We start from the raw sequence: 115,343 nt of genomic DNA on the forward strand, positions 1-115,343 counted from the left end.
CGGGTTAGTTTTTTGACAGAAACGTCTTCCAGCTTGTTATTCGCCAGTCGTAGCTGGTTTTCGCTGGTAGTTAGGGCTGCCTTGACCGCCTCCATTCGCTTGATGGCCTTGTCGATTTCATCAATAGCCTTTTGGAAATTGGTACTGGCTGACTGGTAGTTCTTGGCAAAGGCTGTTTTGAAGGTCGCCAAATCTTCTTCAAAGTGGGTAATGTCGATATGCTGTTCTCTGACCAAGGCCAACTCCTGCTTGTACTTCAAACTGTTGAGCGCAGCATTTCGCAAAAGCCCTATCAACTGAATAAAGAACTGGGGACGGACCACGTACATCTTCTCGTACTTGTGGCTGACATCCACGATACCAGTGTTGTAGTAGTCGTTGTCCGCCTCCAACATGGTCACCAAAACCGCATACTCGCAGTCCTTCTCCCGACGGTCCTTGTCCAACTCCTTGAAAAAGTCCTCGTTCTTGTGCTTCTTGACCGTATCATCCGCCTCGTTCTTCATCTCAAACATAATGGAGATGATTTCCACCCCATTCTCGTCCAGCTCCCGATAAATGTAATCGCCCTTAGAGCCACGCGCCGACACCTGATTATCCTTCTCAAAGTAGGCATTTGGAAAGGCCAACTGCCGCACTTTATTGAATTCCGCCTCGGCATAGAGCTCCAAACTCTCGCCGATCGCCTTGGTGGACTGCTGGGCCTTGAAATTCTTGTAAAATTCCACCTGCTCATCCGCTGCCTTGAGCCGCACCTCGTACTCCTGACGGGTGGTCGCCAGCGCCAATTCCTGCTTCTGCTCCTGCACCGCCAAGGCATTTTGAGCCGCGTCACGCTCCTTCTCAACCTGAGCCACCGCCTGCTGCAACTCCAACTCCTTGGCTAGCTCGATTTGCCCCAATTGAGCCTTGAGCTCTTGGATTTCTTGGTCTTTTTGGGACATGGCAGAGCGAATTTCCAACTCTGTCTGACTAGACAGTTTATCCAGTCTTGCTGTCAGTTCAAGGATTTCCTTGTCCTTATCACCCAGTTTAGTCTGCAACTCATTTTCTGCTCTCTGAGTCAATAATTCCCGTTCCCGCTCCAAGCGGTCATGGATTTCCTTTTCAAACTCCGCACCACGTACTTGGGCTAAAAGCTGACTATATTCTGTTTCATTGACCGTAAAAACGGTATCGCAATGAGGGCAAGTAATTTGATGCATAGCAATCTCTTCCTTTTCTAAACTTGTTTCAACTCTTCTTCCAAAAATGCAGCCCATTTTTCCTGCAAGGGCTTGTGGTCAGGCAATTCTTGATGATGTAAAAGTGCTTGGATACATTCATTTTGGACTAACCAGCCAGTCATATCTTTTTTAGCATCCGCAAACTTATTGCCAAAATCAACAGGGATTTCTTCTTCAAAGAGAATGTGAGTTTCTTGCTCCTGCTGACTCAAGCTAAAAGTAACCTTAGCCCTATCCCAACTATAAGCAATCTCTTCATGCGGCCGGTAAGCCAATAGGTCCATGGTTTCACGGAAGTTTTCCATCTCAAAAACTAGTTTGCCCTCTTCAATCTTCAACTGAGGAAACCAGAGGGAAAATCCAGCATCTGTCGCTAGCAAGTCCCACGCTTCCTTCAAACTAGCTGGAGCAGTGTAGGCGATGGTTAGCTGATACTTCTCTAAATCTTTCTGTAGGTTAATTTTCATACGACACTCCTATTCTGTTCTTCCATTATACCAAAAAACATCGGTCCGTGACTGTCGTTCTCTACCTGTCTACAGTTTCTTAATCATCAGCAAGCAATGATTCTATCTCTTAATGCTTTCATCTTATACTCGATAAAAATCAAAAGTAGCCTAGGAAATGAAACAGACGATATAACTCTATTAAGGTAACAGATTTATAAGTTCCACTGGAGCTTATAAATCATCAAGGAAAGCTGACAACGGTTAATTTTGATTTTCGAAGGGTATTAATTACAAAATTTACATTCTATATTAGATTATTACAACAATAAAAAGACAACCTCTTGCGAGGCTATCTTTTTATTAAATAGCTTGAGTTGTAAAACTACGACTTTCCAGCACTTTTACCATTGCTTCTGCTGTATCAAGAGCTGTAAAGAGCGGAACTCCACCTTCAATAGCAGAACTTCGAATCACTTGACCATCCCCTTCGGCAACTCGTTTTTTACCAACGGTATTGATGATAGCTTGTACTTTACCTGTTCGGATGAGACTTGGAATATCATAATTATCAATATCACCCAATTTTCCTACTGGTGTCACCGATAAGCCATGTTCAACAAGAAACTCCGCTGTTCCAGCTGTTGCAAATATACCATAACCTAGTTCGTGGAATCGACGTGCTAAACTAAGGGCTTCTTCCTTATCTTCATCAGCAATTGTAAAGACAACATTACCAAATTCTTCTAAATGTTGGTAACTTGCTTCAAAAGCTTTGTAAAGAGCTTTTTCAAGCGTTGCATCAGACCCCATAATCTCACCAGTTGATTTCATTTCTGGTCCTAACAGACTGTCAACTTTTGCAAGTTTAGTAAAGGAGAATACTGGAGCTTTGACATGAACTTGCTGGCTTTCAGGATACAGTCCATCCTCATAGCCAAGTTCAGCAAGGTTTTGCCCCAAAATTAACTTGGTAGCAACTTGCGCCATTGGAATATCAGTCACTTTTGACAAGAATGGCACTGTACGACTAGCACGAGGATTGACTTCGATAACATAGACCGTTTCATCTTTGATGACAAACTGGATATTCATCATGCCGATACAGTTGAGACCAAATGCTAATCGTTTAGTATAGTCCGCAATGGTTGCTTGTACTGCTTTAGACAAGGTTTGTGGTGGATAAACAGCCATCGAGTCACCTGAGTGAACCCCAGCACGCTCGATGTGTTCCATAATACCTGGAATCAAGACATCCTTACCATCTGAAATCGCATCGACTTCACATTCTCGACCAACGATATACGAATCAACCAAAACTGGGTGTTCTGGCGAAGCCTTGACCGCGGTTCTCATATAGGAACGCAAATCCTCTTCATTTTCGACGATCTCCATAGCACGTCCGCCCAAGACATAAGAGGGACGAACAAGTACCGGGAAACCAATTTTGCGGGCCGCTTCTAGAGCTTCCTCTTCGTTGGTTGCGGTTTGACCTGGTGGCTGAGGAATGCCTAAATCTTTTAGGGCTTTTTCAAACAAATCCCTGTCTTCCGCACGGTCCAAGTCCTCTACTTGAGTACCAAGGATTGGAATACCAGCTTTTGCCAAGGGCTCTGCCAAATTGATTGCAGTTTGCCCACCAAATTGGACGATAACCCCTTTCGGTTGCTCCAAGTCAATGACATTCAAAACATCTTCCAAAGTTAGTGGCTCGAAATAGAGCTTGTCTGAAACTGAGAAGTCAGTTGACACGGTTTCAGGGTTTGAGTTCATGATGATAGCCTCGTAACCCGCAGCCTGAATGGCTTTGACAGAATGAACCGTAGCGTAGTCAAATTCTACACCTTGACCAATACGAATCGGACCAGATCCTAGAACCAAGACAGATTCTTTCTCCGTTCGGATAGACTCATTTTCCCATTCATAAGTCGAATAGAAATATGGCGTGGAACTTTCAAACTCCGCCGCACAGGTATCCACCATCTTGTAGACTGGTACAATCTTATGTTCCGTACGTAATTGACGAATATAGGATTCTGTCCGTCCCCAAAGCTCTGCAATCTTTCGGTCAGCAAAACCGTACTTCTTCGCTTTTTTCAGCAATTCGATATTGTCATGATTGATTGCCAATTCCTGCTCAAGTTCTAAGATATGGAGCAATTTATCAAGGAAGAAAATATCAATCTTTGTTAATTGAGCTAATTCTTCAACCGTGAAGCCACGTCTTAACGCTTCAGATAGATAGAAAAGTCGGTCATCCTGTGCCTTAACAATTTTCTCAACTAACTCATCATCTGTAACCGTGCTGAGTTCAGGCATTTCATTGTGATAAACACCGATTTCCAAAGAGCGACAAGCCTTGAGCAAACTTTCTTCAATGTTACGACCAATCGCCATGACCTCACCGGTTGCCTTCATCTGGGTACCAAGGCGGCGTTCCCCTTTTTCAAACTTATCAAATGGGAAACGAGGGATTTTTGCCACAACGTAGTCAAGAGCTGGTTCAAACATGGCATAGGTTGTTCCAGTAACAGGGTTGACCATTTCATCCAAGGTCAAGCCAACCGCAATTTTCGCTGCCAATTTGGCAATAGGATAACCTGTCGCTTTTGATGCCAAGGCTGATGAACGTGATACTCGAGGGTTAACCTCGATGACATAGTATTTGAAACTATGTGGATCCAAAGCCAACTGCACATTACAACCACCCTCAATTTTGAGGGCACGGATAATGCTGAGACTGGCATCACGTAGCATTTGGTTTTCAATATCTGAAAGTGTCTGTGTTGGCGCAAATACGATGGAGTCGCCTGTGTGTATACCAACTGGATCAAAGTTTTCCATGTTACATACAACCAAGGCGTTATCTGCAGCATCGCGCATGACTTCGTATTCAATTTCCTTGAAACCAGCTATCGAGCGCTCAATCAAACACTGGGTAACAGGTGATAATTTCAGACCGTTTTCTGCGATTTCACGCAATTCTTCTTCATTGGCACACATACCACCACCAGTTCCACCGAGCGTGAAGGCTGGACGAACAATGACTGGGTAACCAATTTCTTGAGCAAATTCCAAAGCCTCATCGACTGTCGTCACAATCGTTGATTCAGGAATTGGTTGATTGAGATCTTCCATGAGTTGTTTGAAGAGGTCACGGTCTTCTGCTTGGTCAATAGCAGATAGTTTCGTACCCAATAACTCCACGCCAAGTTCATCTAAAATACCAGCTTTTGATAATTCCATAGCCATATTTAGACCAGTCTGACCACCAAGTGTTGGCAAAAGCGCGTCTGGACGCTCTTTGCGTAAAATCCGTGTGACAAATTCAAGCGTGATCGGTTCAATATAAACCTTGTCCGCAATTTCCTTGTCTGTCATAATGGTAGCAGGGTTTGAATTGACCAAGACGACACTGTAGCCCTCTTCTTTCAAGGCCAAACAAGCCTGAGTCCCAGCATAATCAAACTCCGCAGCCTGACCGATAATAATCGGACCAGAACCAATCACCATAATTTTTTTAATATCCGTACGTTTAGGCATAATGTATGATACAAAGCCCGTTAAGAGGATAAAGCGAAAATAGGAAACGCAACGCTGATGCTTCAAGCATCAAGAAGACGTTTATCTTTTTCGCACAGTCCTTAGGGCGTGTTCGAATATGAAAATCAAATCTTATTCGAACCTGTATCTTCTCCTTTCTATTTGTCGCCTCTCTGAGCGACATTAAATAAGATAAGTCCGACGCTTTCATAATGAAATCGACAATATTCATTATGAAAGCTAGTGCAGGGGATAGCCAGGCCTCTATAGAGGCTGGCGTAGGGAAATGAATTGCTTGCAACCATTGACCTGTCCCTTGCCTTTCTATTCGTCGCCTCTCTGGGCGACATTAAATAATTTTCAATTGATTAGTCAAAGAAAATAAACTCTTACTTCCTAATATAATGGATTTGTGAGCTAAATGACTGTAATAACTAGAGCTATTTACTGATTAGCTATAAACACTAAGTTATCGTTATATATTTTATGCTCATTGGATCCAGCACTACTTTTGAAATGAGTCGATCAACTCCATAAATTCATCAAAGAGGTAGCTTGCATCATGTGGACCAGGAGCAGCATCCGGATGGAATTGCACAGAAAATCCTGGATAATACTTATGACGTACCCCTTCGACTGATAAGTCATTGATTTCTTCATGCGTAATCATAAGGCTATCTGGTAAATCTTCTCTAGACACAGCATAGCCATGGTTTTGACTAGTAAAATCAACACGCCCTGTCGCAATCTCTCGTACAGCATGGTTAAAGCCACGGTGTCCAAATTTCATTTTATAGGTCTGGGCACCATTTGCTTTAGCAAATAATTGGTGTCCCATACAGATACCAAAAATCGGAATCTTCCCTAGAATTCCACGAATCATATCCAAAGCTTCTGGAACATCATCCGGATTGCCAGGTCCATTAGATAACATCACCCCATCAGGATCCAAAGCAAGAATTTCTTCGGCCGTTGTGTCATAAGGAACAACTGTCACATTGCAATCGCGTTTTGCCAGTTCTCTAAGAATGGAATGTTTCAATCCAAAATCTACCAGTACTACACTGCGACCAATTCCTGGAGCTGGATAAGCTGTTTTGGTCGATACTTGTTGAATGTTATTAGTAGGTAAAACAGTTGCTCTCAACTGATCAGTCAAATGTTCTACAGAATCACCTACATTGGCAAGAGTTGCTTTCATGGTACCATGTTGACGAATTATTTTTGTCAATGCGCGTGTGTCAATTCCAGCAATTCCTGGAATATTCTTTGCTTTCAAAAATTCATCCAATGTCATTTGATTTCGCCAATTACTTGCACGACGTGCCCATTCACTGACCACTACACCCTTACAGGTTGGCCGAATAGATTCATAATCATCACGGTTCACTCCATAATTACCTACAAGTGGATAAGTAAAGGTTAGAATTTGACCATTGTATGATTGGTCTGTAATGGATTCCTGATAGCCGGTCATACCTGTCGAAAAGACTAGTTCACCTGTGACATCAATGTCAGCTCCAAAAGCTTCTCCCTCGAAAATCGTTCCATCCTCTAAAATTAATAGTCGTTTCTTCATATCTCTACTTTCTATCTCATATCAAAGAATCTCTATAGCTAGGCTTTACCATTTAATACGGCCTCTAAAATAGCCATTCGCACAAAAACTCCATTTTGCATCTGACGAACAATACGCGATTTAGGTGCTTCCACCAAATGATCATCAATTTCTACATCACGATTGACAGGAGCTGGATGCATAACAATTGCAGTGTCTTTCAAACGTTTGTAACGCTCATCTGTCAAGCCATGTAGACGATTATAGGTTTCTTTAGAGAATCCTCCATCTCCATCATGACGCTCGTGCTGTACACGGAGTAACATTAAGACATCTACTGTTTCGACAATATCATCAATATTCAAATGCTGACCGTAAACATCAAATTCTTCAGAATACCACTCTTCTGGACCAGCAAAGAAAATCTCAGCCCCCAAACGCTTTAGAATTTGCATATTTGATTTTGCAACACGAGAATGTGTAATATCCCCTGCAATAGCAATCTTCAACCCTTCAAAGGTACCAAATTCCTCATAAATGGTCATCAAATCTAGTAAAGATTGACTCGGATGCTGTCCTGAACCATCTCCACCGTTAACGATAGCTGTCTGAATAGTTGGGCTATCGATCAACTGCTTGTAATAATCAACCTCAGAATGTCGGATAACACAGATATCCACTCCCAAAGCTGACATGGTTAAAATCGTGTCATAGAGGGTCTCCCCCTTATTAACAGAGCTAGTTCGAGCATCAAAGTCAATCATTTTCATATCCAATTTTAACTCAGCCATTTCAAAAGACTTATGGGTTCGTGTCGAATCTTCAAAGAAGAGGTTGGAAACAAAATACTGACGTCCCAGCTGGATTTCTCCCTCCCCTTTTTTGAAGGCAATCCCGCGATGAATCAGGCCTAGAACTTCTTCATTCGAAAGGGTCTCCATTGTAACCAGGTGCTTAAGCGATACGTGTCCATTTGCATCTATCATGTGATTTACCTGCCTTTTTGAAAATAAAATCCATCCATTAATCAGCTTCTACAAGAAGAACTACATCTTCTCCATCTGTCTCCGTCATGTGGACAATAATCTCCTCCGAACGACTGGTCGGAATATTTTTTCCAACATAATCAGCCCGAATTGGTAACTCTCTATGACCTCTGTCAACTAAAACTGCTAAACTAACACGCGAAGGACGTCCTAGAGAGACTACATTATCAATCGCCGCACGAATAGTTCGACCAGTATAAAGTACATCATCTATTAAAATAACGTCTCGATTATTGACATCAGCCGTCATGCTAGTAGCATCTTCTGTTACTTTGATGTCATCTCGAAAAGGCTTAGTATCTAGCTCCCCAAGTGGTACTTCAATTCCTTCTAATTGTTTCAGCCGCTCTTGAATTCTCTTAGCAATGAAAACACCACGGGTTTTTATTCCAGCAAGAACGATATTTTCCAAATTTTTATTGCGTTCAATAATCTCATAAGTAATACGAGTAATTGCACGCTTCATGGTCATATCATCAACGATTTCTTTTGTCTTCATAAAGACCTCCAAAAAATTGAAAAAAGTCTCCTTTAATACAAGGAGACCATGAAAATATAGGCTAGTCTAGACCAACCTGCTTAACACTCGACTCCTTACCTGCCTCACGGGACAGTATTTAAAGGATTTATTGGTCCAAGTATAGCACAAATTAGACAGTCTGACAAATGTTTTTCTAAAAAAGTATAAAACTTTCGGATTTTACCTAGGATTAGGTTTGTTTCATCACAAATCGCTTAAGCCTAACCGATTTAATTCCTGCCAAAAGAAAGCCAGCTAAGTGATAGGCTATAAAAATAACACCAGCATAGGTTAAGACATAACCCCAACCATACTTAGGTACGTTGAGAAAGAAATAAGCAAAAGGGCTATCCTTGGCATCTGGGATTGGAATTTTTATGAATAGACCATTGACTAGACCAAAAATCATGTAGAGAACAGGCAAAAGCGTCCACCAAATCGGATCGAACCATTTGTACTGCTGTTGGCGGTCCACAAGCAAGGTATCTAGCAAGAAATAGAGGGGAACAATATAATGGCAGAGTAGATTTTCCACGCGCCAGAAATCGTCTGCTAAAGGTGCCAACATGAAGTGATAAACAACACAGGTAATCATGATAGACATGGTTACCGCCGCCTTTATGCGAAGGAAACGTGACGTCTGTAAATCCACCCCTTTGGTCATAGCATAAACCATATAGACCGCAAACAGAGATACCAATAAGTTAGATTGTACCGTATAATACATGAGCATGCCGACACCGTATTTAATGATTTCTAAGGCGGTACCCATGATGGCTAAAATGGCTAACAAGCATCTACTGTAAAATAAAATACTTTGATGTTTCATAATATCCTTTCAAAAACGTGAAAAGACTGGATAACCAGTCCTTTCAGTTTGACATAAATTAGATTTTCTTAACAAATTCAGATTTTAGTTTCATAGCACCAAAACCGTCGATTTTACAATCAATGTTATGATCACCCTCAACGATACGAATACCTTTTACACGTGTACCTTGTTTCAAATCTTTAGGCGCACCCTTAACTTTCAAATCTTTGATAAGTGTTACAGTATCGCCATCTGCCAAACGATTACCGTTCGCATCGATTGCAACAGGACCACTTTCTTCCTCAGCTACATCTGCTGGGTTCCACTCATAGGCACACTCAGGGCAGACCAAGAGAGCGCCATCTTCATAGACATACTCAGAATTACATTTAGGGCAATTTGGTAAAGTTTCCATGTTTTTTCAAACTCCTTACATTTTTTCGTTTTCTAGTATAGCATGTATTGGGAAAATGGGCAAGATGAACAGGTTTTCATCAACCATTAGACCTGCGTAGCTTCTCAAGTGTTTCTTGGAAAATAGCTGGCGCTTCTGCCGTAAACTCAACTACCTCTCCAGTTCTCGGATGGGTAAATCCAAGAGTTCTAGCATGAAGAAATTGACCATGCCCTTTGAGCGTTTTTCTTGGACCATATGCTTCATCACCAGCAACTGGATGACCAATATAAGCCATGTGGACACGGATTTGATGGGTTCGACCTGTTTCCAATGTCAATTCCACCAAAGTATATTCACCAAAACGTTCCAAAACCTGAAAGCGCGTGACTGCTTCTTTTCCTTTAGCGGTCACAGCCTGTTTCTTCCGGTCTTTCTCAGAACGACCAATTGGTGCCTCAATCAAACCACGATCGTTTGGGAGGTTACCATGAACAATAGCCCAATACTTACGAAGGGATTTCTTATCTTTCAACTCCGCTGCTAGCTTGGTATGAGCATCGTCATTCTTAGCAATCATGAGCAGACCGGAGGTATCCTTGTCAATCCGATGGACAATACCAGGACGAAGGACACCATTAATACCAGATAAATCTTTCACATGATACAGAAGGGCATTAACCAATGTTCCTGATGTGTGGCCTGCTGATGGATGGACCACTATTCCCTGAGGTTTATTGACCACAGCCACATCCTCATCCTGAAAGACAATATCTAAAGGAATGTCCTCAGCAACGTAGTCGATTTCTTCGACTTCTGGAACTTGATAGGAAATCACATCGCCAACCTGTACACTGTACTTTGCCTTTTTAGGCTGACCATTGACCAAAACCTGACCAGCCTTAATTTGCTCATTGGCAACCGAACGGGATAAGTCAGTCAAATCCGACAATGCCTTATCCAAACGCACTCCATCAATCTCAACTCTTACTTCCATTACTCTCTTCTTTCATAATACAAATAAATAATATAGCCACACCAATTGTCAAGCAGATGTCTGCCACATTAAATACTGGGAAGCTAAACAAATCCAGATGAAACATATCTACTACATAGCCCAATCTCACTCGATCAATAAAATTTCCTAAAGCACCTGCTAAAACTAATGATAGGCTAGCAAGTGTGAGCAAGTTTCCCTCGATATTTTTAATATAATACCAAACCAAACCCGCTACAACAACTAAAGTAACAAGTGTAAAAAACCATTGTTGGTTTTGCAAGATTGACCAAGCTGCGCCATAGTTTCTCAAATAAGATAAACTCATAAAACCAGGAATAAAATCTCGTACTGTCCCCAATTCAACATTGTTTACAGTCCAATATTTAACCAGCTGATCAAGACTAATTAAAACTACTACTAATAACGGAAATCCAACTTTACGCATCTTCATCCTTCTTTTTATTAAAATATTCTTTCATAGCTATTATAAAATCGTTGGCACATGGCGTTAAATCGTCATTTACTCGCTTAACATAAACCATACGATTTTCCCCCTGATCTTTAAATGGAATCACTGTAATGCCATTAACACTTTCCTTATCCAAAAAACCTGAACCAGTTGCGTAAGCATCTGTTCTCTCCAAAATACCATTCAAGGTAGCACGGTCTGTCACATCAAATACCACTGAGGAGTCCGAAGTATCAATCAAATTCTCTGAATAATAAAGATAAGCTTCTTTCTCTTGAGTAAAGCGCACAGTTGGTAACCCAACCAAATCTTCAGGAGTGATTTCTAACTTTCTTGTCAAAGGGTGATTTTCCCGAAGATAAATATGAGTTTGAAAATATGCTAAATCCTCAACTTCCAATCGAAGTTTATCCAATTTCTGCATGATACCTTTTGTATTTTTCTCGTTCAAGTAAATAATGCCAATCTCACTGTATCCTTGAGCAACCTCATCTAAGATTTGTACTGTAGTGGATTCAAAAATGCGAAAATGAGGGTATTGAGGGTGGTTACGTGAGAACTCCGTAATCAGCGGAGGAAGAAAGTCATAATGTTGACTTGAAATTGAAAAGGTCTTTTCTCCCTCTTCAGGTTGCAAATAGAGATGCTCAAACTGATCAAATCCCTTGACCAAATCCTGTGCTTTCTCATAGAATTCCATTCCTTTTTGTGTCAAATAAGTCCCTGAATTAGTTCGACTAAAAATTTGAAAACCTAACTCTTTCTCCAAATCACGAATAGAAATGGACAAACTAGGCTGAGATACATACATCTTCTCCGCCGCCTCACGAAAAGTCCCGCTGTTGGCGATAGCTACCACATAGCGAAGCTGTTGAATATTCATCGATCCATCCTTTCTTCATTCCATTTTTCCTATCTTTCTATTATACCACATAATAAAACCACCAGCAAAATTGCTGGCGGTAAGTGACTATAACTTTTTAATCATGATAAGACAGGGATTCCATTCGTCCCACAAGTTTGGAAAAACTTCCAACTTAGCAAAGCCACAAGAGTGATAAAATCCAATCGTCTGATCATATTCTTTATAATGCCCTTGGTCAACCGTTTTGACTTGTAGATAGGCATAAGATTTTCTCGCCTCTCCTTCTAATGCTTGCATCAACGCTCGTCCCAGTCCTTTTCGATGATGAGATTTTTTAACACCCATACAGTGAACTTCCCCACAATCGTCAGAGGTGCTCGTTAAGGTTACGAATCCTACTGGCTCATCTTCGTCAAATGCGGCCCACAACGGCAGCAAACTCCCATCCTGAATATATTCTTTAGTGCTTTCAGGTAAGCCAAACCACTCAGGTAAATCTGTCAATACCGTTTTAATAATCTCAGCTTTTACAACTGAATCCCTTATTGCTACAATCTTCATTATTTTCTCCTTTCGGAGGTTAATTTGCCCTAACCTCCTTACACTTGATTCCTTGTTTTCTAAAATATCTTACTATTCCTTTCATTTGAATCGCCTCCCTTCATTCTATTGTATGGTTATACTACCATATATTGCTCTTGTCAGTCAACCTACATTAACATGTTCATTTTCAACTGATAACTTTTTATATAACTACCAACACCTGGGCAAGTTACATTCAATCATATGTAAAAAATGATAGCTAGAAAAACAAAAAAACAGGTCCTCCGAAATCTCGGAAAGCCTATTGTTTGCTATTTCTAGCTCAACTCTCTCTTTTATTTCAAGGAGAGTTGCTAAAAAGGTTCCCCGAACCTTGCCTTTCATTTAATTCAAAAAGGCAAGAAAAAATGGTCCACTGGACCATTTGCGCTTCTTCTGTTTCTAGAGCCCAAGAAAAAATGGTCCACTGGACCATTTTTTTACTTAGCGATTGGGTAAACAGATACTTGTTTCTTATCGCGACCTTTACGTTCGAAACGTACAACGCCTTCTACTTTAGCGTAAAGAGTGTCATCTCCACCACGACCTACGTTAGCTCCTGGGTAGATTTTTGTACCACGTTGGCGGTAAAGGATTGAACCACCTGATACAGTTTGGCCGTCAGCAGCTTTCGCACCAAGGCGTTTCGCTTGTGAGTCACGACCGTTTGACGTTGAACCTCCACCTTTTTTGTGGGCCATAAATTGCAAGTTAGCAAGATTCAAGTTTAACATATGTTATTCCTCCGAATTTCTGTAATGATTGCTTCAAGCTACGCCTTAAGCGTTGATAGCGTTGATAACAACTTTTGTGTAAGGTTGACGGTGACCTTGTTTACGGTGGCTACCTTTTTTAGGTTTGTACTTGAAGGTAACAACTTTTTTCTGTTTACCTTGTTTTTCAACAGTACCAACAACAGTAGCGCCTGCTACGAGTGGAGTACCCACAACAGTTTTCTCACCACCAACAAGAACTACTTCTTCGAAAGTAACTTCTTGACCTGCTTCAACGTTCAATTTTTCAACGTAGATAGCTTGACCGACTTCAACTTTAACTTGTTTGCCGCCAGTTTTAATGATTGCGTATGTGCTCATTATGCACCTCCTATGATTTTTGGGCTCTGCCCGAATTTTATGTGAAGACTCGCCTAGTACCGTGGGACGAACCACTTAAACGGCATTCGTGCGGTTGCACAGGGTGTGCATAGTCAACACTCCTATTATAACAAAAACACCTGCAAATGCAAGTGTTTTGTATCATTTTTTTACATTTCGAAAACTTCGCTCTCCTGCTTGTTTGGCAAGAAAAGTGAAAGAACGATTCCGACAAGAGCAGGCAATAACCATGCTAGTGATTGTCCGGCCAATGGCAGAGCTGAAATGATTGTTGAAATAGCTGCCCAACCAAATTGACCTGCCAAGACTTCTACCAATGATAAAACAGTCACTAGTCCCACAGTTAATTGCATACCATAAGTGGAAAGCGGTACAAATTTATTGACAATGGTAATCAAGACGATACAGATGGTAATTGGATACAGAATCAAAAGAACTGGAATAGAGAAGGCAATAATCTTACTCAAACCAAGATTGGCAATACCAAAACCAATCAAGGTAAAGACAGTCGCATATACTTTGTAGCTAAAACGTGGAAAACGCTCAGCGAAAAATTCACCAGAAGACACAATCAAACCAGCTGTTGTAGTGAAGCAGGTTACGATAACCATAGCAGCCAAGAAAATCTGCGCACTTGGTCCAAAAATAGCTTGAGTTGCTTGAGATAAGACGTAGACACCCTTGTTGGTATCGGACGCCAAAACATCTGCTGGAACAGGGAAATGATTGCCCAAGAAAGCCAATCCTACATACAATGCACTAAAAGCCAAGGCAACAACAATGCCCACACCCCAAATGGTTGAAACATATTCTTTTTTAGAAGCAAAACCTAGCTGTTTCAGAGTTGCCACAGCAACCACACTGAAAGCAACTGAAGCTAAAGCATCAAGAGTATTATACCCTTCGATAAAGCCAGTACCAAAAGCCTGACCTGCTGAGTAAGCTTCAGAAGCAGGGAGAGAACTTATTGAACCATACTTCACAATACCAAGTACAACCAGAATGACAATCAGAATCGCAAAAACAGGAGTTAAAATACGACCAATACTATTCAAAATTTGAGATGGATTCAGTGAAATCAAATAAGCAGCTACAAAATATAAGGCCGTAAAACCAAACAACCATACTTGTAGATTCTGCCCTTCCAACAAGGGAGCAATCCCCATATCAAAAGCCGTTGTCGCAGTCCGTGGAATAGCAAAGAAGGGTCCGATAGCCAAGTATAAGGCTACCAGATAAACAGTTGCAAAAAGCGGTGAAATCTTCCGTGAGATCTCATGAATATAGCCTTTGGGATTGAGAGTTCCCACAATCAAAGCTATAACCGCGATCCCAACACCTGAAACCACAAAGCCTAAAATAGCCGGCCAGAAATTCTCACCCGAAAGTACACCAAGTGCAGGAGGAAAAATCAAATTCCCCGCACCAAAAAACATGCCGAACAGAAGTAATCCTGTTAGCGCTCCTTTTTTCATAACTTCTCCTTATATAGAAAAATATTTTGCAATGTATAATTTTACCATACAAATTTCACTATAGGAAGAAAAAAAATCTCCGCAAATCGGAGATTCAATTTATAACTCAATTTATAATAAATCAGCAATCAAATTATCCACTTCATCTGTCACTTCTTCTTTGGGTGTGATTTCGGTCACGATAATTCCTGCTACAGCACGTTCCACCAAGGCTTCAACATCCATGCGAGCTTCGTACTGTTCAACATTTTTAATTTTTGGATTGGTTTTTGGACGGTCAGGGGCAAAGATGGTACAACAATCTTCGAATGGCTGAATAGAAATAGCAAAAGTATCAATCTCTTGTGCAATATCAATGATTTCCAGCTTATCCATGGTTACGACTGGACGGATAACAGGGGTATTGGTCACCGCATTGATGGCCTGCATGGATTCCAAAGTCTGGCTGGCAACTTGTCCCAAGCTTTCCCCATTGATAATCACCATTGCACCACGCTCTTCACGAACTCGATCTGTAATCCGCATCATGAAACGACGCGTCAAGGTCATCAAGTAGGCTTCTGGTGCTTTTTCTTTGATTTCCTCTTGAATTTCTGTAAATGGTACTTCGATAAAGGTGATATTACCGCCAAAAGCAGTCAATTTACGGGTTAAATCATGTGCTTTTTTAAGAGCACCAGGACTAGTATAAGGTGGGCTGGCAAAGTGAAGGGCTTCGATTTCTACCCCACGCTTAAGTGCTAAGTAACCCGCAACAGGAGAATCAATACCACCTGAAAGCATAAGGGTTCCTTTTCCAGATGTACCAACCGGCAGACCACCAGCCCCTTTGACTTCTTCATGGGAAATATAGGCCGCATCTGGACGAATTTCCACTCGCAAGGTAATATCTGGCGATTTCATCTGAACCTGTACATTTGGAATGGCTGTAAAGACTGCATCACCTAAGACTTGGTTAAGATCACGGCTATCCAATTCAAAACTGTGGTCGCTTCGACGAGCCGCAATCTTAAACGTCATACCATCTTTATAGATAGACTGCATTATATCTACAACCGCTTCTTTCAAAGCTGGAACAGACTTTTCAATCTTATAAGATGGGGCGAAATTCTGAATACCAAAAATCTTCTTCAATGAAGCTGAAACTTCCTGATAATCAGCACCATTCAAATAAACATGACCACGGTCACGGTCAAAATAAACCGTCACTTCAGGATAGACAGATAGGACGTGCTTAATATTATTGCGCAGTTTGTTGACAAATCGCATCTTGTTCTTCCCTTTGGTTGACAACTCGCCATAGCGAATCATAATTTCTGAATAGTTCATACTACCTTACTTTCTGTGTATTTTGATAAATTTGCTTGAAAATAGTTAAAAATTGTTCGATTTGCCCCATGTCGTTATCATCATCTAAACTAATACGAACGGCAGTTTGAGCCAATTTCTGAGGCACTCCCATGGCAATCAAAGTTCCAGCTGGTTTTCCTGCCTTAGATGAACAAGCTGAAGTGGTCGAGATGTAAATCTGATGGTCTTCAAAAGCATGGACGATCACTTCACCACGGATGTTCTTAATTCCAAAGGTTAGGATACTTGGTACAAAGCCGTCCATTCCTGAAAAGACTGTCACGTCTTGATACTTGCTCAATTCATCAGCCAAAATCTGTTTCATGGCTGACAATCGTTTTTGACTTTCTGTAGCCTTGTCCATAGTCAAGCGGAGCGCCTTAGCCGTTGCAGCAATGCCAGCTACATTTTCCGTAGTCGAGCGTTTGTCACTCTCTTGCCCTCCTCCTGTCAATAGCGGAGCGATTTTCTTTCCTGCTTTGACATAGACGAAACCAACTCCTCTGACAGAGTGGAATTTGTGACCAGAAAAACTAGCAAAATCAACTCGATCTGTGAGATATGCTTCCGTTGGCACCTTGCCAATAGCCTGTACCGCATCCACATGGAAGGAAATAGTCGGTTTATCAGCTAGAAGTTGAGAGATTTCTAAAATTGGCTGAATTGCTCCGATTTCATTATTGACGGCCATGACAGAAATGAGCGTCGTATCTGGACGAATCAAGCTTTCTAAGGCTGAAACATCAACAAAACCTTGGGCATTGACCGGAGCCAAATCTACCTCAAAACCTTGCGTTTTGAGCCAAAGTGCTGATTCTTTTACTGCTGGATGCTCGATAGCAGAAACGATGATGTGCTTACCCAGATGTGCCTTTTCAAAAGCCACTCCCTTGATAACCCAGTTGTCACCTTCCGTACCACCCGAGGTGAAAAAGATTTCCTTGTCTTCCTTGCCAAGAAGGTCTGCAATTTGTTTCCGTGACGCTTCTAAAATACGTGTCGCCTGACTGCCTAAATTGTGTAAACTTGAGGGATTACCCCAAATTTTAGTAGCAACTTCTGTGTAGGTTTTAAGTACATCAGGATAAACCTGTGTCGTTGCTGCATTGTCAAAATAAATCATGTTTTCATTCCTTTGTTTGCAATAGTCCTATTTTATCATGTTTTAACGGCTTTCGCCAATCTTTAAGATATTTTTAAGTCCAACTTATTATACTCCACAAAAAGGAAACAGCATGGAAGAAAAACAGAACAACAATGAACACATATCTAAAACCGATTATACAAGAATGGCGAAAAGAAATAGCCGTAAAACTTCTAGTACAAATAAGACTAGTAAAGTCCAACGCCACCTGACAACCTTTCAAAAAACTATTGCTACAATAGCCTCTATATTAGGGATTATTACAGCGACAATTACTATTTATACCTTTAGTACAGCAGAGTCAGTTGCAATCCAAGACGATACAACCTCTACAACTGTTATTGTCTACCAATATTCAACAAATAATTCAACACAAGCAAGTAAATCTGAAACAACAACAACAACAACAACTACTACTACTACTACTACTAATAATAATAATAATAACGATACAAACATGAATACCACTACATCAAATACAACCAATACAGAAACAAGTAGCCAAGTATCAAATTCTAGTTCAAGTAGCTCTACTTCTAACACTACCAACAGCTCGGTTTCAACATCTAGCACAGATGACACTACTTACACAAGTAGCTCTTTAGAAAGCGCAGAATAAAAAAATACAGACTGGAAAGTCTATGATAAAATATAATGGATTTCTTATAAATAAAAGCATTATTCCAATGTTTATAAGAATTTTTCATATTTTAGTGATAAAAAAAGATTGAAGAAAATTGTCCAATTGGACTTTTTCTTCAATCTGACTAGAATAGAGAGCTATCTTTTTCTTTACTCTCTATTTTTTTATTTCCTCAGTTGCAACATCTTCACCAAACCATTTATCAGAAATTTTTTGGAATTTCCCTTCTGCATAAAGTTCAGCAAAAGCCGTATTTATTTTTTCAACCAAGGTTGTATCTGTTTTTCTTGCCCCTACTGCAAATGATCCGTCATCGTAACCAACATCAATAATGTTATACTCATCAATAAGACCTTCTTGCTGTAAATAATAATTAGCATAGACACGGTCAATCAAAAGACCGTTGATGCGATCATTTTTCAAATCAATTAACGCTTCGTTAAAAGTTGAATATTGAGTCGCATCATTATTAGCTACAATATCTTTTAGAACTTCTGGGCGTTCTTCGAAAATAGAATATCCTGAAGAACCTGCTTGCGCTCCCAAAGTCTTGTCTTTCATATCAGAAGCAGATACAATACCTGAGGATTTCTTAGTAACTAGGACCTGTGTATTTTCCATATACGATTCTGTAAATAGAACCTTCTCTTTTCGCTCATCCGTTACTGAGTAACCATTCCAAATCAAGTCAATATTCCCATTATTGAGTTCAGTCTCTTTCAAGTCCCAATCGATTGGTTGCCACTCGACTTCTATACCGTATTTTTCAAAAACAGCAGTCGCTAAGTCAATATCAAATCCGACATAAGTTCCATCAGTATCTTCAAATCCCATGGGTACAAATGTTTTGTCAAATCCAATGGTAATCTTCTTTTCTTCTTCAAAACTAGACCATTTATCCTGACTAGTCTCTTGCGATGAACTACAAGCTGCTAAGCTAAGAGTAGAGAGAAAAGCAACTGCTCCAATAATCATTTTCTTTATTTTCATAATCAATATCCTATTCTAATGTTTGGGTTCAATCTTGATAATCTCATCCGCAATATTCTCCGCAAACTGCATATCGTGGGTCACCACAATCTGTGTAATTCCAGTGTCACGGTTCTGCAAAATAAGATTCTCCACCTCTCTTCTCAATTCAGGATCCAAAGCTGAAGTCGGCTCGTCATAGCCGATAATCTCTGGATCAATCATCATGGCACGTGCAAGGGCAACCCGTTGCTTCTGACCACCTGAAAGGGAGAATGGATAGGCGTCTGCATGGTTAGCCAAACCAAGCTTATCAAGTAATTTCCGGGCCTTGTCTTCTGCCTCTTGACGTGGCATTTCCTGAGTTTTTACAGGAGACAGGACCAAGTTTTCCAAAACAGACAAGTGAGGGAAAAGCTGGAAGTCCTGAAAGACAAAGCCCAGCAGATGTCGTTTCCCTAACTCTTCAACAGGCAGTTCTTGCCCATTGTAGATAAGAGTTCCCTCATCAATAGATTCCAAACCAGCAAGCATACGTAGCAAGGTTGTTTTCCCACCACCAGATTGACCAACGATAGCCACAATCTTGCCCTCTGGAATCACCAAATCATAGTTGGAGAAAATCTGTTTGTTATCAAAGCGTTTGGATAGGTTGCGTAATTCTAACATAGCAGTTCCTCCTATTTATAATAATCAAATTTTTTCTCAATTTGTTTAGATACTAAAGTCACAACTCCAATCATGAGCAGGTAAATAGCCCCAGCGATAAACATAGGAGCCAAGCTAGCATCACGATTAGCAGCTGTTCGACTAGCCAACAAAAGATCGCTTACCCCTAAAGCATATACCAATGAAGTATCTTTTACTAGGGTAATTACTTCATTGAAGACACTTGGCAACACGACCTTGACCACCTGAGGTAAGACAATGTAGCGAATCGTCTGGAAAGGGGTAAATTTCAAGACCTTAGCTGCCTCATATTGTCCAGCTGGAATAGCTTCTATTCCTCCACGGAAAATTTCTGAAAAATAAGCAGCATAGTTAAGCGTAAAGGCCACTAAAATCGCTGGCATTCGTTCAAGATTAACACCTAGACTAGGCAACACGTAATACACAAAAATTAGCTGCAAAAGTAAAGGTGTCCCACGCATCACTAAGACATAAATATGCAATAACCATCGTAGCGGAGCAAAACGAATCTGCATTAAAAAGGATAAAATTGCCCCCAAAGGAAGGGATAGAACTAATACCCAGACAAATACTTCTAGCGACACAGCCGCGCCTTTCAATAAACTAGGCAAAACTTGTAAAATATAGTCCATAGTCCCCTCCTGAATAATGATTAGGTATCATTATAACAGATTCTATTTGATTTTCCTAGTTATTTTTCAGAATTTTTATAAAATTCAACAAAATTTCCGTATATTTTTCTGAAAAAACGGACTTGGTTGCCCAAATCCGTTCATATTTATTCAACTGTAACTGCTTTTGCCAAGTTACGAGGTTTATCGACATCTAATCCACGTTGGAAGGATGCATAGTAAGCGATTAACTGAGTTGGAATCACCATAGAGATACTTGACAAGAACGGATGTACCTTATTGACAACAATATCGTCCCCTTCGCGATCCAAACCTTCTTCTACCACAATCAAAGTGCTAGCACCACGCGATACGACTTCTGCCACATTACCACGTGTATGAGCGGCTACTTTTTCATTTGAAGAAAGCAGAGCGATAACAGGTGTCCCGTCTTCAATTAGAGAAATAGTACCGTGTTTCAATTCTCCAGCTGCAAAACCTTCACACTGAATATAAGAAATCTCTTTCAATTTCAAAGCTGCTTCAATGGTTACATAATAATCATTACCACGACCGATATAGAAAGCATTTCGAGTTGTCGCCAAAAGTTTCTCAACTTTTCCAGCAATCAAATCTTTTTCAGAAAGTGTCGCTTCGATAGACTGAGCAACGATTGACAATTCATGCACCAAGTCAAAATCAATGGCTTCTTGCTTGCCATTGGCTTCACCAACTGCCTTGGACAAGAAAGCAAGAGCCGCCACCTGAGCAGTGTAAGCTTTTGTTGACGCTACTGCAATCTCAGGACCTGCATGGAGCAACATAGTGTAAGTCGCTTCACGTGAAAGTGTTGAGCCAGGTACATTTGTAATGGTCAAGCTTGGGATTCCCAATTCATTAGCACGCACCAACACTTGACGGCTATCTGCAGTCTCTCCCGACTGGGTCAAGAGGATAAAGAGTGGCTTTTTGCTAAGAATTGGCAAATGATAAGCCCACTCAGAAGCAACACCCAATTCAACAGGTGTATCTGTCAAGGCCTCAATCATGTTCTTAGAAGCGTAACCTGCATTGTAAGAAGTTCCTGCTGCTAAGATGTAGATTCGATCTGCTTCTTGAACAGCCTTGACAATAGCTGAATCAACTGTCATCTTACCATCCGCATCTGCATAAGTTGAAATCAACTTACGCATAACAGTCGGCTGCTCGTCAATTTCCTTGAGCATATAGAATGGGTAAGTGCCTTTACCGATGTCTGACAAGTCAAGCTCAGCTGTATAGCTATCACGTTCGATGGCATTACCTTCATAGTCTGTCACTTGGACGCTATCTTTTGTCACGATAACCAATTCTTTGTCATGAATTTCCATGTATTCGCTCGTTTCGCGAATCATGGCCATGGCATCTGAGCAGACCATATTGTAGCCGTCGCCCAAACCAATCAAGAGCGGAGACTTATTTTTAGCAACGTAAATCGTATCTGGATTTTCAGAGTCAATCAAGGCAAAAGCGTAAGAACCCTGGATAATATGCAAAGCTTTTTTGAAAGCTTCCAAAACAGATAAACCATCTTCTTCAACGAATTTGCCAATCAAGTGAACAGCAATTTCCGTATCTGTCTGCCCTTTAAAATCATGATCAGTCAAGTAGTCATTCTTCATTTCAAGGTAGTTTTCAATGACACCATTGTGCACAAGAACAAAACGACCTGTTTGTGACGTGTGTGGGTGCGCATTATCTTCAGTTGGTTTACCATGAGTTGCCCAGCGGGTATGACCGATTCCTGTTGTTCCTTCGGTCTTATCACCCACTTTTGCAGACAGCTCTGCAATGCGACCAACAGCCTTAACCAAATGAGACTGCTCTCCACCTGTTACGAAAATACCTGCTGAATCATAACCGCGGTATTCTAATTTTTCAAGACCTTGAATCAAAATGTCCGTTGCGTTTGAACTTCCTACAACACCAACAATTCCACACATATCTATCACCTTCAACTCTGACGAATTGAACTTTCTTAAACTTTTATTAAATTGGTATAGTCTGATTTTGAAATAACAAAAACCAATAATATCAGTATATAATAACACTTTTGTAATGTCAATAAAAAAATTGGTCTAGTCATATCTGTGCAATAAACATGTTTGAGAGTAAAAGTTTTTTACAATGAAAAATCTTCACCAATTAGTAAAAGGACTAGCCATTCGTTGCTAGTCCAGTATCAATAAAACCAAATTCTCTTAGTGGGCTAATTCGAAAAGTTAAGCGACCAACAATCTGACTCGCTTGAATAAGTCCGAAGCTACGACTATCTTCTAAGTTTGTCCGAGTATCATTTAGAATCAAATATGAATCTTTTGATACTTTATCTGTCTGTCCGTTTGTTAAGCTTGAGATTGTAAAATCTTCTGTATAGTATTCCAAATGTCCCGCAACCTCAATATAGGTCTCCTCAACAATTTCATTATTTCGATAGAAAACGTCGTCCATATATGTTACGGTATCACCGGATTTTGCAATGACACGCCCAACATATTCTTTATTATCAATTTGATAGAGAACAAAGTCACCATAATTGATTTCTGCTCCCTTAATTGCCAAAATAACATCATTTTGTTTCAGATAATTATTTGACATTCCCGTTGTAATTTGAACAGGTTCAAATACGTAATAACGCAACGCAACCAAACCTAGAATGAGGGATACTGTCAGAATAATATTTTTAATGAAATCACGCTTTACCATCTCTTCTCCAATCTTTCTCTACAGTAAGTAGTATACCATACTTTTTTGAAAAACTCTGCTGGAACTTACTGAAAAAGCTGACGATAGATTTCTTCAGCAATGACACGATTCCCCTTTGGCGCTAGATGAAGACCGTCGCTATAATAGTCCGTATGACCTTCTGTCAAAGGATAAAGATTAATTGATTTTATCCCTAAATCAGTTGCAATATTTGGAATAATGTACTGCAGTTCCTCCTTTATGACACTATTATCAAGTCCAAAACGACTGGTTGGTACATAGGGAGGCACCACTACGTATACATCTGGCTGACTCGGAAGAAGCTGATAAAGTCTAACAAACTGTCTAAATTCCTCTGTAAATCGCTCTCTATTCCAGTAAGGTGATCTACTATCATTACTTCCAATCATAATAATTACAATGTCCGGCTCACTTTCCAACGAGAGTCGAGCATTTACTTCCTCTAAGTAAGGGAAGTCCGTCGTAGACTGAAGAGAGCGACCACTGAGACCAAAATTAGATACTTGATAATGACTCCCTAGCATTTCCGCTAAAATACATGGATATGCATCTTGAATACGATTTTCTAAGCCATATCCATATGTCAAACTATCTCCAATGGCTGCAACTTTGATAGCTCCTGCTCCAACTGTCAATACTTCTGGGTACATAATATCTGACATCGTTTTCTCCTTTCTCATATTTTAACACAAAATGGAGAAGTCTTCCGTTGTGAAGATACTGTCTTCTAACTCCTACTACATTGGACGTAGAAAGCAATAATTTTATCAGATTTAATTGTCCTACTTTTTACATTGTGATATAATGAGCATATGAAAAAAGAAATAGTCATTATTGGAGGAGGAATTGTTGGCTCCACTGCTGCATTCTATCTCTCACAATCAGAAAAATATCATATTACACTCATAGATTCTGGCGTTGGAAATGCGACCAGAGCTGCGGCAGGAATCATCTGCCCTTGGCTAGCTCAGAAAAAAAATAAAGACTGGTATCGATTAACATCAAACGGTGCTGTTTTTTACCGACAACTTATGGCAGACTTAATTGCATCTGGAGTAGACACGCTCCCGTTTAAACAGACAGGAACTCTCGGACTAAAAAGTAAGCCTGAATTGCTAGAAAAAATTCAAAAAATAGCCGAGGACCGCAAGATTGAAACTGCAACCATCGGTGAAATTAAAATCTTGAAAGGGCAAGAAATAACTGACTACATCCCTCATCTGTTGCCGGATTTTTACGGAATCTTCTTAGAGGGAGGGGGACGTATTGATGGTGGTAAGTTAGTCGATACGCTCCAAGAAAAATTTTTAGAACAAGGTGGGCAGCGTATTTTCGGAAAAGCAGAGCTTTTAGATCAAAATACAGTTCAGGTAAATCATGAGAAGATTCACGCTGATATTCTGCTCTTAACCACTGGAGCCTGGCTTCCAGAGGCATTACAGCCACTTGGTTATCACGTTGATGTCAGACCTCAAAAAGGACAATTGTTAGAACTAGAAACTGATTTAGATACGACAAATTGGCCTGTCTGTATGCCTTATGGCGAGATTGATATCCTTCCATTCGAAGATGGAAAAATTATCATTGGTGCTACCCATGAAGATGATATGGGCTATGACCTAAGTCTTGATATGCAGAAAATTCAACATATGAAAGATAAAGCTGCAGAATTTATGCCGGTACTTGCCAATTATCCGATTAATAAGACTCGTATTGGTACACGGGCTTATACGTCTAATTACGCTCCATTTTATGGAAATCTAGACGATAATCCACACATATGGGTTGCTAGTGGGCTCGGATCATCAGGACTAACGAATGGCCCTTACATTGCTTGGCAGATTGCCAACGAACTACTTGGACAAGACAGTAACTTTGATAGAAGACCTTATTCTCCAAGCAACTACATTAGTAAGTAGAATTAGTACCTATACTGCATTACCGATTGGTTAAGGCTAAAAATAACTAAATAAACTCTGCTTAAATATTGTTGGACCAATGCCCGTTTTTACAGGCATTGGTCTTTTCGTTTATACTTTTATCTTCAATCTTCCTCGCACTACCTTTTTCCCTGCCGGACAATCCAAGACCTGCTAAAAATTCGCGTTTCATAGTTCCTCCTCTACGTCAATTTTACGGGTGACGAGCCCGTGATTTGAAATATGTTGGACAGTTTAACGCCATGCCGGGCGATATTTAGACATAATAAAAAGCCGTATTTCTACGACTTATTTTTTCTGCAACAAAAAAGCACTTAGATTTTTTCTAGGTGCTTAGTAATCTCCAAATGTTGAGCGAGTTCGATTGTATTCAACTCGCCATTGCTCAAATTCTTCGTACAAATCAACAATTTCTTGAGGAGTATCTGGTTTCAATCTTGGATTAGTATAACGATTCTTCTGTTCGAACCAGGGTTCGATTTTTTGCAACATCTTAGCCCCTTTAGTAATCACCATTTCCATATTACCAGTCCTCCTTTTCCAAGAATTGAATGATTGATTTGCCTAGGCTTTTGTTTAGCAACAAATCAAGTGTATTTGATTCAGAAATAATTTCATTTGTAGACTCAGGTTCATTTCTAAATTGTAGAAAATGTACCTGAGCATATCCGCTGATATCTGTACCAATATTGTACCCCTTCTCATCAATAAATTCAAGCAATTTCTTGTTAAATCTTTGCTTCGATTCTGCGTAAGTAATGCCGTTCGATTTTGCATGATGTTCAATGTGCATATAGTGTTTATAATGCCCTAATTCATGGACCAAAGGTCCTCTAGGATCATTATCAACTGCAAAGAATTTTCCAATATTCCCATCATTGAGCCATTTCTGATTGGCAGCCTGTAACTTCTTCACGATAGCTTTTTCATTAAATTTTGTCGCATTCAGAAAAACTGTGTTGGTCTCTGGATCATACGCTCCAAAATTATTCTTCTTACCGATATCTTTGGCGCTGTCATAAAGTACGAATCTTGGAGAAGGACTACCTTCTGGGACTTTTAACCTACTCATGACATCGTCAATTTGACGTTCGTAGTACGAGAAAGACTTGCGCGCAGACCCTAAACTGTCAGATACATAGAGGTCATGTTTCGAATTAAGCACTTTTCGCCCTCGGAATGCTAACTCATCAATACGCCACTATAAAACTTCTTAACAAAAATAAAAGCTTATTGTACAACGTAGAAACGTTGATACAATAAGCTTTTTATATATAGATTATTTTACAGTACGGATACGCATTGTGTTCGTACCACCTGATCCTACTGGAACACCAGCTACGATAACAATGTTATCACCTGATTCAACAAGACCAGACTCAAGTGCTACTTTTTCAGCTACTTCAAACATATCATCTGTTGAAGCTGGTTTTTCAGTAACAACTGGAATAACACCCCAGTTAATCATCAATGATTTTTGAGTTTTCTCATCAAATGTTACAGCCAAGATATCTGCATCTGGACGATATTTTGAAATAGCACGAGCTGTTGAACCAGACTCAGTAAGAGCAACAACAAGTTTAATATTCATTGAATTAGTTGCATCTTTAACTGCTGAAGCAACAACTTCAGTTTTAGTTTCACGTGGGAATTTAGATGAATCAAGGCGACCATACTCTTTAAGAAGAGTCTGAGCATTTTTGTCAATTGTAGCCATTGTACGAACTGATTCAACTGGATATTTACCATTTGCAGACTCACCTGAAAGCATTGTTGCATCTGTACCATCAATAACAGCGTTAAATACATCTGATACTTCTGAACGAGTTGCACGTGGTTTGTCAGTCATTGTTTCCAACATGTTAGTTGCTGTGATAACTGCTTTACCAGCTGCATTTACTTTTGTGATAATCATTTTTTGATAAACTGGAACCATTTCAAATGGAACTTCGATACCCATGTCACCACGAGCAATCATGATACCATCTGAAGCTTCGATGATTTCATCAATATTGTCGATACCTTGTTGGTTTTCGATTTTTGAAAACAATTGCACGTGCTCATTGCCAGTTTCTTTAAGGATTGCACGAACTGATTCAACATCGTTTGCTGTACGTACAAAGGAGATAGCTATGAAGTTAAGTCCTTGTTCAAGACCAAAACGAATATCCGCATCATCACGATCAGCAAGCGCTGGGAAAGGAATTTTAGTGTAAGGAATGTTTACACCTTTTTGTTTAGCGATAACGCCGTCATTTTCAACTTCAACGATAAATTCACGTTTCTCAGCATCTTTTTCGATAACTTTAAGACCAAGTTTACCATCGTCAACAAGGACTTGTTTACCAACTTCAACATCGTCAAAGACATCAAGAGCACCTGCAACATTCAAAGCAATAACATCGCGAGTTGATTTAATACCTTGTTTTGTTGCAACACGAATTTTCTCACCTGTTGTGTAAGAATATTCTTTTGCATCGTCTTCAAACAATTCTGTACGAATTTCTGGACCTTTAGTATCAAGAAGGAAACCAACTTTTTGACCTGCAATTTCTTCTGCACGACGTACAGTTGCCATACGTTCACCTTGCTCTGCATGATCCCCGTGAGAGAAGTTAAAGCGGAAAACGTTCGCTCCTTCTTTAATTAATTCAGCAATTTTCTGTGCTGAAGCTTCAACGTCAAGTTTTTCACCCCAGTATCCATCTTCACCGAATTTTTTACCACCACGGATTTCCACCGCAGGACCAAGTGTTGCAACGATTTTTACGCGTTTATTCATGTTATAGATTCTCCTATGTATTTATTTCAATGTCTAGCGACGTAGTTCTCGGCTAAGTTCTGCTAATTCAAGCTGACCTTCATGAGGTTTATTGACCTGAATCTTACCATCTTCAGTCAAACTAAACAAAGCATTCTCTTCAGCAGTACCTAAGATTGGGTATGAAACCAATTTTTCATTTTGGATTCCTACAGCCAAGCCACCTTTTCCTTCTTTCAAGAGGTCAACAGCGTGTGCTCCCATCCATGATGCGAGAACACGGTCACGTGGCGTTGGGCTACCTCCACGAAGGATATGCCCAAGGTTTGTAGCACGAAGATCACTTGTGTCGCCAGCTTCTTTCATTTTAGCAACAAACTCGTCTGCTGACATAACACCTTCAGCTAGAACGATAATTGCATGACTCTTACCACGCTTTTCATAACCGTCCATATTACGTTGGACAACGTCGTTAATATCAAATTCTTCTTCAGGAATAATAATTTGATCTGCACCTGTTGCTAGTCCGGCCCAAACAGCGATATCACCCGCATTACGCCCCATTACTTCAACGACAAAAGTACGTTTGTGACTATATGAAGTATCTGTTATTTTATCGATAGCCTCTACCGCTGTGCTGACCGCAGTGTCAAAACCGATTGTGAAATCTGTACCAACAATATCGTTATCAATTGTTCCAGGTACACCAATCGCTGGGAAACCGTGCTCTGTCAAGCGCATTGCACCATGGTAAGATCCATCACCACCGATAACAACAACACCTTCAATACCGAGTTTTTTCAACTGTTCAATCCCTTTTAATTGACCTTCCAATTGGGCAAATTCAGGATAACGAGCTGAACGCAAGAATGTACCACCTTTTGATAGGATGCCAGTCACATCTTTAGTTTCAAATTTCACGATGTCACCCGCGACCATGCCGGCATAACCACGGTTAATTCCGTAAACTTCCATGCCTTCATAAAGTGCTTTTCGAACAACTGCACGAACAGCAGCGTTCATACCAGGGGCATCTCCACCACTGGTCAAAACAGCAATACGCTTCATTCGTATCTACTCCTTTTAGTTTCATTTTTAACTGTTCCATTATATCACAATTGCTAGTAACTTGCTTGACTTTTTGCTATTTTTTACCGAAAAACCGTTTTCATTGTAAACTCTGCTAATTCTTCTTGTAAGTCAGGAGTCTTTTTGACCGAAAACTCTTTTGCTTGAATTGTTTGATTACTATCTTGATAGTGTAAGACAACTGGAATAGTCCCTACATATTTATTTAAAATTCTCGCAATAACTTGATCATGTTCTTGATTTTCTAATAAAATCCAGAATTTCTCTAAGCTAGCTACTTCGATTTTCTCTGCGACAACTTGTAGTTGTTCATCACGCTTTTGGACCTTTCCTGTCACATACAACATTGCTCCATTCTCTAGTAAGTGTCCATACTGCTTGAAGCTTTCGGGAAAGACTGTCACTTCAGATTTTTCCTTCGAGTCTGTTACTTGAAGAAAAGCCATTTGTTCCCCAGTTTTCTTGGTTCGAATTACACGTATGAATTGAACCTGCACCAATATCGTTGTCCTAATACCAGCCTCCAAATCAGACAAGTCTGTAATAGGTCGCTCGCTCTTTTTTCTGAGAGTTAGTAATGGATTGGGACTGATGCCGATTCCGATAATCGATTGTTCTAAATCAAACTTCTCACTATCGCTATAATCCTCAGAATCTATCCAACTATAATTTTCCTCTGCAAAAAAGGAACCAAAGGCTTCTGAGAAGACAAACAGGTTGTCTAAATTGTCTAGAATTCTTTTACGATTGGGTTCAAATTCATCAAAAAGACCAAGCTGAATTAAAGGCGTTAGCAAATCTTTTTTCTTAAATGATTCTGGCAAACGAAGTATAAAATCCTCAACGGATTTAAAAGGACGAGAATCAATTATCCAAAAAGCCAGATTTTTGGGAACGCCTTTGATATTTTTTAGTCCCATATAAATAGCTTGCTGATCAAACTTATCGTAATAAGGAATAGTATTGATCGTCAACTTATTAACCTTAAAGTCAAATCGTAAGGCATCGTTGATGTAGTTAGAGCTTGAATAATTGAGCATAACATCAAAAAAGACATCCGGATAATGTGTTTTAAAATAAGCAATTTGAAATGCTAATGCTGAGTAAGCATAGGCGTGACTGCGGTTGAAACCATAGCCCGCAAACTTTGACATCATAACAAAAATATCCCTAGCATTTTTTTCTTCATGTCCCTTTGAAAGAGCCCCTTCCAAGAAGTCAACTTCCATGGCCTGCATTTCTTTGGCATTTTTTTTCGACATTGCCCTACGAAGTAAGTCGGCTCTTCCCAATGTAAAGCCAGCATAGACTTGAGCTATCTGCATAACTTGCTCTTGATAGAGCATGATGCCATATGTGGGTGCTAGGATGGAAGCGATAGAATCATCAAGTAAATCAACAGGCTCTTGACCGTGCTTTCGTCTGACAAAATTGTCCGAATAATCACTAGCTCCTGGGCGATTTAGGCTAGTAGTTGCTACTATGTCCTCAAAGCAACTTGGTTTAACACGTTTAAGCAGACTGATTGCCCCAGGTTGTTCAAATTGAAAAATCCCTTTCGTGTTTCCTGTCGCAAAGAGTTGCAGAGTTGCTTCATCTTCTAAATTAATACTAGAAATATCAATGTCTGTTCCATATTTTAGTCGAACTCCTTCTGCCATTTTTTGCACAAATGTCAGATTACGCAGACCCAGAAAATCCATTTTGAGCAAACCATTGGCTTCAACTGCATGTGCATCATACTGGGTCAAGAGCATATCTTCTCCTGATTTTAAAGGAATGGTATCCGTTAAATCTTCATCGCTCATTACAATACCAGCTGCATGGATTGAGGTCTGACGAGGTTTTCCTTCAATTTGTAAAGCAATTGTAAATGCCTTTTGATACTCAATTTTATTATGGATTATCTGCCGAAAAGAGGCATTGCGTTCATAAGCAGATGAAAGGCTATCCCGAAAGGTAATCTTCTTAGTAATGTTGGTCAACTCATACTCTGGTGTACCAAATCGTTTAAAGACATCACGAATAGCCTGTTTGGCTCCAAATGTTGAATAGGTGACAATTTGAGCTGCATGCATGCTACCATACCTATCACGAACGTAGCGAATAAAATCCGCCCGATGAATATCTGGAATATCAATATCAATGTCCGGCATAGAGTAACGCTCTACATTCAAAAAACGTTCAAAAAGTAGGTTATGTTTGACAGGATCAATACCGGTAATATTTAAAGCGTACGCTACCAAACTTCCCACTGCGGATCCTCGGCCCATTCCCATATAATATCCCTGACTACGGCCAAATCTCAGTAAATCCCAGACAATTAGAAAGTAATCATCAAACCCCATTTGATGAATAACAGCAAGCTCCTTTTCCAAACGCTCTTGATAGGCTAGTTGATGTAATCCCTTCTCTCTTAGCCCTATATGAGCTCTTTCCTTTAGTTCATCTACTGCCGGTCTTGTTCTATTAAATCTAGGTAATTTGAGACTCGTATCAAGATTATAATGGATATTTGCCACCAAATTGTTGAGATTCGTTACCGAAGACGGAAAACGACTTAAAAAAAGTTCCTCCAACCTATCTGATGATAAAAGTTCTTGTCTGCTAGTTAAATCTTGAACTTGATTAAGTGGTACATTCTCGCGAATAGCATGAAGGACCTGTAAAACCTCAACTTGCTCCTCTTCGAAATACCGAACTGTCTGAATAGGAATGGTTGGTCTACTAAAGATGATTTGTGGAGTAGTAATCCGAACTCCAATGTAAAAATCGACCCCCAAATCTAGCTCATCTACTTCTGGAAAATACGGCACAATAATCGCCACTCCATTTAAATACTGCCTAATTTCATCGAAGATTACATGTCCAGTCATTTTGGCTGTCGAAATCTTGAGCAAGTGGCGATATCCTTCCGTATTCAAAGCCAAAAATTGTAGAGTGATTAACTCTCCACCTTCTTCCAGTTGCCAATCCATTTCACATGCGATTAATGGCTGAATCCCCTCTTTCTGACAGGTTGTTAGGAAAGCATAGGCACCATAGAGAGTATTCTTATCCATAATCCCTAATGTCTGATAGCCTAATTCCTTAGCACGCGCTACATAATCATCTATGGTCACCATGCTATCCATAAATGTATAAACTGTTTTTGTATCTAGTTGCGCTAGCATGGTTGCCTCCTTTGTCCAATTAATAATCCTCTTAATATTATACCAAAAAGTTATTCAAATAAGTTTTTTTAAATTTTAAGGATATAATACTTGATTTTTATTTTGTTATTTTGTATTATGTATTTAGAACAATTAGACAGATGGCTAGGCTATCTAGAAAGGAACGATTATGGCTTGGAAATTCGATAACAATATCCCCATTTATATTCAGATAACCAATGCAATCAAATTGCAGATTGTCACCAACCAACTACAACCAGGTGATAAGTTACCTACTGTACGTGACTTAGCAGAGATAGCTGGTGTTAATCCCAATACTGTTCAGCGCGCTCTATCCGATTTGGAGGATGAAGGATTTGTCTATTCTGTTAGGACCACGGGGCGTTTTGTGACAGATAATACAGAATTAATCACTCAAACACGAATCGAGTTAGCTCAACAAGAATTAGAAAATTTCGTTACAAATATGCTCAATCTCGGTTTCGACCCCAGTGAATTGAACGAACAATTGGATAACTATTTGAAAGGAGTGTCTTATGAATAACCCTCTTACCCTCGTTGAATTTCAACAGGTATCAAAATCATATGGTGGATTAGTTGCCTTGAATAATGTGAATTTTAAAATTTCAGCTGGTAAAATCATTGGTTTATTAGGTCCAAATGGTTCTGGTAAAACTACCTTAATTAAATTATTGAACGGTCTTCTTCAGCCAGAATATGGACAAGTTTTAATTAATGGGCGCGTACCATCTCCTGAAACAAAAAAAGTAGTTTCCTACTTACCGGATACAACTTATCTAGAGGATAATATGACTGTTCGCGATGCCCTAGGTTTGTTTCAAGATTTTTATGATGATTTCGATTATTCTCGCGCAATGCATCTACTACAAGATTTACAAATTGATATCAATAGTCGGATGAAGCACCTATCAAAAGGTAATAAGGAAAAAGTACAACTTATTCTAGTTATGAGCCGTCAGGCACAGCTTTATGTCCTAGATGAGCCAATTGGGGGAGTTGACCCAGCCACCCGCGATTACATTCTAAAGACTATCATTAATAATTACTCACCGACAGCATCTGTCATCATTTCTACACACTTAATTTCAGACGTCGAGTCCATTCTTGACGAAGTTATTTTTCTACAGTATGGTTCCATTGTACGTCAAGGAAATGTAGACGATTTGCGAGTTGAAAGTGGGGAGTCTATTGACGAACTATTCCGTCGTGAATTCAAAGCTTAAACTAAGAAGGAGATTCTATGCTATGTTTGGAAAATTATTAAAACACGAGATTAAATCCGTTGGAAAATGGTACTTCGGTCTCTATGGCCTTAGTCTCATACTATCTTGCCTCTTAGGACTTTGGATAAGAACGATTGATATGCGGACTGAATTCTCTAGTGATAGTGAAGCTATTATGCTAGGAGTATCAGTTTTTGCCTACGCAATCATTATGGTTAGCGTTGCTATATCCACCTTCCTCCTTGTTGTTAATCGCTTCCGAAAAAATATCTATGGTCGCCAAGGTTATCTAACAATGACCCTTCCTGTGTCTCCTCATCTCCTCATCCTCAGTAAGCTGGCTGCAGCCTTGATTTGGAATCTTCTTGCTGTTATTGTGATTTTATTAGGTATTTTCTTGACTATATCTATTTCTGGGGTTGATGATTTCTCCTCTATCTTCTATAGTTTTGGATATTTAGAATATTGGGGAGCGTCTCCTCAATATGTTCTCCAGCCAATCATTGAATGGATTACAAGCATTCTTCTCATTTACTTTTCTATCTCCATCGGTCAACTCTTCAAAGACTACCGTACATTAATGGCTATTGTTACTTACTTCATTATTAATTTCTTCGTAGGGAGTTTCGTAGCCATCTTCTATTCTGTAAATATGATGACCATTGATAGCTATGTTAATCCCTCAGCACTAGTTCTTCCTAACCTAGTGTTAACTATTATAACTATTCTCTTGGGTATAGCATATTACTTCGGAACTTACTATATCATGACTAAAAAACTTAATCTACAATAACAAAAGAACTCAAGGGACACAAGGCTCCTTGAGTTTTTATTCTGGATAATAAGATTGTTTCAGACGTACCAACAAATCAAGTTTTTCCTCAGAACTTGAAAAGCTAGCTTCAATAGCATTGCGATTAAAACGATAGAAATCATCAAAAGTCGTAGCAAAATATTTGACAAACAGGCCATACTCTTTTGTCAAATTTGTATCAGACACTGTCCTATTATCCGTATTAATAGTAATTTTAGCACCTGCCTGGTAGAGCTCTTGATAAGGAAAGTCTTCTAAACTTGGCGAAGCACCTGTTTGAAGATTACTTGTTAAGCACATTTCAATCGTTGCTTCCTGTCGAACAAGTTCTGCAATAATATTATCATTATGCGCCAGGGCAGTTCCATGACCAATTCGTTTAATTCCAAGTTGCAATGCATAAGCTACATTAGCCACGCATCCACATTCCCCAGCATGCAAGGTCATAGGAAGACCAATCTTTTGAGTCCGTTCAATGCTATCTGCAAGCATTTCTGTTGGATACTCTACTTCATTACCCGCAAAGTCAAAACCAACTAATCCCTTATATGCCAAGTCTCCTACCTCTGAAAAGATAGCCTGATTCAATTCAGAGTCAGATTGTTTCATACCGCAAACGATTCCTTTAGCAATAATTCCAACATCATCCTGTGCAGCCTTCAATCCTTCCAATACTGCTTCTACAACTTCTTTAGCGGATAAGCCTTCATCCATAGATAGTTCTGGTGCAAAACGAATTTCTATATAAAATACATTTTCTTTCGCAACCTCTTTTGCTACATCGTAGGCAGCCAGTTTCAAAGCCTCTTTTGTTTGTAAGAGTGGACGGACAAAATCAAATGTTTTCAGATAATCCATAAGACTATCAACTCGACCAGGTACAGTAACCAAATCTCGCAACTTTACATCATCGGAAGGAAGGGGAATATTGGCCATTTTGGCTAACTTTCGGATAGTTGAAAGAGGCAACGATCCGTCTAGGTGACAGTGAAGTTCCACTTTTGCTAGTTGAAATAATTGCTCTTGGTTCATAGCTTTCTCCTTGAGGTATATTGTTTTATATCTTACCATTATTTAAGATAATTTCAAGTAATATCATAGAAAATATTAGGCATTCTTCTCTGCTATTATGAAGTTGAAAATATAACTATTAAACAAATATGAAGATTATTCACATTATAAAACGCATAAAATCAACGTTTCTAATAAACATGACTTTATGCGTTTTTTTATTTGTAAATGTAGGTCAAAACATTATTTATTTTCGATACATCTTGAATTGTAGGAATAAATCATTGTAAGTTCCAAGGAGGTTGGCTCCGAGGTTGTCATAGACTTCCATGTTCTTCATTGTTTCTTCTGATGGATAGAATGCTTCATCGTTCTGTGTTTCTTCGTCTAACATAGCCTTAGCTGCTGGAATCGGTGTTGAATAGCCAACATATTCCGCATTGCGATAGGCATTTTCTGGACGAAGCATGAAGGAGATAAAGGCATGAGCTCCATCAACGTTCTTGGCTGTCTTTGGAATAACCATATTATCAAACCAGAGATTCGATCCTTTTGAAGGAACGACATAGCGGAGATTTTCATTTCCGTCTAACATCTCACTCGCTTCTCCTGAGAAGCTGACAGCAATAGCTGCCGCATCTTGAATCATATAACCTTTGATTTCATCTGCAACAATGGCTTTGACGTTAGGTGTCAAATTGTAGAGATGTTCGGCTGCTTCTTCTAGTTCTGCTGGATTTTTTGAATTGAGACTATAGCCCAAAGACTGCAAACCAAATCCCATGACTTCACGAACACCATCAATCAGCATGATATTGTCACGGTATTCTTCTGACCAAAGGTCTTCCCACTCCTCAGGAGCATTTTCCACCATGGTTACATTATAAACAATCCCCAAGGTCCCCCAGAAATAAGGAACAGAATAATCATTGTTCTCATCAAAACTCAGTCCCATGAACTGCGGATCAATATTTTCCAGCCCCTCAATCTTCGATTTGTCCAGCTTGATGAGCATATCTTCTTCAATCATCTTGGAAATCATGTACTCTGACGGCACTGCCAAGTCATAGGTAGTACCTCCTTGCTTGATTTTGGTGTACATGGCTTCGTTGGAATCAAAGGTCTGATAGTCTACTTGAATCCCCGTTTCAGCAGTAAATTCTTCAATCAATTCAGGATCAATATAATCGCCCCAGTTATAAATGACCAGTTTATCCGTCGTTCCCTGAGTTGATTTTTCTTCCAAATTTTTGCTGACGGCCCAGAGTGCCAGGACGATTACTACTACTCCTACTAAAAATGAATAGAGTCGTTTCATTATTCTGCCTCCTTTTCACGTGAGATAAAGTAATAGCCCACCACTAACAAGATTGAAAAGAGGAAGACGAGAGTTGATAGGGCATTGATTTCAAGAGAAATCCCCTGACGAGCCCGAGAGTAAATCTCAACGGACAAGTTCGAATAGCCATTTCCTGTGACGAAGAAGGTCACTGCAAAATCATCCAGTGAATAGGTAAAAGCCATGAAGTAGCCGGCAATAATAGCTGGTGTCAGATAAGGTAGCATAATCTCCCGTAACATCTGAAACTGAGTTGCTCCTAAATCGTAGGCAGCTGATACCATGTCGTCATTCATTTCTTTCAAACGTGGCAAAACCATGAGAACCACAATCGGAATAGAGAATGCTACGTGACTAAGCAGAACAGAGACAAAGCCAAGTTGGAAACCAATCATGGTGAAAAGAATGAGGAAACTCGCACCAATCATGACATCTGGTGCCACCATGAGAATATTATTTATTGATAAAAGAGCATTCTGGAAACGTGGACGAGCTTGGTAAATGTAGATCGCACCAAATGTTCCAATGATCGTCGCAATCAAAGAACTGAGGAAGGCTAGGAAAAATGTTTGAGCTAAAATTAGCATCAAACGGCTATCGCCTAACATGGAGCTAAAATAATCTAGGGTAAAACCTGTGAAATTATTCATATCTCCACCTTCGTTGAAGGCATAGAATACCAAATAAAAAATCGGTAGGTACAAGATGAGGAAGGCAATTGTTAGATAGATCTTTGCAAATTTTTTCATTATTTCTTCCTCTCTTTCGTCAACCACATAATAAAGAGCATGGCTACAATCAGTACAACACCGATTGTTGACCCCATTCCCCAGTTTTGTGTTGTGAGGAAGTGCTGCTCAATCGCTGTCCCCAAGGTAATCACACGGTTTCCACCGATTAAGCGTGTCAGCATAAACAAACTCAAACTTGGAATAAAGACCGCCTGAACACCTGAACGAACACCATTCATGGACAGAGGAAAAATAACTTTTGTAAAAGTCTGCCAAGAAGTCGCTCCCAAATCTCGACTAGCATTGATGAGATTAGAATCCAAATCATCTAAGGCATTAAAAATCGGTAAAATCATGAAAGGAATTTCAATGTAAGCTGCTACTGCAATAAATGAAAAATCCGTAAAGAGAATTTGCTGGGCACCTAAGCCGATAAACTCAAGAAATTGGTTGATAGAACCATGTTGCCCAAAGATACCGATAAAGGCATAGGCTTTCAACAAGAGATTGACCCAGGTCGGCAAAATAATCAACATGAGCCACAATTGCTTATGCTTGAGTTGAGTTAGGAAATAAGCTGTCGGATAACTGACCAAAAGCGTTACAAAGGTGATGATACCTGCGTAGAAGATAGAGTTAAAACTCATCTTCAGATAGGTCATGTTTGGCGAATTAAAATAAGTTTGGTAGTTGGCCAATGTCGCATTCCCGTCAATATCAAAGAAGGACTTGTAAATGATGAGAGCGACAGGCGCTAAGACAAAGAGAAAGACCCATAAAGCGTAGGGAACCGCAAAGAGCCTAGAGGTTTTCTTCATTGCGTTCCTCCTCGATAGCATTGATCAAGCCGTCTTCGACTTCTTCTACCTCCACGTATTCTTCGATACGGGCATCAAACTCTTCTTCGGTCTCATTGAGACGCATGATATGGATATCTTCTGGCTCAAAGTCTAGCCCGATAACTTCACCAACAATGGCCTTGCGTGTTGAGTGAATCATCCACTCATTCCCTAAGTCATCATAGGCAATAATTTCATAGTGAACCCCACGGAAAAGTTGGGTATCAACTTTTACTTGCAACTTACCTTCTTCTGGCAGAGTAATCTGCAAGTCTTCTGGACGAATGACCACTTCAACTTCTTCATTTGGACGCATACCACCGTCCACTGCCTCAAAACGTTTACCGTTAAACTCTACCAAGTAGTCTTCTATCATCCGACCTGGCAAAATGTTGGACTCACCGATAAAGGTGGCAACAAAGTGGTTGATTGGCTCATCATAGATATCAACAGGCGTTCCTGACTGAACAATCTCGCCTTCATTCATGACAAAAATCCAGTCACTCATAGCCAGTGCTTCTTCTTGGTCATGGGTAACAAAGACAAAGGTAATACCTAACCGTTGTTGTAGTTCACGGAGTTCATACTGCATCTCAGTTCGCAGTTTCAAGTCCAAGGCAGAAAGTGGCTCATCAAGTAAGACCACACGTGGTTGGTTGATAATGGCACGAGCAATGGCAACTCGCTGGCGCTGTCCTCCAGAGAGTTTTTGAATGGCACGATTTTCGTAACCAGACAAGCGGACCATTTGCAAGGCTTCTGTGACACGTCGTTCAATTTCAGCCTTATCAATTTTTCGTAATTTTAGTGGAAAAGCCACATTTTCAAAGACGGTCATATGCGGAAACAGGGCATATGATTGAAAAACGGTATGGACATCCCGTTTATTAGTCGGCACATCATTGATACGCTGACCATCCAAATAAATATCACCTGAGGTGGCATCTAATAGACCTGCAATAATATTCAAAATCGTTGATTTACCAGATCCAGAAGCACCCAGAAGGGTATAAAACTTCCCTTCTTCTAGTTCGAAGTTGATATTCTTCAAGACAGTAGTTCCATTGTCTTCAAATACTTTGGAAACATCTTTAAATTCAATAATTGGCTTTTTCAATTCTCATAAATTCCTTCTTTTTTTGACAGAGCCATAAGGCTAGAGTGTATCAGCAACTTGGCCGATAATGCGAACTTCCCTCTCCAGAGTAATCCCTGAAGATTCTTTAACAACTTGAATCACATGGGCAATCAGGTCCTCGTAGTCTTTGGCTGTTCCATCAGCCACATTGACCATAAAGCCTGCGTGTTTTTCAGACACTTCTACCCCACCGATACGGTGACCTTTCAAGCCAGCTTCCATGATGAGTTGCCCTGCAAAATGTCCTAGCGGACGCTTGAAAACAGAGCCACAAGAAGGCAGTTCCAAGGGTTGCTTGAGCTCACGTAAATGTGTCAAGCGATCCATCTCCTGCTTAATCACCGTATGGTTACCCGGTTTTAAGGCAAACTTCGCCGAGAGGACAATGGCTCCATTCTCCTGAAGAATGGACGAACGGTAGCCAAAACGTAGATCCCGTCCCTCAATGGTTTCCACGTAGCCTGCTGGTGTCAACACCTGAGCAGACACGAGAATATGGGCAATCTCACCACCGTAGGCACCGGCATTCATATAGACAGCACCGCCGATACTTCCCGGAATTCCACAGGCAAATTCAAAACCTGATAGAGAATGAAAGAGAGCGACTTTAGTAGTCTCAATCAGATTAGCACCTGCTTCTGCTTCAATGGTATAACCTGAAACAGTAACAGAGTTGAGCTTGTCCATGCGAATAACAAATCCACGAATGCCACCATCACGAACGATAATATTGCTTGAATTTCCCAAGACCATCCAAGGAAGATTTTCCCGATTAGCAAATTCAACAATCTTGACAATTTCATAGCGGTTGCGTGGAAAGGCTAGATAATCCACCGCACCACCGACTTTTGTATAAGTATAATTTTTCAAAGGCTCGTCAAACCGAATATCGATTCCAACCAAGTCTTGCCTAATTTTATCTTTCATAATCTTCTCACTTTTGTTTATAAAAATACAGTTTACATTATACCAAAAAAACAGGCAGAAAACGATAAAAAAATAAAACCAGAGAAGATTTCTCTGATTTTATCTAAATACTTAGATTTTCCACTCGAACTCCTTCTGTATCGACTTGCAGGACGTGGACAGTACCATCTAAATCAAGTGAGTTGATAGTTTCTACCAAGCTGGCTTCCTTTTCCTTGCTGGCTAAGACCATGACAGTTGGTCCTGCACCTGATAGGTAGGTAGCATAGGCTCCTAGTTGACGACCGATTTGCTTGATAGGGTAAAATTCCTGCACAAGTTTTTGACGGAAAGGCTCATGGAACATGTCCGATTCAATAGCCTTCCCTGCTTTTTCTAAATCCCCTGTTAAAAGACCGGCAATAGCTACATTGGCAATACTACTTGCTGCAACGGCTTTTTTAGCAGACAGCTGACTAGGCAAGACGCCACGGCTTTCGCTGGTGCGGAGGGGGTAATTAGGAATAAAAGCGATGAAGCTTGCCGGCGGAAATTCTGTGACAACAGCTTCTACCTTCTTATTGACATAGCTAGAGATGACCAAGTTACCGAAAATAGCTGGGGCAACGTTGTCTGGGTGGCCCTCGATTTCAGTCGCCAATCGCAACTTTTCGTCGACAGTCAATTCTAGATTACCAAGTTGATTGGCTAACTCAATCCCTGCAACAATGACAGAACTGGATGACCCCAACCCTCGTGCTAAAGGCACCTCACTCGTCATCTTGATTCGATGAGGTTGTAAATTAGGAGCAAGCTTTAAAGCCGTTTTAATCAAAAGATTGTGCTTATCGGTTGGAACGTACTCTAAATCATGGTCAACAATCCACTCATCTGTTGCTTCCAAGACATCAATCACTAAATACTTGGATAAGGCTACACCGACAGAATCAAAACCGGGACCGATATTAGCACTGGTTGCTGGTACAGAAATTCTCATATTATTCTCCCAAAACCTTGAAGGTATTTTTCACAGTGAAATCAGCCGCATCGTCCAGCTTAACCGTCACATTTTCCAGCTGAGTCTTGCTCATACTATGTGTGACGATAACCACATTTGCCTGTTCTCCGTCGGCGGTTTGTTGTAAAATCTGCTTAAAGGAAATTTCCTCTGCATTGAAAATCTCTGCTAGACGCAAGAGGGTACCTGTCTTGTCTGGAGCCTGAATAGAGAAGTAATATTCGCTCTTAACGTCTTCTGGATTTGCCAAACGAAGTGGACGGCTATATTCATTAAAGGCCTTACCAACAGTTTGATCATTCAGACGACGAACAATACGTAGAATATCTGCAACAACACTTGTTGCAGTTGGTTTTTGCCCAGCACCTGGACCATAGTACATGGACTCGCCGATTCCAATAGATTGAACAAAAACAGCATTCATAACCCCGTTCACACTTGCTAACGGATGATTTTTTGGTAGGAAAGTTGGTGATACCTCAGCAGAAATACCAGAGGTGGTTTCTTGAATATCCCCCACTAGTTTAATTACATAGCCTAGTTCTTGAGCAACTGCTACATCTTCTGGTGTAATACCTGAAATCCCCTTATGCCAAACTTGATCAAAATCAATGGTCATACCGAAGGCAAATTGACTCAGAATAACAGCCTTGTAAGCCGCATCAATACCTTCAACATCATTGGTTGGATCAGATTCAGCATAACCCAATTCTTGTGCTGTTTTCAAAGCTTCATCGTAGGTCCAACCTTCATCGACCATTTTTGTCATCATAAAGTTAGATGTACCGTTCAATACCCCTAAAACACGCGTCACTCTATCGGATGTCAAGGAATTGGCCAGAGTACGCAAAATTGGAATACCGCCAGCTACGGCAGCTTCATAATAGAGAGCAACATTATGTTCTTCCGCAATAGCGCGAAGTTCACTACCATGGACAGCAAGTAAGTCTTTATTGGCAGTTACAACGTGCTTGCCTGCTTCAAGTGCACGCGTAATGAAAGTTTTAGCAGGCTCAATACGCCCCATAAGTTCAACAACAATGACAATCTCATCATCAGTCAAAATATCTTCTACACTAGTCACAAAATGATAGTCATGACCTGCTGCCAACAAACGTTCTTTTTCAGCTTCATCTTTAACCAAGACCTTAGCTACTTCAATCTCTTCTTTCGCAGCTTGAACAATCTTATCCTTGTTTTCTTTTAACAAAAATGGAACACCGCTCGCAACTGTACCAAATCCTAATAATGCGATTTTTACTGACATAGAAACTCCTTTAGATGTATTTTCATTATTATAGCACAAATTTTTAGAAAATTCTGCTATAATGAATGTAACAGGAAAAAAGGAGAGTTATATGGTCTACAGTCGTTCTAGTAGAAGAAAAAAGAAACAAAAAAATACAGCTTGGTTTACTGGACTCCTGCTTACAATTTTTCTTATTAGTCTAGCCAGTTTTATCTATTTTAATCGAGCTAGTCTTTGGGGACAAAACAACCAAGCCACTACTGTTTCCAGTAGCCAAGTCAGTACAACGACAACGACTTCATCAGTAGCTGAATCTTCTAGCAGTTCGAGTCAGGCAAGTACAGAGATTACTTGGGAACAACAAACAGAACCTGTCAAGGTCCCGATTCTCATGTACCATGCGATTCATGTTATGGCTCCAGAAGAAAGCGCCAATGCTAATCTTATTGTCGATCCAACGACATTTGAAAGCCAGTTACAAGCTCTTCAGAATGCAGGCTACTATACATTATCACCTGAAGAGGCTTACAAAGTCTTAACAGAAAATGTCCTACCTGCGGGTCAAAAAGTTGTTTGGTTGACATTTGATGATAGTCTATGGGATTTCTACGACATAGCCTACCCTATCTTGAAAAAATACAACATGAAAGCAACAAATAATGTTATCACTGGACGAACAGAAAGTGGTATGGCAGGCCATCTCACACTTGACCAACTGAAAGAAATGCAGGCCAACGGCATGTCCTTCCAAAGTCATACCGTCACTCACCCAGATTTAGAATATAGTACCATTGAAGCACAGACAACAGAATTACAGAATTCTAAAACCTATCTAGATACCAACCTCAACCAAGATACACTAGCTGTTGCCTATCCAGCTGGTCGTTATTCTGCTGATACTTTGTCAATTGCAGAAAATTCTGGCTATAAACTTGGTGTCACAACAAACGAAGGATTAGCTTCCGCTAGTGATGGTTTACTCACTCTCAATCGAGTACGCATATTGCCAACAACCACACCTGAAGTCCTCTTACAAACTATCGCACAATAAAACCAGCAGATTAAAAATCTACTGGTTTTTCTAATTCTTTAAAGAAATCGTTTAGAAAAGTTCTTTATAAAAACTGATTGTCTCTTCCAAGGTTGGCATGAAGGGATTACCTGGTGCGCAGGCATCAATCAAAGCGTTCTTAGAAAGATATTCGAAATCAAAGTCTTCTTCCTTGATATCCAATTCTGTCAATTTTTTAGGAATGCCAACTTTAGCTGACAATTCTTCGATTTGAGCGATAGCGTAGTCAGCACACTCTTCGTCAGACTTTCCAGTAATATCTAATCCTAAAGCTTTTGCAACATCACGGAAAGCTGCCGGCACACGTTTGGCATTTTCCCGTTCAATGATTGGCAAAATCATGGCACAGCAGACACCGTGTGGCAAATCATAAACTGCTCCTAATTGGTGGGCCATCGAATGCACATAACCAAGACCAGCGTTGTTAAAGCTCATACCACCGAGGAAAATAGCATGAACCATGGCCTCACGAGCCTCAATATCCTGACCATTTTCAACAGCACGAGGTAGGTACTCCTTGATGAGTTCGATAGCACCCATAGACAATTTTTTAGTCACTCCATAGGCACCTGGTGTTACCAAGGCTTCAATCGCGTGAGTCAAGGCATCCATACCTGTTGCTGCAGTTAGGGCTGCTGGTTTAGAAATCATGAGTTCCGGGTCATTGACAGACATAACGGCCAAACTGTTTTTATCTACCATAACCATCTTAACCTTACGGTCTTCGTCGGTAATTACATAGTTAATGGTAATCTCCGCAGATGTACCTGCTGTGGTATTGATTGCAACGACTGGCAGACCTTTTTTCTCAGATTTATGAAGTCCCTCATAATCCTGAGGTTGGCCTCCATTTGTCGCCATGATGGAAATACAACTTGCAGCATCCTGTGGTGAGCCACCACCAACCGAGATGATAAAATCACAGTCGTTTTCCTGCAAAACAGCTAGTCCGTCATAAACATTCTTGCAGGTCGGGTTTGGATCCACATGACTAAAAACCACATAATCTACACCCGCTTCATCCAATGGCTTAGTCACTTTTGGGAGAATATCACTTGTCAACAGAAACTCGTCTGTAACAAGCAGGGCTTTTTTATAGCCCAATTCTTTAACATAGCCACCAATTTCGTTGACACAACCGCGACCAATCAAATTGACCGCTGGAACGTAAAATGTTGCCATAGACAACCTCCTTGTAAAATATTTTTATTTTATTATATTGTTATTTCAATTATATTTTACAACTTTTTATGAGAATAATCAAGTGAATATGTGAAATTATGTACAAAAAAATATCCCTTGGAAAGTTTTTTATTTTAACATAAATAAAAAGATTGAAGAACGCGTCCATTTCGAACTCTTTCTTCAATCTAAGACCAGTCTTCTGATCCTCCTACCTATTACCGTACTTGCTCAAAGCGCAAATGAACAATAATTTTATCAGCATATCCATTACGCTCCAAATCACGTTGCAAGCGATAGGAAATATAATGCTCTGCAATTGCAATATAGCCAGCGTCTAATAAACGATGTTCCACTTGTGATTGTACCATGCTGATAGTCGGTCTCTCTGTATGTGCTTCCTCTAAATCTAATACAACTTTCTTGGTCACTTGCGCTAAATTCTGACGCCAAGTATCATCAATCACATAAACCGTTTGAGCCGCCTTGATAATTGCTTGATAAATTTTATCTGGATCAAATTCAACAATTTCCCCACTACGTTTGATAACTTGCATAAACAGCTCCTTTCTGGTTTTCAGTAAACCCTTTCATACTTATATTATCTAGGTTTTTATACATTTTGTCAAGTATTCTTTTTCATAAATTTTTCCTTGGCTTATTTTCGCTGAAAGCCCTTTAGTATGATATAATGGACCTATTAAAATGAAATAAGGAGAAAATCATGACGAACGCAATGCCTAAACGTCAAGAAATTGATGTACAACTCACTTGGAATACCGATTTGCTGTTTCCAACCCCTGAAAACTACAAAGAAAATTTAGCTGCCTACACTAATCAAGTTGTTGCTTTTGAATCGACGTACAAAGGAAAATTAACTGATAAAGATACCATTATTTCTGCTTTAACAGAATATGAAAAAATCGTTATTCTTGATAGCAGACTTTCTCACTATGCCTTCTTGCCTTTAGAAGTTGATAAGATGAATACTGAATTAGCGAGCCTGGCCAACGAGTACGACCTAGTTTCTGCTAAGACACGTCCTCAACGAGATTTTCTCTTTTCAGAACTTGGTCAATTAGATGAAGCCTTTCTTCTTGAATTAAAAGAAGAGCAACCACAATGGGCTGCATTCTTCGACAGCATTCTCCGTGACAAGCCACATCAACTTCATCCGCTACAAGAAGAACTCTTATCAAACTTTGCACCAACCCTTGGTCAGGCATACAACAACTACGGTGTGACCAAGTTTGAAGATATGACCTTTGATAACTTCGAGGCCAATGGCGAAACACTTGGTAATAGCTATGTGCTATTTGAAAATGATTATGAATTGAGCCACGATACAGAAATTCGCCGTAACTCTGCAGATGGTTTCTATTCAACCTTGAAAAAATACAAGAACACGACTGCTGCGACCTATTTGTCTCATATCAAAAATGAACAAATCGAAGCTCGCCTGCGTGGATTTGACAATACGATTGACTTCCTCTTGCACCGTCAAAACGTATCTCGTGACCTGTTTGACCGCCAGATTGATGTCATCATGAAAGAACTGGCTCCTCACATGCGTCGCTATGTGAAATTGGTTGCTAAAGCTCATGGTTTGGAAAAAATTACCCATGCTGACTTGAAAATCAGTCTACCTTCTGAATACAACCAACGCATCACCCCTGAAGAATCCAAACAATTCTTGATTGACTGCTTGGGCATTCTTGGTGAAGATTATGTGAAAATGATTGAACAATCATTTGATGAGCGTTGGATTGACTTTGCTCAAAACGAAGGTAAGGCTACTGGTGGTTTCTGTGCAACACTATATGATGGGCCATCTTACATCTTACTTTCATGGACAGGCTTGATGAACGAAGTCTTGGTATTGGCTCACGAGTTAGGACACGCAGGGCATTTCCAATTAGCTAAGAAACAAAGTGTACTCAGTTATGACCCGTCCCTTTACTTCATTGAAGCACCATCTACTGCCAACGAAGTCTTGACATGTAACACTCTTTTGAAAAACAACCAAGACCCTGGCTTCCAAGCTTACTTGATTAGTGAGTTGATCAGCCGTACTTACTTCCACAACATGGTGACTCACTTGCTGGAAGCTGCCTTCCAACGTGAAGTTTATACTCGTTTGGATAATGAAGAATACCTCAATGGTGATATTCTCTGCCAAATCAAGTTAGATGTGATTAAAGAATTCTGGGGTGAGGACTTTGAAATTGGTGACGATGCAGGTCTAATTTGGATGCGTCAGCCACACTACTACATCGGACTTTATCCATATACTTACTCAGCTGGTTTGACCATCGGTACTGCTATGGCAAAACAATTGGAAGAACATCCTGAAGAAGTTGTTGAAAAATGGTTGGAAACCTTGTCACTCGGTGCTAGCCTTTCTGCTCAGGACCTTGCAAAACACGCAGGTGTTGACGTTTCCACTGACCAACCACTTAAAGAAACTATTGCTTATGTCGGTTCCTTGGTGGATAAATTGGAAACACTCATCTAAGACACATAAAAGACTTGAACGTATTTGTTCAGGTCTTTTTGTCTATTCTTTCTTGATACCAATTTCCCACGTAGGTCAATTCATCCTGACTTAAAAAATGGCCCTTGTCAAAACGAGCTAGGTTGGTTCTGGGAAAAGCTGACGCTTGCCAGTCATCTACAAGATGTTCAAGAGCGACTTGGTCGACGAGTTGGTCATTCTGCCCCAGTGTAAATAAAATCTCTGCTCTGCTATTTTCCATAGGAAAAGCATAACCTAAGGCCGAAGGGTGGAGCAAGATATAATTGTCCGCCAGGTTTGACTGTTTGGTTAACAAGCCCATGATGAAGTTGGCACCGTTTGAGAATCCAACGAAGGTAACCTGCTGGTAGGGCTGAATATCTAAGTCCTGCCAAAAATCCAGAAAAGCCGACAAGTGCATTTCAAAATCGACAAGATCCAACTGACCGTCGATCAGCGGTGCAAAGAACCGCCTTTCCCTGCCTTGGCCCCAACTGCCATCGAAGGAAAGGACAGAAGCTTTTGGATCTAACTGTTGGCGCAGAAAGAGCATGGAGTCCTTGTTACCACCTGTGCCGTGGAAAAAGACTAATAGACGGGAATTCGTCCCATCCTCGAAATGATAGTTCATGCTAGTATCCTCTAGTATCGTTGTGAAAGAGATTCTTCAATTTCCTGTCGTTCCTCCTCAAAGAAACTTGGCAAAAATAGGTCTACCTGATCCAATTCTTCATTCTGAACTGGCATTTCCGCTTCGCGCTCACCAGCCATGGTTGCCACCTCAAACATAAGGTAATTGGGCGCTCGGAAGTACAAGGAATGCATGAAATCTCGATTGATAATTCCAGAATGTGGACGATTGATGAGATTTAAGCGGCTAATCAGGTCTTCCAAGTCGGACTCATCTAAGACACCAAATGCGATATGATGAATGGCCCCGACTCCCATCACACTGATTGGCGACTCTTGGTCAAGAATTAGATAAAGTCGATGTTGGAAGTTGTTATCAAAGAGAAGAGAAATCACTATCTTTTCCTCAAAGACAAATCGACTTTCCTCGACAAAACCAAAAGTCTCTGTCAGCAAAGATAACAACTCCTTTTCTTCACGAATTCGCATATGAAGACTGGCGATGCCAAGAATAGCGTATTCTGACGGAATGTCATCCGCTTCATACGGAAACATTTCTCCGATAACGTCATGATAGGTCAAGCCAAGCAACTGCCCATCTTCATCTTGGAAATTCAGAATATGCCCATTTCCAAAAGCCTGAATTCCTTCATTTTCCACTTCAAACTCTGTCAGTCTTTTCTGCCAAAATTCCAAGGAAGCAAAATCTTTGACCAGAAAAACAGTTCGTTCCAAACGATTGCTGCCAGATCGATGACTCGGATGATTGGGCATATCAAAAATAGTAAATTCTGTTCCGTAGCGACCCTCTTCATCACCGAAAAAGAGATGATACATGCTTGAATCTTCTTGATTGACAGTTTTCAAGGTCAATTTCAATCCAAGAATATGGTGATAAAAATGATAGGCTTGATGAATGTTTCCTACCAAGCTTGAAATATGATGAATACCAGTATTGTTCATAGCTTTACCTCGATATTTAATATGAATGCATTTTATCACTAATTAGTTATAAAATCAAGAAAAATGCACAAAGAAAACACCTGAATGACTTCAAGTGCTTCTAGGAGATTATATGAAAAAGATGATTTTATTATAAGGCACTTTCCTTAAAACAATCTAAACAAAAACAACTAGAAAAATATTCTAGCTGTTTGTTTCTATTATAAAAAGAATGATAGTATGAGACCACCTAGGATACCACCTACAAGGGCCGCAAGAATGTTATTGGTTGCTTTACCAACTTTTCCACCTCTGGCTGCTGAAGCTACGAAGACACCTACACCTGCAGCTAATCCCATATCGACCCATGCATCACCAGATTGAGACATTAAACCAACTCCGTGATTGAGGCACCAAACTGTACCAACAACCATTGAAGCTGCCAACCAGCCACCTATTGGTCCAAAATGTTCTACCATTTTCCCCCAGGTTAGTCGAATAACAAATGGGAAGACGAAGGCACCTACAAGTGTTGCTATTGCTTGTTGAATTGTCATGATTTCCCTCCTAATCTTTTTCCATATCTTCTTCAATCTTAGCAGCTACCAATCCACCGATAGTTGCACCAACAACAACCAATAGAATAGTAGGCAGAGAATCTGCAACGGTACCAAAACCTTTCATAAATGCATCTCGAAAAATACCGCAGATTGCAATCCCAAGCCCCATGTCAACGAAAGCTGAATCAGCATCATGTTTAATCAGACCTAGGTAGTGGTTCATGTACCACATTGGGCCGATGATGATAAATGCTGCGAAGAATCCTCCGATAATGCCATAGGCTTCTGCAAAGGCTCCCCAAACACTCATGACAATCATACCAGCTATCATATAGCCGATTGTTGAACGTAAAAATTTCATTCTTCTCCTCCAACATGTATTCATTAGTCAAGCTAATGATTTCTTAAATTTTAATTGCTTAGTGATTTCGAAATCACTTCTGTTTCCAGTATATTATTTTTCTTTTAGATAGGTCAAATCATTCTTATTAAGAGTAGCTATAAGCAAAGCTTCTTGCTGTGCAAGTTCATCTGCTGTCCAACTATAGTAAGCCGCCATTTCCTTGATAATTTCAGGTGCTACTGCATCCAATTGTTCCCTCATGAAGAGCATATAATTGGTACGGCGGAGAAGATAATCCACTACTGTCAAGGTCATTTCTTCCTTCATGGCATAGTGAAGTGAAAGCAAATCACGTTTGTTCAATCCAGACACAGCCTCTACTTTATGGTTCAAGGCAAATACTTTTGGCGCATTTGAACCGTACAAGTTAGCTAGATAGAGAGCATCATCGTATTCCAAACCTTTTTTCACACCTAATTGAGCCAAGTGTTCGATTTCTTCTGCTACATTAGCTGGGTTCAATTCACCACCAGATACAGGATAGGTCTTAGAATTGATGAGTTTAAAGCTACGACCATGTTCTTCTTTGAGGATGTCTGCTACTTTTTCAATTGCACCTTCAGCCATCTTACGGAAATCGGTAATTTTACCACCGGCAAGTGTGAGCAAACCATTCTCATCACGGTCAAGGGCAGAACCACGCGATACAGCAGACGGATCCAAGTGTTTTTCAGAAACGCTACCTTCCAGATGGGTCAAATCGTGTTCCACATCATCACGGGTCTTTTCATTGTTCAAATAACCTTTGACTGTTTCAATTAAGCTGTTGAAACTATCGTCGCTGAGTTTTCCATTGTTACCACCGTTGTAGTCAGAAGCACCATTTCCTGACAAGAGTGGACGAAGACCTGCCCAACCGCTCTCAATATCATCCAGGGTCAAGTTTGCTTCTGGGAAGCGATTATTAACAATATCAAGTAGGTAGTCAACGTCTTCTTGGGTTACCATTGGATTCGCCAAATCCCCAGTATAATCTGTATCAGTCGTACCAAAATATGTTTTGTTTTCACGAGGAAGAACAAAGACCATACGGCCGTCAGCATGACCAGTGTCAAAGTAAGTTGGTTGAGGCACAGACAAACGAGAGCTATCGACAACTAGGTGCACACCCTTGGTTGGACGCATCTGGAGAACACCTGAGCCTTCTCCTCCAAGGTTACGCACTTCGTCACTCCATGGTCCTGTTGTATTGATGACCAAACGCGCACGAATTTCAAAGGTGCTATCTGTCAGCAAATCACGAGCGACAATACCGACAACTTTTCCAGCCTCATCTTTGATGAATTTCTCCGCTTTGACACGGCTGGCAATCAAGGCACCATCTTTGGCTGCACGTTTGATATTTTCAATTACCAGACGAGCATCGTTGTTACGGAAGTCCAGATAAACACCGCCACCAAGTAGTCCTTCTTTTTTCAAATGTGGTGCTCGTTCCAGCACTTCTTCTCTTGTCAACACCTTATTGGCAAGATCCGTATTGTTAACACCAGCCAAGAGATCATAGAGATCCATAGCCACTTTCAAGCGGAAGAGGCTAAAAGTAGATCCTTCTTCATCATAGACAGGTAAGAGCATTGGATCTGGTTTTGGAATATGAGGAGCAATGTTTTGTACTACTGCACGTTCTGAAACTGTATCAGAAACTACCTCTACATCAAATTGTTTGAGGTAACGTAGTCCACCATGAACCAATTTAGTTGAACGACTTGAAGTTCCCTCAGCAAAGTCCTGCATTTCAATCAAGCCAGTTTCCATGCCACTAGCAGCAGCTTGGAGGGCTACACCAGCCCCCGTAATACCACCACCGATAACCAAAAGGTCCAACTGTCTATCCTGCATTTTTTCAATCGCCAAACGACGTGTTTCTTTTGAAAATTCCATGTTTTCACACTTTCTAACTTTTTACTCTTCATCCAATTGTGCAAATAATTGCGTTGCAGCAACAGCTTTTTTCCAACCCTTGTAGAGCTGTTCTTTGCGGGCTTCGTTCATAGCTGGCTGGAAGGATTGTCCAACTGCGTTTAATTCTTTCAATTCATCCAAATCTTTCCAGAAACCAACTGCAAGACCTGCTAGGAAGGCTGCGCCAAGTGCAGTTGTTTCCAAGTTTTTAGCACGGGCAATCTCGATACCAAGAATATCTGCCTGGAACTGCATGAGTAGGCTATTCATAGCAGCACCACCGTCTACTTTCAAGACAGAAATATCAATTCCTGTATCCAATTGCATGGTATCAATAACATCACGAACTTGATAGGCAATAGATTGAAGAGTAGCTTTCACAAAATCTTCCTTGCTTGTACCACGAGTTAAGCCAAAGACAGATCCACGCGCATCTGAATTCCAATATGGAGCCCCAAGTCCCGTAAAGGCTGGTACTACATAGACCTCATCATTGCTAGTAGACTTACGAGCAAGTTCTTCAGACTCAGGCGATGTTTCCACCATTCGCATACTATCACGCAGCCATTGAACTGCAGAACCAGCGATAAAGATTGAACCTTCTAGTGCATAGTAAACTTTTCCGTTAATGCCATAACCGATAGTGGTGAGGAGGCTATTTTCAGATAACTGCATTTCCTCACCTGTATTCATAACGATGAAGGAACCTGTTCCATATGTATTTTTCACCATACCTGGCTCAAATGCCAATTGTCCAAATAGGGCTGCTTGTTGGTCACCTGCCATACCAGAAATAGGAACTTCTGCTCCATAGAAGTGGAATGGCGCTGTTGTTCCGTAGATTTCTGAATTAGAACGAACTTCTGGCAACATAGCTTTTGGAATATTGAGGAGTTCAAGGATTTCATCATCCCACTTGAGTTCCTTGATATTGTAAAGCATGGTGCGGGCAGCGTTTGAGTAATCTGTTACGTGGCACTTACCATTGGTCAATTTCCAAACCAACCAAGTATCAATAGTTCCAAAGAGAATCTCACCTTTTTCAGCACGTTCTTGTGCACCTGGAACTTGGTCCAAAATCCACCGAACTTTTGTTGCTGAGAAATAGGCATCTACTACAAGACCAGTCTTTTTATGAATCAAATCCGCATGTCCATCCGCCTTTAACTGATCAGCAATATGTGATGTTTGACGGGATTGCCAGACAATGGCATTGTAGATTGGAAGTCCTGTTTCTTTGTCCCAAACAACTGTCGTTTCACGTTGGTTAGTGATCCCAATCCCTTCGATCTGGTCTGGACGAACACCACTTTCTATAAAGGAACCTGCAATAACAGACTGTACAGAATTCCAAATCTCATTGGCATTGTGCTCTACCCAACCTGGTTTAGGGAAAATTTGCGTAAATTCTTTTTGGTAGCTACCAACTTTTTCACCTTTTTTGTTAAAGATGATGGCGCGTGAGCTTGTTGTACCTTGGTCAATGGCCATAATGTATTTTTCTGCAGACATTTCCTGTCCTCCTTGTAGGTTTATCTTATTTTTGAAAGCGTTTCCGACTTCCTTGTGATTTTATTGTAATCTATTTTTCAAAAATAATCTTATCAATTTTTTTATAATTTCAAAAAAAACTGATAAAGTTGTCTTTTTGCGACAAAAGAAAAACTTCCTAGGAAACTAGAAAGTTTATCACCGCCGTTCAATCCGAAACTGCTTGCGTTCGACCAAACGTTTAGACTGTTCCAACTTGCGCTGATGAATGGTCTGAATAAGGCTCTTTATATCCTTCAACTCCTGATCAGTTGGCAATCCATAGATCTGATAAGATGGATCTTGCTGCCAAGGATAATCATGGCAAATAACCAAATCATAGGATTGGTCTGATTGGACAGGCTCGATTTGAATTGACCGATTTCGTTCTAAGGACTGACATAAGACATGTAAAATGGGAGAACTAATGACAGACGGATAACTGGAGGCCCACCCAATTTTCACCATGGTTGGCTCCACCTGCATAAAATATGAAAATAATTGTGTCAAGGATAGCAAAAGGCTGGTGGCTGGGGCTTGCCTTCGCCCAAAAATCTCCTCAGATACATGGTGCAAGATACTAGAAGCAGCCTCTTGCATGAAAGAATCATAACTAGCCAACTCATCAAAGCCACTATCGATGCAGGAAATGAAAAAATAGAGCTGACTAAAAACCTGATTGAGATGATATAGTTCGCCTTCTTCCACTGTTAAATCTGTCTTCAAGAGAATTTTTACCCGTTGAAAGGCCCAACTAGTTGCTTCCATAATGGGTCCACCGAAGCCCAAGACCTGTTCTAATTGATGGGCTGCCACTATCCCTTGGCTAAACAAGAAGGCAAAAACAGACATAGTGTCCCCCTCTTGAAAGGAAGCAGATGCTTGCTGGCGTAAGGTTAAAAAGAGCTGGCGTAAATGACGGTAAAATTTATGTTGCTCATAGGGAGCCATTAACTGATAAACTGCCTGGAAATCCAAATCCTTCAATCGCATTCTTTTCTGGACAATCATCAACCAGAGAGCCAACTGATGGGCCTGTCGAGGATTAAACTGGGATTGATAAAAGCGTTCAAAAATCGGCAGATGAGCAAGTTGCTCCCTAAAGACCCGATCTTGTTCTAATTCCTTGAAAGGCCTAGTCAGCCAGAATAATTGATAATAAAAATAGCGAATTTGCAACTCACTACCCCGCAAACGACCGTTCCGTATGCTCACCTGAAACTCTTTCAGAACTTTGTTTAATGTCGAAAGGTGTCTGTTCAAAGTAGCTTCACTCAGCAATAAATCTTGAGCTAGCATAGGGATAGAGCATTCGTTTTTATCAAAAAAATAAAGTAAAATCTGGTACTTGATACTGGTTCTAAAGAGATAGGCAAACAGGTCTTGGCTGGATAAATTAGCTCCGCGTTGTAAGACAATTTCCTCTTCTTTAATCTGAAAGACAAGACCAAACTGCTCCTCTTTAACCTCTTCAGAGAAACTTTCTATATAGCGTAACAAGGTAGATTTAGACAGATGGAGCTCCTGGGCAACTTCCTTTATTCCAATAGGTGCAACGGACTTGCGCAAGAGAAGAAAGAGCTGGTAAATAGCGCGCTCACGTTTTTCTAATAATTCTAGAATATGCACACAATCACCACCTATTCTTGATCAGATTTTTGCCAGAAATACTGATTGGCTGCTTCCATAATGAATGGTTGCAGATCGGTTCTACCAGGCAAACAAAGCCAAGATTCTTGTAACAAGTCCTCAACTGTCATATTTTTTGAAATAGCTAGTGCCAATACATTCATCTGTGCCATGTGGTCAGAGGAAGATACCAATTGACCACCAAGAATACGTCCATCCCCTCGACTGACCACCATTTTGAAGTCTATTTCTTTCTCATTCCACTGGCTGAATGGTTGCTGGATGCGAATAGTGTCTGTGTCCAACCACAAGTTTGCTTCCCTTTCCGTCAGTCCTACGCTAGTCAGATTATAGCCAAACACATGGGTGGAAACAATGCGTTGAACAGGCTTTAAGCGCTTTTTCTTAGCCAGAAGATTTTCAGCAACCAGACGTCCTGTCAACATAGCGTGGTTGATCATAGGCAGGTAGGCCTTCCCAAACATGGTAACTGGCATCCGAATTAAATCCCCTACCGCAAAAATTCCAGATTGACTGGTTTCAAGATAATCATCCACCAGAATACTACCATCTGTATGCAGGTCCACTAATCCTTCTACCAAATCTGAATGGGGCCTAAAATTGGTACCTAAAAGAACAAAGTCTGACAGATAAGTTCCCTGCAAACTGTTTAACTGGACTTGACCCATCTCATCCAAGTAAACTTCATTAACCGTTTCCGAAAAATGATAGTCGAGGTCAATTCGATCAAACTCTTCCCAGATAAAATCTACCATGTCTTGATCGAAATACTTGGCTAGGGGCCATTCTTGTGATTCTATTAACCTGATTTTAATCGGTAAACGACTGAGAGCCTCTAGACTTTCAAGACCAATTTGACCAGCTCCTATCACTGTTACTCTTCCAGCCTCTCCAAGCTTTTCTAAGCTCTTTTTGGCTTGACCAAGGGATTTAGTTGTCAAAATTTTTTCTGAAAGATCAACCGACTGATGTTCCCAAACTTGTTGAGCTCCCATGGCTAAAATAAGATAGTCGTAGGATAATTCCTGCGTGCTTTCTTCTTTTTTTAGCCTTATTTTTTTAGATGCGGCTTCTATGGAAATGCATTCCCATCCAAGTAAGAAATGAACTGCCGACTGCTCTAGCCCCTCAAAATAGCCAACCCTCGCTTCTTCCCAGCTTGAAATTTCTCCTTTTACTTTCCAATTGAGCGCATTGGGAAAATAACCGATACTTTCTTCCTTATCAATCAAGTAAATCGTCGCTTGTGGATAGCGTTTTTGGCATTCCATTGCGGCTGTCAAACCAGCAAATGAAGCACCAATAATTACAATATTCATCCTGATTCCTCCCTTATCCTCCATTATAGCATTAACAGGGCAAATTCTTATTGAAAAGGTTTACATATCCAAACAAAAAGCACACCTATTTTATGATGTGCTTGAATAAATCTAAATAAAACGTCGAAAATGGCAGCTGACGCCCTGGATGTCCTCATATTTGAGTTTTTAGGCTCGGGTTAAAAACGTCCAGCGGACGTTGCTCGCTCTCTTATTTCAAGGCTCACGTTAAAATAGTCACTCCCCTGACTGTCCTCGCTTTCGCATTTCTTGGCTCGGGTTAAAAATGTCCCCCAGACATTTTTAATAATCCGGTCGTACAACTCCTGTTACGGTCGCTTTGGTTGCTTCGTAGTCTCCGTCCACTACGACTTTGATAATGCGTTTGGCATCTTCTTCTGGGCATGGTACCAATGGTAAGCGCAACGGGCCAACTTCAAATCCCATATAATTAAGAACTGCCTTAACAGGAGCAGGACTTGGATAAGAGAAGAGGGCATTGACTTTAGGAATAAATTTGCGTTGAATAGCTGCTGCTGTTCGAATATCTTGTTGTTCGATAGCCTCGATCATTTCATACATCTCATCACCATTTGTATGAGAGGCAACAGAAATTACGCCATCAGCCCCCAAATTCATAGCATGGAAGGCATCACCATCTTCACCTGTATAAATCAAGAAATCTTCTGGCTTGTTTTCAATCAAGTAAGCCATATTGGCAAGGCTAGTACACTCTTTGACCCCAATGATATTTGGATGTTCTGCCAAACGCAACATGGTTTCTGGTGTCATTTCGACCACGACACGACCTGGGATGTTGTAGATAATGATTGGTAAATCAGAGGCATCCGCAATAGCCTTGAAGTGCTGGTACATTCCTTCTTGAGAAGGCTTGTTGTAGTAAGGCACGATGGCAAGACCTGCCGCAAAGCCTCCGAATGCCGCTACTTCCTTAGCAAACTCAATCGAATCGCGCGTATCGTTTGTACCGATACCTGCAATCAAAGGAACGCGGCCATTGACAATCTTTTGAACTGCCGCAAACAGTTCCAACTCTTCCTCGTGAGTCAAGGTTGGACTTTCAGCAGTTGTTCCTGCCAACAAAATCCCTTCCGTATGGTGAGCCAATAGATGCTCAACCAACTCTGGTAAAACATCATAGTTTATTGCACCGTCCTCTTTAAAGGGCGTAATCATAGCCGTAATAATTTTTACATCACGCAAATCTTGAATAGACATAGGTTACCTCTCTTTTCTTGCCAAAAAAGGCTGATAGCAGCCTTTCAGTGTTTATATCAACAATAAACTTATTTCAATTCAAATTTCAATTCCGCAGTTGGACGAACCAAGCCGCGCTCATGAAGGGTTTCAGCGATTTGAACAGAGTTCCAAGCTGCACCTTTGAGCAGGTTATCAGAAACCACCCACATATGAATACCGTTATCCTTGTCCAAATCCTTACGGATACGGCCAACAAATGTATCTCGACTACCAACAGCATTGACAGCTTGTGGATAGATTTGGTTAGCTACATCGTCTTCCAAAACTGCACCTGGAAAGGCTGCGATAGCTGCTTTTACATCATCAATCGGTGCGAGTTCTTTTGTTTCAATATAAACAGATTCCGAGTGAGCAGACAAAACTGGAATACGAACGCAGGTAGCAGAAACAGCAATGCTATCATCTTCCATAATCTTCTTAGTTTCTTTTGTCATTTTCATCTCTTCGTAAGTGTAGTCGTTATCAGTGAAGAGATCGATTTGCGGAATGGCATTGAAACCGATTGGGTAATGTTTCTTATCGCCACCAGAAGGAAGAATGTTTGCTTCAACCGCTTTTGGTTCAACACCATCATTCAAAACAGCACGCAATTGAGCTTGAGTTTCTAGAATTGCTCCCATACCAGCACCAGAAACAGCTTGATAAGTCGATACGATAATTCGCTCCAAGCCCCATTTCTGACGAACTGGCTCCAATGCAACCACCATCTGAATGGTTGAGCAGTTAGGGCAAGCAATGATACCATTGTGGGCATCAAGTGCATGCGCATTGACCTCTGGCACAACCAAGGGAACATCTGGATTCTGACGGAAATAAGAGGTATTGTCAACCACAACCGCACCTGCTTTTACTGCGTATGGCGCGTACTTAGCAGATGTAGAGCCACCAGCTGAGAAGAGAGCAATATCCACACCTTCAAAAGCTGTTTCTGTTGTTTCTTCAATGACAATATCTTGTCCCTTAAACTGCAAGGTCTTGCCTGCTGAACGAGCAGACGCTAAGAAACGCACTTTCTCAATTGGAAGCGTTGACTCTTCCAACATTTTAATCATTTGGGCACCAACTGCACCAGTCGCACCAACAACAGCTACTACATAAGCCATAAGTATCTCCTTTATGTCAATTCTTCAAAATTTTCTAAAAATTTTATATTTACTTATTATACCATAATTTCAATAAATGGAAAGACTAGAATATAAAAAAGCCCACCTTAAAGGTGGGTAAGGGCATCGTTTCCGACGAGAATAGCCGGTTCACACAACTATCCAAGGTCCGCTCCTGCGTTTCAATTAAATGAAGACCTCCCTAGCGTCGAAGGGAGTGGGAAAGAACTCAACCAGTCAACCAAGAGTTCGTCTTCCCACCCCCGCACAGTTGATTAGGTCAGATTTGGAGTGCAAAACACGAACAAATCTGCCAATCAACCACTGCGCTGAGATGTTGACACGAACTCTTAGGAGCGTGCTGAACTTTAATCACCACCCACTACTCGGCTCATCGCATGAATCTATTCTACCACAAACTGAAAGATTTGCAAGTCCATCTACTCAAGACGTTCTTGAATCGTTACCAGAACCTTATCACCTGCCTGTTTTCCAATGGCAGCTCGAATAGCTTTCTGGACACCAATGATATAGCAGATATTGCCATCTTTATCTTTAATACCCATGTTGACAATCGAACCATCATAAGGATAGCCATCAAATGTTGCATGCACTTTTACTCTGCCCTTGCCAAATTCCTGACGAATATCGTAGGGAAAAATGACATAGGCTCCACCCTTATCTGGAACAGGATGAATGACTGCCTCAAATTCATACATCTTAGACATAGCCACCTCCTAGATATACTTACTTGCTTCACGAATGGATAGTCCTGCCATTTGACTGCTATATTGAGCTAAAAAGTTTCGCACCCAATCGGGATTGGTTTTGGAATAGTCTCGCAAACTCCAGCCAATCGCCTTATTGATAAAGAATTCAGTCTGATTGAGGTTGTTGACGAGGATTTTCTCCAGGAGCTCCGTGTCTGTCTTTTCTTTTTGTAATAACTGGTGGTCAATGGCGATTCGTCTCAACCAGAAATCATCATCAAGACTCCATTCTAAAATCGTCTGCTTGGCCTCTGGATTGTCCAAAGCAATCTTGCCAACTAACTTGTCTAAACCATCAATGCTATCCCACCAAGACTTGGTTTGGGCCAGCTGTTTCAGTCGAGGAAGGTCAGCTAAGACCAAATCTTTTTTCTTGGTAACTAGATAATCAATGGCTACATACTGAAATTCACGGTAGGGTTTGGTCCAACAAGTCTCTACAAAATCCCAGTCAATACCTGAAGCTTTGAAATCCTTGAAGAAAGCTTTAGAAATCTTTCTCCGTTCCGGTGTCCGAACACCTAAAAAGTCAAAGTGATCTTTCATATAGGCTTTCATGGGCTGGGCTTGACTTGAATCTGCCACAGCCAATAAGCGTTTTTCTAGTTCTTTAATATCCATTCGAGCCACCTACTAATGATTTTTGAAGCCAAACAATGTCATGCCATCTCCCGAATTTATAACCAACCTGTTTGAAATGAGCTACTTGTTCGTAGCCCCTCTTCTCATGGAGGGAAATGGAGGCAGGATTTGGCAGAGAAATGCAGGCCAAGAAATTCTTAAAACCACGCGCCGTCAAGTCCTCTTCCAAGGCATCATAGAGCATGGAGCCGATTCCTTTTCCTCGAGCTTCTTGCTGGATATAGACAGATAATTCCACCGTCCAGTCATAGGCAGCTCGGGCATAATAGGTTGAAGCGTAGGCATAACCAAGAAGTTTTCCTTCTTCTACTGCGACCAGATAGGGAAACTTCCCCAAGGTCTTTTCAATCCTACTTGCAAATTCACCCACAGTCGGTACTTGAGTCTCAAAGGTAATGGCTGTCTTTTCTACATAAGGAGCATAAATTGCCACCAGGTCTGCAGCATCCTCTAGCCGTGCTGAACGAATTTCTATCATTTAGTTCTCCAATAATTCTCTATCATAAATGGTATAGTCACAACGATAGATGACCAAACGCTTACCGTCAATCAAAAGCTCGGAAGTTTTTGGTGCATCAGAAGCGTAAAGTGATACCTTATCCCCAGCATAAGTTGCGAGTGGTGTACCATTTTGCGAACGAATCAAGACCACCTTGGCCTTACCAGTAAAATCATTCTTGAGACTGGAAACCATACGATTGACCAAAGGAAGAGCGTGATCATAATTGGTCACATCAACAGTCGTCTGGTACTTAGCATAGAGATCCTCCAGCCCTTCTTCCGATGCAATCAAAGAGGACCCGACATGGTCAATCTCATATTCACCAAGTGTCACCTTCAAAACAGACGAATCTGCATTGGAATTGCCTTCGGCATCCACAGAGTCAAATTCCTCGTTCCGCGAAATCGACAAGGACTTACCAGACATTTCATCTATTAACTGAGAATTCTCATCAAAGGTCCGAACAGTCATCTCCAAGCCAATCCACTCTTCCTTGGTATTCTTCCACCAGTTAGCAATAGACTGACAGGCAGATAGAGATACCAGACTCACCAACAAAACAGCTGAAACTGCAAGTTTTTTATTCCACTTCATATAACACCTCCAAAATATGATACCTTATTGTAACATGGAAAAGGTTAGGTGGTATAAAAAATCTAACTGTCTTTTATAAATAATCAGGCAACCATAAGCAGTTTTACTTTTTTTCAAATTGAAAAAGAATAAAACAATCTCATTTGCATCAAAAAACTTTTTAAAACTTGTAAAAAGAAATCTGTGGCAACTTTTAAAATTTTAAAACGCATCATTTTGTTTGAAATACTACTTTTAAAAATTTATAACATTCAACTTACTCTTGAGAAACATCTTTTCAAATTTTAAAAAATTTTTCAATTTTTGCACGTTTTTGATTTTCTTTAACGAATAAATAGATAACCGGATAAAAAAATAAAGCGAGGTATATTAAATGAAAATCCGAATCCCATTATACGCCCAACATTTGAATCAGGCAGAGTTTGTTCAACTCATGAACAGCACAGTCGATACCCTAAAACAGTATCGTTCTTCAAGCAATGATCCTATGGTTGCTGATCTGACACAACGTTTAGAAGATTCCTTACCCTTGATGAAAGAGAGTCTCAAACAGAAACGAGGGTCTGACTTAACCAAAGAACTAAAGCAAGCTCTTAAAATCCGAAATATTGATTTTGCGGCCTTTGTAGGTGGTCTCAAACTCTTTCAAAATGCTCGAACAGATGAAAAGTTAAAGGCCTATCGCCTATTACAAGAACTGGTCAAATTGTATAAGACTGCTCCTACTGCAAATATGCAAGAATCATCTGCCTTGATTGATTCCCTACTCGCACGACTCGCACAAACACCTTACTCTGAAGCAGTCACCTTGCTAATGTTAGAGGAAGTTGTCGCTAATCTGCGTGAGAGTCAAGAAAAATCCTATAGTCTATATCTCCAACGCAGTCAAGATACAAGTACACGTGTCAAGATTGATAGTGCCAAAATCCGTAAAACCATGCTCAAAGACTATGTTCTTCTATATAACCACTTGGTCAATAAGATAAGTTATAATGCCGACGCTAGTGAGAAGGTCATCCTACAAGTCCTAAACGACATTCGCCAAGGTTTTTCAGAACGGAATAGACAGAAATCCAAAGTTGAAGCGAATGCTACTGCAATAGAAATTATAACAACTTTACCACAAGAAAAGGAGTTGGAGACAACATAAAAAATGTCCCCCTAGTCGAAAAGATTAGGGGGAATTTAAGTATGAACAGAACTCTAATGGAGCCTAGAAAAATATATTATTTTTCTTAATCAAAATACGGTAGTTCAATGTCATTAGTTAGTATTTTTTCAACAATTTTATTATCAAGTAATGCTGTAAATATCTTAATTTGTCGAGGAGAAATAATAACATTTTCATTAAACATCTGTCACTCCTCCACCTTCACCTGTCCATTCATGAGCATTGGCAAGAGCCAATCACGGAGTTGGGACAGTTCTTGGTTTTGTTGTTTCAAATCCAATTGTTGCTTCAATATAAGGGATATACGATTATGAATCTCATCTATTAAATCATTTGGAGGAACAATTATCATAGCTTGTTTCAGATGATCTTGAGTAATATGTCCCATAGTTGTTTTTCTAAGTTCAGCAATGGTTTTGAACACTTTCAAGTAACTTCTTAACTCATTATAAATAAAAGATTTTGGATATTTTTCTGAGGTGACTTTAAAAATATGTTGATTTAGAGCCCCTTTCTCCCCTCCCCAAAGTATAACTTCTAAAGTTGCTGACCATGAGAATAAAATATCACCAGCTTCAATAATAGCTTCTTTAGGTATAGTAGTGCTTGCTTTTTCTGTATCTTTTGAAAAACCAGAAAACATTTCTCTAATTTTTATTACTGGAAGACTTTCATCAGTTTCAGATGCTGGTCGAAATTTTTGCATAGCTAAACCATTATAAAAAGTAGCAATATTCCATAACGAATCCACTCCCCACCCTTCTGGGATTTCTCGTTTGAGTTGGTCATTATAGACCATTTTACCACCAGAGGACTTGTAGGGCTTACCATTTTCATCAGGGAAATCAAACTGCACAAACCAATAATCATAAAGCGTCTTAGCCATCGCCTCCAACTCTTCGTTGATTTGGTTATTCAGAGCGATTTTTTGGTCGAGAATTGATAAAATAGACGAGAGTTTAACTTGATAATTTTTATCAATAAAAGCATTTACTTTTAATGGATGTAAGTGATTACGGTTCATGGTTGGAACGCCCGAACCAGTTTTAAAATCATTTAATTTTAAATGTTTTAAAAGATAATATATGTATTTCCTATCATTTCCTTTAAAATCTTTAACAAAAAGAGTTGTATTATGTGGATAAAAGTTTTCATTCAAATAATGAGGTATTCCCACAGTTCCACTCCGTCCGATTGTTATTCCTGGTCCCTCAACTTTATAATCGATATGATATCCCAATATTCCATTTGAAGACTGTACAGGATAAGGACCGTTCCTAAACTCAGATTTCGGTAAATCATACCCCCTTTGAAACTCAATCAAATCTCCAAGTTCACAAGTTTTAACCTCACTCATACCTCACCCTCCTCAGCTGCTCTGCTATTTCCTTTTCCAATTCATGGGATTGGGCAAAGAGGCTGGCTAGACGGTCTTGGTAGCCCTGCATTTTTTCTTCAAATTCTTCTTGGCTAATATCAACGTAGTCAATCTTGATGTCAAAGTACTGACCTGCACTGAGAGAATAGTTCTTGGCCTCAATCTCCTCATAGCTGACCTTGACAGAGAAGTCTTCGACAACTTCTTTGTTAATGAATGTCTGAATGATTTGCACTTCTTCTTCTGGGCTAAGGACGGTCTTTTGGTTCTTGCCCTCCTTGACCTTGGTTCCCAGATTAGAAGCGTCAATCAAGACCACATCATCCTTATTCTTCTTGTCAATAAAGAGGATAGAGACATTGGTGCCTGTGGTCGCAAAGATATTGGACGGCATGGACACAACTCCTGCCAGCATCTTCTCATCGACTAGGTGCTGACGGATTTTCTTGTCAATACCTGACTGAGCAGTGATAAATCCTGTCGGCAAGACAATAGCTGCCTGCCCGTCTTCCTTCAAACTATGGATAATATGCTGGATAAAGAGTTGGTAAATGGCCATACTATCTTTTTTCTTGTTGGGAATCTTTGGCACACCAGCAAAAAATCGTTCACTACTATTTGGCAGGCTTTCTACCTGATCTCGCCACTCAGAAAAATCTAGTTTGAAAGGAGGATTGGACACGATATAGTCCATCTTCTCCACGTGACGATTGTTGAGAATAGTATTTCCCTGTACAATATTGTGAATGGAATGCTGCAAGCCATTGAGAATCAAGTTGAGACGCAAGAGATTAGAGGATTTTTGAGAAATGTCCTGACTGTACACACTGGTACGGTCGGTACCAATCTGGCTAGCTAAGTTCATCAAGAGAGTCCCTGAACCAGCAGAAGGATCGTAGATTTTGACGTTACTTGGTTGATCATTTCCCACCAAAATAGCCGCGATGATTTTGGCAACAGAGTGAGGTGTGTAGTATTCCGCATACTTTCCACTATCCTTGTTGTAGTCCTTAATGATGTACTCAAACAAGGTAGAGAAGAAGTCAAAGCCCTGTGAAAAGATCTGCTGGTCAAATTTAACACGCGCCAAGAGATTGATAATAGAAGCCGCCACTTCATTTCGCTTGCTGGCATCAGAAATGGTATCCGTAATCAAGCGTTGATCAAAGAGGCGAATATCTGTTCCACCATCCGTATGAACTGAGAAAATAGCATTGTTGTCAATGGCAATCTGATTGAGCGTTTGTTCAAAAATCTCAGAAAAATCTGCTTGGTTCTGTTGACGGTGTAAGCTTTCAATCAATTGTTCAGGTTTTAGATGAGCAGTTTTAGTCCCAATATCGTCTAAAAACCAGTCATAATCCTCTTCAGAAAGGTCCAAAAGACCTTGATAATCATAGTTATTGTCAACGACTAAGGCTTCGTAGAGAAACTTATCATTTAAAAACTTATATAGGAAGGACTGGGTCAAGAGTTTATACCCTCCTGCTTCACCCCATAATCCTGCATTGGTTAATACTGCATTGAGTTCATCTACCAAGCCTTTTACTTGGCTTTGTACCTGTACGATATAATTGTCTTCCATTTGGTTAGTATTCTCCTTCATAGACTTCCATCAGGGAACGAATCAACTTATCATAATCGACTCGTTTGAGTTGCTTCCCTACTTCTGTTTTCTTCATTTCTTCACGGGCTAGGCGCTTGATCTCCCCTTCCAAATAGGCTTCGTTGTCTAGGATTCCTTGGTTGAGTCCGATTTGATAGTCAATCAATGGCTTGGCACCTTTTAATACTTGATAAATTGCTGGATAATCACTCACTACGGTGGATTGAGTAACTCGTTTAAAAGTACGGGCTGACATGCTATCTCCACCAAAGTTCATAGCCAAACGATTCATCCGTGATTTGTAATCCTCTACAGAGTCGAACAAGCTTTGGTAGGCCTGTTTGGTCTCCTTGATACGTTCCAAGCTGTATCCTTCAACTTCCTGTGTCATGTGTTTGTTAAGAACGCGTTGGAACTCTTCAAATAGGCTAACCCACTCTGGATCTTTCTCGTCCCTACGTAGATTGATACTACTGGCCACACGACGACGGATGTCATCAAGATCATTGGCCGCAAGGCGCAACTCCTCTTCTTTGATCTTTGTAAAGCTAAAGCTAGTTTCAGACATGGCAAGATTTAAGAGTTGTTGGCTGGAAAAACTATCTGGTTTATCAATCAAACTCAAGGTCAATAGTCGGCGAGATAACATATTCAAAAGGCTGGCAATTTCTCCCATATTGACCTGCTCGATGACTTCATGATAGCCGTGTAGGCGTGCCATATTGTAGTACTGGCGGATGGTCTCTAGAGACTTTCTAAGGGCAATCAGCTCTTTCCTATCCTTGACATCATCAATGGCTTTACCGAAAAATTCTAAGTTATCCGTAGGATAGTTCATCAGAACGCGATTGGAGCTTGCCAGCTGGTCTTGCACTTCTTCCGGTGATACAAAAATAGTTCCGAAAGGATTGTCTCCGTCTTCTTCTGTCAAAGCTGTCTGGTATTCCCGATTGAGCTCCTCCAGATAGGCTTTATTGGTCTTATCAAATTCCTTGGAAATATCCGCAAAATCAATGACATAACCAAAAGCATAGTCTTTATAAGGACGGTTGACACGGGTTAAGGTCTGCAAGAGATTGTGAGCTTTGATTTTGCGTCCTAGATAAAGACGTTTCAGCCTTGGTGCATCAAAACCAGTCAAGAGCATGGAGTAGACGATGACAAAGTCTGTCAGACCGTCTTTGAATTTATCCACTTCTTCTTTCTTGTATTCCTTATCCCCTGCATCATGTAAAATCAAGGTTGAAGTAAACGATGTCAGACCTGCTTTTCTGCGTTCTTCTAACTGTCTGTGCAATTCTCGGGCTTGTTCAGAGGAATCACAGACCACCATGCCTCCAATGGACTGGTCACTAAAAAGAATATCCCGTGCTCTTCCAAAATCATCAAGAATAAAGTCTAGCATTGGAGAGACATAACGTGGGTGGGCAAATATAGCTTTCTTATCCAGCGTTCCCTTTTGAATCTCCTCATGCACTACTTGCAAGGTCTCTTTATAGGAGGTTTCGATATCTTCTCGCATCAGGCGCAGGGTAAAACCGTCAGCAATGGATTGGTTGTAATAGTATTTGTGGATATAATCTCCAAAGATATCACGAGTCGTTACAGCTGTTTCCTTGGTTTTTCCGTCAGCCTTTGTCGCTATCAATGGTGTTCCTGTCAGAGCGATTTTGACAGCCTCTTTATCTGCATTATACAGATTTGGCAGATAAGAACCTCTTTCATTGTAAGAACGGTGAGCCTCATCAATGAAGTAAATATTTTGGCGATTTAAGTCATAACCTGAATGGTCAGTCAAATCAGAAGATTCTTTGAATTTTTGGATATTGACAACAGACACATCATATTGGTCTTGGATTTGATTTAGCTCTCTCGGATTGTTAATACGTTTGACCTTCAGACCACGCTTGCTAAATTCCTTATAAGCCTGATCAGCTAAATCCAATCGGTCTACCACAAAGTAAAACTGCGGTACAATTCCTTTTTGGGCATAAAAATCCCTCAAATAGCGGATATTGAAAAAGGCCAAAGCAGTTTTTCCAGAACCTTGTGTATGCCAGATAACCCCCTTCTTCATCCCTGCTTCCAACTCTCTCTCAATCGCCTTGGTCGCAAAATATTGCGGATACCGCATGGCGTGTTTTTGGAGTTGCATCTGTCCTTTTTTATCTCGTTCTTCCACATAGACTAAACCATAGCGAAGCATGAAAAAGAGACGTTCCCTTTGATAAAGGGAGGTCAAGAAGGAGTTACATGGGCTAGCTGGGTCTAAGTTGGTTCGAAACTCCGCCTGTGACTTTAAGGCAAAGCGATTGACATCTGTGAGAACCAAGTCAATCATCTCCTCTGTTAAGCTAGACAGGCTGGACTGGACTTGGCCCTCCTGCTCTTCCTTGAAAGAGTTGAATTTGGTACCAGAATAGGCATTGGTACAATAAAATGACCCTTGTAACTGCTGACCTTGGCTATCATCGTAGGGCAGATTGTCTGAAATAGCGATGAGTTGAGTGAGATTGTTAAAACGTCTGAATTTTTTATTCTCAAAGCGAAGCTTGGTGCGTTCTTTTTCAGACTGAATTCCTGTTTTTCCGTCACGAATAGCATCGGGTTGCTTGACTTCGATGTAACTAAGAGGGAGGCCGTTGATAAAAACGGTAATATCAGGTCGGAATTCCTCTTCTCCATTTTGGCAAGTTACTTCCAGAGCAATGTGAAAGGTATTAGCATCTACATTGTCCCAATTGATATAGGTGTAGCCAGAATCTGCATGAATCCGATTGAAAAAACTCCGCCCGATATCCTCTTGTTCTAGTTCTAAGCGGATATTCTCAAATTCCCTTTCAAAGTCAGCTTCACTGGCATAATTATTAAACTTTAGGAACTGCTGCTTAAAAATGGAAACAAGGATATTGGTTTCCGCATCCCGTTCCCTTACTTCCTTACTTGTTGACGAAAGATAGTTGTAGCCAAGTCGCGTCATATGCAAGGCTGCTGGCAACTGAACTCTTGTAAACTCATTGTGTTCCTTCTTTCTCATACAGACTCTCCTCGAATATTCTTATCTTTTATTATACCATATTTGCAAGTGCTTTCCGGCAAAAAACCGCCCTTTCGGACGGTCATATCACTCGATGATCTTGATACTAGTCTAGGAAAGGCAGCCGCAACTAATTGAATAGGCTTCCCTCCCTAAACTATTAAAAATTAAAGACATCATTCAAATTCTCAGCCATAGTCGGATGCGTGAAAATTTGTGTTTTGAAGTAGGTATATGGAATATTGTTGTCAATAGCCATGGCAATCAGGTTAATCAGCTCTTCTGAATTGCGACCAAAGAGTGTCGCACCTAGAACTAACTTACTTTCCTTGTCCACGATAACCTTGAAAATGCCCTTGAGGTCATTATTGACATGGGCACGTGGCATATTGGCAACAGGTAGTTCATTGGCAGTGTAGTCGTAACCTGCTTCCTTAGCCTCCTTCTCCGTCAGACCGACACGTGACAGCACAGGCGTGATAAAGACGCTGGTCGGAACAGACTTTCGTTGGCTCAAGTTATAAGTACCAGATCCAGTCAACTTACCAAATACAATACGGAAGTCGTCTAGCGATGTATAAGTGAATTGCGGTCCGCCATTGACATCGCCAACTGCGTAGACACCTGGAACAGTGGTTTCACAGTAGTCATCCACCTTAACAGCACCATTTTCCAAAAGCTCAATCGCCGTATTTTCCAAGCCCAAGTCAGCAGTGTTTGGCACACGACCTGTCGCATAGAGGACTGCGTCAAAGACAGAAACTTGACCATTGACCGTTACTGCAACTTGCTCCTCTTCTGCAGCTACCTGTTCAATATTAGCATCCAAAACAAAGGTCACGCCAGCTTCTTCCATATACTCCTTGGCTAGTTTAGCGACCACTTCCTCTTCTCTTGATAAAATAGCAGAGCCGGCTTCATACACGGTCACCTGACTGCCGAGTTTGCTATAAAGCCCAGCAAATTCCAATCCAATATTGCCACCACCGATAATGGCCAACTTGTCAGGACGAGCTTCCAAATTCTGAATACCTGTACTGTCATAAACGTGTGGCGTATCCAACAAACCAGGAATTGGAAGGACACGAGACTTGGCACCTGTATTGATGACAATGATTTCCGCAGTCAGTTGAATGGATTCTTCACCAGCTGATACTTCTACAATCTTGTCAGCTATAAAACGTGCGTGTCCTTGATAAAGGCTAGCACCACTACCTTTTAACACCGCTTCGTTTTTGTTACGAAGTCGAGTTGTTACAGTTTCTTTTTGTTCCATGACCTGTTCAAAAGTCCAGTTCTTATCCGCCGCAATCAACAGTGTTTTAGTTGGAATACAACCGATATTGATACAGGTGCCACCAAACATGGCAGGATTTTCCTCGACCAAGGCAACTTTTTTACCAAGTGCAGCCAACTTACCAGCCAAGGTCTTACCAGCCTTACCAAAACCAATTACTAATACATCAAACTGTTCCATAAAATACTCCTTTTGATTATTCAACCCTAGTCTATCAAAAAAGAAAATATTTGGCAGAATTCTGCTACATCACGTGTGTTTGATTGTAAAAAATACAAAAATAGTTCGGAAAAAACCGATAAATGATAGACAAAATATTTTTTCTTTGTTACAATGTACTCGTGAACTAGTTTATTAATACAAAAAGGAGTAATGATGAAAAAGATATTTCAAACGTGTAAAACCTACCTCCCTGTTCTTCTAGCCACCTTTGGCTTTGTAAAGGGCTGCCAAATCATTTTTGAAGAATTGGCAAAACCAAATGGCATGGAAAGCAAATATCCCTTGTTTTTACTGACCATTTCATTGGCTGCACTCTATATCATTCCCTTGCTTTTATTCATCCGTCTCTTAGAGAAACGCTATGCTATTTCCAAAAAAGTCAGTAATTTGAGTTGGATGTTAGGTCTGACTGCTGGCATTGCGTTTTCAGATTACGGTCACATGGCAATAGGCTATTTTTTACTTGAGATTGTAAAGGTTAGCGATGATTTTCGCTATGACTGGGGAGCGGCGGTTTCAGCTCCATTTGCTGAAGAAGTCGGTAAAGGTTTGGTAGTATTGCTGGTACTGTTCATTTGCCGAAAAATGACGCTAAAACATGCCTTGGTCAGTGGTATCATTGCGGGACTAGGTTTCCAAATCGTTGAAGACATCATGTTCACCTTCCGTGATATGTTTATGGGAAAACTAGACGGCTTCGAAACCATTATCGGTCGAGTTGGACAAGCTGGCTGGACTCACTGGGTATTTACCTTACTATTTTCCGTTGGTATGGTAGCACTATTTTCCAAACAAACCACTATGTCAAAAACCCAAGGAGTATTGTGGATGACAGCAAGTATCGGTTTGCATTTCTTCTTTAATTCACCTTTGAACACTGGCCTTATGACAACGCTACTTCCGATGGCTAGTATCCTATTAGGACTTTTAGCATATCGGACAGTTGATCAATTGCCTGAATAAACACAAAAATCCACTCAAATGAGTGGATTTTTACTTTCTATTTAGAACAAGCCAACTGCAGTTCCATCTTCTGCTACGTCCATATTAAGAGCAGCAGGTGCTTTTGGAAGGCCTGGCATGGTCATGACATCACCTGTTAAGGCAACGATGAAACCAGCACCTAATTTTGGTACAAATTCACGGACTGTAATGTCAAAGTCTGTTGGTGCACCAAGGGCAAACTGATCATCTGAGAAGCTGTATTGGGTCTTGGCCATACAAACTGGTAGTTTATCCCAACCGTTCTTGGCAAACTCAGCTAACTGGTTACGCGCTTTCTTCTCGAAAACTACTCCATTGCCACCATAGATTTGTGTCACAATCTTGGTCACTTTTTCTTCTAAGCTATCTTCTTCTTTGTAAAGACGTTGGTAGTTAGCCTCTTGGTTTTCAATGGTAGCAACAACCGTTTCAGCTAGTTCCACACCACCATCAGCACCATTTGCCCAAACACTTGCCAATTCAACTGGCACTCCAATTTCCGCACAAAGTTCTTTCAAAGCAGCGATTTCATCAGCAGTATCTGATACAAATTCATTGATAGCAACGACTGCTGGAATACCATATTTGTTGATATTTTCAACGTGGCGTTTCAAGTTGGCAAAACCAGCCTTCACAGCTTCTACATTTTCAGTAGAAAGTTCTGTCTTGACTACACCACCATGCATTTTCAAAGCACGAAGGGTCGCTACAATCACTACTGCATCTGGTGCTTTTGGTAAGTTTGGCACCTTAATATCTAGGAACTTCTCTGCTCCAAGATCAGCCCCGAAACCTGCTTCTGTGACAGTATAGTCGGCCAATCGCAGAGCTGTTGTAGTTGCAAGGACTGAGTTGCAGCCATGAGCAATATTCGCAAATGGACCGCCATGGACAAAAGCTGGCGTGCCATAGATGGTTTGGACAAGGTTTGGTTTGATAGCATCCTTCAAAATGAGGGTCAAAGCACCTTCCACCGCCAAATCACGCACATAGACAGGGCTGCGGTCGAAACGATAACCGATAACGATATTGGCCAAACGCTCTTTCAAATCATTGATATCTGTCGCCAAACACAAAATCGCCATGATTTCAGAAGCGACCGTGATATCAAAACCATCTTCACGAGGAATACCATTGAGCGGACCACCCAAGCCAACAGTCACCTTACGAAGGGCACGATCGTTGAGGTCCACAACACGTTTCCAGATGATGCGACGTTGATCAATCCCAATCGCATTTCCTTGGTGGATATGGTTATCAATCAAGGCTGAAAGGGCGTTGTTAGCTGTGGTAATGGCATGCATGTCACCTGTAAAATGCAAATTGATGTCTTCCATTGGCAAGACCTGAGCATAGCCACCACCTGCAGCTCCACCTTTGATCCCCATGACAGGTCCCAAAGAAGGCTCACGAAGGGCAATCATAGTTTTCTTACCGATTTTAGACAATGCATCTGCCAAACCGATGGTAATGGTTGACTTGCCTTCACCAGCTGGTGTTGGGTTGATAGCAGTCACCAAAATTAGTTTACCTGGTTCATTGTCTTTCACTGCATTGATCTTTTCAAAAGATAATTTTGCCTTGTATTTCCCATAGAGTTCAATATCATCAAAGCTGATACCGACTTTTTCAACGATTTCTGTAATAGGTTTTAATTCGACACTTTGTGCAATTTCAATATCTGTTTTCATGAGAGCTCCTTTTCCTTACTTTTCATAAACATTATACCATATCAGAAAGTATTTTCGCATATTATTTCTATTTTTAAGATATAACGTACGGATTTTTTCTACAATAATCTCATTTTTACTGAATGTAAGGTATAAAATTACTGTAAATTAACAATCTTTTGGAAAACACCTTCTCAGAAACTTTACGAAAAATGGAAATTCTAGTAAAATATGTACATGAAACTATTGATTACATCTGGTGGCACAAGCGAAGCCATCGATCAAGTCCGCGCTATTACAAACCATGCTTCAGGACATCTTGGAAAAATCATTGCCGAACAGGCTTTGAAACGTGGTCATGAAGTTACCCTTTTAACTACAAAACAGGCTGTTAAACCAACTTCTCATGATAAATTGACGGTCATTCAAATCACCGATGTTAATAGCCTAAAATCCACATTAGAACCACTAGTCAAGACCCACCATGCTCTCATCCATAGCATGGCTGTATCAGATTATACACCTGTCTATATGACTGGTTTAGATGAATTAAGAGAAACAGAAGACATTTCTAGCCTGCTAAAAAAACAGAATACAGAGAGTAAGATTTCATCCAAGGCTGATTACCAAGTGCTTTTCTTGAAAAAGACTCCTAAGGTGATTTCCTATGTTAAGAAATGGAACCCATCTATCCAACTCATCGGCTTCAAGCTGCTAGTTGATGTGCCTAAGGAAGAATTGTTTGCAGTTGCTCGGCAAAGTATTGAACGAAATGGTGCTGACTACATTGTAGCTAATGACTTAAGAGACATCAAGGGGAAACAACATATCGCCTACCTAGTCGATACAAGCACTGAAGTTCAAGCACAGACAAAAGATGAAATTGCCCAGCTTATTTTAAATACCCTAGAAAGAGGAAAACAGAATGGCTAATATCACTCTTGCAGTTACTGGCTCAATCTCAGCCTACAAAGCGGCAGACTTAACCAGTCAATTAACCAAGCTAGGACATGAGGTTACTGTCCTTATGAGTCGTTCTGCTATGGACTTTATCACTCCTTTGACATTCCAAGCCCTATCAAAAAATCTGGTACACACAGATGTCATGAATGAAGAAAATCCAAGTTCCATCAAGCACATTGACATCGCCAAGGCAACAGACTTATTCATCGTTGCACCTGCCTCTGCCAATACCATTGCAAAACTAGCTCATGGTATGGCGGATAATATGGTCACAGCAACTGCCCTAGCCCTACCAATTGGAACAAAAAAACTGATTGCTCCCGCAATGAATACCAATATGTACCTAAATCCAGCCACTCAGAAAAATCTTCAAACCTTGGCAGAGTATGGTTTTGGAGAAATCAAACCACGTGAAGCCCTTCTTGCCTGTGGTGATTTTGGAACAGGTGCCCTAGCTCAAATTGATATTATAGTAGAGAAAGTGAGTTCTATTCTGAATGAATACTAAAAAATCCAACCAAGTTGCAACACTTGCTATTTTTATTGCAGTCATGGTGGTAATTGAATCCATCAGTCAAGCGATTTTCGCAGCCTTCGTCCTCCCTGTTAAACCAACCATTACCCATATTCCTGTCATTATCGCAAGTATCATGTATGGACCTAAAATTGGGGCTCAATTAGGTGGCTTTATGGGGATTATGAGCATCATCCGAAATACAATTTTATTTTCTCCGATGAGCTATGTCTTCTCTCCCTTTGTTGAAAACGGAAATATCTACTCCGTTCTTATCGCTCTTGTGCCACGCATTTTAATTGGAGTTATTCCTTATTTTGTCTATAAAGTCTGGCAAAATAAATTCGGTCTAGCACTAGCTGGATTAAGCGGAACCTTGACCAATACTATTTTTGTTCTCTCAGGTATTTACTTCTTCTTCGGTGGCGTCTTCAAAGGAGATATTAAAGCTGTCTTGGCGGCAATTGTTTCTGTCAATTCTATTGCTGAAATGGTCATTGCTACCATTCTAACCCTTGCAATTGTCCCCGCTTTACAGAAAGTAAAAAAATAAATATCAGAAAATCATGTGAAAGCGTGATTTTTCTTTTCAAACATGGTATAATGAAAGCGTTTAATAGAAAAAATTTTAAGGAGATATGCGATGACTTATCAAGAAACCTATCAAACATGGCTCGACTTTGCAGGACTTCCAGACTATTTGCGTGAAGAATTAGTCGCAATGGATGAAAAAAACAAAGAAGATGCCTTCTATACAAACCTTGAGTTTGGTACAGCTGGTATGCGTGGCTACATCGGTGCTGGTACGAACCGTATCAACGTTTTTGTGGTTCGTCAAGCTACCGAAGGTTTGGCAAAATTGGTAGAATCAAAGGGTGAGGAAGCTAAAAAACGTGGTGTTGCCATCGCTTACGACTCACGTCACTTCTCTCCAGAATTTGCCTTTGAATCCGCTCAAGTTTTGGCAGCGCATGGTATCAAATCTTATGTATTTGAAAGCCTTCGCCCAACTCCTGAGTTGTCATTTGCTGTTCGTCATTACAATGCCATCGCGGGTATCATGGTGACTGCCAGCCACAACCCGAAAGAATTCAACGGCTACAAGGTTTACGGTGAAGACGGAGGACAAATGCCACCAGCTGATGCAGATGCATTGACCAACTTCATCCGTGCCATCGACAATCCATTTGCAGTTGAATTGGCTGACCTTGAAGCAAGTAAGGAAAATGGTTTGATTACGGTTCTTGGCGAAGAAACTGACGTTAAATATCTTGAAGAACTCAAAGACCTCAACATCAACTCTGAATTGATTGCTGAATACGGTAAAGACATGAAGATTGTCTACACACCGCTTCATGGTACTGGTGAAATGTTGGCTCGTCGTGCCCTTGCACAGGCTGGTTTTGAATCTGTCCAAGTTGTTGAAGCACAAGCAACTGCTGACCCTGACTTCTCAACAGTCGCTTCTCCAAACCCAGAAAGCCAAGCTGCATTTGCCCTTGCAGAAGAGCTCGGCCGTGAAGTCGGTGCGGATGTCCTTCTTGCAACTGACCCAGATGCAGACCGTGTTGGTGTTGAAGTTCGTCAAGCTGACGGTTCATACTGGAACCTCTCTGGTAACCAAATCGGCGCTATCATTGCTAAGTACATCCTTGAAGCCCACAAGCAAGCTGGCACACTTCCTGCAAATGCTGCCCTTGCTAAGTCAATCGTTTCAACTGAGTTGGTAACCAAGATTGCTGAAAGCTACGGTGCAACCATGTTCAACGTCTTGACAGGTTTCAAATTCATCGCTGAAAAAATTCAAGAGTTCGAAGAAAAACACAACCATACTTACATGTTTGGTTTCGAAGAAAGCTTTGGCTACTTGATTAAGCCATTCGTGCGTGACAAGGATGCTATCCAAGCTGTGCTTATGGTTGCTGAAATTGCTGCCTACTACCGTTCACGTGGCATGACCTTGGCTGACGGTATCGATGAAATCTTCAAAGAATATGGCTACTTCGCTGAGAAAACAATCTCTGTTACCCTTTCTGGTAAAGACGGTGCAGAACAAATCAAGGCAATCATGGCCAAATTCCGTGATAACTCACCAGCACAATTTAACGCAACTGACATCGCAGTCTTTGAGGACTTTGCCCTTCAAACGAAAACTGACAAAGATGGTAATATAGAGAAACTCACTACTCCTCCATCAGATGTCTTGAAATACACCTTGGCAGATGATTCTTGGTTTGCCGTTCGTCCTTCAGGAACAGAACCTAAAATCAAATTCTACATCGCAACAGTTGGTGAAACCCTTGCTGAAGCGGAAGAAAAAATCGCCAATATCGAAGCAGAAATCAACGAATTTGTTGGATAATCAGTCAACTACTAACCAGTCGAATAGACTGGTTTTTTATCGTAAAAAAACAGCCCTTAGGCTGTTTAGAATACAAATAACGGGAAAAGTCCATCAAATGAAGTGCTTAGTGTGACAATAAGATTAATCTTTTAATAATAAACCGCCCTAGCTTCTCAATATTCCGTAATTTGTGGAGATTGCTTCATTATCAATGAAAATCATTGAGTGGACTAACTAAACATCCACTCACCAAACTTTAATTGGGGTGTATCATTCGATTTTCATGTTTCACGAGTTGTGTTATCAAAGTAGCCAAAGTTGTCATAACTAGGGCAGTAGGCTAATAACGAACGAATAACGAAAATAAATATAAACAAAATATTTGTTTTTGGAATACGGATGATGAACTTTTCCCTCTAATTCCCTTATTTCTATAGTCACGAGATTATCAGGCTTTACCTAGGGTAATATTACCTTCGCCAACTTTCCAATCTCTAAACTACTACGTAGCCTCCGCCATAAAAATACTGGAATCAGTAAAACTAGTTTGCCTTCTTCTCTAACTAAACTCCTTTCTACAAAAACTTAGAGAAGACTAATATAAATTTACTATATTATAAGGTTATCTCTTATCTTCCCTCTTATTATACACTTTTTATAAAACGCTTTCAACTATTTGTGGGCAAATTTCTAGATTTTTTTATTACATTTTAAAACTCTAAAAATTTTATACTACTCTAAAAAAGTAAGACAAAAAGTCTAACTTTATGGTGTCGAGTCATTCTGGGTGCTACTTTTCTAAATTATTTTTTCGAGCAACATAAGCCTCCCACATTTTTTGTTGTGGTTTGGCAAAGGGATAAGAATGAAAATCGGATACTGCAACCCATTTGAGTTCACGGTCTGTAGGGAGGCTGCTTGCGATGGCGATACCTTCTGTCAAGTCAATCTGCCATTTGCGGTGGCTGAATATGTGTTGTACGGGGGAAAATTCTTCATCCTGCCAATCAACTGATAGCCCATACTGGTCTGTAAAGCTCTGCCTTGTATCTGGCTGAACAGGCTCTTCTGCAACTTCGAAGAGGGAAACTTGTTTGTCAAGAACTACTCCTTTTTCCAAAAGTGGAAAGGACCAAAATCCTGCTAATAACTGGCTAGTTTGATTTTTTTCTAAGAGAAATTCATTTTTCTGATTGCGGATAATCATGCCTTGGTAAGCTACGGGAACAGGCTTTTTCTTGGGTGCCTTGATAGGATACTTATCCATAGTTCCGTTGAGGTAGGCTGCACTAAAGGCTTTGACAGGGCTCTCTTCTGGTCGTGGGTTGACAGGGGCTTCAATGTCTGAGCCCAAATCCATGAGTGCTTGGTTGAAATCCCCAGGTCTATCAAGATCAATGAGGATTTCCATCATGGCTTGGAAAATCTTGCGATTGGCTGGCACTCCAATATCATAATTGACCTCAAAAAGCCTGCTCAAGACCCGCATGACATTCCCATCCACAGCTGGCTCAGGCAGGTCAAAGGCAATGCTGGCAATGGCACCCGCAGTGTAGGGTCCAATTCCTTTTAGACTGGCAATTTCAGCATAGGTCTTTGGAAACTGACCATCATACTTCTCTACCATTTCCTGTGCTGCTTTTTGCATATTGCGGACACGAGAATAGTAGCCCAAGCCTTCCCAAAGTTTCAGAATAACCTCTTCTTCTGCCTCCGCCAAGTCACGAATGGTCGGCAGGTGATGTAAAAAACGTTCATAATAAGGCATAACGGTATCTACGCGCGTTTGTTGCAACATAATCTCAGAAACCCAGATAGCATAAGGGTCGCGTGTGCGACGCCAAGGTAGGTCACGTTTATAAGCATCATACCAGTCTAAGAGCGCCTTGCGGAAGGCTTTTATTTTCTCCTCCTCCCACATGATAATTCCATATTTTTTCAAATCTAACATAATCCTAGTATAACAAAAAAAGAGGGAGTTAGCCTCTACTAACTCCCGACCCCCTTGGTAACAAACATGGTAAAACTCGATTTAGCAACCAGTTCTCCATTTTGATTTTGAATGAGGACGTCGATTAATTTGGTAGTTCGTCCATCATGCAGACAATCTCCAGTAATGGTCAAACGATCGCCTTCCTTAGCCGCTTTCAAATAATTGATATTGGATTGCAAGGTGACGGAAAAATAGCCCAGCGAATAGACTGTCAATCCTGCGACAGAGTCCGCTAAGGTAAACAAGTAACCACCATGGGCCATTTGATAGGGATTGAGGGAGTTCTCTTTTACCTGAACTTCCATAGTCACCTGACCCGGTTGAGCTTTCCTAATATCATATTCATCCAACACCTGAATCGGTTGTAAATTAAATTTTTTTAGTTCATTTCGTAAATCAGTCATTGATACTCCCTTGACTTTTCTGCATAGTATAATAGACTCCTTTAGCTTTCATCAGCTGACCATGATTGCCCTGCTCTACAATTTTTCCATCTACCATGACCAGAATGATGTCGGCAGACTGGATTGTTGATAAACGATGGGCAATGATAAAGCTGGTTCGTCCTTGCATCAGTTTTGCAAATGCTTCTTGAACCAAAATTTCCGTCCGTGTATCAATAGAAGAGGTTGCTTCATCCAGTATTAATATTTTAGGAATTTTTACAAATACTCTAGCGATAGCCAATAGTTGTCTTTGTCCCTGAGAAAGGGAGGCGCCACCGTCCGTCAGAATCGTATCGTAGCCATCTGGTAATTGACGGATAAAAAAGTCTGCATTAGCTGCCTGTGCTGCTTCCATCACCAATTCACGAGTCGCATTTGGATAACCGTAGGCAATGTTTTCATGAATGCTGGCCGATTTAATCCAAGTTTCCTGCAAGACCATGCCAATCTGTCGTCGGAGCTCTTCTCGACTGAAGTCCGTAATGGGTTGACCATCAAGTAATATCTGTCCCTTATCAACTTCATAAAATCGCATGAGCAGGTTAATCAATGTTGACTTTCCAGCTCCAGTTGGTCCAACAATAGCAACTTTAGCACCAGCTGGTACGGACAGGTTCAGATTTTGAATGAGAGGCTTGGTGGGGTCGTAGGCAAAATCAACCTCTTGGAAAGCAATCCGCCCCTGAACATCACTAATTTCTAGGCTCTGCCCATCAGCTTCACTTTCTGGCTGGTCAAGAATAGCAAATAGTCTTTCTGCGCAAGCTAAGGCGCTCTGCAATTCTGACAAGACTGAAGAAATATCATTAAAGGGCTTGGTATATTGGCTGGCATAGTTAAGGAAGGTCGTCAGCTCACCCACAGTGAAGGATCCTGCCATGATTCGTAAAGCACCCAATCCTGCTAAAATAGCATAAATGATGGCATTGATAAAGCGCGTGCTAGGATTTATGGTTGATGAAGCGAAAATCGCCGCCTGCGAATAATCTGCATAGGTAGCATTGGCTTTGATGAAATCCCTCTGGAACTGACTTTGAGCATTGAAAACCTGAACAAGACTGAGCTGGCTAATAGACTCTTCCAAAAAGCGACTTTGGGCCCCACGAGCTGCGGTCTGTTGCTGATAATAGTGATAGCTTTTCTTGGCAATATAACGAGCGACAAAAAGACTAATCGGTGTCAATGCAACCACAACCAGCATCATTAGCCAATCCAAACGTGCCATGGTCACAATAGTCAGCAAAATAGTCAAGATTCCAACAAAAAATTGGTTGAAAAACATGAGCAAGCCATTGGTTAACTGCTCGCTATCTGTGGAAATTCGTGCGACCAAATCTCCAACCGATTGTCTATCCAGATAGGATAATGGCAAGTTTTGTATCTTATCATACACTTTCTGACGCAAATCTGCCATGAGCCCATAAATCAAGCGATTGGTCATCAGAGGAAGATACCACTGGACCAAACCATTCCCCGCTACAACAAGTGCCATCTGTAACAGAACAGCCACTAAGGCTGAGCCATCTCCAGCAATTATCAAGTCCAAGGCACGTCCCATTAGGATGGGCAGGTAAACTGTCAGTAAGACTTGAAGAACTGTTCCCAAAACCAGGCAAAGCAAAGATAACGGTTTGCCTACTAACAAGGAAATGAGAGAGTTGAATGTACTTCTTCTCATGCTTCCACCTCCTGACCATGCTGGGATTGATCAATTTCACGGTAAATAGCAGAGCTTGCTAGCAAGTCACCATGGTGACCAAGGCCTACCTGTTGTCCTTTGTCCAGCACAAGAATCTGATCCGCAGTTTTCAAACTGTTGGTTCGCTGTGAAATAACAATCATAGTTTGACTTGGTAACGCCTTCCGAATACCAGCAAATAACCGACTTTCTGTCAAGTAGTCTAAAGCGGAAGTCGCATCATCCAACACCAAAATCGGTGCCTTTTGAACTAATGCTCTAGCAATAGTAAGTCGTTGCCGTTGTCCACCAGAAAAATTACGACCGAAAGCTTCTACCTCTGTATCTAAACCATCTTTCTCTAGCAGAAAATCCTTGGCCTGTGCAAGTTCCAATGCCCGCCATAGTTCCTCATCGGTATAAATAGCTCCCATCAACAAATTCGAACGAACCGTCCCAGAAAACAACTGTGCCTGTTGAGGAACAAGTGCAAACATATTACGCCAGTCAGCTAGACTATGTGGATTTTGCCCATCTTGGTACAAACGCACTTGGTCTTCTGGTAAAGGATAGAATTTCAAAAGGAGATCAATCAAGGTAGATTTACCAGACCCAGTTCCACCAATAATCCCCATAAATTGTCCTTTTTCTAGTTGGAAATTCAGGTCTATCAAAGCTGCATGGGCAGCCTGCGGATAGGTAAAGGTCAGGTTTTCAACAGATAACACACGATTGACTTGGTCTGTTTGGTAGTAACTTGCTAGAGGAGCTAGCACATCTTCTGACTCTTGGTCAAAAATTTCTTGAACACGCTTGGCAGCAATCAAGCTTTGATTGAGGCTGGAAATAACCATAACCATTTTGACCAATTCTACCAAGATTTGAAGGAGGTAGTTAATCAGTGCTACTAGCATTCCCTGCTCTAGCAGATTGTTTGTAATCGCGATATTTCCCTGCCAAATCAATATAATCAGCGTTCCATTTACAATCAGATAAGTCAGAGGAGTCAAACTTGATGACCAAATCCCTGCCTTAACTAGCTGTCCTAAATAGACACGATTGAGCTGTTCAAAGACCTGTATTTCACGCAGTTTTTGCCCAAAAGCCCGAATAACTCGAATACCTGTTACCGTTTCACGGACTTGTCCTACTAGATTGTCCAGCTGTTTGCGAATCCTTTGGTAATAACGGCTGGTTACCCAACTTATAAAGGCTACTACTACAAAAAGTAGGATAATCATGAACAAAAAATTAAGGGCAAGTCTAGGGCTAATAATGACTGCCATAATAAGAGATCCAAAGACGACAATTGGCGCTCTTAGAAAGAGTCGAAGAAAGATATTGATACCTGACTGAATTTGCAGAGTGTCACTGGTCAAACGTGTAAAAAGACTAGAAGAAGATAACTGGTCTCTGGAAGATTTCGGAAGTGATAAAACTTTTTGATAGAGATCTTGAGTCAAGTCCTTTGTAAAACCAACCGCTGCCTTAGCTGCATAAAACTGAGCTATCAAAGAAACAATAATCCCGATAATTGCTAAAGCAACCAAACATAAAATCATAGCAACCAAGTTTCCTTGGTTGCCATGTGGAATAATCTTGTCGATAATAAGCGCAATGATGAGTGGTACAATCAACTCAAAACAAGCTTCCAGCAGTTTGAAGAGCGGAGCTAGGATTGCTTCCTTTCGATAAGATTTAAAATACCTCAGTAGTGATTTCATTGTTTTATAAAGCATCTACTGCTTGTGCAGCTGTGATAATTCCAAGTTTATACACGTCTTCAGAACTACATCCACGAGAAAGATCGTTGACTGGCTTGTTTAGTCCTTGAAGTACTGGGCCTACTGCCTCAAATCCGCCCAAACGTTCCGTAATTTTATAGGCAATATTTCCAGCCTCAATAGCAGGAAATACAAAAACATTAGCTTGACCTGCAACAGGGCTATCTGGTGCTTTTAGTCGAGCAGTGTTTGGTTCTAAGGCAGCATCCATTTGCATTTCACCATCAATCATAAGATCTGGACGAAGTTCCTGAGCAATACGAGTCGCCTCTACAACCTTATCTACTCGCGGACCCGAACCAGAACCCTTTGTTGAGTAAGAAATCATTGCAATCCTTGGAGTTATACCAAATGTTTTTGCTGTCTCCGCTGATTGAATAGCAATCTCTGCTAATGTCTCTGCATCTGGTTCAATATTAATAGCACAGTCACCAAAAATATACTTATGCTCATCTCTAACCATGAGGAAAACCCCTGAAGTACGTTTTACACCTGGTTTCGTTTTAATAATCTGCAATGCAGGACGAACCGTATCTGCTGTAGAGTGAGCGGCACCTGAAACCATACCTTCTGCCAACCCAAGTTGAACTAACATAACACCAAAGTAGTTGACATCACGCAAGATTTCATCAGCCTGTACTTCATCAACTTTGCCCTTGCGAAGTGTGACAAATTCTTGCTTCATAGCATCAAAATTGGCATAGTTATTAGGGTCAATCACAGTAATACCAGGGTTTGAAAAACCAAATTCAGTCAGCAAATTATGTACTTCTTCCGGTACACCGAGGATAATTGGCTCTGCCAAACCTTCAAACTTCAAACGTGCCGCAGCACGAACCACACGCTCATCTGTTCCTTCTGGGAAAACAATACGTAGTCTTTTACCTACGATTTTATGTTTCATTTCACCGAATAAATTCCGAATTTCCATTTTAAGTCTCCTTAAATTTTTAATTATTATTTAACATATTTATAACAGCCTGAAAATCACTTGGTAATCTAGCTTCCAAATCAATCCTTTCGGCTGTAAAAGGATTGTCAAATACTAAATTATGACAATGTAGAGCCTGACGGTCAATACCCAAATCTAGACAACCTTCATATAAATCATCCCCCAGAAGAGGAAAACCAATATGAGAAAAATGCACCCGTATCTGATGAGTTCGCCCTGTGTGAAGTTGTATATCCACTAGATGTACATCGCCCCAAGACTTCACCAGACGATAAGAAGTATGAGCATACTTACCTTCCTTGGTCACGCAACGAGTAATAATGCTATCTGTAGATCTACCGATTGGGGCAATAATCTCACCGACTTCGTCTAGCGGACCTGCACCCTTTACCAAGGCAAAATAACGTTTAAGGATCTTTTTTTCCTGTAGCTGCTTGTCCAATCTAGCATGAGCATAACCATGCTTAGCAAAAAGCATAATTCCTGATGTATCCCTATCCAAGCGCGTCACAATATGAACCTGCTTATTCTCATAATTCTGTTTGACTAAATATCCTTTAACAAAATTCGCTATGGTTGACGAATGAATCGAACTTGGAATAGAGGCGTAGCCAATTGGTTTGTTTATAGCTAAAAAATTCCCATCCTCATAGAGAATATCCAAAGGAAAGTCAATCGGCTCCAGTTGCCCTGTCACATCCTCTTCAGCAGGTATATCAATTGTAACCTTATCACCTATATCAAGCAAATACGTCGACCGTTCCTCATGATCATTAACCCAAATATGCCCACCAGTATATTTAATCTTAGCCAATAGGCTTTTGGAAACGCCGTGTTTCTTCAAAAATACCTTTACCTTAACGTGCTGGTCAGCAATAAATTCAAATCGCATTACTCCACCTCTCCGATGAAGGCATCTTTAACCCTATTCCAAAAACTAGTATGACTGGGTGTTGCTACAAAATGAATTTTACTGTTATCCATTTGATACTCAATCAGAGCTATATTATCGTAGACAAAGGTTCTATTGTCAATCGAAATGGAGTAACGATCATCATGCTTAGGCTCCAAAATAATTTTATCTTTCTTAGGTACCACGATAGACGATCCTAAAGTCCGATAAACACGATTGTTAAGACTAGCTACTTCAGCAATCTGTAAGGCTTCAATGGTTGGATGCAATACTGCTCCTCCTAGCGACTTGTTGTAAGCTGTAGATCCTGTTGGAGTCGAAACTGAAATTCCATCACCACGGAAACGCTCAAAGGCCACACCATTGATATAGACATCCGCTACCATCGTCTTGGACAAACGTTTGACTGTTGCTTCATTTAAGGCTCGCATGGTTATCACTCGTCCATCCATGAGTCGTACCTTAACATTCAAAATCGGATAGGAGACACGCGCCCCAGTATCCAATTTTAGATTGTCAATCAGCTTATCCACCTCAAAGTCACGGTAGTCTGTATAAAAACCCAAATGTCCAGTGTGAACACCGACAAAACGAACCTTATCTATCAATTTTTCATACTTATGAAAAGCTGATAGAAGCATCCCATCACCGCCAATCGAAATCACAATATCTGGATTTTTAGGAGTCAAGATGAAGTTAGCCTCTTTGAGTTTCGTCCATAACTCTTGAGAAACTACTTGGCTTCTCGGATTCTTACTTGATAGTAGAGCAATTTTTTTTCTATCTGTATTCTTCATCTGTATCGTCGCTATTTCCCACACCATCATTCAGCTTTCTGTGGGCAGGATCAAACAAAGCCTGCGCCTCCTGAATATCGTCACGGATTTTTCGCATCTCCTCATCTAATTGGTAAGCAATCTTGGAGGTAATTTCCAATCGTTGTTTGATTTCTTCTGGAAAATTCCCTTTATATTTATAGTTTAATGAATGTTCAATTGTCGCCCAAAAATTCATAGAAAGGGTTCGAATCTGTATCTCTGCCAAAATTGTCTCGTTCCCCCTAATCGTATCAACAGGATATTCTACAACAACATGGTAAGAACGATACCCAGATGCTTTCATATTAGTAATATAATCACGCTCATGAACAATTTGCATATCCTTACGTTTTCGAAGAATAGCAAGCACTTCTTCCACATCATCTACAAATTGTACCATAATTCGAATACCAGCTATATCCTGCATGTCTTGAGCTAGGTTTTCTAGTTCAATATGCCTTAAAGCCATTTTTTCCCTAATAGACTCAATTGGCTTAACCCTTCCTGTCACAAACTCAATTGGAGAATGACGATTTGCCTTTCGATACTGCTTACGCACTCCACGGAGTTTAATTTTCAACTCCCCGACCGTTTGAATGTACGGATCTAAAAATTCTTCCCAATTAAAATCCATATTATTCCTCCTAATCCCAAAGGTCTGTGTTGCTCCATCCTTATTTGCCATTCTAAAACACCTACATCATTCTATCCCATGATCTCTTCTTTGTTCGAATGTTCATACTAATTTAGTAGCTAAGACAGCCCAGAAGGACTTCATTTCCCATCCTCGTGTTGGACACTACCAAAAAAAATCTAAATTAGCATTTCCATTGACACAAACTATGACCTCAGAACCACTCGTTATATTTATACTTGCCGTCTAACTCGTATCATCCAATTATGCTAAAAGTACATATTGTATCATTCAAAAAAACTCTTATGATGCTATTTGGTCAAAAAACAAATACGAGGAATCCATTTAACTATGGAACAATTTTTATTTCTTGTCAAATTTCTATTTTTTTTATAGAATAACACAAAGATTATTATACCACATGAAAGGCTTTTCATCTATGAAAAAAGTACATTTAGAAATTGAGTACAAGACCCTTTTAACAAAATCAGAATACAAGCGACTTTTACCTGAATTTGAAGATACAGAGCCTATTCAACAGACTAACTATTACATTGATACTCAAAAACTTGATATGAAAAATAACCGATTTTCTCTTCGAGTTCGTACCTTAATCGACAAAGCAGAACTAACACTAAAGATTCCTCAAAAACTTGGCAATCAAGAATACAATCAAAGTCTTACACTTTCAGAAGCAGAAAGTCTATTAGCTGATTTTCAGTTACCAGCTGGACAGATTTTCGATATCATTTCTAAAGAAGACATTCCTATTAACCAACTCAAAGTGTGGGGACAATTGACAACCAAGCGCTACGAAAAACAAACCTCTATTGGTCTCATGGCCCTTGATGAAAATACCTACAACGGCAACATCGATTATGAACTAGAAGTTGAAGTTCTAAATTCTGAAGAAGGAAAAATCGCCTTTGACTATTACCTCAAAAAACGTTCTATTCAATTTAAATACGCCAGTAGCAAGGTTGCTCGAACTGCTGCTAGTATAAAACCAGCCAAATAAGGCTGATTTTTATTTTCTTTACTGAAAAAAATTTTAAAATTTGGTAAAATAGGAATATCGAAAAAAAAGGAGCATACACATGGTACAACCATACGGTGATAAACAAATCAAACTTTTCTCTCTCAATGCAAATCCTGAAATTGCTGAAAAAATTTCTCAAGCCGCTGGTATTCCTCTAGGAAAAATGTCTTCCCGTCAATTTTCAGACGGTGAAATCCAGATTAATATTGAAGAGAGTGTACGTGGGGTAGATGTTTATATTATCCAATCAACCAGTTACCCTGTCAATAATCACCTCTGGGAGTTGCTTATCATGGTAGATGCCTGCAAACGAGCATCAGCCAATTCTGTGACAGTAGTCATGCCATACTTTGGTTATGCGCGTCAAGATAGAACGGCTGCTCCACGCGAACCTATCACAGCTAAATTAGTTGCAAATATGTTGGTAAAAGCTGGTGTTGATCGCGTCCTCACTTTGGATCTCCATGCTGTTCAGGTACAAGGCTTCTTTGATATTCCCGTGGATAACCTCTTTACTGTACCTCTATTTGCATATCATTATATGGACAAAGGACTCTGTGGTGAAAATATTGTTATCGTTAGCCCTAAAAATTCTGGTATCAAACGCGCTCGCAGTCTAGCTGAATACCTTAACTCACCTATTGCTATCATTGATTACGCACAAGAAGATGACTCTAACCGTGCAGAAGGCTATATTATTGGAGATGTAGCAGGAAAAACTGCAATCCTAATTGATGATATTCTCAATACAGGCAAGACATTTGCAGAAGCAGCTCGTATCGTGCAAGAAGGTGGAGCAACAGAAATTTTCGCTGTTGCTAGCCATGGACTTTTTGCCGAAACCGCAACTCAGCTTCTTAACGATTCCCCTATAAAAGAGGTGCTGGTAACCGACTCCGTTGCTTTCCGCGGACAATATCCGAAGAATATCGCCTTCATTACGGCAAGTGAACTAATTGCAGATGCCATTATCCGTATCCAAGAACGTCGTCCAGTCAGTCCACTCTTTAACTTTACTGATCCAAATAAATAAAACAGGGAGGTTGTTCTTGATCTACTTAGATAATGCAGCTACTACAGCCCTTTCTCCTGCCGCCTTCGAAACCCTTGTAACTGTTTCGAAAGATATTTTTGGAAATCCCTCAAGTATTCACGGATTTGGTCGAAAGGCAAATCAAATTCTTAGGCAAGCTAGACAAGATATTGCTACCTGTTTACAAGCACAATCAGACCAGATTATTTTTACTTCTGGTGGCTCTGAAGCCAATAATTTAGCACTTAAAGGTTATGCTTTAGCCAATCAAGATAAGGGAAAACATCTGATTACAACAGCTATTGAGCATCACTCTGTCCTAGATACCATGGATTATCTTGAAAAACGTTTTGGTTTTGAAGTTACTTATCTACAACCACAAAACCAAGTTATCACCGCTCAGCAAATCCAAGATGCACTTAGGCCAGATACTATTTTAGTTAGTGTAATGTATGCTAATAATGAAACCGGTGCTCTCTTACCTATCTCTGAAATAGGAAATATTTTACGAAACCACCAAGCTCAATTTCATGTTGATGCTGTGCAAGTAATGGGGAAAATTCCTGTTCACCCAGAATCATTAGGAATAGACTTCCTCTCTGCATCAGCACATAAATTTCATGGTCCAAAAGGAGTTGGATTTCTCTACAGCCGCATTCCTAAATTCGATTCCCTTATCCATGGTGGCAAACAAGAAAATCAGCACAGAGCTGGTACTGAAAACTTAGCAAGTATTGCTGCAATGGCCACAGCTCTAAAAGATCAGGAACAGCAGCAAATTCAGTCCTATCGAACTATTATGGAATTAAAAAATAACTTTTTATCCAAACTCGATGGCCTAATCCACTACCTCAATCAAACCGAACAACAACTTCCTCATATTATCAATATCGGATTCCCAAATCAACTAAACGAGCAGTTATTAATGAAACTTGATTTATCAGGAATTGCTGTTTCAAATGGATCAGCCTGCACAGCAGGTGTCGTCCAAAATAGTCACGTTCTAGAAGCTATGTATGGGGAAAATTCACCTCGGCTACGAGAATCTATCCGTATAAGCTTGACAGACACTACCAGCCAGCAAGATATGGAGACTCTTGCTGAGACTTTAAAAAATATTATCGGAGGCTCACATTAAATGGCGTTTGAACAAACTGTAGCACTGAAAAACTGTGCTTATCGCTACACTATCCAGTCTGGAGTGAAAAAATATACCTTGCGAGATAACACTTTTGAGCAAACTAAAGTGGGTAACTACCAATTAACACGAATGCTAGAAGAAGTTCCTAATTCAAATCAAGGCTTCCTCCTAAAAATCATCATCAATCCAGAATTAACTGGTTTTAAAATCAATATTACAGATAAGTCTGGTTTGAAGTTAGTTGATATTTTTAAAGCAGAAGCAAATACTGTTATTCAAGAAAAATTTTACTTTTTAATGGAAAGTTTAGTCGATCGAAATATCTTCACTAAGGAAGCGAACTAATTATCTCAATGATATAATATACAACCGTGTAAAATTATCTGTCTTATCACCTTTCTAACTCTTAAAAGTGATATCGTTCAAGAGTTAGAATACTTAAAATAATGTGATAGCAAGAGTAATTTTTTATCTTCTCTATTACGAATTTAAAAGGCTAGTGGTAGTGAACTTTACTCCAATTGTTAGGATTCTGCTTTAACATCCTGGATAGAGCTCTCCTCTCCTAGTCTTTTTTTGTATTTTTCATACTAATCTGTTGATTTTTTCACAAACTTTTACTAGAATATACCTAGAGAAAATAAATAATAGGAGAAAGATTGTGAAAACTACTAAAAATAATGAAATACCTCGTGCCACTGCAAAAAGACTTTCAATCTATTACCGTATTTTCAAGAAATTCCACGCTGGTAATATTGAAAAAGTTAGTTCCAAAGAAATCGCCGAAGCTATTGGGGTGGATGCTGCTACTGTCCGTCGAGACTTTTCTTATTTCGGTGAGTTAGGGCGCCGTGGTTTTGGTTACGATGTCAAGCAACTTATGAATTTCTTTGCAGAAATATTAAATGATAACTCCATTACAAATGTAATGCTTGTCGGAGTCGGAAATATGGGACGTGCCCTGTTGCACTACCGCTTTCACGAACGCAATAAAATGAAAATTGTAATGGCCTTTGAAGCAGATGATAGCCCTGCTGTAGGTACTTTTGACGAACAAATTCCCATTTATGCAATTTCGAGTATAAAAGAAAAAATAACTGTTGCTAATGCGCAAACAGCTATTCTAACTGTTCCCAGTTCCAAAGCTCAAGAAGTAACAAATCTACTTGTAGAAGCTGGTATTAAAGGAATTCTTAGTTTTTCTCCGGTTAATCTATCTGTTCCTAAAGATGTAGTTGTGCAGTATGTTGATCTAACAAGTGAACTTCAGACATTACTCTATTTTATGCGTAAGAATAACTAATTCATAATTCACTTTCTTCTCTAAAACTGAAGTAACCATGTCTACTAACAATCAAGTGATCTAGAAGTACAAGTCCTAGCGTATCGCAGGACTTTTTTAGTGTTTCAGTAAAAAGTAAATCATTTTTACTGGGTTCGGTATTTCCTGAAGGGTGATTATGAACAATGATGACCGATGTTGCCATACATTTTACTGCATAGTGTAAAATCTCCCTAGGTTCAGCAATGCTTCGATTGACGCTCCCTATAAAAATAGTGCGTTGGCTAATAATCCTGTTCTGAGTATTGAGATAAATTGCTACTAGATGTTCCTGTTTTTTATCACCTAGCTCATGCATCATTTGTCTGCCTAATTTTTCACTTCCTAAAATTTGCTCTTCAAGGAGAAGTTCCGACTGATTAATTCGCTTGCCAAGTTCAATCATGGCTTTTATCTCAATAGCCTTAACGCGACCTATCCCTGTAAGTTTTTGCAATTCTTCAATAGAGAAATCTTTAAGATTAGCTAAATTTTCTAATTTGCTTAGTAAATGATTTGATAAAATTGAAACTGGCTGTTTTTTTGTTCCTGTCCGAATAAAAATTGCTAATAATTCCTGATTACTGAGTCCCTCAGGTCCAACTTCTACTAAGCGTTCCCGTGGCTGCAACGACTGTTCCTGATAATTTACAGTATACATTTCTTACCTCCTTACCTATCTATTCGTAAAGAGGTGAAAAAATAAGGATAATATCATGGCTATTTGCAATAAATATTGTAGAGATGCTACGATTAATCAATCAAATATTTTATCAATAAATTCAATAACACTGACCCAGGAAGCCTGTCACAATTTGCTAAAGTTATTTCGGAGAAAAGATATTGGAATACAAGGCATATGTCACTATTGACAATGACCTTAGTATGAACTACATGATGACTTTGATATTATTTTTATGCAGTTTTGCTCAGTCAAAAAAATGAAAACACCCACTAGACTTCGAAAATTATCGAAATTTCGTTGCTCTCCAGAAATACATTACTATAAAATTGAGAGAGCCTACTATACTTACAGCCAAATATCTAATAGTAACATATAGCTCTCTTCGACAATTCTTCTCACTCGCAATAAAGAGAGTGCTGGCTAAAAATTAGCTATAAAAAGACTACTAGGGCCGAACTAGTAGTCTAACATAATTTTTTCATTTTGATTGTGCTTTGTTATCTTCATCTGTTAGTTCAACAAATCAAAAGACTATTCTCACTTCTACCAGTTGTAGATGTCATCCTGTCTTAGCTTCAGTCGTTGAAGATCCTAAAGTTGGATCATCTTATAGAAATTTTTATGATCTTTCCTGCTTCCCTTTTTAGGAGTCTAGTTAATTGTAAAAATCAGTCAAGTAACATTGACAGGACTTCTGAGAAGCGAGGGGGAAAGTCAATACAACTCCACTCCTTATAATTGAATCTGACTATATGTTTTTTTAAATGCTTGCTGTACTTCTTCAGGAGCTTGATCATAGTCAATACTACTGTCAAATTTCCCTTTAACAATGGTACGCATAGTTGCTGCAGCATCCTCACAAGTTACCAGAGTAATTTCATTCTGACCTTCAACATCATCAATCACATAAACACTATCAGGTGTCACAGATTCAATACTAGTAACGGTGTAGGTATAAATTTTTTCTTTATCTGTTAAATAAATTTTCATACCTACTTTAGAATCTTCTAAACGTGAGAAGAGTGTATCACTAGCTCCAGAAATACCGAATACATGGTGACTTGCTAAGGCATAATTTCCTTCTCCCATCACTTGGTTTTCCTTCATCGTACCAGCTCCATACATGAGTGCAGTATTGGACAGTCCTTTAAAAATAGGCAAATTCAAATTCAGGTCTGGCATTGCAATTCCACCAATAACCGGCAATTGCTGAGCATTCCACTGAGCAGCAAGTACTGCTTCTGTCGAAATTGACTCTACTTGTGCAAAATCAAAAGTAGTTTCAGCATTTTGATTTTCTGCAATCTCTTCCTTAGAAACATTGCTAATTTGATATCTATTGGAATTCCATGCAATTATCATATTTCGAATTGAATTATTGAAAATTAGAGCTACAGCTACGAGGACAAGTAGCACAAATAAGATTCTACGCCAAATAGAGTCGTTGCTTTTTTTACGTCTTCCCTTGTCTAATCGCATACGTTTCATACTATTCTTCTACTACCTTCTCTTCCTTATCTTCCTTGTCTTCTGCAGCATCTACCAAGGCAAACGTCATAATTTTTGCATCGTTATCCAAACGCATCACTTTGACACCCATGGTTGAACGACCTGTTTGGGAAATATTGGCAACATTGGTTCGGATGATAACTCCAGTATCAGTAATAACCATGATATCTTCATCACCCGAAATGGTTGTCAAACCAGCCAAGTAGCCATTTTTCTCAGCTACTTTCAAGGTCTTAATTCCCTTGCCGCCACGTCCCTTAGTCGGGTACTCACTAGCTGGTGTTCGTTTACCGAATCCATTTTCCGTCAAGACCAAAACTTCTTGATCATCTGACACAATGGTTGCACCAATCAATTGGTCTCCGTCACGGAGCGTGATACCACGAACACCTGTTGCAATCCGACTCATGCTACGAACGGCAGTTTCTACGAAACGAACAGAGTAACCAAACTTGGTCCCCATGATAACATCTGCTTGACCGTCTGTCAAGAAAACATTAATTAGTTCATCATCATCTTTAAGGTTAAGAGCCTTCAAGCCGTTCTGGCGAATGTTACCAAATTCAGAAACACTGGTACGTTTGACCACTCCTTGACGGGTCGCAAAGAAGAGGTAATGTCCTTCTTCCTGCTCCTTGGTCACATTGATAATGGTTTGAATTGACTCATTTTCTTCTAGTTTTAAGAGGTTAACAACTGGAAGACCTTTGGCTGTACGGCCATACTCAGGAATTTCATAACCTTTCAGGCGATAAACACGACCTTTATTAGTAAAGAAGAATAAGCGATCATGTGTGCTTGTTGATACCAACTCACGTACAAAATCATCGTCCTTTACACCTGTTCCTTGAACACCACGTCCGCCACGTTTCTGAGCTTGAAATTCATCTTGAGCCAAACGTTTAATATAGCCTTGATTTGATAAGGTAATCAATACATCCGTTTCTTCTATCAAATCCTCATCTTCAAGAGAGAGAACTTCACCGACCATCAATTCCGTTCGGCGTGGATCATCATATTTACGTTTGACTTCTTCTAACTCTTCCTTGATAATCTGAACAACACGCTCAGGCTTAGCCAAAATATCTGCTAAGTCAGCAATCAAGGCCACTAAGTCATCATATTCAGCCTGAATCTTGTCACGTTCCAATCCAGTTAAACGACGCAAACGCATATCTAAGATAGCCTGGCTCTGGCGTTCTGACAACTTGTACTTAGCCATCAATTCTGCCTGTGCAATTGCATCTGTTTCAGAATTACGAATAATGCGAATAACATCATCAATATGATCAAGGGCAATCAGCAGACCTTCCAAGATATGAGCACGTGCCTCCGCCTTCTCCTTATCAAACTGAGTACGGCGCGTCACCACTTCTTTTTGATGCTCAATATAGGATTCTAAAATCTGACGAACGGAGAGAATCTTTGGAACACCATTTTGAATGGCCAACATATTAAAGCTAAAATTGGTTTGAAGTTGCGTTTGTTTGAATAGGTTGTTCAAGATAACATTGGCTGAGGCATCACGACGAACTTCGATAACAAATCGTACACCTTCACGGTTAGATTCATCTCGAACAGCTGTAATACCGTCAATTCGTTTCTCTTGAACCAACCTTACAATGTGTTCTTGAACTTTAGACTTATTGACCATGTACGGAAATTCCGTCACAACAATACGCTCGCGACCATTTCCATACTCTTCAATCTCAGTTCGAGAACGTAAGACGATTGATCCCTTACCAGTTTCATAGGCGCGATGAATACCTGATCTGCCCATAACGAGCGCACCAGTTGGAAAGTCTGGTCCAGGCATAACCTCCATAATGTCACGAGTTGTAGCTTCTGGATTATCAATCAAAAGATTGACGGCATCGATAGTCTCACCCAAATTGTGGGGCGGAATATTGGTTGCCATACCAACCGCAATCCCTGTCGTACCGTTAACAAGTAGATTAGGAAAACGAGCTGGCAATACTTCTGGCTCACGTTCACTGGAATCATAGTTGTCCGCAAAATTTACTGTATTTTTGTTAATATCACGAAGCATCTCAAGCGCAATCTTGCTCATACGAGCCTCTGTATAACGCTGAGCGGCCGCTCCATCACCATCCATAGAACCAAAGTTTCCATGGCCATCTACGAGCATATGGCGATAAGACCACCACTGCGCCATACGAACCATGGCCTCATAGATTGCACCATCACCGTGTGGGTGATATTTACCCATAACATCACCCGTGATACGGGCTGATTTCTTATGGGGTTTATCTGGTGTAATCCCTAACTCATTCATTCCGTACAAAATACGGCGGTGTACTGGCTTTAGACCGTCACGTACATCTGGTAAAGCACGTGAAACAATAACACTCATCGCATAATCGATGAATGATGTCTTCATTTCATTCGTCAAATTAACCGTTACTAAGTTTTTATCCTGCATTAAATCAGTCTCTTTTCTACAGTCTTTATCTAAACTATTATACCATATTGTGAAGAAAATTTCGTGCGTTGAAACTGTAATGTAAACATTTTCAACAAAGCTTTCACAAGTGACAAATACCTTAAAAAGTGCTAGAATGTTAAGTGGTTGGGATAACTTATATCCCCAAATTAAACTAAGGAGATGTTTAGAACATGACTGCAACTAAACAACACAAAAAAGTCATCCTTGTCGGTGATGGTGCCGTAGGTTCTGCTTATGCTTATGCCCTTGTTAACCAAGGTATTGGTCAAGAATTAGGTATCGTTGATATCAATAAGGATCGTACACAAGGTGATGCAGAGGATTTGAGCCACGCATTAGCTTTCACTTCACCTAAGAAAATCTATTCTGCTGACTATTCAGATGCTCATGATGCAGATCTAGTTGTATTAACTGCTGGTCTACCTCAAAAACCAGGTGAGACTCGCCTTGAATTAGTAGAGAAAAACCTCCGTATTAACAAACAAATTGTTACAGAAATTGTTAAATCTGGTTTCAACGGTATTTTCCTTGTTGCTGCTAACCCAGTTGATGTCTTGACTTACTCAACTTGGAAATTCTCAGGTTTCCCTAAAGAACGCGTTATCGGTTCAGGTACTTCACTTGATTCAGCTCGTTTCCGTCAAGCTTTGGCTGATAAAATCGGTATTGACGCACGTTCTGTTCACGCCTACATCATGGGTGAGCACGGTGACTCTGAATTTGCAGTTTGGTCACACGCTAACGTTGCTGGTGTAAAATTGTATGACTGGTTGCAATACAACCGCGACATCGACGAACAAGGTCTTGTTGACTTGTTTGTATCCGTTCGCGACGCAGCTTACTCAATCATCAACAAAAAAGGTGCAACTTACTATGGTATCGGTGTTGCACTCGCGCGTATTACAAAAGCAATCTTTGATGATGAAAAATCAGTACTTCCATTGTCTGTATACCAAGCTGGTCAATACGAAGGTGTTGAAGATGTCTTCATTGGTCAACCAGCCATCATTGGTGCACATGGTATCGTTCGTCCAGTTAACATCCCATTGAATGATGCTGAATTGCAAAAAATGCAAGCATCTGCAAAACAATTGAAAGACATCATTGACGATGCTTTCGCTAATCCAGAAATTGCAGCTGGTGTTAAAAACTAACATATTATACTTAAAAAGGTGAGCGTTAGCTCACCTTTTTTACTTTCGAATATCATAACGTAACATAGCAATTCCATCCGTAACAGTCGTTTCAATCAATAGCAACTGCTGCTCTTCTGGGAGTTTATCAAATAGGGAAATTCCAGCACCTAATATTGTTGGAATGATACCGATAATGAGGTGATCAATCAGTTTGTTCTCCAAACAAGACTGGACCAGTCCAGCTCCTCCAAAGAGCCAAATATCGCTACCTTCTTCTGCCCGCAAACGTTGAATTTCTGAAATAATATCCTGCACAAAGCGAACATTTTTATAATCGGTTTGTTCAGTCCGACTTGCAATGATAAACTCTTTCTCCTGATAGCCCTCAATCATCTCTAAAGGACAATCTTCCAGTGACTTTCGTCCCATAATGACCGTATCACAACTGTTAAAAAAAGAAGCATTATCAAACTGTAAGGCAGTATCATACTGAGAAGTTCCGTGCCCTTCTATCCAGTCATAACTCCCGTCAGTTCGAGCGATAAAACCGTCCAAACTCATAGCAATATTCAATACTAAACGTCTACTCATACTTTACCTCCTAATAATTCCAATGGTAGTCTAGTATATCATAAAAACAATCTAGACGGCTTCTTCAGGCTTCTAGCTCATAATAAAAAGATCCACCAGACATTTATTTTTGAACTCTTCTTTCCATGCTTATTATAAAACGCTACACTGGACCTTAAATTCGTTTATATATTACTAAACTCATGAAAAAACAGTCCTTAAGGACCGTTTTTTTACTTCGATTTAATATAGTTGACACCATCTGCTTTTGGTGCGACTGCTTTTCCAAAGAAGGCAGATAGGGCTACAACTGTAATCAGATATGGTGCGATTTGAAGATAAACACTTGGAATATCTTTCAAACCTGGTAATTTGCTACCTACTACTACCAAACTTTGCGACAAACCAAAGAACAGACTAGCAAGCATTGCACCAATTGGATTCCATTTACCGAAGATTACAGCGGCCAAGGCGATGAAGCCTGTACCAACGATTGTGGTTGCTGAGAAGTTGATGTTATATGATTGAGCACTTACCGCACCACCAACACCACCGAGGAAACCGGCAATCAACACACCTGCATAACGCATCGCATAGACATTGATACCAAGGGTATCAGCAGCTTGTGGATGCTCACCAACTGAACGAAGGCGAAGTCCAAACTTTGTTTTATAAAGAATGAACCAAGCTAAGAATGCAGTTGCAATAGCAACATATCCCATCAAACTAGTGTTTTTGAAGAAAATATCTCCAATTACAGGAATATCCGCTAAAACGGGGAATGAAAATTTACCAAATGATTCACGAATACTGTCCGTTTGCCCCTTGTTGTAAATAACTTTTACAAGAAATACTCCGATGGCTGGTGCTAAAAGGTTCAATACCGTACCGGAAACAACGTGGTCAGCTCGGAAATTAATCGTAGCCATGGCATGGATTGCAGCAAATAGAACACCTGCTAAACCACCAACTAAGAGAGCTAACAATGGAGTAGCTTTTCCAAATGTTTCAGCAAATTCAATATTGAAAACAACACCAGCAAAGGCTCCGATAACCATGATTCCTTCCAAACCAACGTTGACAATACCACCACGCTCAGAGAAGACACCCCCAAGACTGGTAAAAATCAATGGTGCTGAGTAAATCAACATCTGCGAAATGAGTAAGGCAAGAATTGAAATATTCATCTTATTTCGCTCCTTTCGCTTTATTTTTGGCTTTAAGCAACTGCTCAAAGATAAATTTCACACCGATAAAGAAGATGATTGACGCTGTAACAACATTAATCAATTCAGGTGGAATTTGCGCACGACCCATACCAGGTGCACCAACAGATAGGACACCAAATAGGAAGGCTGCCAATGGAATACCAAGTGGTGAGTTTGACGCCAAAAGGGCAACAGACATACCGTTGAATCCAATATCCAAATTAGTGCTCTGGGTATAAACATTTTGGAAGGTGCCAAGTCCCTGAATAGCTCCACCTAGACCAGCAAGAGCGCCTGAAATCACCATAGAAAGAATAATCGTACGTTTAGCAGACATACCTGCGTAGTCAGATGCAGTTGGGTTCAAACCAACGGAACGAATTTCAAAACCTAAGGTTGTCTTCGTCAATAGGAACCAAATAACCACTACAGCAATGATAGCAAAGAAAATTCCCAGGTTCATACGCGAATTGTTTGTCAACTCACGCAACCACTCCATTTGATAAGATGCATTGGCTGAAACGTTTATAGTAGAATCCTTATTTTTCATCAAACCCTTTGAAAAAACTTCTCGAATAAGATAGTTACATGAGTAAAGCAGGATGTAGTTCATCATGATGGTGACGATAACCTCACTAGTACCGAGGTAAGCACGAAGTATACCAGGAATGGAACCAGCAATACCACCCGCAATCATAGCGATTACGACTGTCGCCAAAATAAGGATTGGACGAGGCATATCTGGATTAGACAAGGCAAACCAACCTGCGAAAACCCAACCTACATAAGCTTGACCTGGCAATCCTACGTTGAAGAAACCAGCTCGACTTGCCACAGCAAAACCTAAAGCGGTAAAGATAAGTGGTGCCATAGCACGGAAAATTTCTCCGATAGATTTGATATTACCAAAAGCTGAATAAAATAATTCGTCATAACCCTTAATTGGATTATAGCCAAAAATAAGCATGATGACGGCACCTAAGAGTAATCCCGAAATAACTGCCAATAAGGGAATGGCAATAGGCTGATATTTTTTAGGCATGACTTTCTCCCTTCTCTAATTTTCCGCCTGCCATCAAGACACCAAGCTCCTGCTTGTTTGTTGTCGCAGGATCTACGATACCATGGATGGTACCATCGTGGATAACGGCAATGCGATCCGAAACATCCAAAATTTCATCCAATTCAAAGCTGACAACTAGGACGGCTTTCCCTTTGTCACGCTCAGCAATCAAACGTTTACGGATGTATTCAATGGCACCAACGTCCAAACCACGAGTAGGTTGGCTAACAATCAGAAGATCTGGATTACGGTCAATTTCACGGGCAATAATAGCTTTTTGCTGGTTACCACCTGACAAAGCCTTAGAAGGCACTAACTCACTCGCCCCACGCACATCAAACTCTTCCATCAGCTGACGCGCTTTTTCATTAATTTTATTGTAGTTCAGGATACCGTTTTTCGAATTTGGCTCCTTATAGTAAGTTTGTAGGGCAATATTTTCAGCAACTGACATTTGCAGAACCAATCCATCACGATGACGGTCTTCTGGAACGTGGCTGACTTGCATTTCAGTGATTTTACGAGGTGTTTTACCAACAACTTCTTCACCTTTGATGGTAATTGAGCCTGATTTCACCTTACGCAAACCTGTAATAGCTTGAATAAGCTCGCTCTGACCATTTCCATCAATACCGGCAATACCAACAACTTCACCGGCACGAACATCAAGGTTAAGCCCTTTAACTGCTGGAATGCCACGGTTTTCATTAACCACCAAATCCTTGATAGAAAGGATAACTTCCTTAGGATTTGACGCAATTTTTTCAGTCTTAAAGGATACTGAACGTCCTACCATCCATTCGGCTAAGTCTTGGTTGGTAGCTCCTGCTACATCAACGGTTTCAATAGACTTACCGCGACGGATAACGGTAACGCGGTCTGCAACGGCACGGATTTCGTCCAGTTTGTGTGTAATCAAAATGATAGACTTGCCTTCTTCAATCAATTTCTTCATGATCTTCAGAAGCTCTGCTATTTCCGCAGGAGTCAAAACCGCCGTAGGCTCATCAAAAATCAAGAGGTCGGCACCACGGTAGAGGGTTTTCAAAATTTCTACACGCTGTTGTGCTCCAACAGAAATATCTGCTACTTTTGCAGTTGGATCAACTTCCAAACCGTATCTTTCTGAAAGTTCTTTGATTTCAGCAATAGCTTTTTTAAGGTCAATCACACCTGCCTTGGTTGTTTCTGAACCAAGAATGATATTTTCTGCAACAGTGAAAGCATCGACCAGCATGAAATGTTGGTGAACCATACCGATACCCAAGTGAGCGGCCCTTGAAGGTGAGTCAATTGAAACAACCTCACCATTGATAGCAATTTCACCGCTGGTAGGCTCCAAAAGACCTGCCAACATATTCATAAGAGTTGATTTCCCAGCACCATTTTCACCGAGCAGGGCGTGGATTTCACCTCGTCTGACATGTAAGTTGATGTGGTCATTTGCTACAAATTCACCGAAAATTTTGGTGATATTGCGCATTTCAATGACATTATCCCTAGTCATAATCTTCTTCCTTTCTGACTATCATTTTTGTCAGTAAAACCTACCAGGGACTGATAGGCTTTACTGAGAAAAATTCTCAGTCCGAAAAGGGCGACCGATTTCGGTCGCCGATTCGGAAAATTTTAATCAAAAGATTATTTTTCTGGAGTTTCTGGAACTTCAACTTTACCATCAATGATTGCTGTTTTAGCTTCAGCAACTGCTTTTGATGCATCTTCTGAAAGGTTAGTTTCAGCCAATTCTACACCTTTGTCTTTGAGTGAGAATTGAACAACTGTTCCACCAGGGAATTCTCCCGCTACTGCTTTAGTTGCAATATCTTTTACAGCAGTACCAACTTCTTTGATTGTTGAAGCCAATACAAAGTTAGAAGCTTTTCCATCTTTAGATGTGTACTCACCTTCAGCAGATTGGTCGCGGTCAACACCAATTACCCAAACTTTATCTGCTTCGTTACGAGTTTCGTTTTCTGCTTTTGCAGCCGCGAATACACCATTACCAGTACCACCTGAAGCGTGGAAAATTACGTCAGCACCTACAGCATATTGAGCAGCAGCAAGGGTTTGACCTTTAGCAGCATCACCAAATGAACCAGCATAGTCAATAGTTACTTTGATGTCAGGATTTACAGATTTAGCACCTGCTACAAAACCAGCTTCAAAACGGTCGATTACGACACCTTCCATACCACCGATAAATCCAACGTGGTTAGTTTTTGTTGATTTAGCTGCTGCAACACCTGCCAAATATGAAGCTTGGTGATCAGCAAAGCCTACACTAACAACGTTGTCGAGATCAGGAACTACAGAGTCAACAATAACATATTTAGTATCTGTATTGTTTGGCGCTACTTCAGCAATTGCAGACTCCAAGGCAAAACCGATACCGAAGACAAGGTTGTAACCACCTGAAACAGCTGAATCAAGGTTTGTTACATAGTCAGACTCACTAGCAGATTGGAAATAATCATAACCACTACCTTTCTCAAGTCCAGCTTCCTTACCCCAAGCTGTCAAACCTTCCCAAGCTGATTGGTTAAATGAACGGTCCTCTACACCACCGATATCAGTAACGATTGCAGCTTTTATAGATGAATCTGACGAAGTATTTGATGTACGGCTACCGCAGGCAGCAAGAGTAAGTGCTGCAAGTGATACAACACCCAAACCAACAAGTTTCTTGTTCATTTCTGAACCCTCCTAAAAAATTCTTTGGCAACAAAAAGTTGCAGTGATGAAATATTATTACAGCCTAAAGACTGCTTTACAAACCTAATTTAAGTCTGTAAAAGAATACGGAAGTAATTCCCCGACTGTCATCTCGACTGTCGATTTATCTTTAGCAACCAAGGTCACCTTTAGATCCTGCTCAAAAAATTCCGCCATCACCTGACGACATGCTCCACAAGGGGAAACAGGTTTTTCTGTTTCTCCATAAACAATCAACTCCGAGAAGTCTTGTACACCTTCTGAAACTGCTTTAAAAATAGCTGTTCGTTCCCCACAATTTGTCAATCCAAAACTAGCATTTTCAATATTGACACCAGTAAAGATTTGACCATCTTTAGCAACAAGTACAGCTCCAATCGGGAACTTTGAATAAGGTACATAGGCATTTTTGCTAACTTCGATAGACAAATCAATCAGGTTAGTAGTCGCCATCTGCCTTTTCTCCCTTCATGATTGCAACACCAGAAGAAGCACCTATACGGTTAGCACCGGCCTCAATGAAAGCAACCGCATCCTCATAAGAGCGAGCACCTCCAGATGCTTTAACACCCATGTCCGGTCCAACTGTTTTTCTCATTAAAGTTACATCAGCAACAGTGGCACCTCCAGTTGAGAAACCAGTTGATGTCTTCACAAAATCAGCACCTGCTTCTTTTGATAATTCGCAAGCTTTTACCTTTTCTTCGTCAGTCAAAAGACAAGCCTCAATGATGACTTTAACGAGTTTGTCTCCACTTGCATCTACCACTGCCTTAATATCTTCTAATACAAGATCATAGTTCTTATTTTTCAAGGCACCGATATTGATGACCATATCAATCTCATCTGCGCCATTTTCAATAGCGTCTTTGGTTTCAAAAGCCTTAACAGCAGGCGTATTGGCACCCAATGGGAAACCAATTACAGTACAGACTTTTACATCACTGTCTTTGAGTTCTTGGGCGGCATAGCTCACCCAAGTTGGATTAATGCAGACACTTGCAAAGTCATATTCTCTAGCCTCTGCTAAAACTTTTTCAACTTGTTCCCGAGTTGTTTCGGGTTTCAAGACTGTGTGATCAATGTATTTATTTAATTTCATTCTAATTTTCTCCGTACATTACGAAATAATTTCTAGAATTTCTTTCGTTTTTACACTTACTTTATCTATTCTAACATTTTTTTGGAAATTTGTAAGCATGTTTTCCGAAATATTTTCATTTGCATATATTGTGGCGATTTTTTCACCCTTGGCAATTGCTTCTCCGACTTTCTTATGGAAGACAATACCTGTTTCGTAGTCTAGATGATCTGTCTTAACAGCACGACCAGCACCAATTTTCATAGCAAATAGTCCGAACTCCAGGGCAGGCAAAGCGGTGATATAGCCATCTTTTTCTGATAAAATATCTACTTGTTGACTAACCTTAACGGGACGATAGAGATCTTCTAAGTCGCCACCTTGCGCGACAATCATTTCTTCAAATTTCTTAAGTGCAGCACCATTTTCGATATGCTGGCGAACTTCTTCAACCGTTTTCTCAACATTTGCTAGACTGAGCATAATCTGAGCTAATTCACAGATGAACTCTGTCACATCTGCTCTGCCATTTCCTTGAAGAATCTCTAAAGCTTCTAAAATTTCCAAGCGGTTACCAATCGAAGTACCAACTGGCTGGGACATATCGGTCAAAACCGCTACCGTTTTACGACCGACAGCTTTACCAAGGTCAACCATCGTACGAGCCAGAACGCGCGCATCTTCAATATTCTTCATGAAGGCACCTTCACCAACAGTGACATCAAGAAGAATGGCATCTGCACCTGCTGCAATCTTTTTAGACATGACAGAGCTCGCAATCAATGGAATGATATCAACCGTTGCTGTCACATCACGAAGGGCATAAAGTAGTTTATCTGCCTTAACAAGATTGTCCGATTGACCAATAACAGCCACACCAGTTTCCTGGACTTGCTTGATAAAGTCTTCTTGACTAACTTCGATTTGATAGCCTTTGATTGACTCCAGTTTATCGAGCGTACCGCCAGTATGCCCCAAGCCCCGACCACTCATCTTGGCAACTGGAACTCCAAAACTAGCTACAAGTGGCGCAAGTATCAAGGTTACCTTATCCCCAACTCCACCAGTCGAATGCTTATCAACCTTGACACCATCAATAGCTGACAGGTCAATTTCCTCACCTGAGTGAACCATAGCCATAGTTAAATCTGATATTTCTCGGGTAGACATCCCTTTGAAATAAATAGCCATAGCCAAGGCTGACATCTGATAATCCGGCACACTACCATCCACGTAATCTTCAATCAGCCATTGAATTTCCTCAGTAGTCAACTCCAAGCCATCTCGTTTTTTCTGAATTAAATCAACTGCTCTCATTCTTTCACACTTTCAAGGATATAGTATCCTTTGTCTTTCTTGATTATTTGACAATTACCAAATACTTCTTCCATCCGTTTTTTAGCACTTGGTGCTCCCTGTTTCTTCTGAATGACAATTGTGAGTCTTCCACCAGCATTTAAATGCTCTTTAGCACCAGCAATGACTTGATGAACCACTGCCTTACCAGCACGGATTGGAGGATTGGAAATGACATAATCAAATTGTCCCTCTACTGCCTCGTAGATGTCCGATTGAAAAATGCTTGCTGTCACACCATTTTTACTAGCATTTTTCTCTGCTAATTCCAAAGCTCTACTATTGATATCCACCATAGTGACATCCAATCCATGGACTTTTGCCAAGGTCAATCCTAAAGGACCGTAGCCACAACCGACATCTAGTAAGCTCTTTCCTTCGCTATTTTCTAATTCCAAAGCATTCAAAAGCACCTGACTTCCATAATCAACCATTTTCTTACTAAAGACACCTGCATCTGTCAGAAAGGACATGGGGGTGTCTAGCAAACGAACATGGAGTTCATGGATATCATGTGCAATACTTGGATTTTTTTCATAATACATGTTAGCCATATATACATTATATCATTTACTAAAAACGTTTTCAATAATTTTACATCAAAGAGGAATCATGCTACAATAATGCTATGAAAAATGAATTTATCAACTTCGAAAAAATCAATCGCCAAACTTGGCAACAACTACATCGAAAAACAACGGTCCCTCTGACTCAAGAAGAATTAAATTCTATCAAAAGTTTTAATGACAAGATTAGTCTTCAAGAGGTACTGGATGTCTATTTGCCTTTGATAAACTTAATCCGTATTTATAAGAAAACAAGTGAAGATTTGTCTTTCTCTAAAAGCTTATTTTTACAGGAAAAAATCAAGGCCAAACCCTTCATCATTGGTGTCTCTGGAAGTGTTGCAGTCGGTAAATCAACCACTAGTCGCCTCCTTCAAATCTTACTAGCTCGTACCTTCAAGAATGCTAGTGTCGATATGGTTACTACCGACGGATTTCTCTATCCAAACGCAATACTTGAAGAAAAAGGAATTTTAGACCGAAAAGGTTTTCCAGAATCCTATAATATGGAACTCTTACTAGACTTCCTCGATCATATCAAAAATGGTGATGAGTATCAGATACCTGTTTATTCTCATGAGGTCTACGATATCTTGTCTGACAAAACTCAGACTATTACTTCACCAGATTTCCTTATTGTAGAAGGAATCAATGTTTTCCAAAACCCTCAAAATCAACGTCTCTATGTCAGCGACTACTTTGACCTCTCCATTTATGTTGATGCAGATGTGACCAATATCGAGAGCTGGTACCTAGAGCGATTCCAAAAATTACTACAATTAGCTGAAAAAGATACCAGCAACTACTACCACCGCTTCACACAGCTACCTTCTTCAGAAGTTGTCCAAATGGCCCAGGATACCTGGAAGAATATTAACTTGGCCAATCTGGAGAAATATATTGAACCAACACGAAATCGTGCTGACATCATCCTTCATAAAGGACAAAATCATGAAATAGATGAAATTTATTTAAAAAAATAAATTTCTCTTGTCAAATAAGCTATTTTCAGATATAATGGTATGGTTAGTACAAGAAAGGGTGGAGGTGAAACCATTGGCAAACATTAAGTCAGCTATCAAACGCGCTGAATTGAACGTTAAACAAAACGAAAAAAACTCAGCTCAAAAATCAGCTATGCGTACTGCAATCAAAGCATTTGAAGCTAACCCTTCTGAAGAGCTTTTCCGTGCTGCTAGCTCAGCAATCGATAAAGCAGAAACAAAAGGTTTGATTCACAAAAACAAAGCAAGCCGCGATAAAGCACGTCTTGCATCAAAACTTGCTTAATAAAAGAGTCTCCACGGGGACTTTTTTTGTTGCAATTTTCAAAAAAACTCTTGAGTCAATGACTCAAGAGCTTTTTATCTAGGCAATCTTACTTCAAATACGGTTCCTTTCGGATGATTATCCTTCACTTGAACATCTCCATGCAAAGTCGTTAAGATTTGCTTGGCTAATGACAAACCTAGCCCAAAGCCTCCTTTTTGACGAGTCCGGGCCTTATCAACACGATAGAATCGATCAAAGATTTTTTTCTTGTCTTCTGAGCTAATACCAATACCATTATCTGCTACCCTCAAAACTAGATGACGATCTTTAAGTTTGACATCAATCGAAATCTGCCCATCTTCATCAGAATACTTCATGGCATTATCAAATAATATAGTCATCAACTGCTTGAGTAGTACTTTGTCTGAGCGAATAGACTGTGTTACTTGGTTGGTTACCTCTAACTCTTTTCCGCTCTCCTCAGCCATAATTTCGTAATTAGCAAAAACATCATCAAAGAAATCTGGTGAAATGTCTGAAATGTCTGGTTTCAAACCATCGTCTCGGCGTGCCAAATTTAAAAGATTGGTTGTAAGCAATCGCATATTCCTTACCTCTTCCAAACTAGATGCAATATTTTCGCTACTGTCTAAAATAGTAGCTTCTGGATGTCGAAAAAGACTTTCCAAGCGATTTTGCAAAACAGCTAACGGTGTACGTAATTCATGGCTAGCATTTTCAACAAAATCCTTCTGCTTCTGAAAACTTATTAAAATAGGGCGCATACTTACATTCGCAAGATAAATACTTGCAAAAATAGAAATTAACCAAAAACTGATCATAACAATAACTACGATTTTTTCAGCTGAGGCAATCGAACTTTTAAGCTGAGTGACATTAAAAAGGATCGTTGCATATTGTACAGTGATATCGTCATAGTAAACCATTAAATCACTGGAAATTTCAATGGTGATATAGCGATAATCTTCCTTATCACCAAAATGGGTCTGGACACTAGCTTCTTTAATTTTTCCTAGATCTACTTTATCTAGTTCAAATTCATCTAACCCTGAAAAATAATCTGGATTGACAACCTCTCCGTTTGAATCATAGAGCACTACATTATAATTTGTTCCCAATTTGAGGCTTGAGGCTGTTTCTAAAGGTTTCTGTTGTGGTGAAGAGGAAGAAGTAATATCTGATGATGAGGTGGTGGTTTCTTCCGTTACCTCTTCTACCAATGTAGGTGGATAATGTCTCATAATAGCAAAATCCAACACTATAGAAGGGTTCTCTTCAATCTGTTTAAAATTATCATCTGCTTCACGATACATAGTCGTTCTCATGACTTGAAAAATCAACAAAGTCATAGAAACAAAAATCAGTGTGAAAACAGCAAAATAACGGATAAAATATGAAAAATTATCCGTATAAAATAGTTTTTTTACTCTATTCAGCATTTTTTAAAATGTACCCTACACTACGGAGAGTTTGAAGGTTTTCTCCAAAGGTAGTACCTTTCAATTTCTTTCTAATCTTTGATACATATACTTCTACAACAGAAATGGTTGTATCGCTATCGAAGCCCCAAATACGGTCAAAAATCTGAGTTTTAGGTAAGATAACATTTTGATTCTGCAAAAAGTACACTAGCAAATCAAACTCCTTACCTAATAATTCAACTTCCGATCCATTGACTAGGGTAGAATTAGTAGATAAATCAACAGAGATATCGCCATATGATAAAATATTTTCATTGAATTTTCCAGCTCTTTTCAAAAGAGCTTGAATCCGCATTTTTAATTCTTCTAAGTAGAAAGGCTTGGTTAGATAATCATCTGCTCCCAATTCAAAACCATGTCCCTTATCATCCAGACTTTCTTTTGCTGTCGTAATCAAAACTGGCGTGGTTACTCCTTTTTCACGAAGTTCCTTTAAGACTTGGAAACCATCCTTTTCAGGTAACATAAGATCCAACAAAATTAAATCATATACACCTGACTCCGCTTCATAGAGCCCTTCATCACCATCAAATACTTGCATAACATCTGCAAAATCATCTAAAAAATCAAAAACTGAATTGGATAAGCTTAGATCGTCTTCAACCAATAATATCTTTATCATTACTTCTCCTCCTTAGAATGCATAAAACTCATTAAATCCTAACTGTCAGTATGTCCTAGACAGCCCATTATATCATAAATTAGAAAAACTAAGGTATATTTATTGATTATTATTTTCAATATTTGACTGAATTTCTTGATTCTTCTTCTTCAACTCGTTTACCTTATCTGATGAAGCATTTGATGTGTCAGTTGTATTCTCCTGATCTGGAGGGGTCATACCTTGACCATTGCCGCCTGGTTGATTACCTTGACCTGGAGGAGTCATACCTTGACCATTGCCGCCTGGTTGGTTACCTTGACCTGGAGGAGTCATACCTTGACCATTACCGCCTGGTTGGTTACCTTGATCTGGAGGAGTCATACCTTGACCATTGCCGCCTGGTTGGTTACCTTGATCTGGAGGAGTCATACCTTGAGCATTATTTTCTAATTGAACTTGACTGTTTGCAACAGACGAAGATGCTTTCCCAACACCAATTCCTCCAGCAAATCCAACTGTAACACCTGCAATTGCAACAGTAGCTAATAATGTTTTAGGTTGTGACTTAATTTTTTCCACGATAGACATAAATAGTTTTCCTTTTTTTATATAGATATTTCAAACCTTGCTAGCCTATTGATTTGATGATAATAGTATAGCTATTTTTTCTTAAAAGAAGCTAAATGTTCCCGTAGTCAATTATGCCTGTCATCATTTAGATTGAAAAAATCTAAAGGAATAGCATTTTTGATATTTTCAACCATTTTTACCAATAATCTATTCCACTAATTTAAAAGATGTGCAGTTGGCTACTCAGTTGTCACAAATATTGATAATAAGAAAAGAAGGAAGATTTTCTCTTCCTTCTGGACAAGATTGTTCAGGTAAGCAAGGGTTACCTTTTTATATTCTCCACTCACAACTACTAAGGTAAACTATACCAAGCAATTCCTTCTTGTTTCCAGCCACGAGTTGCCAATATTGCATACTCATTAGCATCTTTGGTATAGAGGTGCTTCTTGAGACCAGTGTGGTAGAGACGATAGATTGGTTGCGTACCGTAAGAACGATAAGCAATTCCTTCTTGCTGCCAGCCACGTTCTGCGAGAATGGTATACTCATTATAATCTCTAGTATACAAGTGAACCTTTAAGCTCGGATTGTAGAGACGATAAACTGGATCACCTGTCTTAGTCGCTGTTTTCCATGCGATACCCTCATACATCCATCCACGGCTTGCTAATACTGTCCGTTCATTAGCATCTGTGGTATATAAATGTACTTGTAAACCACTATGATAGAGTCGATAAACTGGTTTTGGAATTTCTACAACAACTGTTACGGTCGCTGTCGCTAACAAATTAGTCTTCTGCACCTTTCCTGAAGTAACAAAGGTTGTTTCGACAAATTTATTTGAATACAAACTTGGTAAGATACTATCCCAGGTAACAGCTTCTGCAGTTGTTGTACCATCTGTCCATGTTGCAATAACGGTTGTTGGCAAAACTGGAGCAGTATTATTCATCGTTACAACGCTCACTGGTGCTAGTTGAGAAATTGCATGCACAGTAATTGTGGCTACCGGTACCACTGTCGTATTTGCCAATCGGCCTTGTAATTGCACGATTTTTTTCTGCGTACTGGTATAATCTGCCGGTCTTAAAGTATTCCATGTGACTGGTTCCTGGCTAGTTGTTCCATTTGACCATGTTACTGATAAAGTAGACGGGAGAGATGGTGCCTGACCAGATTTAGTTGCAAGTGATACTGGTGTTGCAGAGCGAATCGTAACGACATTAACCGTTGCTTGGGCTGCAAGTGAACTAGCTTGAACCGTACCTGCTACTGTGAATTGACTTGGGGATGTTTTTGTGTACTGACTAGATGAAATGGCATTCCAAGTAACTGGTTCTTGTGTGCTGGTTCCATCAGTCCAAGTTGCCGTCACACTTGTTGGCAAGGTAGGCGCTACACCTGATTTGGTAGTGATTGTCGCGGTTTTCAGACTACTGATGCCATGAATGGTGATAGTCGCAGTTGCTTTTAAACTTGTATTAGCTACCGTACCTGTCACTGTGACAGTCTTAGCTGTTGTCGTCTTATTACTGTAATTTACGCTAGACCATGTGACAGTCTCTTGACTTGTGCTGCCGTCTGACCAGGTCGCTTTTACGGTGGTAGGAAGCGTTGGCGCCTTGTTCGACTTAGTCGATACTTGAATAGATTGTAGGCTGGTTATTCCCTTTACAGTAACCGCTTGAGACAAAGAAGTTGCTCCTGCAGTTGCCGTGATGGTTGTAGAGCCAACACTTTGTCCTCTCACTAAGCCTGTATTACTTACTCCTGCTACTGAAGCATTTCCAGTAGACCATACTACTCCCGCCAATTGAATCGGGATGGTCGTTGTTTGGTAACCAGATACCTGTAATTTAGCAGTTACTTGTGCTTGAGTCGTTTGACCAACTGTTAAACTGCTTGTTGGAATAGTCAGGCTTGTTTCTGTAACCATAGCCCCTTGTACTTCCATTAACTGAGTGTGAGCTCCATAAATTCCAGTTTCTAGCTCACTTCCAGTTGACTCATAAGCAAATTGTTGAGCCGTTGCTGTATAGTAAACACCTGGGGTATAGAAGGTCCCCATTCCAACATATTTATACTGTGGATTGATTATTGATAAATAGTGACCAATCTGCCCATTGAGTTTCCCTGTTTGCTTATAGGTAATATAATCAGCTTTTTCAGAGTAAAATTGCTCGATAGCTCTCAGCATGGACTGCGCATTCTTTGTACCATTCCAAGCTAGATTTTCTGCATAGCTACGCTGACCATTTATAGTCATGCTAAAGGATTTTCCGTTAGGACGAGCATGACCTTGTTTTACGGTCGCTTCCGCTGCTCGTATCTGAGCAATCTTTTCTAAGTCTGTTGACCATTTCAAAGGAACATAACTACTCACATAGCCTTCCTGATAGGCTTCTAAACGAATTTCGTTCAGACGTTTTAAAACAGCATCTTTTCCAGCAGATACAAAGGTTCCGTCAACGTAGACAAGTGTATTACCTGTTGCAGGAGCCGTAACATCTGTTGGTTGAATCGCTGCCGACACAGATTGAAACGTCATGAAGAAGCCAATCACTAGGAACAAACCTAGCAAGTATCTCCTAAGTCTTTTTTTCATACTAGTTCTCCTTATCTTTAGTATTGACTATATAGTATCATAACCCTGACACATTGTCACTATCTTTAGATAAAATTCAATAGCTAGGCCTAAAAAATAATAAAACAAAGAGCCTAGGTTACCCAGACTCTATCAAGTATCATAGTATAAATTTATAGACTATCTAGTATTCCAATCACATGGTACAGATTTTTCTCTGTGATACAATATGGTGCTTGCTCCTGTACAATCGGCTTTGCACAGAAAGCAATTCCAACACCTGCTGTTTGAATCATAGGCAAATCATTTGCTCCATCTCCCATAGCGATAGTTTGGGATAGGGACAGATTATTTTCATGTGCCCATGCTTCTAAGCAGGCTTTTTTGGTATCCTTTGTAACAATTTCTCCCAAGACCTGACCAGTCAGAAAACCATCAACTACTTCCAACCGATTGGCCCTAACGTAGTCTAATTCCAACTGCGTAGCAAGACGATCGACAGTCTCATGAAAACCACCTGAAACAACCGCAATCTTATACCCACGTTTTTTTAATTCTGCTACTAATTCAGTAGCTCCTGGTGTAAAATGTATCTTTTCCATGATACGGTCAAATACTGAAATAGGCAATCCTTTCAATAATGCTACACGTTCACGTAAAGCCTCTTCAAAATCTAATTCACCTCGCATTGCACGTTCAGTAATAGCTGCGACAGCCTCACCAACACCAGCTTCTTCGCCAAGTAGGTCTATTCCTTCTTCCATAATCAATGTGGAATCAACATCCATTACCAGTAAACCTCTTACAAGCATTATTTTTCCTTTCTAAAACAAAAAGCCCTAAGGCTTCTTGTTAATAACGAATCGTTTCCTTTGTTTTTTCATATGAATGAACAAAGCGATCACTCACTCCTGGTTCAACTGTATCCAACGCAAACGAAATTTCTTCAAATGCTTTCTTGTAGTCAAACTCTCTTTCAAAGATATCTAGTGCGCGTGTAAATGCCTTTTGTACATTTTCATTGAAAGAACGGTAGCGATTTGAATATTGTAGCAATTGCTCTGTTAAGGTAGCATATTGAACAATTTCATAAGCAATATCTTCCAGCTCATTCATGTTAAACGTGGCTGTTTCTAGTAAACGGTTAACAATCTCAATGTTGATCCGTTTATAGTCTAATTCTGAAATAAGCGACTCTACATGTCCACTTGTACGGAAGAACTGTCCCAAGAATTCCTCTGGTATACCTGGTAAACTCCGCTTTTCCATATAACGTTTTAACGTGTGTAACTTCCTAACATATTGAGTAGCCTTTTTCCGAGCAGTAGCTTCTGAGGACTCTTGATTCTTCAGATACTCAGCTAAGATTAACTGCTCTTCTTCCATTTGCTTAAGAGTAGCCATAGCATGCTCTAAACGTTCTTCCAAAATAGAATAAGCAACTTGTGGTGTATCTAATTCTTCGACGCTCTCAACAACTGCCATTTCAACTGTGTCAATCCGTTTGGTTAACTGACCAATTCTAGACAACTTACTTTCGGCCAGCACGTATGATTTATTTAAACGATTTGCTTCCTCGTTCAACAAATTAGTGTTATTTGAAATGTGCTCCAAAAATTTAGGCAAATTCTTGCTAATCTTAACAGCTGTCCTATGTGCTTCGATTTCACGAGTGAAAATCTGATACAAGTGATCAATGTGAGCTTGAATAGCTTTGTTTTCGTTTTCTGCCGCATCCAAATCAAAGGATACTATCAAAGCAGTATTTTCACGAATGGCCACACGAATATCTTGGAAATGTGTCTCAATATTACCTTCTGTGAAGAGATAGTTTTGTTCCAATAATTTACGATAGCCTGACTCCAAATCTTCTAACTGATCAGGGAAGCTTATTTCTACTTTCTCAACCAATGAAGGAATTCGTTCCATAATTTGATTGAGTGCAATCATGTGCTCTTCCGTCTTATCCAAAATCTCAGAAGCTTCAATTGGATCTCCTGACGAATTAAGCATCACAAATTCAGAAAATTCAACTTCAATATTTTTGAGTTGTTTATCCAACTCAGGTAAAGTTTCTCCATATTTTTCTGCATTCTGACGAACAGCATCTTGTAAGCGATCAAATAAGTCAAGAGCATGTTTGACACGGCCTGAGTTTCTTTCCTCTTGCTCCTTCAACTCTACTAATCCCTGACGAATTGCTGCAATGTCTTCTTCAACCAAATCGATTTGGCTTTCTATGCTATCAATAGCATGCCGAGCGCGCAGGAATCGAAATGAGTTATTATAACTTTCAGCCTCAAAAATATGGTTTTCAATATCTGCGAATGAATTGAGTGATAAATCCACCCATTTTTGATTCCATTCTCGAAAAGACACTTGACTTTGTCCAATGAGATGTAGCGCTTTAACAGCTTCTATCTCATCATTAACGGTCAAGTTAAAGAGGTCTTCCTTGCGCTCCTCTAGAGCAACTAAAAGATTATCATTGCGCTTGCGTATAATTAGACAAGCCACGTAGGCAATGATTAAAACCGTAACAATCCCAACGATTAACATGATCGTTCCTTTAGTCATGTAAAACTCCTTACGTTCATTTATATTAGCAAAAAATCAACTTATTATATCATACTTTTCTATTCTATGCACATTTTTTCAGATTTTTATACATCAAGTGTTGAATAGACTGCATTTTCTTCGATAAATTCACGACGAGGCTCTACCTTATCACCCATGAGCATATCAAAGATTTTATCTGCTTCTGCTGCATCATCAACGGAAACTTGTGCCATTAAACGATTTTCAGGATTCATGGTTGTCTCCCAAAGCTGATGGTCATCCATTTCTCCCAAACCTTTGTAGCGCTGAATAGTTGGTTTTGAGCGCCCTTGGCTATAGCGTTCTAAAGCTTCCTGTAATTCTTGTTCCTGATTGACACCTGGCTGGATATATTCTTTAATTTCACTTCCGACCTTAACACCATAGATTGGTGGTTGAGCGATATAAACATAACCTGCTTCTACAATCGGGCGCATATAGCGATAGAAAAGGGTCAATAAGAGGGTACGGATATGGGCACCATCGACATCGGCATCTGTCATGATAACCAACTTCTGATAACGAGCTTTGCTGACATCAAATTCTGCACCAAAACCTGTTCCCATTGCAGTAAAGAGGCTACGAATTTCTTCGTTGGCTAAAATTTTATCCATGGTAGCTTTTTCAACATTCAAAATCTTGCCACGAATTGGCAAAATAGCCTGAAACTCACGGTTACGACCAGATTTTGCAGAGCCACCAGCAGAGTCTCCTTCGACGATGAACAATTCAGTTTGGCTTGGATCATTTGAAGAACAGTCCGCCAATTTACCTGGTAGATTGGAAATTTCAAGACCTGACTTCTTACGAGTCACTTCACGAGCACGTTTGGCTGCGATACGAGCCTTACTTGCCAAAATTCCCTTTTCAACAATCCGACGAGCAATTTGCGGATTTTCAAGCAAGAACTCTGACAAGGCATCTGAAAATAGACGGTTTGTTATTTTGACAACCTCACTATTTCCTAGCTTTGTCTTAGTTTGGCCTTCAAATTGCGGACCAGGGTGCTTGACAGAGATAACGGCAGTCAAACCTTCCCGTACATCCTCACCCGTTAAATTATCCTCATTTTCCTTCAGGATTTTATTTTTCTTAGCGTAATCATTGATAACACGTGTCAAGGCAGTACGGAAACCTTGCTCGTGGGTGCCACCTTCATGGGTATGGATATTATTGGCAAAGCTGACAACATTCTCATGGTAACTCGTTGTGTACTGCATGGCCACTTCTACCGTGATATCATCCATTTCACCATCCGTGTAAATCGGCGTTTCAAAGATAACATCCTTGTTTTCGTTCAAATATTCTACATAGGAAGCAATTCCACCTTCATAGTGGTAATTCTTCTCTTGTTCTAATCCCTCACGCTTGTCAGTGATGGATAGGTGTAAGCCACGGTTCAAAAAGGCTAGTTCCTGAACCCGCTTGTCCAACTTCGTAAAATCAAACTCTGTCGTTTCTGTAAAAATCTCTGGGTCTGGAGTGAAATGAACAGTTGTTCCTGATTGGTCTGTTTCACCAACAACCTTCAAGTCAGCTACGACTTCTCCACGACGGTATTCCTGGAAATACACCTGACCATTTTTATACACATGGACATCCAGTTGGGTAGAAAGGGCATTTACAACGGAAGAACCTACGCCGTGCAATCCACCTGAAACCTTGTAGCCACCTCCGCCAAATTTTCCCCCTGCATGAAGTACAGTAAAGACAGTCTCCACAGCAGGACGGCCAGTCTTTTCCTGAATATCAACTGGAATACCTCGACCATCATCGACAACAGTGATTGAATTGTCCTTTTCAATAAAAAGCTGAATATGGTTCGCAAAGCCTGCCAAAGCTTC

The 115,343-nt window shown here is 40.2% G+C and carries 106 protein-coding genes and 1 other annotated feature (2 of these 107 only partly in view); of the genes, 21 read left to right on the top strand and 85 right to left on the bottom strand.

The genetic code is table 11. The features are described 5' to 3' along the window. The 17 genes from AC4CS8_RS04935 to AC4CS8_RS05015 form a co-directional block, all read right to left on the bottom strand. On the bottom strand, nt 1-1,205 hold the 5' portion of the coding sequence (locus AC4CS8_RS04935; protein WP_493893821.1) for a DUF2130 domain-containing protein. It extends 49 nt beyond the left edge of the window; the window shows 1,205 of its 1,254 coding nt (coding positions 1-1,205); the start codon lies at nt 1,203-1,205; the stop codon falls past the left edge of the window. A 17-nt stretch (nt 1,206-1,222) separates the two neighbouring features. Beyond that, complete coding sequence (locus AC4CS8_RS04940; RefSeq protein ID WP_493893822.1) at nt 1,223-1,693, bottom strand: SRPBCC family protein; 471 nt, start codon at nt 1,691-1,693, stop codon at nt 1,223-1,225. A gap of 342 nt (nt 1,694-2,035) precedes the next feature. Continuing rightward, entirely contained in the window at nt 2,036-5,215 is a 3,180-nt protein-coding gene (carB, locus tag AC4CS8_RS04945; protein ID WP_493893823.1) for a carbamoyl-phosphate synthase large subunit, read from the bottom strand. A 505-nt stretch (nt 5,216-5,720) separates the two neighbouring features. Next, nucleotides 5,721-6,794 carry a carbamoyl phosphate synthase small subunit gene (locus tag AC4CS8_RS04950; RefSeq protein WP_493893824.1) on the bottom strand — a complete coding sequence of 358 codons (1,074 nt, stop codon included), beginning with the start codon at nt 6,792-6,794 and terminating at the stop codon, nt 5,721-5,723. Nucleotides 6,795-6,832: 38 nt separating this feature from the next. Beyond that, the gene (locus AC4CS8_RS04955; protein WP_493893825.1) at nt 6,833-7,759 is read right to left on the bottom strand and encodes an aspartate carbamoyltransferase catalytic subunit; all 927 of its coding nucleotides are present in this window, start codon (nt 7,757-7,759) and stop codon (nt 6,833-6,835) included. Between the two features lie 37 nt (nt 7,760-7,796). Further along, on the bottom strand, nt 7,797-8,318 hold the full coding sequence (gene pyrR / locus AC4CS8_RS04960; protein ID WP_493893826.1) for a bifunctional pyr operon transcriptional regulator/uracil phosphoribosyltransferase PyrR: 522 nt from the start codon (nt 8,316-8,318) through the stop codon (nt 7,797-7,799). Nucleotides 8,319-8,529: 211 nt separating this feature from the next. Continuing rightward, nucleotides 8,530-9,168: a Pr6Pr family membrane protein gene (locus AC4CS8_RS04965; protein WP_493893827.1), complete on the bottom strand. Its 639-nt coding sequence runs from the start codon at nt 9,166-9,168 to the stop codon at nt 8,530-8,532. Nucleotides 9,169-9,226: 58 nt separating this feature from the next. Beyond that, nucleotides 9,227-9,565: a zinc ribbon domain-containing protein YjdM gene (locus tag AC4CS8_RS04970; RefSeq protein ID WP_012775074.1), complete on the bottom strand. Its 339-nt coding sequence runs from the start codon at nt 9,563-9,565 to the stop codon at nt 9,227-9,229. A gap of 79 nt (nt 9,566-9,644) precedes the next feature. Beyond that, nucleotides 9,645-10,541: an RluA family pseudouridine synthase gene (locus AC4CS8_RS04975; protein ID WP_493893828.1), complete on the bottom strand. Its 897-nt coding sequence runs from the start codon at nt 10,539-10,541 to the stop codon at nt 9,645-9,647. After that, on the bottom strand, nt 10,525-10,989 hold the full coding sequence (gene lspA / locus AC4CS8_RS04980; RefSeq protein ID WP_493893829.1) for a signal peptidase II: 465 nt from the start codon (nt 10,987-10,989) through the stop codon (nt 10,525-10,527). The genes AC4CS8_RS04975 and lspA overlap by 17 nt, the downstream gene beginning before the upstream one ends. Continuing rightward, on the bottom strand, nt 10,982-11,896 hold the full coding sequence (locus AC4CS8_RS04985; protein ID WP_493893830.1) for a LysR family transcriptional regulator: 915 nt from the start codon (nt 11,894-11,896) through the stop codon (nt 10,982-10,984). Before AC4CS8_RS04985 ends, lspA begins: the two co-directional genes overlap by 8 nt. An 87-nt stretch (nt 11,897-11,983) precedes the next feature. Then, nucleotides 11,984-12,439 carry a GNAT family N-acetyltransferase gene (locus AC4CS8_RS04990; protein ID WP_105137443.1) on the bottom strand — a complete coding sequence of 152 codons (456 nt, stop codon included), beginning with the start codon at nt 12,437-12,439 and terminating at the stop codon, nt 11,984-11,986. A gap of 461 nt (nt 12,440-12,900) precedes the next feature. Beyond that, complete coding sequence (gene rpmA, locus AC4CS8_RS04995; protein ID WP_009909754.1) at nt 12,901-13,194, bottom strand: 50S ribosomal protein L27; 294 nt, start codon at nt 13,192-13,194, stop codon at nt 12,901-12,903. A 45-nt stretch (nt 13,195-13,239) separates the two neighbouring features. Then, nucleotides 13,240-13,554: a 50S ribosomal protein L21 gene (rplU, locus tag AC4CS8_RS05000; protein WP_002941330.1), complete on the bottom strand. Its 315-nt coding sequence runs from the start codon at nt 13,552-13,554 to the stop codon at nt 13,240-13,242. Between the two features lie 35 nt (nt 13,555-13,589). Continuing rightward, nucleotides 13,590-13,660, bottom strand: a sequence feature (ribosomal protein L21 leader region). A gap of 64 nt (nt 13,661-13,724) precedes the next feature. Continuing rightward, nucleotides 13,725-15,050 carry a branched-chain amino acid transport system II carrier protein gene (brnQ, locus tag AC4CS8_RS05005; RefSeq protein WP_493893831.1) on the bottom strand — a complete coding sequence of 442 codons (1,326 nt, stop codon included), beginning with the start codon at nt 15,048-15,050 and terminating at the stop codon, nt 13,725-13,727. Nucleotides 15,051-15,161: 111 nt separating this feature from the next. Continuing rightward, nucleotides 15,162-16,379 carry a tRNA uracil 4-sulfurtransferase ThiI gene (gene thiI / locus AC4CS8_RS05010; protein ID WP_493893832.1) on the bottom strand — a complete coding sequence of 406 codons (1,218 nt, stop codon included), beginning with the start codon at nt 16,377-16,379 and terminating at the stop codon, nt 15,162-15,164. Between the two features lies 1 nt (nt 16,380). Further along, the gene (locus AC4CS8_RS05015) at nt 16,381-17,523 is read right to left on the bottom strand and encodes a cysteine desulfurase family protein (RefSeq protein WP_493893833.1); all 1,143 of its coding nucleotides are present in this window, start codon (nt 17,521-17,523) and stop codon (nt 16,381-16,383) included. Nucleotides 17,524-17,635: 112 nt separating this feature from the next. On the opposite strand from AC4CS8_RS05015, the gene AC4CS8_RS05020 reads away from it, so the two are divergent. After that, on the top strand, nt 17,636-18,163 hold the full coding sequence (locus tag AC4CS8_RS05020; RefSeq protein ID WP_493893834.1) for a DUF6556 family protein: 528 nt from the start codon (nt 17,636-17,638) through the stop codon (nt 18,161-18,163). A 180-nt stretch (nt 18,164-18,343) separates the two neighbouring features. Here the strand turns inward: AC4CS8_RS05020 and AC4CS8_RS05025 are convergent, their stop codons facing one another. The 6 genes from AC4CS8_RS05025 to AC4CS8_RS05050 form a co-directional block, all read right to left on the bottom strand. After that, nucleotides 18,344-19,177 carry an amino acid ABC transporter substrate-binding protein gene (locus tag AC4CS8_RS05025; RefSeq protein WP_493893835.1) on the bottom strand — a complete coding sequence of 278 codons (834 nt, stop codon included), beginning with the start codon at nt 19,175-19,177 and terminating at the stop codon, nt 18,344-18,346. Between the two features lie 15 nt (nt 19,178-19,192). Then, nucleotides 19,193-19,825 carry an amino acid ABC transporter ATP-binding protein gene (locus AC4CS8_RS05030; protein WP_493893836.1) on the bottom strand — a complete coding sequence of 211 codons (633 nt, stop codon included), beginning with the start codon at nt 19,823-19,825 and terminating at the stop codon, nt 19,193-19,195. An 11-nt stretch (nt 19,826-19,836) separates the two neighbouring features. Continuing rightward, nucleotides 19,837-20,478, bottom strand: coding sequence for an amino acid ABC transporter permease (locus AC4CS8_RS05035; RefSeq protein ID WP_493893837.1), 642 nt, complete (start codon nt 20,476-20,478; stop codon nt 19,837-19,839). A gap of 146 nt (nt 20,479-20,624) precedes the next feature. Continuing rightward, nucleotides 20,625-22,439 carry a glutamine--fructose-6-phosphate transaminase (isomerizing) gene (gene glmS, locus AC4CS8_RS05040; protein WP_493893838.1) on the bottom strand — a complete coding sequence of 605 codons (1,815 nt, stop codon included), beginning with the start codon at nt 22,437-22,439 and terminating at the stop codon, nt 20,625-20,627. A gap of 214 nt (nt 22,440-22,653) precedes the next feature. Continuing rightward, complete coding sequence (gene lepB / locus AC4CS8_RS05045; RefSeq protein WP_493893839.1) at nt 22,654-23,202, bottom strand: signal peptidase I; 549 nt, start codon at nt 23,200-23,202, stop codon at nt 22,654-22,656. Between the two features lie 65 nt (nt 23,203-23,267). Continuing rightward, nucleotides 23,268-23,885, bottom strand: a complete 618-nt coding sequence (locus AC4CS8_RS05050) for a GDSL-type esterase/lipase family protein (RefSeq protein ID WP_493893840.1) — start codon at nt 23,883-23,885, stop codon at nt 23,268-23,270. A gap of 150 nt (nt 23,886-24,035) precedes the next feature. Between AC4CS8_RS05050 and AC4CS8_RS05055 the strand changes: the two genes are divergently transcribed. After that, nucleotides 24,036-25,142 carry an NAD(P)/FAD-dependent oxidoreductase gene (locus AC4CS8_RS05055; RefSeq protein WP_493893841.1) on the top strand — a complete coding sequence of 369 codons (1,107 nt, stop codon included), beginning with the start codon at nt 24,036-24,038 and terminating at the stop codon, nt 25,140-25,142. Between the two features lie 61 nt (nt 25,143-25,203). Here the strand turns inward: AC4CS8_RS05055 and AC4CS8_RS05060 are convergent, their stop codons facing one another. The 6 genes from AC4CS8_RS05060 to AC4CS8_RS05085 form a co-directional block, all read right to left on the bottom strand. Continuing rightward, the gene (locus tag AC4CS8_RS05060) at nt 25,204-25,335 is read right to left on the bottom strand and encodes a hypothetical protein (protein WP_493893842.1); all 132 of its coding nucleotides are present in this window, start codon (nt 25,333-25,335) and stop codon (nt 25,204-25,206) included. 161 nt (nt 25,336-25,496) lie between these two features. Then, a complete protein-coding gene (locus AC4CS8_RS05065) occupies nt 25,497-25,685 on the bottom strand; it encodes a hypothetical protein (protein ID WP_493893843.1) in 189 nt (62 codons plus the stop codon). 1 nt (nt 25,686) lies between these two features. Further along, entirely contained in the window at nt 25,687-26,328 is a 642-nt protein-coding gene (locus AC4CS8_RS05070; RefSeq protein ID WP_493893844.1) for a hypothetical protein, read from the bottom strand. 114 nt (nt 26,329-26,442) lie between these two features. Further along, nucleotides 26,443-27,945: a pyruvate kinase gene (gene pyk / locus AC4CS8_RS05075; protein WP_493893845.1), complete on the bottom strand. Its 1,503-nt coding sequence runs from the start codon at nt 27,943-27,945 to the stop codon at nt 26,443-26,445. Nucleotides 27,946-27,978: 33 nt separating this feature from the next. Next, a complete protein-coding gene (pfkA, locus tag AC4CS8_RS05080; RefSeq protein WP_493893846.1) occupies nt 27,979-28,992 on the bottom strand; it encodes a 6-phosphofructokinase in 1,014 nt (337 codons plus the stop codon). Nucleotides 28,993-29,075: 83 nt separating this feature from the next. Next, the gene (locus AC4CS8_RS05085) at nt 29,076-32,186 is read right to left on the bottom strand and encodes a DNA polymerase III subunit alpha (RefSeq protein WP_493893847.1); all 3,111 of its coding nucleotides are present in this window, start codon (nt 32,184-32,186) and stop codon (nt 29,076-29,078) included. Nucleotides 32,187-32,355: 169 nt separating this feature from the next. Between AC4CS8_RS05085 and AC4CS8_RS05090 the strand changes: the two genes are divergently transcribed. The 3 genes from AC4CS8_RS05090 to AC4CS8_RS05100 are packed head-to-tail and all read left to right on the top strand — an operon-like array spanning nt 32,356 to nt 34,223. Then, a complete protein-coding gene (locus tag AC4CS8_RS05090; RefSeq protein WP_493893848.1) occupies nt 32,356-32,730 on the top strand; it encodes a GntR family transcriptional regulator in 375 nt (124 codons plus the stop codon). Next, on the top strand, nt 32,723-33,430 hold the full coding sequence (locus AC4CS8_RS05095) for an ABC transporter ATP-binding protein (protein WP_493893849.1): 708 nt from the start codon (nt 32,723-32,725) through the stop codon (nt 33,428-33,430). Before AC4CS8_RS05090 ends, AC4CS8_RS05095 begins: the two co-directional genes overlap by 8 nt. 22 nt (nt 33,431-33,452) lie before the next feature. Continuing rightward, entirely contained in the window at nt 33,453-34,223 is a 771-nt protein-coding gene (locus tag AC4CS8_RS05100) for an ABC transporter permease (protein ID WP_493893850.1), read from the top strand. A 36-nt stretch (nt 34,224-34,259) separates the two neighbouring features. Here AC4CS8_RS05100 and add read toward each other — a convergent pair whose 3' ends face one another. The 8 genes from add to AC4CS8_RS05140 form a co-directional block, all read right to left on the bottom strand. Then, the gene (gene add / locus AC4CS8_RS05105) at nt 34,260-35,276 is read right to left on the bottom strand and encodes an adenosine deaminase (protein WP_493893851.1); all 1,017 of its coding nucleotides are present in this window, start codon (nt 35,274-35,276) and stop codon (nt 34,260-34,262) included. A gap of 226 nt (nt 35,277-35,502) precedes the next feature. Next, nucleotides 35,503-36,573, bottom strand: a complete 1,071-nt coding sequence (locus AC4CS8_RS05110) for an ABC transporter substrate-binding protein (protein ID WP_493892255.1) — start codon at nt 36,571-36,573, stop codon at nt 35,503-35,505. Beyond that, nucleotides 36,573-37,343: an ABC transporter permease gene (locus AC4CS8_RS05115; RefSeq protein WP_493892256.1), complete on the bottom strand. Its 771-nt coding sequence runs from the start codon at nt 37,341-37,343 to the stop codon at nt 36,573-36,575. Before AC4CS8_RS05115 ends, AC4CS8_RS05110 begins: the two co-directional genes overlap by 1 nt. Then, nucleotides 37,343-38,143 (bottom strand): ABC transporter permease, encoded by an 801-nt coding sequence (locus tag AC4CS8_RS05120; protein ID WP_493892257.1) that lies wholly within the window; start codon nt 38,141-38,143, stop codon nt 37,343-37,345. Before AC4CS8_RS05120 ends, AC4CS8_RS05115 begins: the two co-directional genes overlap by 1 nt. Then, on the bottom strand, nt 38,127-39,281 hold the full coding sequence (locus AC4CS8_RS05125; protein WP_493892258.1) for an ABC transporter ATP-binding protein: 1,155 nt from the start codon (nt 39,279-39,281) through the stop codon (nt 38,127-38,129). Before AC4CS8_RS05125 ends, AC4CS8_RS05120 begins: the two co-directional genes overlap by 17 nt. A 39-nt stretch (nt 39,282-39,320) precedes the next feature. Then, a complete protein-coding gene (gene murB / locus AC4CS8_RS05130) occupies nt 39,321-40,229 on the bottom strand; it encodes a UDP-N-acetylmuramate dehydrogenase (RefSeq protein ID WP_493892259.1) in 909 nt (302 codons plus the stop codon). Nucleotides 40,230-40,332: 103 nt separating this feature from the next. Beyond that, nucleotides 40,333-41,205: a homoserine kinase gene (gene thrB, locus AC4CS8_RS05135; RefSeq protein ID WP_493892260.1), complete on the bottom strand. Its 873-nt coding sequence runs from the start codon at nt 41,203-41,205 to the stop codon at nt 40,333-40,335. A gap of 1 nt (nt 41,206) precedes the next feature. Then, the gene (locus AC4CS8_RS05140; RefSeq protein WP_493892261.1) at nt 41,207-42,493 is read right to left on the bottom strand and encodes a homoserine dehydrogenase; all 1,287 of its coding nucleotides are present in this window, start codon (nt 42,491-42,493) and stop codon (nt 41,207-41,209) included. 91 nt (nt 42,494-42,584) lie between these two features. Here AC4CS8_RS05140 and AC4CS8_RS05145 point away from each other — a divergent pair, with 91 nt between their 5' ends. After that, a complete protein-coding gene (locus AC4CS8_RS05145) occupies nt 42,585-43,526 on the top strand; it encodes a polysaccharide deacetylase family protein (RefSeq protein WP_493892262.1) in 942 nt (313 codons plus the stop codon). A 51-nt stretch (nt 43,527-43,577) separates the two neighbouring features. Here the strand turns inward: AC4CS8_RS05145 and AC4CS8_RS05150 are convergent, their stop codons facing one another. Then, nucleotides 43,578-44,729, bottom strand: coding sequence for an iron-containing alcohol dehydrogenase (locus tag AC4CS8_RS05150; RefSeq protein ID WP_493892263.1), 1,152 nt, complete (start codon nt 44,727-44,729; stop codon nt 43,578-43,580). A 218-nt stretch (nt 44,730-44,947) separates the two neighbouring features. Then, complete coding sequence (locus AC4CS8_RS05155; RefSeq protein WP_493892264.1) at nt 44,948-45,286, bottom strand: ATP cone domain-containing protein; 339 nt, start codon at nt 45,284-45,286, stop codon at nt 44,948-44,950. 167 nt (nt 45,287-45,453) lie between these two features. Between AC4CS8_RS05155 and pepF the strand changes: the two genes are divergently transcribed. Continuing rightward, nucleotides 45,454-47,244 (top strand): oligoendopeptidase F, encoded by a 1,791-nt coding sequence (gene pepF, locus AC4CS8_RS05160; RefSeq protein WP_493892265.1) that lies wholly within the window; start codon nt 45,454-45,456, stop codon nt 47,242-47,244. Nucleotides 47,245-47,272: 28 nt separating this feature from the next. Here pepF and AC4CS8_RS05165 read toward each other — a convergent pair whose 3' ends face one another. The 14 genes from AC4CS8_RS05165 to AC4CS8_RS05230 all read right to left on the bottom strand — a co-directional run bounded on the left by AC4CS8_RS05165 (nt 47,273) and on the right by AC4CS8_RS05230 (nt 61,072). After that, a complete protein-coding gene (locus AC4CS8_RS05165) occupies nt 47,273-47,875 on the bottom strand; it encodes an alpha/beta hydrolase (RefSeq protein WP_493892266.1) in 603 nt (200 codons plus the stop codon). A gap of 11 nt (nt 47,876-47,886) precedes the next feature. Further along, a complete protein-coding gene (locus tag AC4CS8_RS05170; protein WP_493892267.1) occupies nt 47,887-48,837 on the bottom strand; it encodes a VOC family protein in 951 nt (316 codons plus the stop codon). A 200-nt stretch (nt 48,838-49,037) separates the two neighbouring features. After that, complete coding sequence (locus AC4CS8_RS05175; RefSeq protein ID WP_024378539.1) at nt 49,038-49,373, bottom strand: Lin0368 family putative glycerol transporter subunit; 336 nt, start codon at nt 49,371-49,373, stop codon at nt 49,038-49,040. A 10-nt stretch (nt 49,374-49,383) separates the two neighbouring features. Continuing rightward, nucleotides 49,384-49,737: a Lin0368 family putative glycerol transporter subunit gene (locus AC4CS8_RS05180; protein ID WP_024378540.1), complete on the bottom strand. Its 354-nt coding sequence runs from the start codon at nt 49,735-49,737 to the stop codon at nt 49,384-49,386. A 93-nt stretch (nt 49,738-49,830) separates the two neighbouring features. Continuing rightward, entirely contained in the window at nt 49,831-51,660 is a 1,830-nt protein-coding gene (gene glpO, locus AC4CS8_RS05185) for a type 1 glycerol-3-phosphate oxidase (RefSeq protein ID WP_493892268.1), read from the bottom strand. Nucleotides 51,661-51,681: 21 nt separating this feature from the next. Continuing rightward, the gene (gene glpK, locus AC4CS8_RS05190; protein ID WP_172097620.1) at nt 51,682-53,193 is read right to left on the bottom strand and encodes a glycerol kinase GlpK; all 1,512 of its coding nucleotides are present in this window, start codon (nt 53,191-53,193) and stop codon (nt 51,682-51,684) included. 177 nt (nt 53,194-53,370) lie between these two features. Further along, a complete protein-coding gene (locus AC4CS8_RS05195; protein WP_493892269.1) occupies nt 53,371-54,840 on the bottom strand; it encodes an AcpB/EbpR/MafR family transcriptional regulator in 1,470 nt (489 codons plus the stop codon). Nucleotides 54,841-54,851: 11 nt separating this feature from the next. Further along, nucleotides 54,852-56,180, bottom strand: a complete 1,329-nt coding sequence (locus AC4CS8_RS05200) for an FAD-dependent oxidoreductase (protein WP_493892270.1) — start codon at nt 56,178-56,180, stop codon at nt 54,852-54,854. A gap of 303 nt (nt 56,181-56,483) precedes the next feature. Continuing rightward, entirely contained in the window at nt 56,484-57,419 is a 936-nt protein-coding gene (gene dapA, locus AC4CS8_RS05205) for a 4-hydroxy-tetrahydrodipicolinate synthase (protein ID WP_493892271.1), read from the bottom strand. A 68-nt stretch (nt 57,420-57,487) separates the two neighbouring features. Continuing rightward, nucleotides 57,488-58,564, bottom strand: a complete 1,077-nt coding sequence (locus AC4CS8_RS05210; RefSeq protein WP_493892272.1) for an aspartate-semialdehyde dehydrogenase — start codon at nt 58,562-58,564, stop codon at nt 57,488-57,490. Between the two features lie 440 nt (nt 58,565-59,004). After that, nucleotides 59,005-59,292, bottom strand: a complete 288-nt coding sequence (locus AC4CS8_RS05215) for a DUF1905 domain-containing protein (protein WP_493892273.1) — start codon at nt 59,290-59,292, stop codon at nt 59,005-59,007. A 9-nt stretch (nt 59,293-59,301) separates the two neighbouring features. After that, nucleotides 59,302-59,955, bottom strand: a complete 654-nt coding sequence (locus AC4CS8_RS05220; RefSeq protein ID WP_493892274.1) for a DNA alkylation repair protein — start codon at nt 59,953-59,955, stop codon at nt 59,302-59,304. Then, on the bottom strand, nt 59,945-60,454 hold the full coding sequence (locus AC4CS8_RS05225) for a GNAT family N-acetyltransferase (RefSeq protein WP_493892275.1): 510 nt from the start codon (nt 60,452-60,454) through the stop codon (nt 59,945-59,947). The genes AC4CS8_RS05220 and AC4CS8_RS05225 overlap by 11 nt, the downstream gene beginning before the upstream one ends. After that, nucleotides 60,455-61,072: a DUF5052 family protein gene (locus AC4CS8_RS05230; protein ID WP_493892276.1), complete on the bottom strand. Its 618-nt coding sequence runs from the start codon at nt 61,070-61,072 to the stop codon at nt 60,455-60,457. A gap of 373 nt (nt 61,073-61,445) precedes the next feature. Here AC4CS8_RS05230 and AC4CS8_RS05235 point away from each other — a divergent pair, with 373 nt between their 5' ends. Further along, entirely contained in the window at nt 61,446-62,222 is a 777-nt protein-coding gene (locus AC4CS8_RS05235) for a DUF6261 family protein (RefSeq protein ID WP_493892277.1), read from the top strand. A gap of 208 nt (nt 62,223-62,430) precedes the next feature. On the opposite strand, the gene AC4CS8_RS05240 is transcribed toward AC4CS8_RS05235, so the two are convergent. The 4 genes from AC4CS8_RS05240 to AC4CS8_RS05255 all read right to left on the bottom strand — a co-directional run bounded on the left by AC4CS8_RS05240 (nt 62,431) and on the right by AC4CS8_RS05255 (nt 69,741). Next, the gene (locus AC4CS8_RS05240) at nt 62,431-63,600 is read right to left on the bottom strand and encodes a restriction endonuclease subunit S (protein WP_493892278.1); all 1,170 of its coding nucleotides are present in this window, start codon (nt 63,598-63,600) and stop codon (nt 62,431-62,433) included. After that, nucleotides 63,593-65,206 (bottom strand): HsdM family class I SAM-dependent methyltransferase, encoded by a 1,614-nt coding sequence (locus AC4CS8_RS05245; protein ID WP_493892279.1) that lies wholly within the window; start codon nt 65,204-65,206, stop codon nt 63,593-63,595. Before AC4CS8_RS05245 ends, AC4CS8_RS05240 begins: the two co-directional genes overlap by 8 nt. A 4-nt stretch (nt 65,207-65,210) precedes the next feature. Continuing rightward, nucleotides 65,211-68,264 carry a DEAD/DEAH box helicase family protein gene (locus AC4CS8_RS05250; protein ID WP_493892280.1) on the bottom strand — a complete coding sequence of 1,018 codons (3,054 nt, stop codon included), beginning with the start codon at nt 68,262-68,264 and terminating at the stop codon, nt 65,211-65,213. Between the two features lie 160 nt (nt 68,265-68,424). Continuing rightward, complete coding sequence (locus AC4CS8_RS05255) at nt 68,425-69,741, bottom strand: FAD-containing oxidoreductase (RefSeq protein WP_493892281.1); 1,317 nt, start codon at nt 69,739-69,741, stop codon at nt 68,425-68,427. A gap of 195 nt (nt 69,742-69,936) precedes the next feature. Between AC4CS8_RS05255 and AC4CS8_RS05260 the strand changes: the two genes are divergently transcribed. Then, nucleotides 69,937-70,746, top strand: coding sequence for a PrsW family intramembrane metalloprotease (locus AC4CS8_RS05260; RefSeq protein WP_493892282.1), 810 nt, complete (start codon nt 69,937-69,939; stop codon nt 70,744-70,746). A gap of 41 nt (nt 70,747-70,787) precedes the next feature. Here the strand turns inward: AC4CS8_RS05260 and AC4CS8_RS05265 are convergent, their stop codons facing one another. Then, nucleotides 70,788-72,458: a formate--tetrahydrofolate ligase gene (locus tag AC4CS8_RS05265; protein ID WP_493892283.1), complete on the bottom strand. Its 1,671-nt coding sequence runs from the start codon at nt 72,456-72,458 to the stop codon at nt 70,788-70,790. A 216-nt stretch (nt 72,459-72,674) separates the two neighbouring features. Between AC4CS8_RS05265 and AC4CS8_RS05270 the strand changes: the two genes are divergently transcribed. From AC4CS8_RS05270 to AC4CS8_RS05285, 4 genes are all read left to right on the top strand, one after another. After that, nucleotides 72,675-73,370, top strand: coding sequence for a phosphopantothenate--cysteine ligase (locus tag AC4CS8_RS05270; protein WP_493892284.1), 696 nt, complete (start codon nt 72,675-72,677; stop codon nt 73,368-73,370). Beyond that, nucleotides 73,363-73,908, top strand: coding sequence for a phosphopantothenoylcysteine decarboxylase (coaC, locus tag AC4CS8_RS05275; RefSeq protein WP_493892285.1), 546 nt, complete (start codon nt 73,363-73,365; stop codon nt 73,906-73,908). The genes AC4CS8_RS05270 and coaC overlap by 8 nt, the downstream gene beginning before the upstream one ends. After that, nucleotides 73,898-74,467 (top strand): ECF transporter S component, encoded by a 570-nt coding sequence (locus AC4CS8_RS05280; protein WP_493892286.1) that lies wholly within the window; start codon nt 73,898-73,900, stop codon nt 74,465-74,467. The genes coaC and AC4CS8_RS05280 overlap by 11 nt, the downstream gene beginning before the upstream one ends. 90 nt (nt 74,468-74,557) lie before the next feature. Further along, on the top strand, nt 74,558-76,276 hold the full coding sequence (locus tag AC4CS8_RS05285) for a phospho-sugar mutase (RefSeq protein WP_493892287.1): 1,719 nt from the start codon (nt 74,558-74,560) through the stop codon (nt 76,274-76,276). A gap of 772 nt (nt 76,277-77,048) precedes the next feature. Here the strand turns inward: AC4CS8_RS05285 and mutY are convergent. The 8 genes from mutY to yjbM are packed head-to-tail and all read right to left on the bottom strand — an operon-like array spanning nt 77,049 to nt 85,476. Then, nucleotides 77,049-78,209, bottom strand: coding sequence for an A/G-specific adenine glycosylase (mutY, locus tag AC4CS8_RS05290; RefSeq protein WP_493892288.1), 1,161 nt, complete (start codon nt 78,207-78,209; stop codon nt 77,049-77,051). A gap of 38 nt (nt 78,210-78,247) precedes the next feature. Continuing rightward, entirely contained in the window at nt 78,248-78,655 is a 408-nt protein-coding gene (locus tag AC4CS8_RS05295; RefSeq protein ID WP_493892289.1) for a PaaI family thioesterase, read from the bottom strand. Next, entirely contained in the window at nt 78,648-80,375 is a 1,728-nt protein-coding gene (locus AC4CS8_RS05300) for an ABC transporter ATP-binding protein (protein ID WP_493892290.1), read from the bottom strand. Before AC4CS8_RS05300 ends, AC4CS8_RS05295 begins: the two co-directional genes overlap by 8 nt. After that, nucleotides 80,372-82,099 (bottom strand): ABC transporter ATP-binding protein, encoded by a 1,728-nt coding sequence (locus AC4CS8_RS05305; RefSeq protein WP_493892291.1) that lies wholly within the window; start codon nt 82,097-82,099, stop codon nt 80,372-80,374. The genes AC4CS8_RS05300 and AC4CS8_RS05305 overlap by 4 nt, the downstream gene beginning before the upstream one ends. Nucleotides 82,100-82,103: 4 nt before the next feature. After that, nucleotides 82,104-83,090, bottom strand: a complete 987-nt coding sequence (gene pta, locus AC4CS8_RS05310) for a phosphate acetyltransferase (protein WP_493892292.1) — start codon at nt 83,088-83,090, stop codon at nt 82,104-82,106. A 19-nt stretch (nt 83,091-83,109) separates the two neighbouring features. Next, nucleotides 83,110-84,003 (bottom strand): RluA family pseudouridine synthase, encoded by an 894-nt coding sequence (locus AC4CS8_RS05315; protein ID WP_493892293.1) that lies wholly within the window; start codon nt 84,001-84,003, stop codon nt 83,110-83,112. Then, nucleotides 84,003-84,821 (bottom strand): NAD kinase, encoded by an 819-nt coding sequence (locus tag AC4CS8_RS05320; RefSeq protein ID WP_493892294.1) that lies wholly within the window; start codon nt 84,819-84,821, stop codon nt 84,003-84,005. Before AC4CS8_RS05320 ends, AC4CS8_RS05315 begins: the two co-directional genes overlap by 1 nt. Continuing rightward, nucleotides 84,805-85,476 carry a GTP diphosphokinase gene (gene yjbM, locus AC4CS8_RS05325; RefSeq protein WP_493892295.1) on the bottom strand — a complete coding sequence of 224 codons (672 nt, stop codon included), beginning with the start codon at nt 85,474-85,476 and terminating at the stop codon, nt 84,805-84,807. Before yjbM ends, AC4CS8_RS05320 begins: the two co-directional genes overlap by 17 nt. Before the next feature lie 439 nt (nt 85,477-85,915). Between yjbM and AC4CS8_RS05330 the strand changes: the two genes are divergently transcribed. The 5 genes from AC4CS8_RS05330 (at nt 85,916) to AC4CS8_RS05350 (ending at nt 89,992) form a co-directional block, all read left to right on the top strand. Then, nucleotides 85,916-86,494, top strand: a complete 579-nt coding sequence (locus AC4CS8_RS05330; protein ID WP_493892296.1) for a CYTH domain-containing protein — start codon at nt 85,916-85,918, stop codon at nt 86,492-86,494. 79 nt (nt 86,495-86,573) lie between these two features. Next, nucleotides 86,574-87,548: a ribose-phosphate diphosphokinase gene (locus AC4CS8_RS05335; protein WP_493892297.1), complete on the top strand. Its 975-nt coding sequence runs from the start codon at nt 86,574-86,576 to the stop codon at nt 87,546-87,548. A gap of 16 nt (nt 87,549-87,564) precedes the next feature. After that, nucleotides 87,565-88,686: a cysteine desulfurase family protein gene (locus tag AC4CS8_RS05340; protein WP_493892298.1), complete on the top strand. Its 1,122-nt coding sequence runs from the start codon at nt 87,565-87,567 to the stop codon at nt 88,684-88,686. Beyond that, complete coding sequence (locus AC4CS8_RS05345; protein ID WP_493892299.1) at nt 88,687-89,034, top strand: DUF1831 domain-containing protein; 348 nt, start codon at nt 88,687-88,689, stop codon at nt 89,032-89,034. 316 nt (nt 89,035-89,350) lie between these two features. Beyond that, on the top strand, nt 89,351-89,992 hold the full coding sequence (locus AC4CS8_RS05350) for a redox-sensing transcriptional repressor Rex (RefSeq protein ID WP_493892300.1): 642 nt from the start codon (nt 89,351-89,353) through the stop codon (nt 89,990-89,992). 1 nt (nt 89,993) lies between these two features. Here AC4CS8_RS05350 and radC read toward each other — a convergent pair whose 3' ends face one another. The 3 genes from radC to gyrA form a co-directional block, all read right to left on the bottom strand. After that, nucleotides 89,994-90,671: a RadC family protein gene (radC, locus tag AC4CS8_RS05355; RefSeq protein WP_493892301.1), complete on the bottom strand. Its 678-nt coding sequence runs from the start codon at nt 90,669-90,671 to the stop codon at nt 89,994-89,996. Between the two features lie 756 nt (nt 90,672-91,427). Beyond that, nucleotides 91,428-92,183, bottom strand: a complete 756-nt coding sequence (locus tag AC4CS8_RS05360) for a class A sortase (RefSeq protein WP_493892302.1) — start codon at nt 92,181-92,183, stop codon at nt 91,428-91,430. Between the two features lies 1 nt (nt 92,184). Then, nucleotides 92,185-94,647, bottom strand: a complete 2,463-nt coding sequence (gyrA, locus tag AC4CS8_RS05365) for a DNA gyrase subunit A (RefSeq protein ID WP_493892303.1) — start codon at nt 94,645-94,647, stop codon at nt 92,185-92,187. 194 nt (nt 94,648-94,841) lie between these two features. Between gyrA and AC4CS8_RS05370 the strand changes: the two genes are divergently transcribed. After that, entirely contained in the window at nt 94,842-95,825 is a 984-nt protein-coding gene (locus tag AC4CS8_RS05370) for an L-lactate dehydrogenase (RefSeq protein WP_493892304.1), read from the top strand. 39 nt (nt 95,826-95,864) lie between these two features. On the opposite strand, the gene AC4CS8_RS05375 is transcribed toward AC4CS8_RS05370, so the two are convergent. The 9 genes from AC4CS8_RS05375 to AC4CS8_RS05415 all read right to left on the bottom strand — a co-directional run bounded on the left by AC4CS8_RS05375 (nt 95,865) and on the right by AC4CS8_RS05415 (nt 104,354). Next, on the bottom strand, nt 95,865-96,398 hold the full coding sequence (locus AC4CS8_RS05375) for a dihydrofolate reductase family protein (RefSeq protein WP_493892305.1): 534 nt from the start codon (nt 96,396-96,398) through the stop codon (nt 95,865-95,867). A 212-nt stretch (nt 96,399-96,610) separates the two neighbouring features. Beyond that, nucleotides 96,611-97,564 carry an ABC transporter permease gene (locus tag AC4CS8_RS05380; protein ID WP_493892306.1) on the bottom strand — a complete coding sequence of 318 codons (954 nt, stop codon included), beginning with the start codon at nt 97,562-97,564 and terminating at the stop codon, nt 96,611-96,613. A 1-nt stretch (nt 97,565) separates the two neighbouring features. Further along, complete coding sequence (locus AC4CS8_RS05385; RefSeq protein ID WP_493892307.1) at nt 97,566-98,627, bottom strand: ABC transporter permease; 1,062 nt, start codon at nt 98,625-98,627, stop codon at nt 97,566-97,568. Further along, nucleotides 98,620-100,155 (bottom strand): ABC transporter ATP-binding protein, encoded by a 1,536-nt coding sequence (locus AC4CS8_RS05390; RefSeq protein WP_493892308.1) that lies wholly within the window; start codon nt 100,153-100,155, stop codon nt 98,620-98,622. The genes AC4CS8_RS05385 and AC4CS8_RS05390 overlap by 8 nt, the downstream gene beginning before the upstream one ends. A 134-nt stretch (nt 100,156-100,289) precedes the next feature. Next, the gene (locus AC4CS8_RS05395; protein WP_493892309.1) at nt 100,290-101,342 is read right to left on the bottom strand and encodes a BMP family lipoprotein; all 1,053 of its coding nucleotides are present in this window, start codon (nt 101,340-101,342) and stop codon (nt 100,290-100,292) included. 84 nt (nt 101,343-101,426) lie between these two features. Continuing rightward, the gene (locus tag AC4CS8_RS05400; protein ID WP_493892310.1) at nt 101,427-101,816 is read right to left on the bottom strand and encodes a cytidine deaminase; all 390 of its coding nucleotides are present in this window, start codon (nt 101,814-101,816) and stop codon (nt 101,427-101,429) included. Beyond that, nucleotides 101,803-102,465: a deoxyribose-phosphate aldolase gene (gene deoC / locus AC4CS8_RS05405; protein WP_493892311.1), complete on the bottom strand. Its 663-nt coding sequence runs from the start codon at nt 102,463-102,465 to the stop codon at nt 101,803-101,805. Before deoC ends, AC4CS8_RS05400 begins: the two co-directional genes overlap by 14 nt. An 18-nt stretch (nt 102,466-102,483) precedes the next feature. Continuing rightward, complete coding sequence (locus AC4CS8_RS05410; protein WP_493892312.1) at nt 102,484-103,761, bottom strand: pyrimidine-nucleoside phosphorylase; 1,278 nt, start codon at nt 103,759-103,761, stop codon at nt 102,484-102,486. Then, nucleotides 103,758-104,354 carry a class I SAM-dependent methyltransferase gene (locus AC4CS8_RS05415; RefSeq protein WP_493892313.1) on the bottom strand — a complete coding sequence of 199 codons (597 nt, stop codon included), beginning with the start codon at nt 104,352-104,354 and terminating at the stop codon, nt 103,758-103,760. Before AC4CS8_RS05415 ends, AC4CS8_RS05410 begins: the two co-directional genes overlap by 4 nt. A gap of 74 nt (nt 104,355-104,428) precedes the next feature. Between AC4CS8_RS05415 and coaA the strand changes: the two genes are divergently transcribed. Both coaA and rpsT read left to right on the top strand, forming a co-directional pair. Further along, nucleotides 104,429-105,349, top strand: a complete 921-nt coding sequence (gene coaA / locus AC4CS8_RS05420; RefSeq protein ID WP_493892314.1) for a type I pantothenate kinase — start codon at nt 104,429-104,431, stop codon at nt 105,347-105,349. 58 nt (nt 105,350-105,407) lie between these two features. Continuing rightward, the gene (gene rpsT, locus AC4CS8_RS05425) at nt 105,408-105,656 is read left to right on the top strand and encodes a 30S ribosomal protein S20 (protein WP_012027069.1); all 249 of its coding nucleotides are present in this window, start codon (nt 105,408-105,410) and stop codon (nt 105,654-105,656) included. Between the two features lie 74 nt (nt 105,657-105,730). On the opposite strand, the gene AC4CS8_RS05430 is transcribed toward rpsT, so the two are convergent. The 7 genes from AC4CS8_RS05430 to gyrB form a co-directional block, all read right to left on the bottom strand. Then, nucleotides 105,731-107,098 (bottom strand): sensor histidine kinase, encoded by a 1,368-nt coding sequence (locus tag AC4CS8_RS05430; RefSeq protein WP_493892315.1) that lies wholly within the window; start codon nt 107,096-107,098, stop codon nt 105,731-105,733. After that, nucleotides 107,088-107,762: a response regulator transcription factor gene (locus tag AC4CS8_RS05435; RefSeq protein WP_493892316.1), complete on the bottom strand. Its 675-nt coding sequence runs from the start codon at nt 107,760-107,762 to the stop codon at nt 107,088-107,090. Before AC4CS8_RS05435 ends, AC4CS8_RS05430 begins: the two co-directional genes overlap by 11 nt. 99 nt (nt 107,763-107,861) lie before the next feature. Next, a complete protein-coding gene (locus tag AC4CS8_RS05440; RefSeq protein ID WP_493892317.1) occupies nt 107,862-108,332 on the bottom strand; it encodes a hypothetical protein in 471 nt (156 codons plus the stop codon). 337 nt (nt 108,333-108,669) lie between these two features. Continuing rightward, nucleotides 108,670-110,922 carry an Ig-like domain-containing protein gene (locus tag AC4CS8_RS05445; protein ID WP_493892318.1) on the bottom strand — a complete coding sequence of 751 codons (2,253 nt, stop codon included), beginning with the start codon at nt 110,920-110,922 and terminating at the stop codon, nt 108,670-108,672. Nucleotides 110,923-111,074: 152 nt separating this feature from the next. Continuing rightward, entirely contained in the window at nt 111,075-111,713 is a 639-nt protein-coding gene (gene serB, locus AC4CS8_RS05450) for a phosphoserine phosphatase SerB (RefSeq protein ID WP_493892319.1), read from the bottom strand. A 40-nt stretch (nt 111,714-111,753) separates the two neighbouring features. After that, entirely contained in the window at nt 111,754-113,478 is a 1,725-nt protein-coding gene (ezrA, locus tag AC4CS8_RS05455; RefSeq protein WP_493892320.1) for a septation ring formation regulator EzrA, read from the bottom strand. An 86-nt stretch (nt 113,479-113,564) separates the two neighbouring features. Further along, nucleotides 113,565-115,343, bottom strand: partial view of a DNA topoisomerase (ATP-hydrolyzing) subunit B gene (gene gyrB / locus AC4CS8_RS05460; protein WP_493892321.1) — the 3' portion only. Its footprint extends 174 nt past the window's final position; only the last 1,779 of its 1,953 coding nucleotides appear in the window; its start codon lies beyond the right edge, outside the window; it ends in the stop codon at nt 113,565-113,567.

It is taken from the genome of Streptococcus sp. NSSLK0004, assembly GCF_059039125.1.

What these genes read in the sequence shown, in the direction of transcription:
- AC4CS8_RS04965 (WP_493893827.1), bottom strand. Translation starts at nt 9,168, where the DNA reads ATGAAACATCAAAGTATTTTATTTTACAGTAGATGCTTGTTAGCCATT.
- thiI (WP_493893832.1), bottom strand. Translation starts at nt 16,379, where the DNA reads ATGAACTATTCAGAAATTATGATTCGCTATGGCGAGTTGTCAACCAAA.
- AC4CS8_RS04990 (WP_105137443.1), bottom strand. Translation starts at nt 12,439, where the DNA reads ATGAAGATTGTAGCAATAAGGGATTCAGTTGTAAAAGCTGAGATTATT.
- pta (WP_493892292.1), bottom strand. Translation starts at nt 83,090, where the DNA reads ATGGAAATTCGGAATTTATTCGGTGAAATGAAACATAAAATCGTAGGT.
- AC4CS8_RS04950 (WP_493893824.1), bottom strand. Translation starts at nt 6,794, where the DNA reads ATGAAGAAACGACTATTAATTTTAGAGGATGGAACGATTTTCGAGGGA.
- yjbM (WP_493892295.1), bottom strand. Translation starts at nt 85,476, where the DNA reads ATGGATTTTAATTGGGAAGAATTTTTAGATCCGTACATTCAAACGGTC.
- AC4CS8_RS05030 (WP_493893836.1), bottom strand. Translation starts at nt 19,825, where the DNA reads ATGTTAGAATTACGCAACCTATCCAAACGCTTTGATAACAAACAGATT.
- carB (WP_493893823.1), bottom strand. Translation starts at nt 5,215, where the DNA reads ATGCCTAAACGTACGGATATTAAAAAAATTATGGTGATTGGTTCTGGT.
- AC4CS8_RS05090 (WP_493893848.1), top strand. Translation starts at nt 32,356, where the DNA reads ATGGCTTGGAAATTCGATAACAATATCCCCATTTATATTCAGATAACC.
- pfkA (WP_493893846.1), bottom strand. Translation starts at nt 28,992, where the DNA reads ATGAAGCGTATTGCTGTTTTGACCAGTGGTGGAGATGCCCCTGGTATG.
- AC4CS8_RS05435 (WP_493892316.1), bottom strand. Translation starts at nt 107,762, where the DNA reads ATGATAAAGATATTATTGGTTGAAGACGATCTAAGCTTATCCAATTCA.
- add (WP_493893851.1), bottom strand. Translation starts at nt 35,276, where the DNA reads ATGAACCAAGAGCAATTATTTCAACTAGCAAAAGTGGAACTTCACTGT.
- AC4CS8_RS05230 (WP_493892276.1), bottom strand. Translation starts at nt 61,072, where the DNA reads ATGAAGTGGAATAAAAAACTTGCAGTTTCAGCTGTTTTGTTGGTGAGT.
- AC4CS8_RS05050 (WP_493893840.1), bottom strand. Translation starts at nt 23,885, where the DNA reads ATGTCAGATATTATGTACCCAGAAGTATTGACAGTTGGAGCAGGAGCT.
- glpO (WP_493892268.1), bottom strand. Translation starts at nt 51,660, where the DNA reads ATGGAATTTTCAAAAGAAACACGTCGTTTGGCGATTGAAAAAATGCAG.
- AC4CS8_RS05220 (WP_493892274.1), bottom strand. Translation starts at nt 59,955, where the DNA reads ATGGATATTAAAGAACTAGAAAAACGCTTATTGGCTGTGGCAGATTCA.
- glpK (WP_172097620.1), bottom strand. Translation starts at nt 53,193, where the DNA reads ATGTCTGCAGAAAAATACATTATGGCCATTGACCAAGGTACAACAAGC.
- AC4CS8_RS05240 (WP_493892278.1), bottom strand. Translation starts at nt 63,600, where the DNA reads ATGAGTGAGGTTAAAACTTGTGAACTTGGAGATTTGATTGAGTTTCAA.
- AC4CS8_RS05440 (WP_493892317.1), bottom strand. Translation starts at nt 108,332, where the DNA reads ATGTCTATCGTGGAAAAAATTAAGTCACAACCTAAAACATTATTAGCT.
- AC4CS8_RS05110 (WP_493892255.1), bottom strand. Translation starts at nt 36,573, where the DNA reads ATGAAACGACTCTATTCATTTTTAGTAGGAGTAGTAGTAATCGTCCTG.
- pyrR (WP_493893826.1), bottom strand. Translation starts at nt 8,318, where the DNA reads ATGAAGACAAAAGAAATCGTTGATGATATGACCATGAAGCGTGCAATT.
- AC4CS8_RS05285 (WP_493892287.1), top strand. Translation starts at nt 74,558, where the DNA reads ATGACTTATCAAGAAACCTATCAAACATGGCTCGACTTTGCAGGACTT.
- AC4CS8_RS05025 (WP_493893835.1), bottom strand. Translation starts at nt 19,177, where the DNA reads ATGAAAATAAAGAAAATGATTATTGGAGCAGTTGCTTTTCTCTCTACT.
- ezrA (WP_493892320.1), bottom strand. Translation starts at nt 113,478, where the DNA reads ATGACTAAAGGAACGATCATGTTAATCGTTGGGATTGTTACGGTTTTA.
- AC4CS8_RS05335 (WP_493892297.1), top strand. Translation starts at nt 86,574, where the DNA reads ATGGTACAACCATACGGTGATAAACAAATCAAACTTTTCTCTCTCAAT.
- AC4CS8_RS04985 (WP_493893830.1), bottom strand. Translation starts at nt 11,896, where the DNA reads ATGAATATTCAACAGCTTCGCTATGTGGTAGCTATCGCCAACAGCGGG.
- AC4CS8_RS05380 (WP_493892306.1), bottom strand. Translation starts at nt 97,564, where the DNA reads ATGAATATTTCAATTCTTGCCTTACTCATTTCGCAGATGTTGATTTAC.
- AC4CS8_RS05165 (WP_493892266.1), bottom strand. Translation starts at nt 47,875, where the DNA reads ATGAACTATCATTTCGAGGATGGGACGAATTCCCGTCTATTAGTCTTT.
- AC4CS8_RS05085 (WP_493893847.1), bottom strand. Translation starts at nt 32,186, where the DNA reads ATGCTAGCGCAACTAGATACAAAAACAGTTTATACATTTATGGATAGC.
- rplU (WP_002941330.1), bottom strand. Translation starts at nt 13,554, where the DNA reads ATGAGCACATACGCAATCATTAAAACTGGCGGCAAACAAGTTAAAGTT.
- murB (WP_493892259.1), bottom strand. Translation starts at nt 40,229, where the DNA reads ATGAAAGATAAAATTAGGCAAGACTTGGTTGGAATCGATATTCGGTTT.
- AC4CS8_RS05360 (WP_493892302.1), bottom strand. Translation starts at nt 92,183, where the DNA reads ATGAAACGTATGCGATTAGACAAGGGAAGACGTAAAAAAAGCAACGAC.
- AC4CS8_RS05400 (WP_493892310.1), bottom strand. Translation starts at nt 101,816, where the DNA reads ATGGCGACTACTAACCTGATTGATTTGTCTATCGAAGTTAGCAAAAAT.
- AC4CS8_RS05115 (WP_493892256.1), bottom strand. Translation starts at nt 37,343, where the DNA reads ATGAAAAAATTTGCAAAGATCTATCTAACAATTGCCTTCCTCATCTTG.
- AC4CS8_RS05390 (WP_493892308.1), bottom strand. Translation starts at nt 100,155, where the DNA reads ATGACTAGGGATAATGTCATTGAAATGCGCAATATCACCAAAATTTTC.
- AC4CS8_RS04955 (WP_493893825.1), bottom strand. Translation starts at nt 7,759, where the DNA reads ATGATAGATGCAAATGGACACGTATCGCTTAAGCACCTGGTTACAATG.
- AC4CS8_RS05300 (WP_493892290.1), bottom strand. Translation starts at nt 80,375, where the DNA reads ATGAGAAGAAGTACATTCAACTCTCTCATTTCCTTGTTAGTAGGCAAA.
- dapA (WP_493892271.1), bottom strand. Translation starts at nt 57,419, where the DNA reads ATGTCTATTCAAGATTTGCGTGATGTAAAAATTATTACGGCTATGATT.
- serB (WP_493892319.1), bottom strand. Translation starts at nt 111,713, where the DNA reads ATGCTTGTAAGAGGTTTACTGGTAATGGATGTTGATTCCACATTGATT.
- gyrA (WP_493892303.1), bottom strand. Translation starts at nt 94,647, where the DNA reads ATGCAGGATAAAAACTTAGTAACGGTTAATTTGACGAATGAAATGAAG.
- lepB (WP_493893839.1), bottom strand. Translation starts at nt 23,202, where the DNA reads ATGGTAAAGCGTGATTTCATTAAAAATATTATTCTGACAGTATCCCTC.
- AC4CS8_RS05280 (WP_493892286.1), top strand. Translation starts at nt 73,898, where the DNA reads ATGAATACTAAAAAATCCAACCAAGTTGCAACACTTGCTATTTTTATT.
- AC4CS8_RS05225 (WP_493892275.1), bottom strand. Translation starts at nt 60,454, where the DNA reads ATGATAGAAATTCGTTCAGCACGGCTAGAGGATGCTGCAGACCTGGTG.
- AC4CS8_RS05315 (WP_493892293.1), bottom strand. Translation starts at nt 84,003, where the DNA reads ATGCGATTTGAATTTATTGCTGACCAGCACGTTAAGGTAAAGGTATTT.
- thrB (WP_493892260.1), bottom strand. Translation starts at nt 41,205, where the DNA reads ATGAGAATTTCTGTACCAGCAACCAGTGCTAATATCGGTCCCGGTTTT.
- AC4CS8_RS05270 (WP_493892284.1), top strand. Translation starts at nt 72,675, where the DNA reads ATGAAACTATTGATTACATCTGGTGGCACAAGCGAAGCCATCGATCAA.
- AC4CS8_RS05320 (WP_493892294.1), bottom strand. Translation starts at nt 84,821, where the DNA reads ATGAAGAATACAGATAGAAAAAAAATTGCTCTACTATCAAGTAAGAAT.
- mutY (WP_493892288.1), bottom strand. Translation starts at nt 78,209, where the DNA reads ATGTTAGATTTGAAAAAATATGGAATTATCATGTGGGAGGAGGAGAAA.
- pepF (WP_493892265.1), top strand. Translation starts at nt 45,454, where the DNA reads ATGACGAACGCAATGCCTAAACGTCAAGAAATTGATGTACAACTCACT.
- AC4CS8_RS04940 (WP_493893822.1), bottom strand. Translation starts at nt 1,693, where the DNA reads ATGAAAATTAACCTACAGAAAGATTTAGAGAAGTATCAGCTAACCATC.
- AC4CS8_RS04970 (WP_012775074.1), bottom strand. Translation starts at nt 9,565, where the DNA reads ATGGAAACTTTACCAAATTGCCCTAAATGTAATTCTGAGTATGTCTAT.
- AC4CS8_RS05215 (WP_493892273.1), bottom strand. Translation starts at nt 59,292, where the DNA reads ATGTCTAAGATGTATGAATTTGAGGCAGTCATTCATCCTGTTCCAGAT.
- AC4CS8_RS05430 (WP_493892315.1), bottom strand. Translation starts at nt 107,098, where the DNA reads ATGCTGAATAGAGTAAAAAAACTATTTTATACGGATAATTTTTCATAT.
- rpmA (WP_009909754.1), bottom strand. Translation starts at nt 13,194, where the DNA reads ATGTTAAACTTGAATCTTGCTAACTTGCAATTTATGGCCCACAAAAAA.
- AC4CS8_RS05250 (WP_493892280.1), bottom strand. Translation starts at nt 68,264, where the DNA reads ATGAGAAAGAAGGAACACAATGAGTTTACAAGAGTTCAGTTGCCAGCA.
- AC4CS8_RS05210 (WP_493892272.1), bottom strand. Translation starts at nt 58,564, where the DNA reads ATGGCTTATGTAGTAGCTGTTGTTGGTGCGACTGGTGCAGTTGGTGCC.
- AC4CS8_RS04975 (WP_493893828.1), bottom strand. Translation starts at nt 10,541, where the DNA reads ATGGAAGTAAGAGTTGAGATTGATGGAGTGCGTTTGGATAAGGCATTG.
- AC4CS8_RS05055 (WP_493893841.1), top strand. Translation starts at nt 24,036, where the DNA reads ATGAAAAAAGAAATAGTCATTATTGGAGGAGGAATTGTTGGCTCCACT.
- coaC (WP_493892285.1), top strand. Translation starts at nt 73,363, where the DNA reads ATGGCTAATATCACTCTTGCAGTTACTGGCTCAATCTCAGCCTACAAA.
- AC4CS8_RS05180 (WP_024378540.1), bottom strand. Translation starts at nt 49,737, where the DNA reads ATGAAATTTTTACGTTCAACAATCGGCTATATGATAGCTGGTATGATT.
- AC4CS8_RS05150 (WP_493892263.1), bottom strand. Translation starts at nt 44,729, where the DNA reads ATGGCAACATTTTACGTTCCAGCGGTCAATTTGATTGGTCGCGGTTGT.
- glmS (WP_493893838.1), bottom strand. Translation starts at nt 22,439, where the DNA reads ATGTGTGGAATTGTTGGTGTTGTAGGAAGTTCAAACGCAACGGACATT.
- AC4CS8_RS05385 (WP_493892307.1), bottom strand. Translation starts at nt 98,627, where the DNA reads ATGCCTAAAAAATATCAGCCTATTGCCATTCCCTTATTGGCAGTTATT.
- brnQ (WP_493893831.1), bottom strand. Translation starts at nt 15,050, where the DNA reads ATGAAAAAAGGAGCGCTAACAGGATTACTTCTGTTCGGCATGTTTTTT.
- AC4CS8_RS05020 (WP_493893834.1), top strand. Translation starts at nt 17,636, where the DNA reads ATGGAAGAAAAACAGAACAACAATGAACACATATCTAAAACCGATTAT.
- pyk (WP_493893845.1), bottom strand. Translation starts at nt 27,945, where the DNA reads ATGAATAAACGCGTAAAAATCGTTGCAACACTTGGTCCTGCGGTGGAA.
- AC4CS8_RS05095 (WP_493893849.1), top strand. Translation starts at nt 32,723, where the DNA reads ATGAATAACCCTCTTACCCTCGTTGAATTTCAACAGGTATCAAAATCA.
- AC4CS8_RS05410 (WP_493892312.1), bottom strand. Translation starts at nt 103,761, where the DNA reads ATGAGAGCAGTTGATTTAATTCAGAAAAAACGAGATGGCTTGGAGTTG.
- AC4CS8_RS05100 (WP_493893850.1), top strand. Translation starts at nt 33,453, where the DNA reads ATGTTTGGAAAATTATTAAAACACGAGATTAAATCCGTTGGAAAATGG.
- lspA (WP_493893829.1), bottom strand. Translation starts at nt 10,989, where the DNA reads ATGCGTAAAGTTGGATTTCCGTTATTAGTAGTAGTTTTAATTAGTCTT.
- deoC (WP_493892311.1), bottom strand. Translation starts at nt 102,465, where the DNA reads ATGAAATTAAATAAATACATTGATCACACAGTCTTGAAACCCGAAACA.
- AC4CS8_RS05235 (WP_493892277.1), top strand. Translation starts at nt 61,446, where the DNA reads ATGAAAATCCGAATCCCATTATACGCCCAACATTTGAATCAGGCAGAG.
- radC (WP_493892301.1), bottom strand. Translation starts at nt 90,671, where the DNA reads ATGTATACTGTAAATTATCAGGAACAGTCGTTGCAGCCACGGGAACGC.
- AC4CS8_RS05265 (WP_493892283.1), bottom strand. Translation starts at nt 72,458, where the DNA reads ATGAAAACAGATATTGAAATTGCACAAAGTGTCGAATTAAAACCTATT.
- AC4CS8_RS05255 (WP_493892281.1), bottom strand. Translation starts at nt 69,741, where the DNA reads ATGGAACAGTTTGATGTATTAGTAATTGGTTTTGGTAAGGCTGGTAAG.
- AC4CS8_RS05065 (WP_493893843.1), bottom strand. Translation starts at nt 25,685, where the DNA reads ATGGAAATGGTGATTACTAAAGGGGCTAAGATGTTGCAAAAAATCGAA.
- coaA (WP_493892314.1), top strand. Translation starts at nt 104,429, where the DNA reads ATGAAAAATGAATTTATCAACTTCGAAAAAATCAATCGCCAAACTTGG.
- AC4CS8_RS05145 (WP_493892262.1), top strand. Translation starts at nt 42,585, where the DNA reads ATGGTCTACAGTCGTTCTAGTAGAAGAAAAAAGAAACAAAAAAATACA.
- AC4CS8_RS05305 (WP_493892291.1), bottom strand. Translation starts at nt 82,099, where the DNA reads ATGAAATCACTACTGAGGTATTTTAAATCTTATCGAAAGGAAGCAATC.
- AC4CS8_RS05260 (WP_493892282.1), top strand. Translation starts at nt 69,937, where the DNA reads ATGAAAAAGATATTTCAAACGTGTAAAACCTACCTCCCTGTTCTTCTA.
- AC4CS8_RS05395 (WP_493892309.1), bottom strand. Translation starts at nt 101,342, where the DNA reads ATGAACAAGAAACTTGTTGGTTTGGGTGTTGTATCACTTGCAGCACTT.
- AC4CS8_RS05375 (WP_493892305.1), bottom strand. Translation starts at nt 96,398, where the DNA reads ATGAGTAGACGTTTAGTATTGAATATTGCTATGAGTTTGGACGGTTTT.
- AC4CS8_RS05295 (WP_493892289.1), bottom strand. Translation starts at nt 78,655, where the DNA reads ATGACTGATTTACGAAATGAACTAAAAAAATTTAATTTACAACCGATT.
- AC4CS8_RS05445 (WP_493892318.1), bottom strand. Translation starts at nt 110,922, where the DNA reads ATGAAAAAAAGACTTAGGAGATACTTGCTAGGTTTGTTCCTAGTGATT.
- AC4CS8_RS05370 (WP_493892304.1), top strand. Translation starts at nt 94,842, where the DNA reads ATGACTGCAACTAAACAACACAAAAAAGTCATCCTTGTCGGTGATGGT.
- AC4CS8_RS05345 (WP_493892299.1), top strand. Translation starts at nt 88,687, where the DNA reads ATGGCGTTTGAACAAACTGTAGCACTGAAAAACTGTGCTTATCGCTAC.
- AC4CS8_RS05140 (WP_493892261.1), bottom strand. Translation starts at nt 42,493, where the DNA reads ATGTCAGTAAAAATCGCATTATTAGGATTTGGTACAGTTGCGAGCGGT.
- AC4CS8_RS05170 (WP_493892267.1), bottom strand. Translation starts at nt 48,837, where the DNA reads ATGAACAATACTGGTATTCATCATATTTCAAGCTTGGTAGGAAACATT.
- AC4CS8_RS05200 (WP_493892270.1), bottom strand. Translation starts at nt 56,180, where the DNA reads ATGAATATTGTAATTATTGGTGCTTCATTTGCTGGTTTGACAGCCGCA.
- AC4CS8_RS05415 (WP_493892313.1), bottom strand. Translation starts at nt 104,354, where the DNA reads ATGGCTAACATGTATTATGAAAAAAATCCAAGTATTGCACATGATATC.
- AC4CS8_RS05120 (WP_493892257.1), bottom strand. Translation starts at nt 38,143, where the DNA reads ATGAAGAAAACCTCTAGGCTCTTTGCGGTTCCCTACGCTTTATGGGTC.
- AC4CS8_RS05245 (WP_493892279.1), bottom strand. Translation starts at nt 65,206, where the DNA reads ATGGAAGACAATTATATCGTACAGGTACAAAGCCAAGTAAAAGGCTTG.
- AC4CS8_RS05015 (WP_493893833.1), bottom strand. Translation starts at nt 17,523, where the DNA reads ATGATTTATTTTGACAATGCAGCAACGACACAGGTTTATCCTGATGTA.
- AC4CS8_RS05060 (WP_493893842.1), bottom strand. Translation starts at nt 25,335, where the DNA reads ATGAAACGCGAATTTTTAGCAGGTCTTGGATTGTCCGGCAGGGAAAAA.
- AC4CS8_RS05175 (WP_024378539.1), bottom strand. Translation starts at nt 49,373, where the DNA reads ATGACAATTCAACAAGCAATAGCAACACTTGTAGGTGCCTTCGTCTTC.
- AC4CS8_RS05155 (WP_493892264.1), bottom strand. Translation starts at nt 45,286, where the DNA reads ATGCAAGTTATCAAACGTAGTGGGGAAATTGTTGAATTTGATCCAGAT.
- AC4CS8_RS05035 (WP_493893837.1), bottom strand. Translation starts at nt 20,478, where the DNA reads ATGGACTATATTTTACAAGTTTTGCCTAGTTTATTGAAAGGCGCGGCT.
- AC4CS8_RS05330 (WP_493892296.1), top strand. Translation starts at nt 85,916, where the DNA reads ATGAAAAAAGTACATTTAGAAATTGAGTACAAGACCCTTTTAACAAAA.